Source organism: Solimonas soli DSM 21787 (genome assembly GCF_000474945.1).
Classification (GTDB): domain Bacteria; phylum Pseudomonadota; class Gammaproteobacteria; order Nevskiales; family Nevskiaceae; genus Solimonas; species Solimonas soli.
In genome coordinates, this window is sequence record NZ_AXDW01000007.1 from 1 (window position 1) to 113,940 (window position 113,940).

Below are 113,940 nucleotides of genomic sequence, written 5' to 3' on the forward strand. Positions count from 1 at the left end.
CCGTTTCGATCCACGCGCCCGTGAAGGGCGCGACATCGAAATCCACGCCGACACGCACAAAGACCTGATGTTTCGATCCACGCGCCCGTGAAGGGCGCGACCCTCTTGCGGCAGGACTACGATTCAACTTACTATTGTTTCGATCCACGCGCCCGTGAAGGGCGCGACGGCTCGCGAGATCAAGCGCGAAGTGCGGGACAAGTGGTTTCGATCCACGCGCCCGTGAAGGGCGCGACCCGACACGGCGTATTTGTCGGGCAGCGAGCCGGCGTTTCGATCCACGCGCCCGTGAAGGGCGCGACGCAGTGGATTTAACGCATTGCACCTACAGGCTTCAAGTGCTTCGCGGCGCGAAACCCAAAAAAACGGCACGCCGAAGCGCACCTCCGCACGCTGCGCAAGAAGTCTCCCAGAGATTTCAAATTGTTAAAGAATCGCGAACCTCAAGGGAATGCGTCGGTTACTTCAGGTTCGCATTACCGTCTTTTAGAACACCAGCGGCCCGTTGAAGTCCGTCGCTGGTTTCGCACCCACGTGCTCGACACGGCGCACCCAGTTGGCTCCGAGATAGTAGAAGCGCAGGCTGTCGTGTTCAGGTTCGATGAGATCCACGAGCTTCTGCTTCAGACTTGCCCATTGTGCCGGGTCTACTTCAATCTCGAAGACCGAAAACTGCACACGCTGTCCGCAGTCCTGACATGCCTTGGCCACTTTGCGCAGCCTTCGCCGGCCCTCTGCGTCTATCGTCGTAACGTCGTAACTCACCAGAACCATCATGGCGCTACTTCCAGAGAAACGGCGGATATGCGTCCAGATCACCGCGCAGATGCCGCGCTAGCAACTGCGCCTGCATGACGGGCAGAAGACCGATGGGCATCTTCTCGGCGATAAAGACGTGTTGAATCTCCTCTCGCTTCCGCTCTTGATATGCCACCAGAAGGACCTTTCGAGATTCCTCGCGCAGCAGTACGGCGCCATTGTCCATGCACTGGAAGTCGCGCTCGGAAACCTGCCGCCGATTGAGCATCGAGAGCGTAAGGCGATCGGCAAGAAACGCACGGAACTCCTCCATCAGATCGAGTGCCAAGCTGGGCCGGCCGGGCCGGTCCCGATGGAGAAAGCCGACCGCCGGATCGAGGCCGACTGTCTCAAGCGCGGAGCGGCAGTCGTGCGTCAGCAAGGTGTAGAAGAACGAGAGCAGCGCATTGACGGCATCCCGGGGCGGCCGGCGGCTGCGCCCCTCGAACCGAAACATCGATGACGGCACCCGGATCAGGTGGCCGAGCACTCCGAAGTAGGCCTGTGCCGCCTCTCCTTCCAGACCGCGCATTAGCTGCACATCGTCCTCGGCCTGCAGCCTCACCGATATGCGCTCAAGCCGTTTATGCGCGTGCGTTATGGAAGCTACGGCAGTCTCCGTCATCGAATCGCCGTGATCCCGCAATGCGCGCCCGAGCACGACCCTTTGGTTGTAGAGTTTGCCGATCAACAGGTGCCGGACAATTGCGGCACAGCCGGTGGAATCGTCGGAGCGGCGATATTGCTCGCGGCGCAGGAGAACATTTCCGGAAACGGGCCCCTCGACGCGAGCGAGAAAACGGCCGTTCGGGCTCAAGAAGCAGACGCTGATCCCCTGCTCCACGCAGTAGCCGAGCAATGGTGGAGAAACGAGCACCCGGCCAAAACAAACGAGGCTTTCCAGCATATGCACTGGAACTCGTGCCCTTTCCTGTTTCTCAACCTCCATCACGACGTTGGCGCCGTCCTTGTGCAGCCACGCACCTTCCGTCGTTACATACAAGGTATTGAGCTGACGCCGCATCAACTTTCCTCGGCGGTCTGCTGAAGCAGCCAATCGCGGACGGACATACGCCGGGTGAGTTCATGCGGACGGCACAACTCCAGCAGCGAGCAGGTGTCGCAACGCTTGGCTTCATAAACTGCTTTTGGTGTCCGGCTCTCGTTAAGCATCCTGCGCACGGCCTGGATCGTATCCAGCGTCAAAGCACGCAATGCTTCATCAAAAACCACGCACTGGCGGCGCCGCGTTTTCCCGTAGAACAGCGCCCCTTCCGGAACGCTGCACCGAAGCATGGATTCCAGGCAAAGCGCTTGCGCGCAAAGCTGCACCTCATCCGCGCGATGTGCCTTCGGTTTGCCCCGCTTGTATTCGACCGGACGTGGGACCAACCCCGCTTCACCTTTCCTGAACTCGACGATGTCCGCTACGCCCGCAATACCCAGTTCCGGCGCCGATAAGGGCATCGACGTATCCGTGCGTACGCCATGGCGAACTTCCACGCCCGCTGTATCGGCTCGATCGTGCATCAGCCGCCCTTCTGCGGTATGGCGGCTCTCCGCCCACAGACGTTCAACATGAATCAGCGCACACTGCCGCGGGCAGTACAGATAGTGCTGCAGGGCAGAAAGCGGGATCAGGTCTTCATCGTCCATGGCGGCCCGCTTCGCAATGGAGTCAGAACATTTCGTTGATCGTCACACCCGCCGGCAGACTGCTCCGGTCGATGCTGACGCGATAATCGGCAAAGCCGCGAGCCGGACTACCGGGTTCAGGCGCTTCGGCCCCGCCGTCAACGCGCTCGACCTTCACCATGTCGAACAGTACGTGAGCGGGTGCGTTGCCCATCGGATGTTCATGCTCGAACACGATCAACTTTCGAGCCGCCATTTCGCCGCGGGATGCAGAGCGGTCGTGCTCGAATAGATTGGTGAGCGCACGCCAGAGAAGCTGCAAGTCTTCATCCGAGAAGCCGGTACGTTCGGCGAGCTTGGCGGAGACGAAGCCATGCACGCGGAAAAGTCCATAAGGCAGGATGTGCTTGCGACCCATCGTGCGTTCTTTTTCAAGGTCCTTTTCGTTGGTGACGGCCATACGCGTGATGGAGATTTCCATTGGCAGCACCGGATCGATCGAGCTGGCAAATGCAATCTGCACCGGACCCCGTACCTGCCCGGCATTGACCTCAGTCGTCATCACGGCACCGAAGGCACGTACGTCGAAGAAGTTCTTGCACATCCAGGCCGTCAGCTCCCGCGCCTTGGCTTCTTCCTTCGGCAGCTTCTTGGCTTCCGGCGTAATGGAAAGCGCCTCGTAGGCCAGCTTGTGCTGGTTGTTCAGTACCGACTTTTCCTGCATGTAGATCGCATAGCCAGGCGCACCCTCCTGCTCCAGCGCCACGTAGTTGCGGATCTTGCGCTTGAGCGCCACATCCGTGACCAGACCACGGTTGGTCTCCGGATCTAGACGCGGCAGGTTGCCGGCATCCGGATCACCGTTCGGGTTGCCGTTGATCACGTCGAACAGGTAGACGAATTCGTAGCGATGGCTGATGACGCTCATGCGGAGGCTCCGGTGGATTCGGTGTCTGGGATGTCGTGCGCGTCCGCCTTGGCGAATCGCGCCTGGATCTGGTGGTAATAGCCAATCGCAAAGCGGCCCTGTGCTTCGATGCCGAGGCTGCGCGGCAGCGTGATGGGCAGGGCATTGACGATCTGGCCGACCTCCTTCTCCAAGGTCACGGCCAATCCTGCCTTCTCTTTGCGCAAGCGGCTCAAATGGTTCTGCGCATTGCGTAGCAAAACGGGGAAGATGCTGGCCGGCGTGGCCGAAGCGGCGCCGTAGTAGCGATCACGGATGGTGGCGTTGATCTGCGTGCCGAGCGCAGCGCGTTGCACGTTCTCCAGAGTGGAGAACAGACGCCCGAGCAGATAGCCGGGGTCGGTGTTGGTAAGGTCAAGACTCACAAGTTTCTCTCCCAGGTGGTTATCTGCGGATTTGAGGCGGGCATCGCGCACCAGCACGGCCTTGCACAGCGCGACCCGCAACGGCGTGATCTCGCCATCTGCCCGAAAGCGCATGACGAGATTGCCCAGCAGGCTGTATGGATAGCGCTGGCCGGTCAGGATGGCGCGGGTCAACTCGCCCGCCAGCAACGGCGAGACATCGTCATTCTTCGGAAAATCGCCATGCAGCGGTGCCGTGGTCAGCGCCAGCGCGCGCGGTGTCGGGGCGCGCTTCCAGGCAGATGGCCTGAGTTCCAGATCGTCGTAGTGCTTGGTGAGGCGTTCAGCGAAAGTCCGCAAGGAGCCGGTCTCCCAGAAGCGGATCGACAGCCGCGACGCATTCGGCGCCAGACCCAGCACGTAGATTTGCGTGCCATCTTCCAGGTGTCCTTCGAGATCACGAAGTGGCCGGGACTGGCGAACCTGCTGCAAGACTTCGTTCAAGCGCTGGGTTGCCTGCTCATCCTTGTCTTCCTGCGCGATGAAATCGGCAATCAGTCCTTCCGCTTCGCCTGCGGCGGCCTTGTCAGGCGCCTGCGCCCAAAACACTACAGTGGTATCGCCGATCTGCACTCGCTGGCGATTGCCGGTATCGCGGCGCAGCAGATGGTTCAGCGCAGTGGTGTAGCCAAAGGCGGCCTGTTCGGAAACCGGCGCGTTTTCACCTTGGATCTTGCCGTAGGACGTGAACGATTCAAGGTTGAATGACACAATCGACGCGCCGGAACTTTGCGCACCGTTAACACCCTTGATCGAGGGATGAAGACGCGCGATCGGCGCATGCATGCCCGTCACCAGGCAAGTTCCAGCAGCGGCAGCCCTGACCGCTCCCTGTTGCTGCGCCCAGCTGGCACGGGCCGCCGGGCTTTCATGCAGGAAACCGCGCGCTCCGTCCAAGCGGAACACGAGATTGGCATCGTACAGTTCCTCGCCGTGCTTCGGAAGAAAATGCGGGTTCTGGGAAAAATGCTCCGGCGTCCAGCGCTCAAGAAAATGCAGCAGCGCGAGCATGCCGGCGTCTTCGGTCCCGGCCAATGCTTGGCGGTGCAGTTCGCCAAATGCGGCATGCTCCTGATCGCTACGCTTGCTCGTCAGGCTGACGCCTAGCACATAGCTGGTCTTGTCCCACAGAAAGTTGGACTTGATGCCGACGGTGCGCTTCGCGCCCTGCGGAACGCTCAGCGTGCGAGGCAAAAGCTTCTTGCCGTCACGAGTACGCAGATCGACGACATCGACGGCTTCCCCGCTATCGCTGAGTACAATGACAAAGCCGATCTTCTCCTGGCTGTAACCAGGTGGCGCGATACCGGAATCTTCCGTGTCCAACAGCCGTTGGTAGTAGTCGTTGAGTGCGGAGAGGATCACGAGTGCACCTCGTCCGCGGCCAGCGGCGGAACTTCGATCAGGCCATTCACCATGCGTGCGCGAAAGAAACGCGAGGTCATGCCGCTGGCGAAATCGATGTCGTGCAGCATCCAGCCCAGATCGCGCTCGCCCGCCATGGATGGATCGGGTGTGGGCATCGAATCGCTATTCTCGATCAGTGCAAAGTTCGCCGGAAATTCGCGCGTGCCAAGGCACGGCGTCTGAAAACACTGCCCCTTGCGCGCCCGGCGGTTAAAGATGTCCAAATGTTTGCCTTCGTTGTCGTCCGGACCGGCTTGCGACGTCAGCTCGAAATGCGCACTGATGACATAGCCGACATCGCGCAGTACGGTTGCGGCACGCTGCTGCCGATCTTCCTCCACATAGGAAACGAGAGCATCCGTTCTTCCGGCCTTGATCGCCTTGCCGACGCTGGCCGCCGAGAGTTTGCTGCCGACTTCGTTACGCCGAATCGACTCGAAGCGTATCGGGCGAAGAACCTGAATGCTGTCCACGACCCAGCGGATTGCCGGCTTCCAGTGAATCGTTTCGATGATCCCGCGCGCTGCCGACGGTGTGATTACGTCGTAGGAGACGCGCTCCACTTTCATCTCCGGCCGCGTGAACAGCGCTCGTTCACCCCAGATGTGGAGTTTAATTCCGTAGGGCATGGCTCCCCCAATCGATCTAACTTAAGCGCCCCCTCCTCCTTCCGGAAAAGGGGGGTGACGCCACCCGCATTACTCCGTCAGTTTCAATCCACGCCTATAAGAGCTTTTCTACGAGTCTCACAAGTAATGGAGAACTCAGCAGAAGCGCCACAAGGGCGACGATCCAGATCCAGGGAGGAGGCACATCGCTGCCGCTGACATCCAATCGCAAACGAACCGAGTACTTCGAGTTCGGCGCTTTGTCGGATCGAGCTTCATGATCGTGCCAACGCTACGGACCGCGGAGTCGCCATATTATTAATAGGTTCTAACGAAGTAAGGCTACTTAAACGACAAGTGTATCGACGTCTAGAAACTGCGGATCATCCCAGTGCAGCCCGAATCGCCCGTCGTACAGCCTTGCATTGACCAGTTGCACGAACTGTTCACCGTACTTCTCAGGCGCGATCGGCTCGATCGCATGGGTCTGCCACAGGGCGTCGTAGGCTTTCTGCGGCACTTGCACCAGATGCGTCTGCAGCTTTCGGGCGGCACCCACCGTGAACTCCAGTTCGTTCAGGGCAGTCTCCACCTCGGGATCGCGCTTCCTCGTGCGCCAGTCGAACGGAATGATCACCGGTCGCATCGTGGTCTTGATGACGCGGAAGTTCGCCGCCAGAGTCTCGAGGGGGAGGCTGTCGGGTTGAGCGCGCTTGAGCTGGTCCAGAACGCCTTCTTTGTCCAGGCGGTCGTCCCCGAGTAGAAAATACAGCTCCTGAAAATAGGCCTTAACAGCTTCGAGCGCCAGAAGGTCTTCACGAAAGCGGCGCTCGACGCTGCGGAATGCCGCGGCGAAGAGCTTCAGTTCGGTCGGCGGTGCCCAGTCCGGATTCTCCGTGGCGAAGATCAATACTTCGCTTGTCTCTACCGGCCACAATCCTTCGCGGTTGCAGCGTCCGGCAGCCTGGGCGATCGAATCGAGCCCGGCTTCGGCGCGCAAGACGGCGGGCAGTGAGATGTCGACGCCGGCCTCGATCAAACTCGTCGAGATCAAGCGGCACGGACTTCCTTCCTTCAGGCGCTGCCGGACCTCCGCGAGCACCGCACTGCGGTGACGAGCCGTCATCAGCGTGCTCAGATGACGAGCGCCATCATCATGCTGGATCGATTCAAATAGCTGCCGCGCGTGGCGACGATTGTTGACGATGCACAACACCTGTTCGCGCTGCCGCAGCTGGTCCGCAAGCCGATCGTCGCTGATCGTGCCGATGTGGCGGGCGGAAACGCGCTTGAGCTTGCGATAGAGCTGGTCGGGCTCGGGCGCCAGCTCGTGGACCTTCTCAAGACCACCCTTGAACCCTTCATCGGCACGGAGGGCCGGCTGCGTGGCGGTACACAACACGATGCTGCTGCAATAGTTCAGCGCCAGTTCGTCGAGCAGCGTGACGCAGGGCCGCAGCAAATCCTGCGGCAGCGTTTGCGCCTCATCCAGGATCACGACGCTTCCGGCGATGTTGTGCAGCTTGCGGCAGCGCGACGGTCGATCGGAAAAAAGACTCTCAAAGAACTGGACGGCAGTGGTGACAACCACCGGCGCATCCCAGTTCTCCATCGCCAACCGGAGTTTTCGTGTGGATTGATAGCGATCCGGATCGTCCTTCGGCGGCGCTTTTTCGATGAAGGCGCTGTGATGTTCCAGTACCGCGTCTTCGCCAAGATCGCCGAAAGCGTCGCGAAACACCTGAGCGTTCTGTTCGATGATGCTGGTGAACGGAATCACATAGATGATCCGGCGCAGGCCATGGTGGATGGCGTGATCCAGTGCGAAGGCCAGTGAGGACAGCGTCTTGCCGCCGCCCGTCGGGACCGTCAGCGAGAACCGCCCCGGCGCATGCTGCGCCTGCGAACGCACATGGTGCAGGATGTCGCCGCGCAGACGCTTGACATCCGTCGTCGGCTCGAAGCGTGATTGGAGGAGATAGGTGTTCAGCCTTTCCCGCAGTGCTTCCAGCTTCGGCCCCTGCCCGATCGCGCGGGGCGCATCGCCTTTGATCTGCCGGTAGTAATTGTCGGTATCGATGAAGTCCGCATCGACCAGACAGGAGAAAACCATGCGCGCCAGCAAGCTGAGCTGGAACATGCCGCGCTGGGCTTTCCGGTTGAAGCCGGCCGGCAAGCCGAGCGTGTCCGGCAAAGCGATTTCCTGCTGCCAGATGTCGAGCAATGCCGGCAGCCCGGCCAAGTATTCAGGCGAGAGCCGTTCCTTCAGCGCGCTGCGCGCGTCACCGTTGACACCATTGGCGAGCCCGGCGTGGTGGCCGGCGATGCCATAGGCCAGAAGTTGACCGATGTCCTTGTAACGATCCCGAGCGATTGCCGCGCCCCAGGTCGCATGATCGACTCTGTTGAGATCGCCGCTCAGCCGCGCCTGGAATCGTTCGGTGTACTTGCCAAGATCGTGCAGCAGCCCGGCGACGCTGGCCATTGCTTCTGCGCCGAACGCTTTGGCATTCGTGGCCGCCAGCCCACCGACCGACTGCAGATGGTCAGACAGCCGCTGCCAGTCGGACTTGTCCGGCGTCTCCGTCGAATGCGCGTAGTACGCGGTCATTCGTCGACTGCAGCAGCAGCACCGAGAACCTGTGTCAGCGCACTTCGAGACATGCTTCCCCCGATTCGTGCCGAGCCCCCAAGCACGTGTCAGCAGTCTGGCCGCTCAGCGGCTAAAAATATGAGCCCTGCATCTCAGAAACAGGCCGATCCATACCGATCGAGCGCGGCGCGCAAGCGCGCGCGCACCGCCTCGCGCAGCCCCGCCGGCCCCAGCACCTCCACGTCCGGCCCGTAGCGCAGGATGTCGAGGATGAGTTCCTCGTCGCGGTGGTAGGGCAAGGAGAGTTCGTAGCTGCCGTCGGGCAGCCAGACGCCCTGCTGCTGCGGATGCCACTGCTCGGCCGAGATCCAACGTGCACGCTCGGCGGTGAAGCGCAGCACGGCGGTGGCGGTCGGCGCGCCCGAGAAGATGCCATACGAGCCGCCCAGTTCGTCGTCGAGGCGTGCAGCGTCGATGTCCTGCGCCGCCGCGCTCAGCGCCTCGGCTTCGCGCACGCAATCGACGGCGAAGGTGCGCAGGCCGTTGGACTTGTGGCACCAGGCGTCGAGGTACCAGTTGTCGCGGTAGTGCACGAGACGCTGCGGCGAGATCTCGCGCGTCGTCACCTGCCCGCTGCCGCGCGCTTCGTAATCGATCTGCAGGCGCTTGCGCTGCAGCACCGCGGCGGCGATGGTCGCGAAGTGCTTGCCCGGCGGCCGCGCCGCGGCGCGCAGCAGGCGGATGCGGCCGGCCTCGCCGGTCTGCAGGTGCTGCGATTTGAGAATCTGGTCGAGGCGGTCGCGCAGCGGATCGAGCGCATCGTCGAGCAGGCCGGGCTGGAAGGTGGCGAGCAGCTGCTGCAGGCTCAGCAGCGATTGCAGTTCTTCCGGCGAGAACCAGAAGCCCGGCAGTTCGTAGGCGGCGTCGGTGTAGCGATAGCCGCGCGGCTCGCGCGAGCTTTCCAGCGGGGCGCCGAGCACGTCGCGCAGATAGGCGATCACGCGCTTGGTGGTCGCGCGCGAGCATTCGAGTTCGCTCATCACGCGCTCGAACGGCACCGGATAGCGCCGGCTCTTCAGCAGGCGATGCAGGCGGTAGACATGTTCGAACGATTTCATGCGCAAAGAGTAGCGCGAATGCGCACGGCTCTCGGCGAGGGCCCCACCGCACCCTGCCCTCTCCGCCCCGGCGCGGAGAGAGCAGGCAGGCACGTGGAATTTCGCCCGGCGCGATCGCGCCGCCGGCGCGGCGTCAGGCCGCTTTCGCGTATCGCTCGCGCTCGCGCCGCATCACCTCGCGCACCGCCGGCAGCTCGAGCAGGCGCCGGTGATAGGCGGCCAGCGCCGGCCAGCGCGACATGGTCATCCTGACGTGCTGCGCCCAGTTGAGGATCACCAGCAGATAGGCATCGGCGACGGTGAAGCGCTCATCGACGAGCCACTCGCGATCCCGCAGCCGCGGATCGAGATAGTCGAAGCGCGCTTCGAGCAGGCCGAGCACGTAGCGCTGCAGCGCGTCCGGCGGCAGCACGCTCTGCTTGTGCGCGCCGAAGTACGGATTGAATACCGGCTTGTGCAGCTCGGTGGCGATGTAGTTCAGCCACTCCTGCAGGCGGTAGCGCGCATCGCTGGCGGGCGGCGGCACCAGCTGCGCCTGCGGCGCGCGGTCGCCGATGTACTGCAGCACGGCGGCGCCTTCGGTGAGCACGCTGCCGTCGTCGAGTTCGAGCGCCGGCACGAGGCCTTTCGGATTGATGCTGTAGTAGTCGCGGCCGTCCTCGGTGCGCTTCGCCTTGTTGTCGACCCAGATCAGCTCGAAAGGCAGTCCTGCCACGATCAGGGCGAGATGCGCGGCGAGCGAGCAGGCCATCGCGTCGGCATACAGTTTCATGGATGTTCTCCTGGCATGTGTCTTCAGCGCCGCGGCGCGCCGAGGAAGCGCCGCGCCTCGTCGATGCCCGCGGCGTCCTTGAGCACACGCAGATGGCCGAGCCCTTCGACGTGGTGCAGGCGCGCCTGCGGCCAGTGCTGGCGCAGACGTTCGCCTTCCTGCACCGCGATCTCGCGATCAGCCATACCGTGGATGATCAGCAGCGGCACGCGCAACGACGGCGCCAGATCGGCCGGCGCGATGGCGGCGAACGGCAGCCCCAACCAGGCCTCGGCGCGACGCTGGAACCGCGCCCATGCGCGTGACGACATGCCGAGCCCGTCGCGGAAGCGCGCCCAGATCGCCTCGAAGCGCGCCGGCGGCGCGAAGTAGACCACGCGGCGCACGACGAGCCCGCGCGACAGGGCCAGCGTCGCGCCGGCGGCGCCGAGCGAATGCGCGACCAGCACGTCGATGCCGCCGAGCGCCTGCGCGAGGTCGGAGACCGCCTCGGCGAAGTGCAGGACCGAAGCGCGATCGCCGGACGACAGGCCGTGCCCCGGCAGGTCGATGGCGACGACCTCGTAGCCGGCGGCGACCAGCGGTTCGACGAGCGCCGTCATTTGCCCGGCATGGCCGCCCCAGCCGTGCACGAGCAGCGCACGCGGGCCCTCGCCCCAGCGCCAGACCGCCAGGCGCCCGCCGCGATGCGCGAAGGTCTCGCGACGGCCGGCCGCGAGAATCTCGCGTTCTCCCTCGCGCAGGGCCGCGCGCGGTGGCGTGAAGAAAAGACGCTGCGCAAAGCGCGCCGCGAGATCCGGCACGAGGCGATCGAGCAGGCGGAACGTCGAGCGCAAAGCCCTCGGCGTTTTAGATCGAACGATCGTGCTATTTTCTGACGAAGCAGGGGGCAGAGCGGTCAGCGAATGCGGGGCCATGAGAATCCTCTTGCGGTTGCTTGCAGCTATGGAACGGAGCGGCTGCGGGTGAGCAGCGCGTCGAAAATCGCCTGCGCGCGCGGCAGCGCGCCGGCCTCGCGCATCAGGCGCCAGGAACTCTGGAAGACCATGGCGATGCCGAGCATCTCGTGCGCGAACACGGCCGGATCAAGGTCGCGGCGGAAGTGGCCTTCATCGATGGCGCCCTGCACGGCGCGCATGATCGCGTCGCGCCAGTCCTTCTGCGACTGCACGAGGCGATCGCGCACGGCGCCGTCGCGGCCGGCGTACTCGCTGGTGAGCTTCTGGAAGATGCAGCCGCGGCGCGCATCGTCGCCGCGTATCCATTCGAGATACTTGTCGAACAGCAGGCGCACGCGTGGCTCGCCGCGCGGCGTCGTCAGGGCCGGCTGCAGCACCTGCACGGTGAAGCGCGTGATGGCCTCCTGCAGCACGTCCAGCTGCAGCGCCTCCTTCGACTTGAAGTGCGCGAACAATCCGCTCTTCGACAGGCCCGTCTCGTCGGCAAGCGCACCGATCGACACGCCCTCGAGCCCGATCTCGCCGGCCATCGCCAGGGCGCGGTCGAGAATGAGCTTGCGGGTCTGCTCGCCTTTGCTGAGGTTCATGGCCGGCAAAATAGCACGATCGGTCGTTTTGTAAAGACCTGCGGCACCGGCAAGCGATGAACGGTGACGCAAAAAATCGGGGCGCCCGAAGGCGCCCCGATTCGAACCACTACCCGACCTGATCGGAAAGTCGGGGCCATGGATGGCCCCGGCTGCACCAGGGACGGTAATCGAGGACTTAAAAGTCGCCCATGCCGCCCATGCCACCCATGCCGCCGCCCGGCATCGCCGGCGCTTCGGCCTTCTGCGGCAGCTCGGCGATCATCGCTTCCGTCGTCAGCAGCAGGCCGGCGACCGAAGCCGCGTTCTGCAGCGCGAGGCGCGTGACCTTGGCCGGGTCGATGATGCCCATCTCGATCATGTCGCCATACTCGCCCGAACCGGCGTTGTAGCCGAACGCGGCCTTGCCTTCGGCGACCTTGTTGAGCACGACCGAGGGCTCCTCGCCGGCGTTCTTGACGATCTGGCGCAGCGGCTCCTGGATCGCGCGACGCAGGATGCCGATGCCGACCGTCTGGTCTTCATTGGCGCCCTTGAGCTTCTCGAGCACCTTGGCGGCGCGCACCAGCATGACGCCGCCGCCGGCGACGATGCCTTCCTCGACGGCCGCACGGGTCGCGTGCAGGGCGTCTTCGACGCGCGCCTTCTTTTCCTTCATCTCGACTTCGGTCGCGGCACCGACCTTGATCACGGCGACGCCGCCGGAGAGCTTGGCCAGACGCTCCTGCAGCTTTTCCTTGTCGTAGTCGCTGGTGGCGGCCTCGATCTGCGCCTTGATCTCCTTGATGCGCGAGGTGATCGCGTCCTTCTTGCCGGCGCCGTCGATGACGGTGGTGTTTTCCTTCTCGATCTGCACCTTCTTGGCGGTGCCGAGATCGTTGAGCGAGGCCTTCTCGATCGACAGGCCCAGCTCTTCGGTGATCACCGTGCCGCCGGTGAGGATGGCGATGTCCTTGAGCATTTCCTTGCGGCGGTCACCGAAGCCCGGCGCCTTGACGGCGGCGACCTTCAGAATGCCGCGCAGGTTGTTGACGACCAGCGTGGCCAGAGCCTCGCCTTCGACGTCTTCGGCGACGATCAGCAGCGGGCGGCCCGACTTGGCGACGCCTTCGAGGATCGGCAGCAGCTCGCGGATGTTGCTGATCTTCTTGTCGGTGATCAGGATCAGCGGGTTTTCCAGCTCGACCTGCTGGCTCTGCGCGTTATTGATGAAGTACGGCGAGAGGTAGCCGCGGTCGAACTGCATGCCTTCGACGACGTTGAGCTCGTTCTCGAGACCCGAGCCGTCCTCGACGGTGATCACGCCTTCCTTGCCGACCTTGTCCATGGCGTCGGCGATGATCTTGCCGATCGCCTCGTCGGCGTTGGCCGACACGGTGCCGACCTGCGCGATCGCCTTGCGATCCTTGCACGGCACGGCGTTCTTCCTGATCTCTTCGGTGACGGCTTCGACGGCCTTGTCGATGCCGCGCTTGATGTCCATCGGGTCGATGCCGGCGGTGACCGACTTCAGGCCCTCGTTGACGATCGCCTGGGCGAGCACCGTGGCGGTCGTGGTGCCGTCACCGGCCTCGTCGGAAGTCTTCGAGGCGACTTCCTTGACCAGCTGGGCACCCATGTTCTCGAACTTGTCCTTCAGCTCGATTTCCTTGGCGACGGAGACACCGTCCTTGGTGACGGTCGGCGCGCCGAACGACTTGTCGAGCACGACGTTGCGGCCCTTCGGGCCGAGGGTGACCTTGACGGCATTGGCGAGCACGTTGACGCCGGCGACCATGCGCGAACGGGCGTCGTCACCAAACTTCACTTCTTTGGCAGCCATGTTGAATTCCTCTTGAATATGAGACGGTTGGGGAGTGACTTACTTGCTGAAGACGGCGATGACGTCGTCTTCGCGCATGACGAGGAGATCCTCGCCGTCGACCTTCACTTCCGAACCCGAATACTTGCCGAACAGAACGACGTCGCCGACCTTGACATCAAGAGCGATCGGCTTGCCGTTGTCATCCTTCTTGCCCGGGCCGACGGCGAGGATCTCGCCCTTGACCGGCTTTTCGGCGGCGTTGTCCGGAATGATGATGCCGCCCGCCGACTTCTTTTCTTCTTCGAGACGCTTGACGATCACGCGATCGTGCAGGGGACGAAGCTTCATGATGAATCTCCCGATAGGTCAATGAGTTGGTGATTCCCGCGGCGAGCGCTCCAGACCGTTCTGGGCAGCCTGTTAGCACTCGCCATCGAAGGCTGCTAATTCTTAGGGAGTGTTCGCCGGGATTCAAGAGGCGTTCATGAAATAAGTCGCGCCGCGGTGCCGGGCGGCGGGCAGCGCCAGCCGCCCCGACGGTCACCCGCCGCCGCGCCGGGCCGACTGCCGCCCCGCCCGCGGCGGCGTCGCGCGCGCCAAACGCGGCCTAGAGCGCGCGTGCCGCGTCGTCGTCGTGGCCGATGCCCGACGCAGCGTCGCGGCGACGACGAGAGTTCAGAGCATGTTCATGGTCCGCCGCCCATGGTGAGGCGCGACAGGAGATCCACGATCATGGAACCGATCAAGCAGCTGCTCGCCGCCTTCGTCCGCCGGCCATCCGAACAGTGGCGCTTCATCCGCCAGGCCGTACACGAAATCCATTTCGTGCTGCAGGGCGCCGCGCAACTCACCGCGGAGATCGAGGCGCGCCTCGCGCGGCTCGAGGCCGAGGCGGCACGGCAAGGCACGCCGGCCGCCGTCGGCACGCCCCGCCCGCGTCGGCGGCCGCCGCGCGGCCGCGGCGCGGCGCGGCGCGCGAACCGCCGCCCATGAGCGTCAGCGCGCTGCGTCCGCCGGCGGACGCCATGCCGTCGCCGCCGCGCGCGGCGACGCTCGCCATCGACTATTCGCGCGTGCGCGCCGCCACGCTCGCGCACTGCGAAGGGCTGGAGGCCGAAGACACGGCGATCCAGTCGATGCCGAACGCGAGCCCGCTCAAGTGGCATCTCGCGCACACGAGCTGGTTCTTCGAGACCTTCGTGCTGCTTCGCGACGCCCGCTACCGGCCGCGCCGGCCCGGCTGGGACTTTCTCTTCAACTCCTATTATCAGGGCGTCAGACCGCTGCACGCGCGCGCGCAGCGCGGCCTGCTGTCGCGGCCGACGCTGGCCGATGTGGTCGCCTACCGCGCCGAAGTCGACGCCGCCATGCTCGGCCGCATCGCCGACGGCGTCGACGCAGAGGCCGGCGCGCTGATCCGGCTCGGCCTCGAGCACGAACAGCAGCATCAGGAACTGATGATGATGGACCTGCTGCATCTGTTCTCGCTGAACCCGCTCGAACCGCGCTACCGCCACGCCGCCGTGCCGCCGGCCGGCATGGCGACGCCACTGCGCTGGCTCGACGGCCGCAGCGGCATCGTCCACATCGGCGCCACCGCGACCGAGGCGTTCGCCTTCGACAACGAGCGCCCGCGCCACCGCGTGCTGCTCGATCCGCACCGCATCGCCAACCGCCTCGTCACCAATGGCGAGTACCGTGCCTTCATCGCCGACGGCGGCTACCGCCGGCCATCGCTGTGGCTGTCCGACGGCTGGGCCGCCGTGCAGGCGCAGGGCTGGCAGCATCCGCTGTACTGGTCGGCCGATCTCGACAGCGAATACACGCTGTACGGCCGCATCGCGCTGGATCCCGACCGGCCGGTGTGCCACGTCAGCCATTACGAGGCCGATGCCTATGCGCGCTGGGCCGGCGCGCGATTGCCCGGCGAGGCGGAGTGGGAAGACTTCGCCGCGCAGCATGCGCAGGAGGACAGCGACGACGCGGCGCCGCGCCTGCTGCCGCGTGCCGCGGAAACGACCGCCGGCGTCGCGCAGCTGTTCGGCGACTGCTGGCAATGGACCGCGAGCGCCTACCTGCCCTACCCGCGCTTCCAGCCGCTGGCCGGCGCCGTCGGTGAATACAACGGCAAGTTCATGAGCGGGCAGTTTGTCCTGCGCGGCAGCGCCTGCGTCACGCCGGCCGGCCACGCGCGGCTGAGCTACCGCAATTTCTATTACCCCCACGATCGCTGGCAGTTCGCCGGCATCCGCCTGGCGCAAGACGCATGAGCCGCCCGCGTCCGGCGAGAATCGAGCTTGCCGCCGCCGACTACTGCGGTGAGGTCCTGCGCGGCCTGCGCCGCACGCCGAAGCGCCTGCCGTCGAAGTTCTTCTACGACGCCCGCGGCTCGGCGCTGTTCGAACGCATCTGCGAGCAGCCGGAGTACTACCTCACGCGCGCCGAACTCGAGATCGTCGACGCTCACGCCGCCGACATTGCCGACGCGCTCGGCGCCGGCGTCGCGCTGATCGAGTACGGCAGCGGCAGCGCGCGCAAGACGGCCAGGCTGCTCACCGCCCTGCGCGAATGCGCCGCCTACGTGCCGGTCGAGATTTCGCCGTCGGCGCTGCAGGGCTGCGCCAGGCGCATCGCGGCGCTGGCAGCGGGCCTGCCGATCGCGCCGGTCTGCGCCGACTTCACGCAGTTTTCGCTGGCGCCGGACGTCCTGCCGCCGCATCGCCGCCGCGTCGTCTACTTCCCGGGTTCGACGCTCGGCAATTTCGACGACGCCGGGGCGCTCGCCCTGCTGCGCCAGATGCGCCGCCAGATCGGCGACTCCGGCGCCGCGCTGATCGGCATCGATCTGCGCAAGGACGCCGCCACGCTCGAGGCCGCCTACAACGACGCCGCCGGCGTCACCGCCGACTTCACGCTCAACATGCTGGCGCGCTTCAACCGCGAGCTGCGCGCCGACTTCCAGCTGCGCCGCTTCGCGCATCGGGCGCGCTGGAATGCCGAGGCTTCGCGGATCGAGACGCACATCGTCAGCCTCGCCGAGCAGGACGTCCGCGTCGCCGGCTGGCGTTTCCACTTCGCGGCCGGCGAAGCGATGCTGGTCGAATGCAGCTGCAAGTATTCGCTGCCGCAGTTCGCCGCGCTCGCCGCCAGGGCCGGCCTGCGCGTGCAGCGCATGTGGACCGACGCGCGGCAGCGCTTCAGCGTGCAGCTGCTGGTGCCGCTGCGCTGAAGCGCTGCCGCGGGGGTCAGAACCTCGCCGCCACGCGGAACAGCAGATTGGCCTCGCTGCGCCGGCGCAGATCATCGGCGACGCCGCTGTGCTGCACCGGCATGGCGGCGGCAAGGCTGGCTTCGGCGAAGCGCCAGTTCGCGCGCAGTTCGGCGCCGACATCGGCGAGCTGGATCGCGGGCAGGCCGGCGTCGTTCGCCAGGCGGCTGTAGCCGTATTCGGCGAATACGCGCGGTTTCAGCTGCAGATCGGCGACACGCCATCCGGCGTACTGCAGATCGAGCGACGCGTAGGCGCCGCTGTCGCCGACCGCGATGCCCGGCAGATAGGCGGCGACATTGTCGATGCCGCCCAGCACCCATTGGCTCTGCTCCGGCAAGCTGTCGCCGCTGTACTGGCCGGCGAGCGCCAGGCCCGCATCGAATGCGTCGCTGAGCTTGAGATTGAAGCTGGCGCTCGCGCGGCCGAGCAGGTAGCCGAGATCGGCACCGCTGCCCGATTCGCCGCCGCGCAATCCCTGGCGCGCCGTCAGGCTGAGGTCGGCATCGAGCGGCCTGCCGGCCCAGGCGCCGCTGCGCGAATAGTGCGTGCCGATCTGCAGGGAGGGATATTCCTCGCGCTGCGTGACGATGGCGTCCTCGGGGCGCAGATCACGCTGCTCGTGCGTGTACTCGACGCGCACATCGAGCAGCCAGCGGCTGCGCAGCGTCGCCGCCACCGGATACAGCCAGGCGGCCTGCAGCTCGCGCAGCTGGCCGTCGAGATCGTCCTCGCCGCGATAGTCGAAGGCATGGCCGGTAAGGCCGATCGCGCCGAAGGCCGTGGCGCGGCTCCAGGTCAAGGTCTCTTCGTTGAAATGGTCGGCGTTGGCGTCGCCGAGCCAGGTCAGCGCGGTGTGCCAAAGCAGCTTGAACTGATCGCCGACGACATTGCTGTGGCGCAGATCGAGATCGAGGAAATTGCGGCCGACGAAGCGATTGCCCGGGTTCCAGATCTCCGCGCGCGCGCTGCTGGTGTCGCGGCGGCCGCCTTCCTGTTCGATGTCGAGCACCAGGCCGTTCGGCGTCTCCTCCAGCTGCGTCTGCGCCTCGATGCCGGCGCGCTCGGCCTGCACGTTGGCGAGCGCGCGCCGCTTTTCGAACGTGCGCTCGTTCAACGGCGCGCCGACCAGCGGTTCGAAATACGGCATCAGCACGCGCGGCGCCCGCACCTCGGCGACACGGCGTTGTTCGACGAGCACGTAGACGTCATCGCCATCGAGCGCGTAGCGCAGCTGCGCGGACAGCAGGCCCTGCTCGTAGTAGGCGCGCGCCAGGCCATGCAGCAGTTCGTCGACGCTCATGGCGCCGTCGACCGCCGCGCGCAGCGTACGCGCCGGCAGGCGCGGCGTCTGCGGCAGGTGCAGACGATAGGCGCCGACCGTCGCGGCGGCGGCGCCGCGATCGGCGATATCGGCGATGTCGGTCTCCTGCGGCGGCAGCGGTGGCGGCAGCGCGATCGTCATGTCGGCTCTCCATCGCTCGTCGACGCCGCGGCGGACTGGTAAATCCCCATGGATCTCTCCCTGATGATCGCCGTCGCGCCGTAAGCGCCGGCACGACGCACGAAGACGCATGCGGCGCGCCCGCGCCGCATGCGCATGGAAATGAAACTGCCCGCGAGGCGGGCAGCGCGACGATTACTGCTTGGCGTCCTGCAGGCGCTCCTGGTTCTGCTGGCGCAGATCCTTGGCCTGTTCGCGGTTGTTCTGGCGGCGCTCCTTGGCCTGCTGACGGTTGTCCTTGGCGGTGTCGCGCGCCTGCTGGGCATTGTCCTTCGTCGCCTTGGCGCGGTCGTGCGCGTAGTCGCGGACGGCGCCCGCCTTGTCGGAGGCGGAGTCGGCGTCGTTCAGGTCACTGCGGAAATCCTGCCGCATCTCCTGACGCTCGCTGCGATTGGCCTGCGCCTGATCCTCGGCCTGGTTGCGATTCTGCTGGCGCTGGTCCTCGGCCTGGTTGCGGTTCTGCTGGCGCAGATCCTGGCGCGCCTGGGCGTTCTGCTCGCGGGCGTCCTGCACGGCCGTGCGGTCGCCACCGGCCAGCGGCGTCGTGTCGGCCGCCTGCGCGGCGGCCATGCCTGTCGCCAGCAGGCCGGCGCCGAGGCTCGTCAAAATGATTCCTTTCATTGCCATCTCCTGTCTATGAATTGTCGTGACGACTGGGCATCGTCGATCGACACTCTGCCCGGCGGCAGCTGAACCAACGCTAACCGCCGGCGTTCGGCCGAGGTTCATCCTCGCCATGAAGTCGTCATCTGCGCCGGCTAGCATTCGCGCGCCGCCATGAACGCCCCCGTCCACGTCGATGTCCCGCCGTCCGATCTCGCGCGCCTGCGGCTCGACGTCGCCCCGCTGTCTGCGGCGAGTTCGGTCGATGCCGCCGCCGATGCCTTTCTCGCGCCGGGCCACGCGCGCCTGCTGTGCCTGCCGATCGGCGAGCGCGGCCGCATCGTCGGCACCATCAGCCGCCACACGCTGAACAACGTCTTCCTGCGCCGCTTCGGCCGCGAGCTGTACGGCACGCGGCCGGTGACCAGCCTGATGAACGCCGCACCGCTGCGCGTCGATCTGGCGGCGCCGCTGGAGGACGCGGCGCGCTACGTGGCCGCGCATCTCGGCGCGCCGATCACCGAGGACTTCATCATCGAGCAGGATGGCGCCTACGCCGGCATGGGCATCGCCATCGACCTGCTGGCGGCCCTGCAGCGCCGCGTCGACGACGCGTACGCGGCGCTCAAGGCCTCGCAGGCGCAGCTGGTGCAGTCGGAAAAGATGGCCTCGCTCGGCCAGATGGTCGCGGGCGTCGCGCACGAGATCAACACGCCGCTCGGCTACGTGCGCAACAACGTGGAAATGATCCGCGACCTGTTCGAGGACGGCGTCGGCGCGCTCGCCGAACATCAGACGCTGCTCGACCTGCTGACCTCGGAGACGCTGGACGAGGCGACGCTCGCCGCACAGATCGCCAGCTGCCAGGCACGCGGCGCCTCGCTCGCCGACGCCGGCCTGGTCGCCGACACGCGCGCCCTGTTCCGCGACACCCTGCACGGCGTCGACACGATCAAGGACCTGGTCGTCAACCTGCGCAATTTCTCGCGTCTCGACCAGGCGCGCACGGCGGACGTCTCGCTCAACGACTGCCTCGAGCAGACGCTGGTGATCGCGCACAACGCGATCAAGCACCGCGTCGAGGTCATCAAGCGCTACGACGCCGCCCTGCCGCCGGCCCGCTGCTCGCCGTCGCAGATCAACCAGGTGCTGCTCAACATCATCAACAACGCCGCGCAGGCCATCGACGGCGACGGCGGCAAGCTGCTGCTGAAGACCGAGGCCGATGACCACTGGGTGCGCGTGCACATCCAGGACAACGGCCGCGGCATCGCGCCGGAGCACCTGGCGAAGATCTTCGACCCGTTCTTCACCACCAAGCCGGTCGGCCAGGGCACCGGGCTCGGCCTGTCGATCTCGCAGCAGATCGTGCACGCGCACGGCGGCACCCTGCACGTGGTGTCCAGGCTCGGCCAGGGCACCAAGTTCGTCATCTCGCTGCCGCGCCGCGCGCCGGCCGGCGTCCGGGAATCCGAGGCATGAAGCCGACGCTGCTGCTGATCGACGACGAGGAGCGCATCCTGCGCTCGCTCGCCATGCTGTTCCGCGGCCAGTACGCGCTCATCGCCACCACCGATCCGGGCGTCGCCCTGCGTGCGGTGACCGAACAGCGCGTGCATGTGGTGGTCAGCGACCAGCGCATGCCGCTGATGCGCGGCGCCGATCTGCTCAAGCAGGTGCGCGCGCGCTCGCCGCACTCCATGCGCATCCTGCTCACCGGCTATTCCGAGCTGGAGGCCGTCGTCGCCTCGGTCAACGAGGGCGAGATCTTCCGCTTCGTCAACAAGCCCTGGGACGCCGAGGACCTGCGCCACACCGTGCGCCAGGCGGCCGAGATCGCCGAATCGCTGTTCGCCGCCGGCCCGGCGGCACCGCCGCAGCCCGAGACCGGCCAGGCCGTCGCCCCGGTGGACCACGCGGCGGAGGCGATCCTCGTGCTCGACGACGACGCCGAAATCTACAAGACCGTGCAGGACATCGTCGGCACCTCGCAGCCGGTGCTCTGGGCGCGCACGCTGGACGAGGCGCTCGCCGCCTTCGAGCGCGAGGCGGTCGGCGTGGTCGTTTCCGAACTGGCGCTCGGCGGCCAGAGCGTCACCGGCCTGCTGAAGATGCTGAAGGCGGAACACCCGGAGATCGTGACGATCGTGCTGACGCCGTTCGCCGACGTTTCCGTGTTCATCGGCCTGATCAACCAGGGCCAGGTCTACCGCCTGTTGCCCAAACCCCTGCGTCGCGGCGCCTTCAGCATGAGCCTGGCCAGCGCCCTGCGCCATCACCGCCTGCTGCGCACCGCGCCGGCCCTGCGCGCCGCGCATGCCGTCGAGCGGATTCGCGCGCCGGAGGAAAGCAGCGTAGCCTCTCGCGTCATGGGTTTTCTGACCCGCATGCGCCGCGCTGGCGCGGCGTCCTGAGGCGGCGTAACGCCGGTCCGCCGATTCGCTCCTCTGGTCCGCCGCGGCACAGCCTTTGCGTCGCCGAAAAAGTAGGCTGTTCCAAGGTGTGACAGGGACCCGGCGAATCCGGGGGGAGTGGTACATGCGTCGTTGTCTCTTGTTGGCTGCCGTCCTGGCAGCACCCGTCGCACACGCCGAGTCGGCGATCAGCGCCGCCGATCTGCAGCAGGCGCGCAGCCTCGGCGTTTCGTACCGGCAGTGCCTGCAGGACACGCTGGGCGATCGCTATCTCGGCAGCGAGGCGAGCACGCCGGTCAAGCTGGCCGGCGACGTCGAGCGCAGCTGCGAGCCGCAGCTGATGCCGGTACAGCACTACCTCAGCGCGCGCGGCTATGCCGACCAGCTGATTCGTCGGGCGGTCGTCGACATCAAGGCGCGCGCCGACGGCGCGGCGATCGCCTACGTGCATCGCCTGCCGCCGTATCGCTACTGACCCCGCGGCGGCTTCAGGGCCGCGCCAGCGCGCCGCGCCGCCGCTATGATGGTCGCGGTCCTCGACGGAGCGCGATCATGGGGCGGCACCCGGCGGCGTGGATATTGATCGGCGCGCTGCTCGCCGGTCCGGCGGCGGCGCAGGCGCCCGCCGACGTGCTCGGCGCGATCGCGGCCGACGCCGCACCCGACCATCCGTCCGACACGCCGCCGCTGCAGGGGCGGCCGATCGAGGCGCCCGCCGAAGCGCGGGCGGTCGCCGTCGAGCCGCTCGGTGCCTGCAGCCTGCAGGCCGGCGACGAATGGCTGCCGCGCGAGCAGCTGACGCTCGCGCAGTGTGTCGACGCGCTCGACGCCAGCACCGCGCCATACGACGCCCGGGGCTTGCGGCATGCCTACTGGCAGGGCAGCTTCCTGAGCGCGACGCAGGCGGCGATCTTCCAGTCGACAAATGGCCACGACTGGATCCGGCTGCGCGACCGCCGCGGACCTTGATACCTTGAGGCGGACCGCCGCGCCGTTCCCCCGCGGCTGCGGCGGCCGGACAAAAAACAGGCATCGTGAGGCCGTCATCTTGCGACGCTAGGCTTTGCGCTTTTCTTTTCGGGGGATGTCCATGGATGAATCGACGCGCGATCCGCGCAACCACAGCCGCCGCCGCTTTCTCGCCGGCGTGGCCGGCGCCGCCGCCGGCGCCAGCCTGCTCGGCGCCTGCAGCAGCGGCAGCGACGACAAGGGTGAATCCGGCTACGAGCAGGCCGTGCTGCCGGACCGTCCCGAGGACATCGGCATCGACCACATCGTCGTGGTGATGATGGAGAACCGTTCCTTCGATCATTTCCTCGGCTGGGTGCCGGGCGCCGACGGCAAGCAGGCCGGGCTGACGTTCAAGGACCGCGACGGCAAGCCGCAGAAGACTTACAGGCTGGCGCCGGATTACCAGGGCTGCGGCCTCGGCGACCCCGATCACAGCTACGACGGCGGCCGCGTGCACTACGACGACGGCAAGCTCGACGGCTGGCTGCTGACCGATCCGACGCAGGTCGGCGACGTCTTCCCGATCGGCTACTACACCGCCGACGACCTGCCGTTCTACAAGGGCATCGCCGCCGAATACACGGTCTGCGACCGCTACTTCTCCGGCATCCTCGCCTCGACCTATCCGAACCGCATGTACATGCACCTCGGCCAGACCGATCGCCTGTCGAACGAATTCAAGGTGTCCGTCCTGCCGAGCATCTGGGATCGCCTGGCGGTGGCCGGCGTGTCGCGCCGCTATTACTACCGCGACCTGCCGTTCATCGCCCTGGCCGGCGGCATCAGCGACACCCTGCTGATCTCGAAGAAGTACGAGCAGTTTCTCGCCGACGCGGCGGCCGGCGAGCTGCCGTCGGTGTGCTTCGTCGACCCCAAGTTCAACGTCGAGAGCCCGGACGGCACGTCCGAGGATGATCATCCGCAAGCCGACATCCGCCTCGGCCAGGCCTGGCTCAACCAGATCTACGAGGCGCTGCGCAACTCGCCGAACTGGGAGAAGACGCTGCTCATCATCAACTACGACGAGTGGGGCGGCTTCTTCGACCACGTGCCGCCGCCGATCGCGCCGGTCTCGGACCGCGAAGCGGCGCTCGGCAACGACGGCCGCCTCGGCTTCCGCGTGCCCTGCATGCTGATCGGCCCGCGCGCGCGGCGCGGCTACGTCAGCCATCTGCCGCTCGACCCGAACTCGATCCTCAACTTCATCGCCTGGCGCTTCGGCTTCGAGCCGCTCGGCGTGCGCGGCGCCAGTTCGCTGAACATCGCCTACGCGCTCGATCTCGACAACACGCCGCGCGGCGACGCGCCGGCCTTCGCCGTGCCGGCCGGCCCGACCGACCCGCTGTGCTCGACCGATACCAGCACCGCGGCCGGCAAGGCCCTGCACGAACTCGACCCGGTGACGCGCGCGCGCGTCGAGCACCAGCGCGAGAACGAGGCGCTGGCGGCCTTCGCGCGCAGCCTCGGCTTCCCGGTCTGAGCCTCGCTGGCGCGGCGGCGCAGCGACGTTCGTCGCCGCGCCGCTTGAACCGTCCTCCCCGGCATCGAACAATAGGCGCTCGGACGCGCCTCCGGGCGCACGGGGGAGCGGTGTCACGACACAGGAGCGCGGAATCGTCCGCACCGGGCGCGGCGGAAGCCCGGATCAGCATCTGGCGGTTCGCGGCCGCCGAATTCGACGAAGGCAGCTGGCAGCTGACGGTCGGCGGCGAGCCGGTCGATCTCGAACCGCGTCCGCTGCAGATTCTCCAGCACCTGCTGCGCTGCGCCGGCGAAGTCGTGCGCAAGGACGAGCTGATCAGCGCCGTCTACGGTCACAGCCACATCACCGACGGCGCGCTGCACAGCGCCATCAAGAAGCTGCGCACCGCGCTGCGCGACGATGCCGGCGCGATCATCGTCACCGTGCACCGCGTCGGCTACAAGCTGGCGGCGATCGTGCATCGCCAGACTCTCGGCGTGCGCCAGGCCGGCCTGCCGGCGCTGGCGGCGGGCGAGCCGGTGCCCCTGCGACCACAGTGGCAGCTGCTGCAGGGCCTCGGCCACAGCCACGTCAACGACGTGTGGCTGGCGCGCGACGGGAACAAGGCGCTGTGCGTGTTCAAGTTCAGCGCCCTGGGCAGCGGCCTCGCGGCGCTGCGTCGCGAGGTGACGCTGTCTCGCCTGCTGCACCGCGAGCTGCCCGAATCGCGCCGCTTCGCGCGCGTGCTCGACTGGAACTTCGCGCAGCCGCCGTTCTTCATCCAGTGCGCCTACGGCGGCCTCGACCTGCTCGAATGGGCGACGCAGCACGGCGGCATCGGCCTGGTGCCGCGCGCCCTGCGTCTGCGCCTGCTCGCCGACGTCGCCGATGCGGTCGCCGACGCGCATGACGTCGGCATCCTGCACAAGGACCTCAAGCCGGCCAACATCCTGGTCCACGACGGTGACGATCATCAGCCCGAAATCTGCCTCACGGATTTCGGCAGCGGCCATCTGCTGCAGCCCGAGCGCCTCGCCGCGCTGGGCATCACCCAGGCCGGCTTCACGCAGATCGGCGATCCCGCCGAGCGGGCCTCGTCCGGCGCCGGCACCTTGCCGTACCTGCCGCCCGAGGTGATCGCCGGCTACAGCCCGACTCTGCTGGCCGACGTCTACGCGCTCGGCGTGATGCTCTACCAGATGCTCGCCGGCGATTTCCGCAAGCCCCTGGCCTCCGGCTGGGAGCACGACATCGACGACGAGTTGCTGCGCGGCGACATCGCCGCCGCGACGCACGGCGATCCGCAGCGGCGCCTGCCGTCGGCGCGCGAGTTCGCCGGCCGCCTGCGCGATCTCGAACAGCGCCACGCGCAGCTCGCCGCGCAGCGTGCCGCGCAACGCGCGGCCGAGCAGCGCCAGGTCGAAGCGCAGCGCCTCGTCGAGCATGCCCGCGCCCGGCGGCCCTGGCTGCTGGCCACCGCGGCGGCGCTGGCGATCGGCGTCGGTGCCGTCGCTTTCCTCTACGCGAAAACGCTGCAGGCCAGCCACGAGGCGCAGCGCAACGCGGCGACCGCCGATGCCGTCAACCGCTTCTTCAATCGCGATGTGCTCGGCGCCGCTTCACCCTACGCCGGCCTGGCCACGGGCGAGCCGACGATCCGCGATGCCATCGACTACGCCGTCGGCCGCATCGACGCGCAGCTCGCCGACCAGCCGCTCGTCGAAGCCACGGTGCGCATGACCATCGGTCAGGTCTACGGCGAGGCCATGCAGATCGCCAAGGCGATCGAGCAGGATCGCCAGGCAGTGCGCCTGTTCGAAACACACGTCGGCATCGATGACCGGCGCACGCAGCAGGCGCGCTATCGCCTCGCGCTGGATCTGATCGACGCCTCCGGTTTCGACGAGGCCTGGCAACTGCTCGAAGGCACCGACGCGCTGCGCCGGTCGCTGCGCCTCGACGATCCCGAGACGCGGCTGCTGTCGCAGCAGGCGCACTGCTATTTCCACATCTGGCGCGAGCAGTACGAGGCCGCGCAGCCGGCCTGCGAAGGCGTGATCGCGACACAGCTCGAATTCGATCCGCACGACGGGCCGGCGCTCATCAAGGCGCGCGCCAATCTCGCCGTCGTGCACAGCCGCGCCGGCCGCGGCGAAGCGGCGGAGGTGCTGTTCCGGCAGCTGCAGGGCGATTTCGCCGGGCGCGGGCCGCGCAACGACCCGATGCGCCTGCGCTTCGATTATCTGCACGGCATGAACCTGCTGGGCCTGAAGCGCTACGACGAGGCCGCGGCATTGCTCGACGCCGCGCTGCGCGGCACGGCCGCCGCGCTCGGCGCCGACAATCCGCACACGCTCGAAGTGATGACCGGACTCGGCGAGCTCTACGCGCGCACCGGCCGCTACCAGCGCGCCGCCGAGACCCTGCGCATCGCCTATCTGGCCTACGCCCGCCAGCTCGGCCGAGACAATTTCTACACGCTGGCGACGCGCAGGGCGCTCGGCCATGCGCGCTGCCGGGCCGGCGCGCGCGGAGACGGCATCACCGAGCTGCAGGCCGCGCACCAGGGCCTTCTGCTGCAGAACGGCGCCCATCATCCGCAGACGCAATACGCCGCACTGCAGCTCGCGCAATGCCTCGTCGCCGACGCGCGTCCGGGCGAGGCCGCAGCGCTGCTGCGCGACCTGAGGCCGGCGTCATTGCAGGTTGCCGCACCCGAGCTGGACCTGCCGACGCAACTCGTCGCCCTGCGCGCGCGCTTGCCGGCGGCCGACGCCGGGGACGGCGGATCGTGAAGATCGCCGCAACGCCGCAGCGCCGATCGCGCCTAAGATAGGCGCAGGTTCACCGTCCGGAGTCGTCATGTTGCGAAATGCCTTGCTCGCCGTCGCCTGCGCCACCACGCTGCTGCCGCTCGCGCAGGCCGCGCCGCCCGTCGCCGATCCGGCACCGGCCGAGCAGACCTTCAAGCCGGCGACGATCTCGTCCGAAGCCTACGTGCCGAAGACGACCATCGGCCCGGAAGACCCGCTGCCGAACTGCCAGATCAAGATCGGCAGCGACTGGAGCGAAACGCCGACCCGGACGCTCGACGATTGCGCCGCCCTGCTCGATCAGAAGACGCCGGCGCAACCGAAGCCGATGACGACCGCGTACTGGAACAATCTCTACCTGTCGGCCGACGACAAGAACATTTACCAGGCCGACCCGAAGTCCTCGGCCTGGAGCGTGCTGCGGCCGCGGCAGAAGCGTTAGCCACGCCGCCGCGCGCTCAGGTCTTCGGCAGGGTGACGCCGGTCTGGCCCTGGTACTTGCCGCCGCGGTGTCGACGCGAGCGGCGGAGCAGGGCCCCCGCCGGCACGGCGGGGATGCGACCCGCGAGTCGGCGAACGCGATCGCGGCTTTGCGCGCGCACGCGCGTCGCGCTCAGGTCTTCGGCAGGGTGACGCCGGTCTGGCCCTGGTACTTGCCACCGCGATCGCGATAGCTCGTCTCGCAGACCTCGTCGGATTCGTAGAACAGCATCTGCGCAACGCCTTCGTTGGCGTAGATCTTCGCCGGCAGCGGCGTGGTGTTGCTGAACTCCAGCGTCACGTGGCCTTCCCATTCGGGTTCGAGCGGCGTGACGTTGACGATGATGCCGCAGCGCGCGTAAGTGCTCTTGCCGAGGCAGACGACCAGCGTCGAGCGCGGGATGCGGAAGTATTCGACGGTGCGCGCCAGCGCGAACGAGTTCGGCGGGATGATGCAGACATCGGACTTCATGTCGACGAAGGATTTCTCGTCGAAGTTCTTCGGATCGACGATCGTCGAATTGATGTTGGTGAAGATCTTGAACTCGTTGGCGCAGCGCACGTCATAGCCATAGCTCGAGGTGCCGTAGGAGACGATCTTGTGGCCGTCGACGTGCCGCACCTGGCCGGCCTCGAACGGTTCGATCATGCCCTGCGCCGCCATGCGGCGGATCCACTTGTCCGATTTGATGCTCACGCGCGTCTGCCCCGTTGATCGGCGCGCATTGTAGCGGCGCCGGCCGGCCGGCGCGCCGAGGCCGCCGCTCAGGACCGGCAGACCGCGCTGTCGGCGCCGCCGAGTTCCTCCGGCAGCATGCGCCTCGCCTTGAGGCGCGATTGCAGCTGCAGCAGGCAGCCGGGAAAGTTGCTGATCAGGCCGTCGACGCCCATGGCGCGCAGCGCCTGCAGGTCGGCGGCACGGTCCGCGGTCCATGGCACGACGCCCTTGCCGGCGGCGTGCGCGCGCTCGACGTAGGCGGCATCGACGCCCCGCTCCGAGTACGAGGGCGCGACGAAGTCGTCGCCGTCGGCGATCGCGCGGTCCAGGGCGAGGCCCGGATTCGGCACGCCGGAGCTCAAGTACAGCGTGCGGATGGCGGGATCGAGCGCCTTGACGCGGTTCAGCGCGAACGCGCTGAAGGACTGGATGATGATGCGATCCTTGATGCCGCTGGCCTGCACCAGCGTCACCAGTGCCGCGGCGTCGCGCGCGGCGTTCAGCACGTCCTTGATCTCGATGGTCACGGTCGGCCGGTAGGCGCCGGTGAGCGAGGCGGCGTAGGCGAACAGTTCTGCGGCGGTGGGAATCGTCAGGCCCTGGCCGCGTGCCGGATGCGCGGCGGCATCGTCCGGCGATGTCGTGCCCTGGCCGGGCGAGAACCAATAGCCGGCGTCGCAGGCCTGCAGCTCGGCATGCGTCATGGCGGTGACCGTGCCGCTGCAATCCGTGGTGCGCGTCAGCGTCTGGTCGTGCAGCAGCACGAATACGCCGTCGGCGGTCTGCCAGGTATCGGTCTCGAAATCGTCGACGCCGAGGCGCGCCGCGTTGCGGTAGGCGAGCATCGTGTTCTCGGGCGCGTAGGCCGCGCCGCCGCGATGCGCGGAGACATAGGGCCGCGCCAAGGGCGCGGCGCCGTCCGGCATGTTGTCCGAGGTGCTGCAGGCCGCCAGCAGCGACGTGCCCAGCAGCACCGCCCATCGCGCCCGTCCGTCGCCTTGCCGCATCGTCGCGCCCCTCTGCGAAGGCCGGCACGGATGCGCCGGCGCGCAAAAGCATAGGCCGGACGCATGATCGGCGCGTGACGCGTCGCCGCCCCGCCTCAAGCACCGCGGCCTGCTGCGCGGCCTCGATGACCAGCGCCACGTCCTCGCTCGGCAGCAAGCCCTTGCTCACGGCGCCTGCGGCGCCGCCGCGACGGGCGGGATTCGCATAGCCGATCGGCGGCTCGCGCCCGGCGCCCGACGAGCTGCCGCCCCACGCCGCCAGGCCCAGCGCCAGCACCGCGCACAGGCCCAGCCGCGGCTGCCGTTGTGGCCGCGTGGCGGACCGATATCGGTCCATCGTGCCGACATTCCGCGGGCATCGCCGACGCGCGGCCAGCCGCGCGCCGTCAGTCGTCGCTGATTTCGATCGTCGGAAACGCAGCTGCCGGCGTGCCGTAGGCCAGGCGCGCGGCGGCGCGGCGGGCGATGTCGCGGTAGCGCCGGCTGATGTCCGATTGCGGATCGGCGGCGACCGGCGGGCGGCCGCCGTCCGACTGTTCGCGGATCTTCAGGTCGAGCGGCAGCTGGCCGAGCAGCTCGACGCCGTACTGCGCCGCCATGCGCGCACCGCCGCCCTCGCCGAAGATCGCTTCGCGATGGCCGCAGCTGGAGCAGACGTGCCAGGCCATGTTCTCGACGACGCCGAGGATCGGCACCTCGACGCGACGGAACATCTGCAGTCCCTTCTTGGCGTCGAGCAGGGCGATGTCCTGCGGCGTGGTGACGATCAGCGCGCCGCTGACCGGGATGCGCTGCGCCAGCGTCAGCTGGATGTCGCCGGTGCCCGGCGGCATGTCGACGACGAGGTAGTCGATGTCGTCCCAGGCCGTCTCGTTGAGCAGCTGGCCGAGCGCCTGCGTGACCATCGGCCCGCGCCAGATCATCGGCTGGTCCTCGTCGACCAGATAGCCGATCGACATGGTCTGCAGGCCGAGCGCCGCCACCGGATGCATGCGCTTGCCGTCCGGCGACGTCGGCCGCAGGCCGTCGGCGCCGAGCATGCGCGGCTGGCTGGGGCCGTAGATGTCGGCATCGAGCAGACCGACGCGCGCGCCTTCGGCGGCGAGCGCGAGCGCGAGATTGACCGACACCGTGCTCTTGCCGACGCCGCCCTTGCCGCTCGCCACGGCGATGATGTTGCGGATGCCGGGCAGCGGCTGCAGGTTCTTGCGCAGCGCCTGCGCCTCGACGCGCCAGCCGATGGCCAGCTGCACATCGACGCCGAGCGCGGCGCCGATGTGTTCGGCGAGATCCTGCGCCATCGCGTCGCGAATGCCGGCCGCCGGAAAACCCAGCGTCAGGCGCACGCGAGCCCCGCTGCCGCTCGTCTCCGCCTCCGTCACCGCGCCGGCCGCGACCAGGCCGCGCCCGATCAGCGGATGGACATAGCCATCGAGGACCGACAGCAGGGCGTCGCGGGAAACGGCCATGGGCAACTCCGGATGCGAGGCGCGCGCGGCGCGCCGGAAATACGGGGCGCGCAGTCTACACCCCGGGGCCGCGCCGGCCGTATCCGCCGATCATGCCCCTGCCGCGCGCCGCGACGAGCATCGGCGCCCGGCGCGTGGCGTAGGATGAGGCCCTCAGCAGCGCCGATACCAGGGGGTCCGCGATGAACACCGATGTTTCCACCGCTCCGAGCAAGGACGACTGCAACCTGGCGATGCTCGCGCATCTGCTCGGCATCTTCACCGGCTTCATCGGCGCCCTGATCATCTGGATTCTGAAGAAGGACAGCCCTTCGGGCTTCGTCGCCGGCGAGGCGAAGGAGGCGCTGAACTTCCAGATCACGCTGCTGATCGGCTGGGTGATCGCCGGCATCCTCAGCGCCGCCCTGATCGGCATGCTGCTGTTTCCGATCCTGCTGATCGGCAACATCGTGCTCTGCATCCTCGGCGCGCTCGCCGCCGCGCGGGGCACGCCGCACCGCTACCCCTTCACCATCCGTCTGCTGCAATAGGCCCCAAAAAGCCGGGCGCGAGGCCCGGCTCTTTCGATGCCGCCTGCCTCAGTGCTGCACGTAGAGCAGCGCGTTGGGCGAGCCGCTGCCGACGTTGGCGAGCGCGTCGAGCGTCGCCGCGCCGAGCAGTTCGTCGGTGACCTCGGCCGGCGTATAGCCGGGATGCGCGCCGAGCACCAGCGCGGCGGCGCCGGTCACGTGCGGCGTCGCCATCGACGTGCCGCTGCTGGTGTTGGTTGCCGTGTTGCTCGTGTACCAGGCCGAGGTGATGTTGGTGCCGGGCGCGAACAGATCGACGCAGGCGCCGTAGTTCGAATAGCTGGTGTCGCGTGAATCGGCGCTGGTCGTGGCGCCGACCGTGATGGCGTCCGGCACCTGGTTCGGCGAGCCGCTGCAGGCGTCGGCGTTGTCGTTGCCGGCGGCGACCGCGAAAGTCACGCCCTGCACGATGGCGTTGTGCACGGCGTCGTCGAGCGCCGCCGAATCGCCGCCGCCGAGCGACATGTTGGCGACCGCCGGCCGGATGCGGTGCGCCGCCACCCAGTCGACGCCGGCGATCACGCCCGAGGTCGAGCCGCTGCCGTTGCAGCCGAGCACGCGCACCGAGTGGATCGTCGCCTTCCTGGCGACGCCGTAGGTGGTACCGACCGCGGTGCCGGCGACGTGCGTGCCGTGACCGTTGCAGTCCGTGGTATTGGCCGGATCGGTCTTGCAGCCGACGCCGAGCAGGTTGCAGAGCAGGCCACCCTGGTTCGGCGCGAAGTTCTGGCCGGCGGCGACGCGGCCCGTGAACTCGGTGTGCGTGGCGTTGAGGCCGGTGTCGATGACGTAGACGTGCACGCCCTGCCCGCCCTGGTCCGGATACTGATAGAGCCCGTCGAGCGGCAGCGCCGCCTGGTCGACGCGGTCGAGACCCCAGGTCGCGCCGCTCTGCGTGGCGGTCGCCGTCATCACCTGATCCTGCTCGACGCGCTTGACGCCGGGCAGCGTCGCCAGCATCGCCGCCTGGTTCGGTGACATGCGGGCGCTGAAGCCGAGCAGCGCGTGTTCGTACTGCGCCAGCACCTGACCACCGCCGACCTGCGCGAGCAGGTTCTGCACGCGCTGGCCGAGCGCGGGGCCGCGCGCCGTCGGCGCGGCGGCGTCGAACTGCACGATGTATTGATTGGCGATCGGCTGGCCGGCTTGCGCCGCGCCGACACCCAGCAGCAATGCAGCACCCGCCAGCAGCCGGCGGCCCAGACCTGTCTTGCGTTTCATGCGTCTTCCCCTGTTGATGACGTCTGCGACGCCCGTCCTTGCGACGGACGCCCTCCTCGGCCCTGATCATGCGCGACACCGGGTGCCGCGTTTTACCCCGGAGCCTGCGTGGCAAAAGAAAGGCGGACCGCGAGGCCCGCCGGAGGCTTGATCAAGCAGTAACGCTTTCGGGAGCGCCGTCCATGACGCTCCTCATTCTGTCTGCATTCCATCGTCGCGATCGGCGGACGGCAGGTCCGGCCGCCCGTCTTCATGATCGTCGCCCGCGCCGCGCTTGCCGGCGTGCGTCGCATCGTGGCGGTACGGCGTCCAGCGATGCCGCCGATAGCCGTCCGTCACTGCCTTCTGCTGTTCGTACGGACGCTCGGCGTCGAGATAGACGTTGTAGCCGTCGTGCGTGTACTGCTGCAGCAGCATCGGCAGCGCGGCGCCCTGCGACCAGCCATCGCCCTCGCGCCAGAACCAAAGCTGCGCCTCGGGGGCGTAGTAGATCTGCTTCTTCGGGTAGTAGATGTAGCGGTGCTGGCCCCGTGCCGCATGGCCGGGCTGCGCCTGTCCGCTCATCGGCATCAGCAGCGCCAATCCCAGCGCGGCGGCGAGCAAGGGACGGGTCATGCGGCGGTCTTGTTCATGCGTCGGGCGAGGCTGAAGCCGCGGCGCTGAATCGCACCTGAACCCGCCCGGCGCGCCACGGGGCCGCGCACGGCGACGTGCGATAATCGCCGCCCGCTCCGCCGCCCCGCCACGACGCTCCTCATGGCCCGCCAGATCCTCGTCACCAATGCCCTGCCCTACGCCAACGGCCCGATCCACCTCGGCCACATGGTGGGCTACATCCAGGCCGACATCTGGGTGCGCTTCCAGCGCCTGCAGGGCAATACCGCGCACTACGTCTGCGCCGACGACGCGCACGGCACGCCGATCATGCTGGCCGCCGAAAAGGCCGGCATTCCGCCGGAAGTCTTCATCGCCGAGATCAAGCTGCAGCACGAGCGCGATTTCGCCGACTTCCTGGTCGCCTTCGACCACTATCACTCCACGCATTCGGAAGAGAACCGCCTGCTCTGCGAGCTGATCTACACGCGCCTGCGCGCCGGCTCGCCGATCGCCGCCGAACGCGCGGCCATGCCGCCGGCGATCGCCAGCCGCTCGATCCAGCAACTCTACGATCCGGTCAAGGACATGTTCCTGCCGGACCGCTACATCAAGGGCGAGTGCCCGCGCTGCGGCACGCCCGACCAGTACGGCGACAACTGCGAGAACTGTGGCGCGGCCTATTCGCCGACCGACCTGAAGAACCCGAAGTCCGTGGTCTCCGGCGCGACGCCGGTGCTGAAGGATTCGGAGCACTACTTCTTCGAGCTGCCGAAGTACCAGGCCTTCCTCGAACAATGGCTCGAAGGCGAGGTTGCGCATGCCTCGGTCAAGGCCAAGCTCAAGGAGTGGTTCGCCTCCGGCCTCAAGGACTGGGACATCTCGCGCGACGCGCCGTACTTCGGCTTCGCGATTCCCGGCGCGGCCGGCAAGTTCTTCTACGTCTGGCTCGACGCGCCGATCGGCTACATGGCCTCGTTCAAGGCCTACTGCGAGACGCTCGCCGCCGCGCAGAACCGCGAAGCGGCGGAAGTCTTCGCCGAGTTCTGGGACCCGCAGCCGAGCAAGGCCGCCGAGCGCAGCACCGACACCAGCGGCGCCTGGCCGCTGCCGACCGAGCTGCACCACTTCATCGGCAAGGACATCGTCAATTTCCACGGCCTGTTCTGGCCGGCGATGCTGCACGGTGCGGGCTTCCGCACGCCGACGGCGCTGCACGTCAACGGCTATCTGACCATCGACGGCGCCAAGATGAGCAAGAGCCGCGGCACCTTCATCAAGGCGCGCACGTATCTCAATCACCTGAACCCGGAATACCTGCGCTATTACTTCGCCGCCAAGCTCGGCAGCGGCGTGGACGATCTCGATCTCAACCTCACCGACTTCAGCAATCGCGTCAACAGCGATCTGGTCGGCAAGTACGTCAACATCGCCAGCCGCTGCGCCGGCTTCATCGAGAAACTGTTCGACGGCCATCTCGCGGTGGCGATGCACGACCGCACGCTGTTCGAGGACTTCGCGTCGGAAGCCGACAATCTGCGCGAGCTCTACGAAGCCGGCGATTTCGCCGGCGCGCTGCGCGAGATCATGCTGATGGCCGACGACGCCAATGCCGAGATCCAGAAGCTCGCGCCCTGGGCGATGGCCAGGGACGAGGCGCGCCGCGAGGAGCTGCATCAGGTCTGCACCACTTTCCTCAACCTGTTCCGTCAGCTGACGGTCTATCTGAAGCCGGTACTGCCGCGCATCGCCGCGCAGGTCGAGGCATTCTTCAACGTTGCGCCGTTCGTGTGGAGCGACGCCAGGAAGCCTCTGCTCGGCCAGCAGATCCAGCCGTATGCGCCGCTGATCACGCGCATCGAGCCGAAGGCCATCGAAGCGATGCTCGCCGAGGAGCGCGCCAGCGCGCCGCCGGAAGCGCCGAAGCCGGCTGCTGCTGCTGCGCCAGCGAAGAAGGCCACAGCGAAGCCCGCCGAGGCACCGGAAGCGGCGCCGGCGACGATCGGCATCGAGGATTTCGGCAAGGTCGATCTGCGCATCGCGCGCATCGCCTCGGCCGAGCACGTCGAAGGCGCCGACAAGCTGCTGCGCCTGCAGCTCGATCTCGGCCCGCTCGGCACGCGCCAGGTGTTCGCCGGCATCAAGGCCGCGTATGCGCCGGAGACGCTGGTCGGCCGCCTGACGATGTGCGTCGCCAATCTGGCGCCGCGCAAGATGAAGTTCGGCATGTCCGAAGGCATGGTGCTCGCCGCCAGCGACGAGCGCGGCGGCCCGTTCCTGCTCGCGCCGGATGCCGGCGCCGAACCCGGGATGAAGGTGAAGTAAGGCGACGATGGCGTACCGCGTCGCATGGATCGACGAGGCGCGCTGCATCGGCTGCGCGAAATGCCTCGTCGTTTGTCCGACCGACGCCATCGTCGGGGCCGAGCGCTACCTGCACACCGTCATCAGCCGGGAGTGCATCGGCTGCGAACAATGCCTGCCGCCCTGCCCGGTCGACTGCATCGAGTTGCACGCCGTGGAGCAGAAGCCGTTCGACGATGCCGTCGCGCGTCAGCGCGTGAAGGCGCGCAAGCTGCGCCTCAGGCGCCGCGACGATGAACGCGAGGCCGAGCGCGAACGGCGCAAGGCGATGCTGAAGGCGCGCGCCGCCGCGGCCGATCCGAGCGAGGCGCCGCAGGCGCCCGATCCACTGGCGCGTGCGCTCGCTGCCGCGCGTGCGCGCCGCGACCGGATGCCAGACTGAAGCGCGACACCATCGCGCCATTCCCGCCCGCATGAATCCCGCCAAACGCCACGAGATCTTCCGCCGCCTGCGTGAGCACAATCCGGCGCCGACCACCGAGCTGCGCTACACGACGCCGTTCGAGCTGCTGATCGCCGTCGTGCTGTCGGCGCAGGCCACCGACGTCGGCGTCAACAAGGCGACGGCGAAGCTGTTCCCGGTCGCCAACACGCCGGACGCGATTCTCGCGCTCGGCGAGGCGGGGCTGCGCGAGTACATCAAGACCATCGGCCTGTATCAGACCAAGGCGAAGAACGTCATCGGCCTGTGCCGGCAGCTGATCGAGCGGCACGGCGGCGAGGTGCCGCGTGACCGGCAAGCGCTCGAAGCCCTGCCCGGCGTCGGCCGCAAGACGGCGAACGTGGTCCTCAACACCGCGTTCGGCGAGGCGACCATCGCCGTCGATACGCACATCTTCCGAGTCGCCAACCGCACCGGCATCGCGCCGGGCAAGAACGTGCGGCAGGTCGAGGACAAGCTGCTGAAGGTGGTGCCGGAAGAATTCAGGCGCGACGCGCACCACTGGCTGATCCTGCATGGCCGCTACGTCTGCAAGGCGCGCAAGCCGGAATGCGGGCGCTGCGCGATCGTCGACCTGTGCGAGTTCAAGGCGAAGACGCCGTTCGACACGGCGCCGGTGCGTTAGCGAGCCGGCCGTGAACTCCCTCTCCCCGCCTGCGGGGAGAGGGAATCATGCCCGCGCGTGCTTCACCAGTTGATCGCCAGCGCCGCGTAGTACTGTCGGCCGGCGGACTGTTGCGCGTAGTACGTGCCGGGGAACAGCACCGCGTCCGTCGCCTGGTTCAGCACGCGCTTGTCGCCGAGATTGCTGCCGCCGACCGTCAGCGTCCACAGATCGTCGGCGCTGCCGAGACTGAGGCGCGCGGCGTATTCCATGTAGCCACCGACGCGCGTGTGCGGATCGAGATCGGTGTCCGTGTACTGCTCGCCCTGCCAGATAGCGTCGGCGGACAGGCGCGCGACCAGCGAACCGAGCGGCAGCGTCAGTACCGGCGTCAGCGTCGCCGTCTGCTTCGGCGTGAAGGCGAGGCGCTTGCCCTTCAGATCCTGCGTGGCGTTGATGCCTTGCGAGATCGGCGCCGGCGCATCCGGGTACTGGTCGTAGCTCGCGTCGATCAGGCCGAAGGAGCCGTTGAGCATCAGCATGCGCCAGGGCGTCAGCCACTGGAAATCGGCTTCGAGGCCCTGCGAAGTGGCGCTGGCGTTGCCGACGTTGGTCGTCGCCCCATGGAACGCCAGCACCTGCAGATCGTCGAGCTTGGTCTGGTACAGCGCCATGTTGAAGTTGAGCCTGCGTTCGAAGAAACGGCCCTTGAAGCCCACTTCCGCAGTGCCCGCCTTCTCCGGCTTGAAGGCGAGATCTTCGCCGGTGTACGAGAGCGAGTTGTAGCCGCCGCTCTTGTAGCCGCGCGCGTAGCTCGCGTAGACATTGAGGTTCGGATCCCAGATGTACTGCAGCGCGACCTTCGGCGACCAGTCGGTCTCGTCGCGCTTGAGATTGGGGTGCGAGTAGTCCTTGGCGCCGAGCAGCAGCGGCGTCAGGCAGGTCGGCGCCGTGCGGCAGTGCGCGGTGCCGGCGCTGTCGACGTCCTTGGTTTCGCGGTTGTAGCGGATGCCCGGCGTCAGCGCCCAGTGCTCGCTGATGTTCCAGGTCATCTGCGCGTAGAGTGCGCCGGACTTCAGCTTCTGGCGATAGTCGAACTGGTAGGCGTCGTCGCCGATCACGCCGGCGAGCAGATCGCCGAGGATCGGCAAGGTCGCGATGTTGCCCGGCAACGCGTTGAGGTTGCCGGTGATCAGCTGCCAGGCATCCTGCGTCAGGACATACGAGCCGATGTCGTGGCCGACCGCGACCTGCGCGCGCAGCTTGTAGTTGGACTCGAAGAAGAAGCCGCCGGCGACGAAATCGACCGACTGCCCGAGCCCGAAGAGGCTGTCGCTGCGGCCGCTGAAGCGCAGCTCGGCCGAGGTCTGGCCGTAGTCTTCGTAGTTGTACAGGCGCAGCAGGTCGGCCGGCGAGACGTCGAGGTCGTTGAGCTGGTTGATCGCCAGGTTGCTGTAGCCGCCGATCAGGATCAGGTGCGCGTCCCGGATGCCGCCGAGATCACCCATCGCCCAGTCGGTCTTCAGGCTTTCGGTCGCCGAGTTCTTGTTGATGAAGCCCGGCTGGTCGAAGGAGGTGCGGAAGTCGTATGGATCGTCCTCGATGTCCGGGTCGAACTTGTCGAGATAGTTGCGCGTGCCGGTATCGAGCGCGAACAGTTCGTACGGCCAGAAGTTGATGTCGGTGACGGAGCGCTGCAGCGTGACATCCATGGTCACGTCGTCGAGCGGCAGCAGGCGCAGCTTCAGGCGGCCGGCCTTCTGGCGCATCTTGTCTTCGTCGCGATCGAGATACTGGTTGTACAGCTCGCCGTCGCCGGACTGCGCCAGCACCGCGAGGCGCGCGCCGAACCAGTCGTTGAACATGCCGCCGACGCCGCCCTCGAGGCGCTGTTCGTTGTACTGGCCGGTGCTGAGGCGGAGGTTGCCGGAGAACTGCTCGGTCGGGCTCGCGGTGATGACGTTGTAGAGGCCGGCGACGGTGTTCTTGCCGAACAGCGTGCCCTGCGGGCCGCGCAGCACTTCGACGCGGTCGATGTCGAACATCGATTCGGTGAAGTACGCGCCACGGCCGTAGAAGATCTCGTCCTCGACGAAGCCGACCGAGCTCTCGAAGCTCGGGTTGAAGGTGTTGGTGCCGAAGCCGCGGATGAAGACCTGCGGCGAGCCGAGATCGTCGGCGTCGACGCGCACGTTGGGAATGTAGGTCGAGGCGTCGGCGAGATTCGAGGCGTTGATGTCCTTGAGCAGATCGCCGCTGAGCGCCGATACCGAGATCGGCACGTCGTGCAGCGACTGCTTGCGCTTCTGCGCGGTGACGACGATCTCGGCGAGACCCTGCGCTTCGTCCTGCGGCTCGGCCGCCGGAACCGGCGGCGGCGCGTCGGCGGAGGCGACCGGGATCGTGTCGAGCGGCGCGCCATCGGCCTGCGCATCGGCGGGCGGCGTCTCGGGCGCGGCGGTTTCCTGCGCCTCGACGTCGACGCAGACCAGGGGAAGAACGACCGCGAACGCTGCTAGGGCGCGCATAAGGCCTCGGCACTGAGGTGGAATCCGCCAAACGATAGCCGGCGGAGCACGCGCCCGCGCCAGCGTGGGCCGAATCTACCAACGGCGCCGCGCGCGCCGCTTTACATTTGGCGCCACGCGCCGCGGCGCACGACCGGGCGCCAACCGTTGCCCGCCCCGCGGCGGCGCTACGCCGCGCGCAGCGCGTCCTGCGGCGGCAGGTAGTCGCAGCCGAGCGCGTCGGCCACCGCCTTGTAGGTCACCTTGCCGCCATGCACGTTGAGGCCCTCGCGCAGGTTCGGATCGTCGAGCAGGGCCTGGCGATAGCCCTTGTCGGCGAGCGCGACCGCGAACGGCATGGTCGCGTTGGTCAGCGCGAACGTCGAGGTGCGGGCAACGCCGCCCGGCATGTTGGCGACGCAGTAATGGACGATGCCGTCGACCAGATATGTGGGCTCCTGGTGGGTGGTCGGCTTCGAGGTCTCGAAGCAGCCGCCCTGGTCGATCGCCACGTCGACGATCACCGTGCCCGCCTTCATATGTCCGAGCATGGCGCGTGTCACCAGCTTCGGCGCCGCCGCGCCCGGCACGAGCACCGCGCCGATCACCAGGTCCGCCTTGGCGATGCTGGTCTCGACCGCGTCGACCGTCGAGTACAGCGTCGTCGCGCGGTTCTCGAACACCGTGTCGAGCCAGCCGAGCCGCGTCAGCGAGCGATCGAGGATCGTCACGCGCGCGCCCATGCCGACCGCGATGCGCGCGGCGTTGTAGCCGACCACGCCGCCGCCGATGACGACCACCTCCGCCGCCGGCACGCCCGGCACGCCGCCGAGCAGCACGCCGTTGCCGCCGGCCGCCTTCTCCATCGCGTGCGCGCCGGCCTGGATCGACATGCGGCCGGCGACCTCGCTCATCGGCGCCAGCAGCGGCAGGCCGCCGCGCGCGTCGGTCACCGTCTCGTAGGCGATCGCCGTGCAGCCGGACGCGAGCAAGGCCCGGGTCTGCTCCGGATCGGGCGCAAGGTGCAGGTACGTGAACAGCACGTGATGGGGCTTGAGCATCGCGCACTCGACCGGCTGCGGTTCCTTGACCTTGATGATCATCTCGGCCCGATCGAACACCTCGGCCGCGGTCGCGAGGATCGTCGCTCCGGCGCGCTGGTACGCCGCATCATCGATGCCGATGCCGAGGCCCGCACGCGTCTCGATGAACACCTCGTGGCCATGCGCCGTCAGTTCACGCGCGCCGGCCGGGGTCAGGCCGACGCGATACTCATGGTTCTTGATTTCCTTCGGGGTTCCGATACGCATCTGCGGCTCCGGTTGGCAGAGCCGATTATTGCGCCGACCGACCGCTCGCGGCCTTCGTGAACTTCCCTCAGCCGGCCGGCGCTGCGCGGCCTGGCCTTAGAATGCGGCTCCGCTTCTTCACGAGCCCGCCATGCTGCAACCCCAGCGCCGCCCGCGGTCCGCCTTCCCTTTCATGCTGCTCATCGCCGGCGTCGGGCTGACCGGCTGGTACGGCCTGCAATGGACGAAGCTGCCGAAGTACAGCGACGCCGACCTCGCCGCCTCCGTCGAGCTCAACGTGCAGCTGGAACTGCAATCGCAACGTGCGCAGACGACGCAGGAAGGCATCGAACGCCTGCGCGCGCAGACGCGACAGGACCTGCTCGCCGACATCGCGCACGAGCGCCAGGAAGTGGAGACGGGCCTCGGCGCGGGCTTGATCGCGCTGGTGGCGGGGATCGGCAATCTGGTGCTGGTGACGCTCCTGAATCGGACGCGCAAATGAAAACGGCAGCCTGAAGGCCGCCGTTCTTCATTAATCATCACCACCGGTCAGTTCGGATCCTTACAGCTCGTTCTGTTCGCGGGAACCGCCGTCCCCGTCGTCGTTGCCAAGCCATACGGACTGATCTGGCCAGGCGGAGACACGGTCTCGGTCGTGAAATCGTCGGCAAGGCCAGGCAACACGAAGTCAACGAAAGTCCGGCCTTGGTCGCCATTGACCGAGATCGAAGCGATCAAGCGTACCTGCACCCAGTTGGCCCGGTCCTTCAGGTAGGTGACGAAGAACGAGCCGGTACCGCTCGCATCGAGCGCCACCGAGACCGGCACCGAGGCCGGATTGCCCGGGTCGAGAATCGGATTGCCGTTCAGCGTATTGCCGTTGTAATTCTCATCCGGCGCGTCGTAGATGCCGTTGAGATTGCGGTCCTCGTTGAAGCAGCCCCAGCTTGCTGCGGTCTCGCAGCCGCCCGCCACATCGTTCGGCGCCGGATTCCCCGTAGCGCACTTGAGATAGCCGCTACCCGCCGCAACTGTCCAGATTTTGCCGTTCCATGCTTCAAAGCCTTTCTGGTAGGAAAGGGCATTGATCGTCAGATTGACGGTGCTGCCCGCCGGCGGTGGGTTGCCGGCCGCGTCCGTCACTTGTACCGAGTACGGCAGTCTGTACTGCGTACTGTTCAAGGCTTCGATCGTGTTGCCGGTGCCCGGCAAAATGCGCAAGGCCTGCCCGCCGACGGTCAGCGTCGTGCTGCCGCTGATGGAGCCGATGACCGTCGTGCCGGTGATCTTCACGCCATCCTTCGAGCCCGTGGTCGGGCCGCCTTGATAGGTCACCACTGCTTCGCCGCTGGAATTGGTGACGGCCGTGCTTTGCAGCAGTCCACCACCGGAGTCATCGGTCAGCGTGAAATTGACACGCCGGCTGGCGACCGGATTGTCGTTGGAATCGCGGACCGTCGCCGTGATCACGCTGGTGCCCTTGACCGAGACCGTCGCCGGCGAAGCCTGCAGAGTGAGCTTCGCCGCCGTCGTCGCGTTGAACTGAATGCCCGTGCTCGCCGCAATGTTCGGGCTGCAGCTCGTGCAGGTCGCCGTCACGATGCCGCCACCGGAATTGCCCGCGGCGGATGGCTGATTGAGTTTCACCTTGGCGATGCCCGAAGCATCGGTTACCGCAGTCGGGGACGACAGCGTTCCACGCGTCGTGTTGAAGCTGATGGTCTGGCCACTGATCGTCCCGCCCGAGAGGCGCGCGGTGACGTTTTGCCAGATAGCGAAGGTCGCACCCGCACCGTTGCCGCCGGTCACCGATGCCGGACTGGCGGGCAGCGCCACATAGTCGCCCGCATTGCTGACCGTGACGCCGGTGATGACACCGCCGCTGTCCACCTTGCTGACGACCAGCTGCGCCGCCGTGTTCGGCGTGCCGCCGCTGATGGTCAGAACGTCGCCGACGACGTATCCCGAACCGCCCGCCGCCACCTCGACACCCAACGACAGCGAGGTCGCGCTGAACGGAATCTGCGTGTCGTCCGCCGGCGCGACCACGGTCAGCGTCTGCGCCGCAACCTGCACGGCCTGCTGGGCCGCGGTCGAATCATTGCTGCAGCTCAGCGGACGCACGGTCAGCGTATCGCTGCCGCCGACCGTGCCGGTGTAATCGATCGTGAACTGGCCGTTCGCGTCCGTCGTGCAGTTGCCGCCGGTGCAACTGCTGCCGGCATGTGCCGCGATCGTGTTGCCGAGACTCGAAGTCACCGTCAGCACCTGGTTGCTGATCGGATTGTTGCCGGCGTCCCTGAAGTTGATCGTGAAGCTCTGCTTGGCGCTCAATCCCACCGACGACGGCCCGTTGATGGCGATCGTCGTACCGGTCTCGGGCACGGAGACCGTGCTCGAGATGCCGGAGGCCTGCGCCGTGACGTCGATGATTTGATTGGTCGGATCGCCGCCCGTGGTCAGCACGGCTGTCGCCTGACCAGCAGCGTTAGTGGTTCCATTGATCACCTGGATGGCGCCACCGGCACCGCAGCTCGATGCTGCATTGAGTTCGGCAACGAACTCGACCGGAATACCGACCACGACATTGTTGCTCTGGTTCTTCACCAACGCCGTCAACGTCACACCTTGCACTGCCGTGCTGGCGCTCGACAAGAGCTGCGGCGAGCTGACGATCAGCGTCACGCTCTTCGCAGGATTAACGACCGTGAGCAGGGCGGTACCCGCCGTCGCGCCGGTCACCGACGCCTGCAGCTTGTCCGGATTCGCGCTGACCGTGCTGCCTGCGGTGTACGTCGTTGTCGCGATGCCACTGCTGTTCGACACCACCGACGAATTGGCCAGAGCGCCGTGCGAGTTGTTCTCCGGCACGCTGAAATTCACGCTCGCGCCACCGACCGGATTGCCCTTGGCATCCAAGACCGTCGCCGTCAGCGTCGTCGCCGCATTCAAGGCCACGCTGCTCGGATTGAGTGTCAGGCTCACCGTCTTGGCAGCCCCGGCGACAAACGTCACGTTCACCGTCTGCGTAAACCCGCCGATATCGGCCTTGATCGTTGCCGTGCCGGGCTCCGTCCCCGCCGTCAGCACGAAGTCGGCATTGCCGCTCGCGTCGGTGGCGACCGACTTGGAGGTCGGCGTACCTGCCGAGGCGTTGAACAGCACGCCCTGCCCGACCAGCGCGGAGCCGTCGGCGGCCGTCACGTGTGCGCGAATCGTCGCCTTCGAGCTACCGTCAGCCGGGATGCTGCCGGTCAAGGCCGTCAGCGTGAGACTGCCGACTGCGACAACGCCACCGCTGTCGACATTGACCGTGGTGCTGCCGGACACATTCTCCGGCGTCGCGGTTGCCGTGAGCGTCGCCGAACCGGCCGACGGCGCCTTGAAGCTCACCGTGGCGAGACCATTGCCGTCCGTCGTGGCCGTCGCGCTGACGAGCGTTCCCGCCGAAGCTGTGAATTTGACAGCGTGCGCGGCGATCGGGTTGCCGCTGGCATCGCTCAGAAGGGCCGTCACCGAACTCACGCCGGCCGGCGCCACCGTGCTCGGCGCGGCACTGACCGATACGGTATGCACCGTACCGGCAGTGACCGTCGCGTTCGCGCTGCTGCTGAATCCACCGGAGGCGGCAGTGAGCGTCACGGTACCAGCGGTCGCCGGCGCGGTGTACTGCACCGAAGCCTGGCCGCTGCCGTTCGTCGACACCGATGCGGAGCTAAAGCTGCCTGCCGTCGCGCTGAAATTGACCTGCTGACCGGCCAAGGCCGTGCCATTGCCGTCCTTCACGGTTGCGATAACGGTCTGGCTGCCGCTCGCCGACATCGCCGCGTTGGCCAGCTGCAACGAGATGCTGCCAATCGCCTTGGCGCTCGGATCGACGGAAATGGTGACCAGCTTGCTGGCATTCCCGGCCACGATGTCGAACTGTTCGTACCCGGCAGCCACGGACGTGCCTGCCGTGAACGTCACACTGACGTTGCCGTTCGCATCGGTGACCGCGGTCGATGAACTCAAGGTCCAACCGCTCGTGTTGCCCGCATTGTGGTTGAAACGTACCAGCTGACCGGCGGCGATCGGGTTATTCGCCGCGTCGAGGACTTGCGCGGTGATGGTCGCCGTGCCACCCGGAACGACCGGGCTGCTGGCAATCGACACGACGATCGACGAGGCGGCGCCCGGCACCACGGTGACCTGCGTTTGCGCCGTGTAGTTGCCGACCGTGGCGGACAACTGCACCGGCCCGACATCGGCAGGCGCGGTCAGGGTGACGGCGGCGACGCCGCTGGCGTCGGTCGGCGCACTCGAGGCGTTGAGCGTCCCGCTGGCGGCCGCAAAATGGACCGGAATGCCCGTCAGGCTACCGCTGCTGGTCTGCACGGTTGCGCGGACAATGACGGAGCCGTTGGCGCTGACGGTGGTCGTCGCGGCATCCAGGCTCAGGCCAGTGATGACGGCCGTCGAAGCGGAGATCGTGATATTGGTCGTGGCGTTGAGACCGCTGGTGGTCTTCGCTGTGATCGTGTCGCCAGTACCGCTGGTGGGCGCGCTGTACTGCGTGGCCGCTTCGCCGTTGTCGTCGGTGTTGACCGTCGCGCTCGAGAAACGCGCGCCGTTCTTGACGCTGTCGCTCGGCACGCTGAAGGAAATGGTCACGTTCGGCACGCGATTGCCCGACTGGTCAAAGACCGTCGCGCGAATCGAGGAGGTTCCGCCCGGTTGCACGGTCGCTGGCGCGGCCGACAGCACCACGGTTTTCGGAGTGCCGGCGACAAAAATGATTTGCGTCGCACTGGACAGCCCGGCCGTGGATGCCGTCACCGTTGCCGTACCGACCTGCGCCGACGAGATAAGCGAAACGCGGGCGATGCCGTTGCTGTCCGTGGTGGCGCTCGCGGCTGTCAGAGTGCCCGCAGTGGTCGCAAAATTGACGCTGCTCCCCGGTACCGCGCCACCGGCACTGTCCTCCACCTTGGCGCTCAGTGTCGTCATCGTGGTGCCATCGGCGACCGCCGTCGCGCTTCCGGACGTGAGCACGATGGAGTCGACCGAAGTCGCGGACGCGGACACAGTCAGGTTCGTACTCGCGATGGCCGACGCCCCGCTGGCGGCCAAGGCAGCCTGCAGAGTGTCCGTGCCGACGTTCGGGCCCGCCTGATACGTCGTACTGGCGCGACCATTCACATCCGTCGTGATGGTGCTCGCGGCGAACTGACCGCCGCTGATGTTCGAACTGTTGCTGAGAGAAACCAGTTCACCGCTGACGGGCAGATTATTGCCATCCGTCACGACGACGTTCACCGAGGTCACGCCCGCGGGCCGCACCTGCGCGGGTGCCAACGCAATCGAGACTTTTGTGGCAGGGCCGGCGACGAAGTTGATGTTCACGTTCGCAGACAGACCCGATTTCGGCTCACGCACCGTCACCGTCGCGCGTCCGAGCGTGTTTCCCGCCTTCAAGCGAGTGAGCGCCTGGCCGTTGCTGTCCGTCTTCGCCGATGCGGCCGTCAGGCTGCCGGCATTCGTCTGAAAGCTCAGATCCGTGCCGGCGACCGCGACGCCAGTGGTATCCGTCAGCGTCGCGGTCAATAAGCTGGTCGACGAACCGTCCGCGACCACGGAGGTCTGCGCCGCCGCAATCGTCAGCGTCGCCGGAATGCCACTGCCCGTGCTTCCGCCGGTCGTCGATCCACCCGTCGTGCCGCCCGTCGAGCCACCAAGGCCACCGCCGGTGGTCTCACCGCTGCCCAAGCCGCCACCGCCGCCACAGCCGGCCAGCATCAACGCGCACAACACCGCGGCGCCCAGTTTGAGCTTCAGCATGAGAACCCCCACCCCTGATCGATTTCGCGTGACGACCGTGAGCTTGGATGCTAGCCCGAAAATCCAGACCAAACAAGAAACTCTGTGATGTTCTGCAACCATTTCAGCAAATTGCAACACAGTTCGTTTGGTGCCGCCCCTTGCCGTATGATTCGCGGCCGCGCCTTCGTAGCTCAGTGGATAGAGCGACCGCCTCCTAAGCGGTAGGTCGCAGGTTCGATTCCTGCCGAGGGCACCAGACACAGGCCGGCGACCGGCGCCACCGACTTGAGGACCAACGATGAAGGTCAGTGGCCAGATCGAGTTCAGCATCGTCGAGCAATCTGCCGAGCGCGTGGTCGGCGAGATGCCGGTGCAGGCCGGCATCCTCAATCCGTCCGGCATCGCGCACGCAGGAGCGATGCTGGGGTTCGCCGATGTCTGCGCGACAGTGCTGACGTTCGGCGGCACGACGATGGCGCCGGGTCAGAGCGGCTTTCCGCTGGCGATCAACCTCAACGCCGCGCGGCTCGGCAATCAGAAGGACGGCACGTTCACCGCGACTTCGGTGTGCGTGAAGCGCGGCAAACGGCTCAGCGTCGTGCGCACGACGGTTGCCGGCGAAGGCGGCTGATTGCCGGCGTGACGACCGCCACGTGCCGGAGAAATAGCCGCTACCGGCCCGCCGGTGGCCGACCGGCTCGCGATTACTTCAGCACCTGGCCGAGAAAGGCGCGCAGGCGCTCGTTGGCCGGCGCCGCGAAGAACCGTTGCGGCTCGTCCTCGTAGACGACTTCGCCGGCTTCCATGAAGACGACGCGGTGCGCGACGGCGCGCGCGAAGCCCATCTCGTGCGTGACCACGCACATGGTCATGCCTTCGCGCGCCAGCACCTTCATCACGTCGAGCACCTCGTTGACCTTTTCCGGATCGAGCGCCGAGGTCGGTTCGTCGAACAGCATGATGTCCGGCTGCATGGCCAGGGCGCGGGCGATGGCGACGCGCTGCTGCTGACCGCCGGACAGCTGCGCCGGATGGGCCTCCGCCTTGTCGGCGAGCCCGACCTTGGCGAGCAGCTGCTCGGCACGCTCGCGTGCTTCGCCCTCGCCGATGCCGACCACGACGCGCGGCGCCAGCATCAGGTTCTCGAGCACGGTCTTGTGCGGGAACAGGTTGAAGGACTGGAACACCATGCCCAGGTGCGTGCGCAGGCGGTTGAGATCGGCGCGCGAGGCGTGCACGGAATGTCCGAGCACCTCGATCTCGCCGGTGGTGATCGTCTCCAGCGCGTTGAGCGTGCGCAGCAGCGTCGATTTGCCGGAGCCGCTCGGGCCGATGATGCAGACCACCTCGCCGCGCTTCACGCGCAGCGAGACGTTCTTCAGGCCGACGACGCCGTTCGCGAAGGTCTTGCCGACGCCGCGCACGTCGATCAGCACCTCGTCCTTCGGCTCAGTCATGGGCGAGCCTCTTTTCGAGCCGGCGCACGCACCAGGACAGGGTGCCGGTCAGCACCAGGTACATCGCCGCGACCGTGAACCAGACCTCGAAGGGGCTGAAGGTCGAGGCGACGACCTCGCGGCCGGCCTTGGTGAGATCGGTCAGCGCCATCACCGACACGAGCGAGGAATCCTTGATCAGGTTGATGAACTGGCCGGCGAGCGGCGGCAGGGTTTTCTTGAAGGCCTGCGGCAGGATCACGTGGCGCATCGCCTGCGGCACGCTCATGCCGAGGCTGCGCGCCGCCTCCATCTGGCCTTTCGGAATCGCCTCGATGCCGGCGCGCACGATTTCGGCCACGTAGGCGCCGGTGAACACGGCGAGCGCGGCGACGCCGGCGGTGAAGGCCGACAGCTTGAGCACCGTGCCGACGAAGAAATAGAAGATGAAGATCTGCACCAATAGCGGCGTGCCGCGGATCAGCTCGACGTAGGTGGTCGCCAGGCCGTAGGCCGCCGGATTGCGCGACACGCGGCCAAGGCCGGCGGCGAGCCCGAGCAGCATCGAGAACAGCAGCGCCACCGCGGAAATTCGCAGCGTCATCCACAAACCCAGGGTCAGCGGCCCCGGCACGAGGCCGCGCTTGCGCGCCAGCGGATCGTTCTGGAAGACGAGATCGCCGTCGCCGACGAGCAGATCGTCGAAGCCGGTCAGCGTTTCGCGGCGACCGCCCTTGAGCTCCTTGAGGGTCAGGCTCTTGCCGTCCGCGCCGACCGATACGAAGCCGTCGAAGGACGCCTTCAGCTCGGTGCCCTCGTTGCTGACCAGGTACTGCGGGATGCGCTCCCAGCGCCAGCTGTATTCGATGCGGTCGCCGGCGGCGTGCAGCGCGTAGCCGATCGCGAGCAGCACCGCGACGTACACGCCGTACCACCACCATCGAGCGGATGACGATTGCATGGATGAATGACCGAGCAAGAAACGCTCCGGCGGACGCCGGCAGCGCGCGGACCGTAGCAAGCGGCCGGCCTCCGCCGCAATCGGCACTTACCCCGCAGGCGCCGACGCGGCACGGTTCTTGGTTGTGCTTTACGGCGGACCGTACATCGGGGTGCGGTCCGACTTGGAGAGGTCGATGAATCCGTCTCAGATCGCAATGGTGCAAGCCAGCTGGCAGCAGGTGCTGCCGATGCGCCGGCAGGCCGCCGCGCTGTTCTACGGCCGGCTGTTCAGCCTCCACCCGCATCTGCGCGCCCTCTTCCACTCGCCGATCGCCGAGCAGGGCGAGAAGCTGATCAACATGATCGACGCCGCGATCGGCAATCTCGACCGTCTCGACCAGCTGATGCCGGTCATCCACGCGCTCGGCGCCCGTCATCAGGGCTACGGCGTGCAGCCGGATCACTACGTCGCCGTCGGCGGCGCGCTGCTGTGGACGCTCGAGCAGGGTCTGGGCGCAGCCTTCACCGCGGAGCTTTGCGAAGCCTGGACCGAGGTCTACAGCGCGCTCGCCGCGGCGATGCTCGACGGCGCCTCGCAGGCCGACGGCCCGATGCCGGCTACGCTGGCAGCGTGAGGCTGACGCGCAGGCCGCCGGCGTCGCGGTTCGCGAGCTGGATGCGGCCGCCGTGCGCCTCGACGATCTCGCGCGCCAGCGCGAGGCCGAGGCCGGTGCCGGCACGCTTGGTCGAATAGAACGGCAACAGCGCATGCGCGAGCACCGTCTCGCTCATGCCGCCGCCGCGATCGCGCACGTCGATACGCCACTGCGCGGCGACATGCAGGATCTCCAGTTCGACGCTGTCGGCCGGGCTGCCGGCTTCGTGCGCGTTCTTCAGCAGGTTGATCAGCACCTGCTCGAGCTGCCCCGGATCGAAGCGCGCCTCGGTGTCCGGCACGGTGCCGGCGACGCGGAACTGCACCTGCGGCGCCAGGCCGGCGACGAAGGCGCGCCAGTTCACCGCCTCGATGCGCGGCGCCGGCAGACGCGCGAACCGCGCGTAGCCTTCGATGAATTCGTGCAGATGCCGGGCGCGGCCGCCGATGCTCGCGAACACCTCGGGCAGGCGCTCGGTGCTGCCGCGCCGCGCCAGCTCGGCACCGCTGTGCGCGAGCGAGGAGATCGGCGCCAGCGAATTGTTCAGCTCGTGGCTCATGACGCGGATGACTTTCTTCCAGGTCGCCACTTCCTGGCGCGACAGCTCGCGCGTCATGCGCCGGAACAGATAGAGCCGGTGCGCGCGACCCTGCAGGCGGAAGCCGCGTTGCGAGAGGTGGAAGGTCTCCTCGCCCTCCGGGAATTCGACGCTGAACAGCGCATCGCCGCCGCCGGCGATCGCCTCGCGCATGCTCGCCGGTCCGGCGTCGATGATGTCACCGAACGACAGGCCGACGAGACCGCGGTTGTCGTTGAACAGCTGCCGCGCCGCGAGGTTGCCGTAGGCGACGTGGCCGAGATCATCGACCAGCAGCAGCGCGACCGGCGAGTTCTGCACCACGGTATCGAGCAGCAGCTCGCGCTGCGCCAGATGCTGGCGCTGCTCGCGCAGCGTGCGCCCCAGCTCGTTGTGCAGGCGCGCCAGCGTGCCGAGCGCGCCGCCGGGCGTGGCGGCGATCGAGAAGCTGAAATCGCCGTCGCGGAAACTGGCGACGGCGCCTTCGAGCGCGCGCAGCAGCTGGTGGATCGGCCGCGTCAGACGGTGCGCGAGCCAGGCCGCCGCCGGCAGGCCGAGCAAGGCCGCCGCCAGCACGGCCAGCCACGGCGACTGCGTGAGCTGCAGGCACGCGACCGCCGCCGCGACCGCCAGCGCGGCGCCGGCGCCGATGGCCAGCAGGAAACGGACTTCGAGCGAGAGAGACGGCATGCCGCGCAGCCTAGGGCCTGTCACCGCTGATGGCCACAGCCCCGGCGGCCCGCCGCCGCGCGCTCAGCCGGCCGTCTCGAAACCGTAGCGCTCCATGCGCCGGTAGAGAGCCTGCCGCGACAGGCCGAGCGCCTGCGCGGTGCGGCTGATGTTGCCGCCGCTTGCCTTCAGTGCCGCGGCGATCGTCTCGCGGTCCGGCTCGTCGGCGCCGCGCGGCGCGGGCCGGCGCTGCGGCAGGCCGAGATCGGCGGCGCGGATCACGCCGCCGCGGCACAGCAGGCGCGCGCGTTCGACGGCATTGCGCAGCTCGCGCACATTGCCCGGCCAGTGGTAGTCGAGCAGCGCTTCACGTGCGTCGTCGGCGAGCGCGGCCTCGCCGCCGACGAAGAATTCGGCGAGCGGGATGATGTCGTCGCTGCGCTCGGCGAGCGGCGGCAGCAGCACTTCGATCAGGTTCAGGCGGTAGTAGAGATCCTGGCGGAAGGTGCCCTCGGCGATCATCTTCGGCAGCTCGGCGTTGGTCGCGCTCAGCACGCGGACCTTGACCTGCCGCGTGCGCGAGGAACCGAGCCGCTCGAACTGGCCGGTCTCCAGCACGCGCAGCAGCTTGACCTGGCCGGACAGCGGCAGATTGCCGATCTCGTCGAGGAACAGCGTGCCGCCGTGCGCCGATTCGAAGCGCCCTTCACGCGCGCGGTTCGCCCCGGTGTAGGCGCCCGCCTCGGCGCCGAACAGCTCGGCCTCGATCAGCTCGCCCGGCAGCGCGCCGCAGTTGACGGCGATGAACGGGCCGTCCCTGACCGCCGAATTGGCATGCACGATCTGCGCGATGCGCTCCTTGCCGGCGCCGTTCGGCCCGGTGATCAGCACCGGCACGTCGGCGCGCGCGACCTGGCAGGCGAGCTCGACGACGCGCGCCATCGCCTCCGAGCCGTAGACCAGGCCGCGCAGATCGTAGCGACGCTCCAGCTCCTCGCGGCGCTGGCGGCGCTCGCGGCGCAGGCGCGACACGGCGCGGCTCGTCTCCGACAGCTCGAGCAGGTTCTCGACCGTGGTCAGCAGCTTGTTGTCGTCCCAGGGCTTGGCGAGATAGTCGGCGGCGCCGGCCTTGACCAGCTCGACCGCGGTCTCCAGATGCGTCCACGCCGTCAGCAGCATCACCGGCATGTCCGGGTAGCGCTCGCGGATCGCGCGGAACAACTGCACGCCTTCCTCGCCCGAGGTGGTGTCGGCGCGGAAGTTCATGTCGGCGATGACCAGATCGACGCGCTCGACCATCAGCATCGCCAGGCCCTCCTCCGGCGTCGCCGCGCCGCAGCTGCGGATGTCGCGCAGCGACAGCAGCAGGCCGAGCGCCTCGCGCACGCCGGCGTTGTCGTCGATGATCAGTACGGTTCTCATCTCATCCCGGGCGCGCATGCACATTCGATGCACATGCGCTGCAAATGGTTGGAATGCCCTCGCACGCCATGCCGCGGATCATAGCGCGCGGCCTGCGATGGCCGTCGGCTCCGCTCCTGCGCATCCCTGCGCCCGCGGAGCCCCCGTACCTGCTGTACATAAAAAAGCGCGCCGACGGGCGGCGCGCAATCTTGGGTGTGATCGATGATCCGCTGTTCATGTGCGCTACACGGAGCGCGTCGCCGTCGCCGGCGGCACCGAGGCGGCGCGCAGCGCCGGCGCCAGCACCGAGAGCTGCCCGAGCACCCACAGCGCGACCGCGCCGACCGGCAGGTAGTACAGCGGCAGGCGCGGCAGCTCGTACTGGCGCATCAGCCAGCCGCTGATCGCGTAGGCCGCGCCCATGCCGATGACGATGCCGGCGCTGACGATCAGGAAATTCTCGGTCTGGAAGTAATGCAGGATCTGCGCGCGCGTCGCGCCGAGCGCGCGGCGGATGCCGATCTGCCGGCGGCGGCGCTGCACCCAGAAGCTGGCGAGCCCGACGATGCCGAGCGCGGTGACGATCAGCAGCGACACGACGACCGCGATCAGCAGGCCGGCCATGACGCGGTCCTGCTTGAAGAAGTCGCTGCGGATCTCCTCGAGCGTCTTGGCGTCGAAGATGATGCGGTTCGGCGCGATCTCGTGCAGTTTCTTCTTCGCCGCCTCGATCACCGCCTGGCGATTGGCCGGATCGGTGCGCAGCACGAAGTTGCCGTAGGCGAGGCTGAGGCGGACCGGCTGGATCATGCTGCTTTCGGCGAACGCCATGTCGCTGTCGAAGCGCGGCCGCACGAGGCGCTCGACGATGCCGATCACGCGGCTGGGCTCGTCACCGGCGTAGATCTCGCGGCCGAGCGGATTGTCGTTGCCGAACAGCTTGCGGGCCAGCGTCTGCGTGATGATGACGACCTTCGGTTCGGCCGCGCCGGAACCGAGCAGCGCATCGAAGTCGACGTATTCCTCGGGCAGGAAATCGCGGCCGGCGATCAGCTTGACGCCCAGCGTCTCGAGCAGGTTCTCGTCGCCGTAGTAGGCGCCGACGTTGGCGATGCTGCTCTTGTCGTCCTTCGCCATGCGCAGCGAGGTGTTCCACGACGAGCTGCCGAACGGCACCTGATTGGTGATCGTGGCCGCCTTCACGCCGGGCAGCGCGGCGAGCGCGGCGACCGTCTCGCGCGCCTGTGCGGCGGCCTCGGTCGGATTGCCGCGCTGTCCGACGCCGGCGGTGCGGATGCGGATCAGCTCGGTCTCCGCCGCGCCGCTGACCAGCTGGCTGCGCTCGAGGCGATGCATGATCAGGAACAGCGCGTTGCAGATGATGGCGCAGCACAGCGCGATCTCGATGGCGATCAGTGCCGCGGCCGTTTTCTGCCGCTTCAGCGCGGCGAGGATCGGAGCGATGTCCATGGCGGGAGTCCCGGTCAGTCGGATTTCAGTTGCAGGGCCGGCGCGACCTGGCAGGCACGCCAGGCCGGCAGCAGGCCGGAGATGAGGCTGGCGAGCAGCGCCAGGCCCAGTGTGGCCAGCAGCATCGGCAGATCGAGATGCGCGAGGCTCGCGTAGTCGCCGGGCTGCTGACGAACCGCCCACAGGCCGAGCAGGGCCAGCAGCAGGCCGAGCACGGCACCGGCCGCGCCGACCGCGCCGGCCTCGACCAGAAACTGCGCGAACACCTCGCGGCGCGATGCGCCGATCGCGCGGCGTACCGCCACTTCGCCGCTGCGGCGCAGGAACTTGGCGAGCATCAGGCCGACGGTGTTGACCAGGCAGACGACGAGGAAGCCCATCGCCAGCCAGACCTGCAGGCGCACGTCGGACGGCACGACCTTCTGATAATCCAGCCACTGCATCAGATTGCGCAGGCGCACGTTGGTCGGCCGCGGGAAGCGGCCCTGCGCGCGCTGCTGGTCCGAGTAGTTGCGCAGGAACGTCTCGTACTCGGCCTGCTTCTGCGGCGTGTCGAGCTCGACCCAGAACTGCATCCAGGTGCAGTTCGGCGACACCTCGGGCTCGGGCGCGTCGTCCCAGCAATCCATCGAACCGTTGCGGCCGAACTTCAGCTCGAGTGCCGTCTCGACCGGCAGGAAGACATCCTCGACCTCGCTGTAGTTGCCGACGTTGAGATCGTAGAAGTGCGGCGTCGGCCGCCATTCGTCGAGCACGCCGATCACGCGGAAGTCGGTGCTCTGCAGCCGCAGCGTCCTGCCGACGCTGTCGGCGCCGGCGAAGACCTTGTCGTTGAGCTTCTTCGAGATCACCACGTCGCGCGCGTGCGCATCGTCATCGGCCGCGGACCAGCCGCCGCCGTAGCGGAACGGCACCTGGAACATCGCGAAGAAATCGGCCGTGGTGTAGCGCGCATCCGCGAAGAACGGCTCGATCGCCGCGTCGTCCGGCTGCACCACCGCCGAGCCGCCGGCCATCAGCGCCTGGCGATCGGCGCGCCGCACCTTCAGCAGGTTGACGCCGTCCGGATAGGTCAGCTGCGTCGGCGGCTCCTCGCCCGGCTGATAGTCGTCCATGCTGTGCGGTTCGACCTGAGGCACGAACAGCCGCGCGCTGCGGTCGGGCAGCGGATCGCCCGACAGCACACGCAGCACCGTCAGCGTCGTGATGCTGGCGCCGATGCCGAGGCCGATGGCGATCACCATCAGCGCGGTCAGCGCCGGATTCTTCTTCAGGCTGCGCGCCGCCAGCCACAGGTAGTAGCGGAACATGGCGGCTCCTTACGCGGACGCGCGCGCGCCGGGATGGGCGCCGAGGCTGGCGACGTTCATGCGCAGCTTCGGCTCTTCGCCGAGATCGACGACCTGGCCCGTCGATCACGTGCACGTTGCGCTGCGCGCGCGCCGCCAGTTCCGGATCGTGCGTGACCATGACGATGGTCGCGCCGTCGCGGTGGATCTCCTCGAGCAGCTGCATCACCGCGCGCGCCATCTGCGTGTCGAGATTGCCGGTCGGCTCGTCGGCGAGCAGCAGCTTCGGGCTGCCGGCCAGCGCGCGGGCGATCGCCACGCGCTGCTGCTGGCCGCCCGACAGCTCGGCCGGATAGTGGCGCATGCGCGCCGAAAGGCCGACGCGCTCCAGCGCCTCGCCGATGCGCTTCCTGCGCTCGGCGGCCGACATCTTGCGGTAGCGCAGCGGCACGTCGACGTTGTCGTAGATGTTGAGATCGGGAATCAGGTTGAAGGCCTGGAAGATGAAGCCGATCTTGCCGTTGCGGATGCGCGAGCGGCCGTCGTCGCCGAGCTTGCCGACATCCTCGCCGTCGAGCTCGTAGCTGCCGCCGGTCGGCGTTTCGAGCAGGCCGGCGATGTTGAGGAAGGTCGTCTTGCCCGAACCCGACGGCCCGGTGACGGCGACGAACTCGCCCTCGCGGACGTGGATGGAGAAATCGCGCAGGGCGTAGGTCTCGACGACCTCGGTGCGGAACGACTTCGACAGATGCGTCATCTTCAGCATGGGAGTTTCCTTTCCTCGATTCGCGAATTCAGCGGCTGATGGCGACGCGCGCGGCGTCGTTGAAAGTGTCGGTGCCGGAGATGACGATCTGCTCGCCCGGCTGCAGGCCTTCGACAATCTCGACCTTGTCGACGCTGGCGGCGCCGACGCGGATCGCGCGCTTCTCGGCGATGTCGCCGTTGACGACGTAGGCGCTGCTGCCGCGGCCCTGTTCGACGAACGGACCGCGCGCCACCATCACCACGTTCTTGCGCTCGTCGAGCACCACGCGCACCGACAGGCGCTGGCTCTGGCGCAGGCCTTGCGGCGCCGCGCCGGCGAAGCGCACGCGGGCGACGACTTCGCCGTTGACGACTTCCGGCGCCACCGCGCTCACCTCGCCCGGCCATTCCTTGCCGTTGCCGCGCAGGGTCGCCGGCATGCCGACGGCGAGATCACGCGCGAAGCTCTCCGGCACTTTCATCTCGACTTCGAGCGCGGTGAGATCGACGACCGTCAGCAGCGCCGCGTCCTTGGCGACCGTCGAGCGGTCGGCGGCGATCAGCTGGCCGACCTGTCCGGCGACCGGCGAGCGCAGCGTCAAGAGATCGACCTGGCGCTGCAGATCATCGACCAGCAGCTGCTGGCGATCACGCGCCAGGCGCCTGGCGTCGACGTCGAAGCGGCGGCCTTCCTTCTGCAGCTCGTGATCGGTCTCGGCGCGCTTGAGCGCGATCTCCGCCTTCTGCAGCGCGGCCTGCGTGCGCAGCACCTCGATCTCCGGCGTCACGCCGAGCGCGAAGGCTTTCTTGGTGCGCTGCTGTTCGGTGGAGGCGGTTTCGCGATCGATGCGCGCCTGCTCCAGGGTCTGGTCGGCGACCAGGCTCTGCTGGCGCGCGTCGAGCTGCGCGCGCGCGTAGTCGACCTGCAGCGCCTGCAGGTTGGCGCGCTCCTGCGCGAGCTTGCTGGTCAGCTCGGGGCTGTCGACGCTGCCGATCACCTGGTCCTTGTCGACCTTGCCGCCGGCCTGCACCGTGAAGCGCACCGAGCCGGCCGCCGGCGCGTAGAGCGTCGGGCTCACCGCGGCGACGACGCGGCCTTCGGCGGCGATGTCGCGCGTGAAGTCGCCGCGCTCGACCGTCGCGATGCTGAGCCGCGCGCGGCTCACCGAACCGCCGGCGGACAGCGAGCGCAAGGTCGTCGGCACGATCAGCGCCAGCAGCAGCAGCGCGGCGCCGCCGCCGATCAGCCACTTGCGGTGCCGCTTCCACCACGGCGCGCGGCCGATCACCTGGTCCTGCGCGCTGGTGTCGCGAATCATCATGGTCATGCGTATTCCCCGTTGGCAGCGCCGGCGCAAGTGCCGTACCAGCCCGCCGTGATTCGATAAGTCGTTGCCGCAAAAGGATTCGCCTTGCAGCGCAGATGCCGCGGACGGCGTCCGCGGACAGTGGCGGCGGACAGCGCGGACAGCCGGACGACGGCGCGCTTCATGGCGCAAGCTCGGCCGGCAGCTCGACCTTGCGCCCGTCGTCGGCGAGCGCGGCGTCGACCGCCGCCAGGTCCGCTTCGCCCAGGCGGCCGGCCTGCGCCTTGAGCCTCAGCACGTTGTTCAGATAGTCGTAGCGCGACTGGTAGTACGTGCGCAGCGCCGCGTAGTAGTTGGTCTGCGCGTTGAGCAGATCGAATTCCGTGCGCGTGCCGGCCTCGACGCCGTTCTCGCTGGCCTCCACCGCGGTGCGATTGGCCTGCACCGCGAGCTGGCTCGAGCGGATGTTGCGGATGCCGGCGAGCACGCCGCGATACGCGGCCAGGGTGTCGCGCTCGGCGAGGCGCACGCGGCCTTCGTAATCGGCGCTGGCGCCGCGAAATCTCGCCGCTGCCTCGCGGCCCTGGGACCGCACGAGCCCGCCGGAAAGGATCGGCCACTCGGCGTAGACGCCGATGCTGTCGATGCGCTGGTCGCCGCCGAGCACCTCCGGCACCTCGGTCTTGCCGAACGAACCCTGCAGCGACACCGTCGGCCACCAGCGGCCGTGCACGACGGCGACGCCGCGCTCGGCCGCGCCGACCGCCAGCTGCGCGGCCTGCACGGCGTAGTTGTCGCTGCGTGCCGCCGCGAGCCAGTCGTCGACATTGGCCGGCTGCGGGCCGGTGAGCGGAATCTCGTCGCGCAGCGGCACGATCGGCGTCGCCACGCCGGTGATCTGCAGCAGCGCGCGCTGCGCGTCGAGCAGCGCGACTTCCGAATCGCTGACCGCCTGTTCGGTCAGCGAGTGGAAGGCCTGCGCCTCCTCGACGCCGATGCGCGCGCCGAGCCCGGTCTGCAGGCGCTTCTGCGCCTGATCGACGAGCGTGCCGTAGGCTGCGCGCTCGGAGCGATTGGCGCCGAGCTGGTCGGCGGCGGCGAGCACGCCGAAGTAGGCCTCGGCGACGCGCACGATCAGCGCCTGCTGCGCGTCGCGGTACTGCGCCTCCACCTGCGCCACTTCGAGGCTCGACTGGCGCAGCTTCTGGAACGATTCGACGCTCCACAGCGTCTGCTTGAGATCGAGCCCGTAGGTCGTGCGCGTCGCCGTGAAGCGCGTCTCGTTCGCCGCCTGTGGATCGGTCGGGTCGGCGATCGCAGCCTTGCCGCCTTCGAGCTTGTAGCGTTCGCGCGCCGTGCCGGCGCTCGCCGTGAGCGACGGCAGCAGCAGCGACCAGGCCTGCGGCCGCGCCTCGACCGCCGCGTTGCGCGCCTCCATCGCCGCCTGCAGCACCGCGTCGTGCTGCTGCGCCGCGCGATAGGCCTCGATCAGGCTGTTCGCCCGCGCGGCGCCGCTGCCCAGCAGCATCGCCGCGATGCCCACCGCCCCCGCCATCCGTCGCGCCACACGCATCGTCGTCCCCGCTCGTTTTGCGGGTCATAACGCAGCGCGCGTGCCAGGCGCGGTTTTGCGCTCAAGTCATTGAGCGCGAAGGAATGTGCTTCGGAGGCCCGGAGTGCGGACGCTGTCCGCGCGCGGCGCCGGACAGTACGCGGACAGTGTCGCCCTCCTGTCCGCCGGGCGCGGCGTCAGTCGTCGCTGGGCTGCACGTTCACATCGACGGCGATGCGGTCGCCGGGGTCGTAAGGCAGCCGCGCGACATAGTCGCGGCCGCCATAGCGGTAAGTGACGTCGTAGGCGGTGACGCGATCCTCGTAATGGCTGTCGGCCACCACACGGCAACGCTGCTGGTAACCGTCCTGCGTCGCGTAGCGCGTGTTGGCCGCGGCGGTATTGGAGCCGACTCCGGCGCCGACCACCGCACCGAGGACCGTCGCCGCGCCGCGGCCACTGCCGCCGCCGAACTGATGCCCGAGCACGCCGCCGGCCACGGCGCCGATCAAACCGCCGACCGCGACATTGTTGTCGTAGCGAGGATCACGATAGCTCACGCGCTCGTTCCAGCACTCCTGGCGCGGCTCGTCGACGCGCACGCTCTCGTAAACCGGCTGCGTGCGGATGACGCGGGCATATTCCTGCGTGCTGTACGCCGGCGGCGCGTCGTAGCCGCGGCCGGGATAGCCGTAAGCCCCTGCGAAGACCGGACCGCTCAACAGGCCGGCGCTCAAACCGGCGACCCAAAGCGACCTGTACATGGAGACTCCAATCCGAGCGGCGGAGTGCCGGCTCGACGAGCGTGAAAATACGCCGGCCAACTGAATTCGCCCTGAAGAACGGCGGTCTAGCTCCCGCCGACGTTCTGCAGCCAGGCCGTGCCCTCGAACCACTTGCCGTACAGAGCGTCGTAGCTGCCGTCCGCCTTGATGACGCGCAGGAAATTGTTCAGCCAGTTGAGGAAGTCGGGATCGCCCTTGCGGATCGCCCAGCCGATCGGTTCCTGCGTGAAGGTCTCGCGCAGGATGCCGACTTCGCCCGGATAGCGGGCGGCGAACACGGCGTTGTACGGCAGGTCGTAGACGAAGGCGTCGGCGCGGCCGTTGCGCACTTCGAGCGTGGCTTCGGCCTCGGTTTCGAAGGCTTTGATCTTCGCCTTGGCGAAGTACTTGCGGCCGGCGATGTCGCCGGTGGTGCCGAGCTTGGTGGCGATGGTGTACTTCGGATCGTCGAGCTGATCGTACTTCGTGATGGTGCCGATCAGGCCCTTGCGGATCAGCACGGTCTGGCCGATGACGACGTAGGGATCGGCGAAGTTGACCTGCAGGTTGCGTTCCGGCGTGACGGTCATGCCGGACATCAGCAGATCGAACTTGTCGGTCAGCAGCGCCGGAATGATGCCGTCCCACTGCGTGTTGACCAGCGTCAGCTTGACGCCCATGTAGCGCGCCATCAGCCGCGCAAGGTCGACGTCGAAGCCGATGATGTTGCCTTTCCGGTCGCGCATCTCGAACGGCATGTAGCCGGCTTCGAGGCCGACGCGCAGCTCGCCGCGCCGCAGGATCTGGTTCAGCGTCGACTTCTCCCACAGCGCCTGCTCGGCCGCCGGCGCGGCGCCGGCGACGACGGCGAGACTGAGCGCCAGCAGCGCGGCGAGACGTTTCATGGGATTTTCCTCAGGCGCGCGGGCGCGGTGTCACCAAGAATGCAGGCATTACAGCAGAACGGGTTCGCATCGCGCGAGAGGCCGTGCCGCAAGATTACTCAGCGCATCTGCACTGGACCGCCGCGCAGGCTGCGCCGCTGCGCGACGAGCTGCTGCGACTCGCCGGCCAGAACTCCGGCAGCTTCAATCCGCGCGGCGTGCGCGCCGTGGCCGAGGCGCTGCTGCCGCGCTTCGCCGCGCTCGGCGCGACGGCGCAATGGCTGGAATTGCCGCCGCACCTGTCGACGGCCGATGACGGCGCCTGGCGTGAACGGCCGATCGGCCCGGCGCTGCGCCTGCGCCTGCGGCCCGAGGCGCCGCTGCAGATCTTCCTCGGCGGCCATCTCGACACGGTGTTCGGCGCCGAGCATGCCTTCCAGCTCGCCAGGTTCGTGGACGAGGACACCGTGCACGGCCCCGGCGTCGCCGACCTCAAGGGCGGCCTGCTGGCGATGTGGCTGGCGCTGGCGACGCTGGAACGCACGCCCTGGCGCGAGCGCGTCGGCTGGGAAGTGCTGCTGAACCCGGACGAGGAGATCGGCAGCATCGGCTCGGCGCCGCTGCTCGCCGAGGCCGCGCAGCGCAACCGCTTCGGGCTCATCTACGAACCGGCGTTCAGCGACGGCAGCCTGGCGTCGAGCCGCAAGGGCAGCGGCAATTTCGAGATCCTGGTGCATGGCCGCGCGGCGCACGCCGGCCGCAACCCGGAAGCCGGCCGCAACGCGGTGGTCGCCGCGGCACAGCTGACCGCCGCCATCAACGGCCTGCAACGCGAGGGTGTCAGCCTCAATCCCGCCTACATTCGCGGCGGCGGAGCGCTCAACGTGGTGCCCGATTTCTGCCTGTTCAAATTCAACGTGCGGACCCAGCAGCCGGGCGACGAAAGCTGGCTGCGCGAGCGGCTCGACCACATCCTGCGCGGCCACGGCGGCGACGGCATCGTCTTCGAGCTGCGCGGCGGCTTCACGCGGCCGCCGAAGCCGCTCAACGACGCGCAGCGGCGGCTCATGGACTGGGCCATCGACTGCGGCCGCGCGCTGGGCCGGCCGCTCGAATTCAAGCCGACCGGCGGCTGCTGCGACGGCAACAATCTCGCCGCCCATGGCCTGCCGAACCTCGACAACATGGGCGTGGTCGGCCGCGACATCCATTCCGACCGCGAAACCATGCGCTGGTCCAGCCTCGCCGAGCGCGCGCAGCTGTCGGCGCTGCTGCTGATGCGGGTCGCCAGCGGCGAGTGGAGCTGGACATGAGCGCCGGCATCGTGCGCCCGATCGCGATGGACGATCTCGACGCCCTGCTCGATCTCGCGCGCGGCGCCGGCGCCGGCTTCACCTCGCTGCCGCCGGTGCGCGAGGTGCTGGAAAAGAAGATCGCCCGCTCGCTCGTCTCGTTCACCTCGACGGCGAGCACGCCACGCCACGAGCGCTACATGTTCGTGCTCGAGGACGCGAGCGGCGCCGTCTGCGGCTGCTGCGCGATCGAGGCCGCCTGCGGGCTCGACGAGCCGTTCTACAACTACCGTGTCGGCCTCACCGTGCAGGCGAGTCCGTCGCTGAACGTCTACAAGCGGCATCCGACGCTGTACCTGTCGAACGATCTCACCGGCGCCTCGATGCTGTGCTCGCTGTACCTGCGCCGCGATGCGCGCAGCGGCGGCAACGGCGCGCTGCTGTCGCGCTCGCGCTTCCTGTTCATGGCGGCGTTTCCGCAGCGCTTCGCCGAAAAAGTCATCGCCGAGATGCGCGGCGTGTCCGACGAGAACGGCCGCTCGCCGTTCTGGGAGGGCCTCGGCCGGCATTTCTTCGACATCGAGTACGGCGACGCCGAGCACGTCGTCGGCCAGGGCAACAAGGCGGTGATCGCCGAGCTGATGCCGCGCCACCCGATCTACACCGTGCTGCTGCCGCCGGAGGCGCAGGCCGTGCTCGGCAAGGTGCACCCGGAGACCGCGCCGGCGCTGCGCTTCCTCGAACAGGAGCGCTTCCGCTACCAGGGCTACATCGACATCTTCGACGGCGGCCCCGCCGTCGAGGCGCCGCTGCGCGCGATCCGCTCGATCCGGCGTTCGCTGCAGCTGCCCGCCGTGGTCGGCGCATCGCGCGGCGGCGACACCAAGCCGCTGCTGATCGCCAACGACAAGCTCGGCGCTTTCCGCTGCGTGCTGGCCGACGCGCGCGCCGATCGCGAGGGTGTCCATCTGGCGCCCGCCACGGCCGAGGCGCTGAACATCGGCAACGGCGATACCGTGCGCCTGTGTCCGCTATGAATCTCGTCCACCAACAGCTCTTCATCGGCGGCGCCTGGCGCGAAGGACGCGGGCCGGCGTTCGACAGCCACGATCCATCGCGCGACGAAGTCCTGTGGCACGGCCGCGCGGCCAACCACGAGGACGTGCACGAGGCGATGCGCGCGGCGCGGCGCGCCTTCGACGACTGGTCCGGGCGCGCGCACGACGAACGCGAAGCGCTGCTGCGCGCCTACGCCGCGCAACTCGAAGCGCGGCGCGAGGCGCTGGCGACGCTGATCGCCCGCGAAACCGGCAAGCCGCTGTGGGAAGCGCGCAGCGAAGTGGCGAGCATGATCGGCAAGATCGAGCTGTCGATCCGCGCCTGCGGCGAGCGCAGCGGCAGCCGGGAAATCGCCGGCGGCCACTGGCTGCGCCACAAGCCGCACGGCGTGGTCGCCGTCTACGGTCCGTACAACTTCCCCGGCCACCTGCCGAACGGCCACATCGTGCCGGCCCTGCTCGCCGGCAACTGCGTGGTGTTCAAGCCGAGCGAGCAGACGCCGGCGGTCGGCGCGGCGATGGTCGCCTGCTGGCAGGCGGCCGGCCTGCCGCCCGGCGTGCTGAATCTCGTGCAGGGCCAGCGCGAGACCGGCGAGGCGATCGCCGCGCATCTCGAACTCGACGGCCTGTTCTTCACCGGCAGCTCGCGCACCGGCGAGCTGCTGCACCGCCAGTTCGCCGGCGCCACCGGCAAGATCCTCGCGCTGGAAATGGGCGGCAACAATCCGCTGATCGTGCGGCCCGTCGCCGACCTCGATGCGGCGCTGCACGAGGTGATCCAGTCGGCCTTCATCACCGCCGGGCAGCGCTGCACTTGCGCGCGGCGCCTGATCGTGCCGGACGATGCGTTCGGCGCGCGCTTCGCGCAGCGCCTCGTCGACGTCGCCGGGCAGATCGTCGTCGGCGCCTGGAACGACGAACCGCCGCCGTTCATGGGCCCGCTGATCTCGGCGCGCGCGGCGACGCTGCTGCTCGACGCGCAGGAACTGTGCATCGCGCGCGGCGCGCGGCCGCTGCTGCCGATGCGCCGCCTCGACCGCGGCGAGGCCTTCGTCACGCCGGGCATCGTCGACACCACCGGCGTCGAACTGCCCGACGAGGAGCACTTCGGCCCCCTGCTGCAGCTGATCCGCGTCGCCTCGTTCGAGGACGCGATCGCCGTCGCCAACCGCACGCGCTACGGCCTGTCGGCCGGCTTCATCGGCGACATCGAGGCCGAGTACCGCCAGTTCTGGCGCCGCTCGCGCGCCGGCATCGTCAACTGGAACCGCCCGACCACCGGCGCGTCCGGCGCGGCGCCGTTCGGCGGCATCGGCGCCAGCGGCAATCACCGGCCGAGCGCGTTCTACGCCGCCGATTACTGCGCGTATCCGGTCGCCAGCAGCGAAAGCCCGGCGCCGCAACGGCCGGCGAAACCGGTACCCGGTCTCAGTCTGTAGGCGGCGCGCGTTTTACGTTTCGCGGCATCGACCGGAGATGACGATGCCGACGACCTTGCGCCCGACTTCCGCCCTGCTGCCCTTGTTCGCCCTCACGGCGCTGACGACCGCCGGCCTTGCCGTGCCGGCAGCGGCCGCCGAACCGCCGGCGCTGATGCTCGCCAACGTGCATCACGACGGCGACACGATCGACCTCGCCGCCTACTGGGTCAGCGAGAAACTCGACGGCGTGCGCGGCTACTGGGACGGCCACGCGCTGTGGACGCGCGGCGGCACGCGCATCGCCGTGCCGGCCTCGTTCACCGCCGGCTGGCCGGCGACGCCGCTCGACGGCGAGCTGTGGGCCGGACGCGGCCGCTTCGAGCTCGCGTCGTCGGTCGTGCGCAGCGACGACGCCGACCCGCAAGCCTGGCGCGCGCTGCACTTCTGCGTATTCGATCTGCCGGCCGACGCCGGCACTTTCGACGCGCGGCTCGCGAAGCTGCGCGCGCTGTTCGCGCACGGCCTGCCGCCGACGCTTCGGCTCGTCGAGCAGTTCCGTGTCGACACGCCGCAGGCGCTGCGCGCGAAGCGCGATGCCGTCGTCGCGCAGGGCGGCGAAGGGCTGGTGCTGCATCGCGGCGATTCGCGCTACCGCGCCGAGCGCAGCGACGACCTGCTGAAGTTCAAGCCATACGACGATGCCGAGGCCGTCGTCGTCGGCTACGTACCCGGCCAGGGCAAGTACGCAGGTCTCGTGGGCGCGCTCGAGGTGCAACGCGCCGACGGCCGGCGCTTTCGCATCGGCTCCGGCCTGTCCGATGCGCTGCGCCGCACGCCGCCGCCGCTCGGCAGCACGATCACCTATCGCTACGACGGCGAGACGGCGAACGGCACGCCGCGCTTCGCGCGCTTCCTGCGCGTGCGCGACGAGCGCTGAGGGACTTTCATGAACGTGACGAACAGGGACGTCACGCCCGCGAACGCAAAAGGCGTCACGGGCCATCACTCGATCGCTGGACGCCCGCGTTCGCGGGCATGACGGGTCTTTCACAACACAGCACCGCACTGCGGCTTACCCCGCATCGGAAAGCGGCACGCGAGCTTCTACAATCGGACGCACACCGCCCCGGTACGAGTTCATGCCCACGCCGCCATCCACGGTTGCAGCCGCCGTCGAAGCGAACTTCGACGGCCTCGTCGGCCCGACGCACAACTACGCCGGTCTCGCCTTCGGCAACGTCGCGTCGGCGAAGAATGCCGACGCGCCATCCAATCCGCGCGCCGCGGCGCTGCAGGGGCTCGCCAAGATGCGGGCGCTCGCGGGCCTCGGACTCGCGCAGGGCGTGCTGCCGCCGCACGAGCGGCCGCATCTGCCGACGCTGCGCCGGCTCGGCTTCACGGGCAGCGACGCGCAGATGCTGCGCGCCGCCTGGCAGCGCGCGCCGGGCCTGCTCGCCGCCGCCGGTTCGGCGTCGGCGATGTGGACGGCGAACGCGGCCACCGTCTCGCCAGGCGCCGACACCGGCGACGGCCGCGTGCATTTCACGCCGGCCAATCTGTGCCTGAACCTGCACCGCTCGATCGAGGCGCCGGGCAGCGCGGCGATCCTGCAGGCGGTGTTCGCCGACGCGCGCCACTTCGCGCACCACCCGCCGCTGCCGGCGACGCCGGCGCTCGGCGACGAGGGCGCGGCCAATCACACGCGCCTGTGCAGCGACTACGGCGGGCCGGGACTCGAAATCTTCGTCTACGGTCGCGGCGACGAGAGCGAGGCGGCGCCGTCGCGCTTCCCGGCGCGGCAGACGCGGCTCGCCGGCGAGTCCATCGCCCGCCTGCACGGGCTCGACGCGGCGCGCACGCTGCACGTCCGGCAGAATCCCGCGGTCATCGACCAGGGCGTGTTCCACAACGACGTGATCGCCGTCGGCAACCGCGAAGTGCTGCTCTACCACGAGCAGGCCTTCGCCGACGCGGCGGCGCTGCGCGCGTGGATCTGCACGCATCTCGGCGGCGCGCGGCGGCCGGTGTTCATCGAGGTGCGCGAGCGCGACGTGGCGGTCGCCGATGCCGTCAGCTCCTATCTGTTCAACTCACAGCTCGTCTGCACGGCGGACGGCGCCATGCGCCTCGTCGTCGCCGAGGAATGCCGCGAGCACGCCAAGGTATGGCGCACGGTCGAGGCCATCGTCGCCGATCCCGGCAACCCGATCACCGGCGTCGAAGTCTTCGACCTGCGCCAGTCGATGCGAAACGGCGGCGGCCCGGCCTGCCTGCGCCTGCGCGTCGTGCTCGACGCGGCGCAGCGCGCCGCCGTCAATCCGCACTGCTGGATCGACGCGGCGACGGCGGACGCGCTCGAAGCGTGGGTGCGCCGGCACTACCGCGACCGTCTCGTGCTCGCCGACCTCGCCGATCCGCAGCTGCTGCGCGAAACGCAGGCCGCGCTCGACGAACTGACGCGGATGCTCCGTCTCGGCAGCGTGTACGATTTCCAGAAATAGACACGTCCCCAACCGCCGGCCTCGCATGAACGCCGGCCCGGAGCCGAAACACCATGCGACTCAACCTCGACTGGCGCTGGCACAGCTGGCGCGAACTCGACGTCGACACGCTGTACGAATGCCTGCGCCTGCGCGTCGACTGCTTCGTCGTCGAGCAGAAATGCGCATACCCGGAAATCGACGGCCTCGATCCGCGCTGCGATCACCTGACGGTGCGCGAGCCGGCCGGCGCGCTGCTCGGCTACCTGCGCCTGCTGCCGCCGGGCCTGAAGGGCGACGAGCCGGCGCTCGGCCGCCTCGTGGTGCGCGACGAGGCGCGCGGCCAGGGCCTCGCCCGCGCGCTGGTCGCCGAAGGCGTGCGCGGCTGCCAGGCCCGCTATCCGGAGCAGGACATCTATCTCTCCGGCCAGCAGCACCTCGAGGAGTTCTACCAGTCGATGGGCTTCCAGGTGATCTCGCAGCCCTATCTCGACGACGGCATCTGGCACGTCGACATGCTCAAAGCCTGGAGCCGCTGACCGCGACGCGCGAACGCCCGCCGGCGATCGCGGTCTATACTCGCCGTTCCGACTCCGCAGGACGCGATCGACGCACGCATGTACATCGAGTTTTTCCAGCTCCGGGAAATGCCGTTCTCGATCACCCCGGACCCGGCCTATCTGTACATGTCGCCGCGCCATCAGGAGGCGCTCGGCCACCTGCTGTACGGCACCGGCCAGTACGGCGGCTTCGTGCAGCTGACCGGCGAGGTCGGCACCGGCAAGACGACCATCGTGCGCACCCTGCTCGAACAGCAGCTCGACAAGGTCGACGTCGCCTTCGTGCACAACCCGCGCCTCAACGAGCAGGAGTTCGTGCAGGCGATCTGCGACGAGCTGCGCGTGCCGTACCCGCACGAAAACCTGACGCTGAAGACGCTGATCGATGCGCTCAACGAACACCTGCTGCGCACGCACGCCGAAGGCCGGCGCACGGTGCTGATCATCGACGAGGCGCAGAACCTGCAGCCGGCCGTGCTCGAACAGGTGCGCCTGCTGACCAATCTGGAGACGGCCAAGGAAAAGCTGCTGCGCATCATGCTGATCGGCCAGCCGGAGCTGTCGGCGCTGCTGGCGCGGCCCGACCTGCGCCAGCTCGCCAGCCGCATCACCGCGCGCTTCCACCTGACGCCGCTCGGCGCGCGCGAGACCGCCGAATACATCGAGCATCGCCTCAAGGTCGCCGGCGGCCGGCCGGACATCTTCACGCCGGCGGCGATGACCGACATCCATCGCTACACCAAGGGCGTGCCGCGCCTGATCAACATCGTCTGCGACCGCGCCCTGCTCGGCGCCTACGCGCAGAACGCGCGCACCGTCACGCCGGAAATCGTGCGCAAGGCGGCGCGCGAGGCGATCGGCGAACTGCCGGGCGAATTCGATCCGCACGCGCAGCGGCGCTGGCGGCTGATCGAGATCGGCTGGGCGGCGACGCTGCTGCTGAGCCTCGGTCTGCTTGCCTGGAGTCTTCTGCACCATCGCCAGACGCCGGCGCCCGCGGCGGCCGGCCCCGCCGTTGCTGCGCCGGCCGCGGCGAGCTCGGCGGCGACGCCGCCGGCCACGACCACGGCCACGGCGGCGAACATCACCAAGCCGGCCGCGGTGACGGCGCCGGCGCTCGATCCGGCCGCCGACTTCGCCATGCTCGAGCAGACCGTCGAATCGCTCGGCACGGTGATGGCGCGCCTGATCCGCAGCTGGGACCGTCAGTTCGTCGTGCCCTCCGGGCAGAACGTCTGCACCGCGCTGTCGCGCGCGCTGCTGGAGTGCTACCGCAGCCACGGCGGCTGGGCGGATATCGTGCAGATCGACCGGCCGGCGGTGCTCACGCTCGATCTGCCGGAGAGCGGGTCCCAGTATTTCCTGCTGAGCGCGCTCGACGAACAGAGTGCGACCTTCGCCACCGCGCTCGGCCCGGTGCGGGTGTCGCGCGCCTCGCTCGACGGTGTCTGGAACGGCGAGTTCCTGGTGCTCTGGCGGCGCGGCACGACGGAAACCTTCGTCGGTCCGCAGACGCGCGGCGCATCGATCGCCTATATCTGGCAGCGGCTGGCCGCGCTCGACGGCATCACGCCACCGTCGCCGCTGCCCTCGCGCTTCGGCCCGCAGCTGAAGACGGCGCTGACCCGTTTCCAGAAATCGCGCGGCCTGGTCAGCGACGGCGTCGCCGGCATCCGCACCCTGATCAGCCTCGGCGACCGGCTGCCGCAGACGCCGACCCTGCGCGAGCCGCCCGGCGAAGCGACGTCGCCATGAGCTACATCCTCGAAGCCCTGCGCCGCGCCGAACGCGAGCGGCAGATGAGCAAGCTGCCGACGGTGGAATCGCTGGCGCAGGCGCCGCTGCCGGGCGGCAGCCGCGTGCCGCTGCGCATCTGGCTGCTCGGCGGCGCGACCATCGTCGTCGCCGCGGCGGCGCTGGTCGCCGCGCTGTGGCCGCGCGCGCCGGCGCCGCAGGCACCCGCACCTGCACCGACCGTGCAAGCGGCCGCCGCGCAACCGGCGGCGCCCGTCGTCGCGCCGACACGCGCGCCGCCGCGCCTCGCGCCGACCGGCATCGAGGACGACGGCGCCTTGCAGAGCCTCGACGACGTCGCCGGCAATGGCGACGCGGGCGAGCAGAATGCGGCGAATCCCGACCTCGCCGACAGCCGGCCGCCGACGCCGGCGCGCGACACCATGGTGCGGCCGAACCCGCCGCCGGCCGGCGCATCGAGCGAACGCGCGCCGCCGGCCACGCTCGCGACCGGCGACAGCCCGCCGACCATCGCCGTGCCGGACGGCGCCACCGTGCTGCGCGAGATGCCCGACGCCTATCGCGCGCAGTTCCCGGTGCGCACGCTCGACGTGCACGTCTACGATCCGGATCCGGCGCGGCGCTGGATCATGGTCGCCGGCAAGCGCTACGCCGAGGGGCAGACGCTCGACAGCGGACCGCGCGTCGTCGAGATCACCGACAGCGGCGTCATCTTCGATTTCCAGAACGCGCGCGTCCTGCTGCCGGTGCGCTGAGCGACGCCATGTGCGTTCCGGCCGACGCGCCGGCGTGCGCTGATCGTCGTCGATGAGCAAATGTCCGACAGTGCGTGAACAGGATTTCCCATACCATGTCGACAGGGTCGCTCCGCGAATGCTGTGAGCCGTGCGCGTCTCGTACGGGGCGAAGTCGCGTGATGTCGTGATGTCCGGAAAGCCGGGTTGAGGGAGTTTTTATGAAGGGAATTCGTCTCGGGCTGAGCCTGTTGCTGGCCCTGTTCGCGGTTGCCTGCGGTAACGGAGGCAGCGTCAAGAGCCCGGATTTCGAGCCGGTGCTGCAAAGCATCACCATCACGCCGAGCGCCGCCCAATCGGTGGGGGCTGGCGAGACGGTGCAGTACACGGCGACAGGCAAGTACTCCGCGCCGCCCGATCAGGGCGACGGCGCCGAGCGTGACATCACCACGGCAGTCACCTGGACGTCCTCGACCACCGGCGTCGCCACGATCGGCGAGCACACCGGCCTCGCGACCGGCGGCAGCACGGTCGGCACCACCACGATCACGGCCACTCTCGATGGCAAGTCGGCCGAAGTCACGCTTTCCAGCCAAGGCCGAGTCCTGCGCTCCATCGTCGTGACGCCGCCGAACGGTGCGGTGCCGCCGAACGGCTCGATCGCCTACACCGCGCAAGGCATCTACAGCGACAGCGGGACGCCGCAGACCATCGACAACGCGATCATCAATTGGGCACTCGCCGACCCCGCGCTCGGCACGATTGCGCCGGCGACCGGGCAGACCGTCACCGTGACCGCGAATGCGAAGACCGGCCAGACGACGCTGACCGCCTCGGTCACGGTCAACGGCACACCGCTGAAGGGCACCGCGCTGTTCGGCGTCGGCGTGCTCAGCTCGGTGGCGATCACCCCGACCACCGACAGCAAGCCGGTCGGCCTCGTGTCGACGACCTTCACGGCGAAGGGCACGTACCTGATGCAGGACGGCAGTACGTTCACACAGGACGTCGCTGCCAGCTGGGCCGCCGCGAACGCCGCCGGCACCACCGGCGCCTCGCCCTCGCTCGACACGATCTGCGCCGGCAAGTCCTCGTCGACTTGCAAAGTCACTGGACACGTGGTCGGCAAGGTTGACATCACGGCGACCGTCACCGGCGTCGCGACGCCCGGCACGGCCACGCTGACCGTCACCGATCCAGTGCTGATCGGCGTGCAGATCACGCCGGACGCGCCGGACTCGTCCAGCTTCACCACTCCGGACACCGCGGATCTTCCGAAGGGCGCGAGCCGTCTCTATTATCCGCTGTATTACTACAGTGACGATCCGGGCGCGCCGGTCACCGCGCCACGCAGCGCGGCCGACAAGGTCGTCTGGTCGAGCGGCAATACCGCCGTCGTGACGGCGACCACCGCGACCGACAACAGCGTCAAGGCCACCGCCGTCGCGCTCGGAACCGCCAATCTCGTCGCCAAGGTCGGCGACACGATCTCCGATCAGGTTGCGATCACGGTCGGCGCGGCGACGGTCTCGCAACTCCTGAGCGTGCGCCCGGCCAAGGCCTATGTGAGCGTCGGCCGTCAGGTCGAGTTCGTGGCGGTCGGCCAGTTCTCGGACGGCAGCACCGCCGATGTCGCCGATGGTCTCGTCACCTGGAGCAGCGCCGACACCTCGATCGCGACGATCGATGCCACCAGCGGCGTCGCCACCGGCGTCAAGATCGACGCCGACGGCGTGACGATCACCGCGACATTGAACAGCGATACGACAAAGACGGCGACTGCGGTGCTGGTCGTCAGTGCCGAGTATTGCACGACGCCATTGTTCGAGGCCGAAGGCGCCACGTCGGTGCCGAGCCCGGATGCTGCCGGCGTCTGCCTGCTGTGCGGCGTCGCCAATGCCGATTACGTCGTCAACAGCAACGTCACCGACGCGGCGACCATTACGGTTGGCGTCGGCGCTCTCAATGCCTGGCGCGGCATCGACGTCACCGCCTCCGCCAACGCACCGTCGTACACCGTGCCGTTCCCGGCCGGCTCGCGTCCGTCCTTCGTCATCAGCAACCCGAACGGTCCGCTGGTGCTCGCCGAAGTGTTGTCGCAGATCGAGATCACGACTCTGCTGGGCGGCACCCCACAAGAGTCGAGCGGCACGCTGACGCCGCTGCGTCTCGACCTGCTGGGACTCGGCCTGATCGACAACAAGACCCAGGGCCTGGTGTCGTTCCCGACTTCGCTGCCGTATGACGGCATCCGCATCAAGTTGAAGAGCGGCCTCGCCACGGCGCTGAGCACGATGAACGTGTACCAGGCCTGCGCCACGACCACCTTGCCGGCGCGGGCGGGCAGCGGCATCAGCTCGCTTGAAGCGGCGGGCGTCGCAGGCACGACGGTGCCCACCATCGAAGCCGGCGCGAGCATCACCTATGTCGCCCATGACTACAGCACGCCGGATACCGAGCTGAATCCCGATGACGTGGCGTGGACCAGCAGCGACACCAGCGTTGCCACGGTAAATGCCGCTGGCGTCGTCACCGGCGTCGGCGCCGGCACGGCGACGATCACCGGCACGCTGAAGGACACTTCGGCCTGCGGTGCGCACTGTTCGGCGATCCGCGACATCAAGGTCGTTGCGGCTCTGTGCGAGATTCCGTTTGAAGCCTCGCAGGGCGCGACGATCGATTCGGTGATCAGCGGCGGCCTCTGCCTGTTCTGCTCGACGACCGACCTCGGCAACGTCATCGACTCGATCCCAACCACGTATGGTCAGGTCTACGTGCCGCTGGCGCTCGGCGTGACGGCTACGGTGACGGCCACCGCCACGACCCCTTACATGGCAGGCGCGACGGCCGGCTTCGTCGTCGGCTCACCGAACGGCCTGGTGGCAACGGCCGATCTGGGTTCGCAGATCGTCATACAGACGCTGCTCAAGGGCACGCCGACCGGTGACGTCAGCACGTCGGTGACGACGCCGTTGCGCCTCGACCTGCTCGGCGCATCTCTGGTCGGCAGCATCGGCGCCAACGCGCAGCCGCTCTACATCACGACGACGAAGAACTTCGACGCGGTGCAGATCACCTTCAAGAAGGGAGTGAGCGCGCTGGAGAGTTACAAGCTGTACACGGCCTGCGCAAAGGGTCCGCAGTAAGCCATCATGAGAGTGCCGGTTTCACCGGCACTCTCCGCGGCATAAAAAAGGGGCGGCCTCAATGGCCGCCCCTTTTCCGTTGCGACGCTGCGTGCGGCGGTGCCGCGTCAGGCCGCCGCCAGCGTCGTCGCGAGCGCGGCCAATGCGCGGTCGAGCCGCTGCAGCCCGTCGGCCACCTCGGCCTCGCTGATGTTCAGCGCGGGCGCGAAGCGCAGCGTGTCCGGGCCGGCGACGAGCAGCCAGGTGCCTTCCTTGAGCGCCGCCGCCATGATGTCGCGCGCGCGGCCTTTCCAGCCCTCCACGACCGGCGCGCCAAGGAGCAGGCCGTTGCCGCGCGGCGCCTCGAAAAATCCGTGGCGACGGCCGAGCTCGGCGAGGCCGTCCTTGAGCTGCTGCGAACGCGCCTTCACGTTGGCGGCGATCGCCGGACTGGTGATCTCGTCGAGCACGGCATTGGCGACGGCGCAGGCCAGCGGGTTGCCACCGAAGGTCGAGCCGTGCGTGCCGAACTGCAAGGTCTTGGCGATCTCGCTGGTGGTCAGCATCGCGCCGATCGGAAAGCCGCCGCCGAGCCCCTTGGCGGTCGTCATCACGTCCGGCGTCACACCCATCTGCTCGTAGGCGTACAGGGTGCCGGTATGGCCGTTGCCGGTCTGCACTTCGTCGAAGATCAGCAGCGCCCGGTGCCGGTCGCACAGCGCGCGCGCCGCCCTGGCGAATTCCGGCGTCGCCGGCAGCACACCACCCTCACCCTGGATCGGCTCCATCACCACGGCGCAGACGGTGTCGTTCATCGCCGCCTCGAGGGCCGCGACATCGTTGAACGGCAGATGCCGGATGCCGGCCGGCAGCGGCTCGAAGCCCTGCGCATACTTCGGCTGGCCGCCGACGCAGACCGTGAACAGCGTGCGGCCGTGGAAGGCGTTGTGGAACGAGATGATGGTGTTCTTGTGCGGCCCGAAGTTGGTGTTGCCCCAGCGCCGCGCCAGCTTGAACGCCGCCTCGTTGGCTTCGGCGCCGGAATTGCAGAAGAACGCCTTCTCGGCGAACGTGAGTTCGGTCAGGCGCCGCGCCAGCTTCAGCGCCGGCTCGTTGGTCATGACATTGGAGACATGCCACAGCTTCTGCGCCTGTTCGTTCAGGGCCTTGAGCAGCGACGGATGCGCGTGACCCAGCACGTTCACCGCGATGCCGCCGGCGAAGTCGATGTAGTCTCGGCCGGCCTGGTCCCACCAGCGCGATCCCTGACCGCGCACCGGGATGATTTCGGCGGGGGCATACGTGGGAACCATGACCTCCTCGAAGGTCTGGCGCGTGACGGTACTCGACATCTTTTCCTCAGCGTCCTTGACGATGACGCAACCGTGATGGTGCAAAGAAAAAATCCCGCGCGGGGCGGGATCGCGTGGCGCCGTCAAGCCGACGGCACCGGCGCGATTATAGGGCGGATTTCGCGCCCGCCAACAAAAAAGCGCGCCTCGCGGCGCGCTTCGGAGCCGGCGAGGCGCGCTTCTTCAGCGGCGGTTGACCAGCTGGTAGAGGCGGGCCAGATCGGCGGTGCCGTCCTTGCCCTGCACCGACTTCAGCGTCGCCGCCGCGGCGTCCTTCTTGCCGGCCAGCAGCTGCGCATAGCCGAGATGCAGCTTGGCGTCGTCCGGCTTCTTCAGCGCATCCTTGCGAATGCCCTGCTGGATCAGGGCGATGCCGGCGTCGTACTCACCGAAGCCGACGTGCGTCAGGCCGGCGCTGACCAGCGCATCGCCGCTCGCCTCGCCGGCGGCGGCCTTGTCGTCGGCAGCCATCGAGGCCTTGGCCTCGGCGACCTTCTTGTCGACCAGTTCCTTCAGGCGCTGGTGACGCGGGGCGTCACTGCCCTGGCCGAGCAGCTTCTTGTCGTAGCCCTGCTTGATGTACTGCTCCGCTTCGCCGGGCACGCCGGCCTGCAGCGCGAGCTGCGTGGCCTCCATGTAGTCCGCGGTCTTGTCCATGGTGCCGGTCAGCTTCTTCAGCCGGTAGACGTCGAGCGCCAGACGATCGGAAAAACCCGGCTTGTTGGCGGCGCGGCTCAGCAGGTCCTTCCAGTAGTTGTCCTTCGGATAGTAGGTGACCAGCTTCTCGAGCGTGTTCACATACGTGGTCGTGTCGTTCTTCTTGTTGGCGAGCGCCTGCACCATCAGCAACTGGTTCTCGCTCGGACGTTGTCCGCCCTTCTCGATCTGCGCGATCTGCGCGTTCAGGCCGGCGAGATCGCCCGCCTCGTACTTGATCTGCGCGCCGAGGCCGAGCACCTGCGGGTCGGAACCGCCGGCGGCGCGGTACTTGTCGAGATAGTCGGCCGCCTTCACGTAGTTCTTGCCGCGGTAGCTCAGCGACACCAGCTCGCCGTAGGCCTTGGTCTTCTCCGCGCCCGACAGCGACGGCAGGCGCGATTCGTAGTTCTGGATCAGCGCCGAGGTGTCGCCGGAGCTCGCCGCGATGGCGGCGCGCATCTGCGCGATGACGCTGCTTTCGTAAGAACTCAGGCCACCGACGCGCGAGGCGGCGTCGACCTGATCCATGGCCTGCTTGTACTGCTTGGCCTTGAGCAGCGTGGTGGCTTTCTGCAGCGGCTCGCCGACTTCCGGACGCAGCGTGTTGTCGGCGAATGCGGCATGGGCGCCGAGCAGCAGCGCTGCGCCGGCGATGAGGGAGGAAACGGATGTGCGCATGTTGTAAGCCTGAATCTGTCGGGGTCTCTAATATAGCGGCCGGTCATGCCGGCCACCTGTTTCGATACTGCCTCCGCATGATGCTCGACAGGGGCGCCAGATGCCAAACGGGCCGTTCATCAAGCAGTCATCATGCCGCGAGCAGCGATTTCAGCACGACGCTCTCGTCCGCCAGCTGCGCGGCATCGACCTTGATGCGATCGGCGACCAGTTTCTTGGCGACCATGAATTCCTGCGGGCGGTTGATGGCGTCCGCCGAGATCACCACGCCGTCCTTCAGATAGAAAGCCGAGAACGATTCGCTGTCGAGGCTGCCGCGCACGACCAGCTGGTCGTAGCCCTGCGACAGGCCGACCATCTGCAGCTTGAGTTCGTACTGGTCCGACCAGAACCAGGGCACTGCGCTGTAGGCGACCGGCTTGCCGACGATAGCCGCGGCGACGATGCGGCCCTGCTCCATGGCGTTCGGCACCGATTCGAGGCGCATGCGGCGATCGAAGAACACGTTCTCGTGGAAGGTGCAGTCGCCGGCGGCGTAGATGTCCGGGTCCGAGGTCTGCGCGTAGCGGTCGACGACGATGCCGCCGTTGGACACTTCGATGCCGGCCATGTCGGCCAGCTCGACATTGGGAATCAGGCCGATGCCGACGATGACGATGTCGGCCGGCACCAGAGTGTTGTCGGCCAGGGTCACGCCGGTCACCAGCGGATCGCCTTCCAGGCTGTGCACGCCGACGCCGGTGTACAGCTTCACGCCGCGGCTCTTGTGCACGCGCTCGTAGAAGGCCGAGATCTCCGGGGCGGTGACGCGCGCCAGCACGCGCGGCAGGGCTTCGACGACGGTGACCTCGAGTCCTTTCTTGATGCCGACCGAGGCCGCCTCGAGGCCGATGTAGCCGCCGCCGACGATCACCAGCTTCTTGCCGGCGCCGAACTGCTCCTTGAGCTTGAGGATGTCGGCGATGGTGCGCACGTAGTGCACGTTCGGGTGGTCGGCGCCCGGCAGCGACAGCTTGCGCGGCCGGCCGCCGGTGGCCAGCACCAGCTTGCCGTAGTCGAGCGTGGTGCCGTCGTAGAGGCGCAGGCGCCTGGCGGCGCGGTCGAGGCTCTCCACGCCGACACCGAAGCGGCATTCGATGTTGAGCTTCTCGTAGACGGTCTGCGCCTTGATGAACAGCGATTCCAGCGTAGCCTCGCCGGACAGGAAGGCCTTCGACAGCGGCGGACGGCGATACGGCACGTAGGGCTCGTCGCCGAGCAGCACGACGCTGCCGGTGAAACCCTGCTGACGCAGTGCCGATGCCACTTCTCCGCCGGCCTGGCCGGCGCCGACGATCACCACGTCGGCTTGCGTTGATGGATGGGTCATGCTCTTTGTACTTGCGATAGACGGAAGGCCCGTACACTGCGGGCGCACGCCGGACAGCAGGCGCCGGCGAGCGCGGCGTCATTGCCCTCGGGTTCCGCTATTGTCACGGCTCTGCTGCAACATGCAAGTCTCGCACCTCCATCGGTCAATTGAACGTGCGGAACGCAGCAAACGGCAATCGGCCGCGCGTCCCGCAAAACGGCGAAGGTCTGGTCCGCCACTTGCGTGTGAAATCCGGCGTCACGGATGGCGCGCGAGCGGACGCTCCATGCAGGGCATCGGACCGGGCGGCAGGCATGCAAGGGCGCGTGGCTGCGGCCTCGCGCTGACCGTTCTCCTGCACGCCGCGATCATCGCCCTGCTGTGGCTGCGCGCGCCGCCGGCCCACGTCGAGCGGCCCGCCGCCGCGCCGGCGCTCGTCATGCTGGCGCTGCCCAGCGCGATCGAGCAGCGGGCCGTGGCGCCCGCCGCCGCGCGGGCACCCGCACCGCGGCCGCGGCGCACGCCCAGGCGCCCGGCGCCGTCGGTCGCCGCCGCGCAGGCGCCCGTGCAGGTGCCCCCGCCGCCGGCGGAGACCGCGGCGCTTCCCTCGCCTGCGGCCGGCGCCGCGCCGCAGCCCGCCGCGGCGGCGCCGGCAAGCGCCGTGCCGGACACGCCGCCGCCGATCGAGTATCTGCGCCGCATCTCGCGCCTGATCAGCCTCGCCCAGCACTACCCCTGGAATGCGCGCCAGTACGGCCACCAGGGCGATGTCGTCGTGCGCATGCACCTGTCGCGGGACGGCACGGTGCGCAGCGTCACGCTGATCCGCAGCAGCGGCCACGATTCGCTCGACGCCGAGGCGCGCGACGTGATCTGGCGCATCGGCAGGTTCCCGCCCTTTCCGTTCGACTACCTGCCGCGCGTCGCCGAGTTCGACATCGACCAGCCGGTGACCTTCCGGACTTACCTCAACTGAGGTCTAGGAGCGTGGGCGGTAGAAACGCGCGCGGCTGCGGCTTCGCCTTTTCGGCCATCTTCGGCGCCGATTTCGGGCCAAGAGTCCCTGCCATTGCCCCAGAATCGCCATCCGAACCTGTCTCGAAACGGCTTTGCCTCGCCTGCACGGTTCCTGCCGCCCACGCTCCTAGCGGAAACGGCGCGGCGCGTAGGCCGCGTCCGGCCTGCCCTGGTTGCGCGCCGCGGCGATGCGCTGGTTCGTCTTGCCGATGATGCGCCGCTGCCAGCGCCGTTCGAGCGCCAGCGTGCGCGACTCGGAGACCGACCAGCCGCCCTGCAGCAGGAACTTGCCGGCGGCGAGCGCGTCCGGCGAACGCGTCGCGAACTCGGCGGCGAGCGTGCGCGCGGCGGCCACCGGGTCGTCGGCGAGATGCGTGACCAGGCCCAGCGCCTGCGCCTCGCTGCCGCGCAGCACGCGCGCCGTATAGGTCAGCTCGCGGGCGATATCGATCGGCAGCAGCTCGCGCAGCAACGCAATGCCGCCCATGTCGGGAACCAGGCCCCACTTGCCCTCCATGATCGACAGCGCGGCATCGCCGCGCGCGATGCGGATGTCGGCGGCGAGCGCCAGCTGCATGCCGGCGCCGAAGCAGTTGCCGTGCACGGCGGCGATCACCGGAAACGGCATGTCGCGCCAGCCGAGGCCGAAGCGCTGGAAGGCATTCCTGAACGGCAGCCACAGTTGCAGGTAGAGGCGCGCCGCGATGGAGGGCTTGCCGAGCATCGCCTTGACGTCGAGGCCGGCGCAGAACGAAGGACCGTCGCCGCGCACGATCGCCGCGCGCACGTCGCGGCGCCGGCGCAGCGCGCGCTGCGCGGCGAGCATGGCCTTGAGCATCGGCTCGTCCATGCCGTTGTGGCGGTCGGTGCGGATCATCACCACGTCGGCGATGCCGTTTTCGACCGTCACGCGCACACGCGCCTGGAATTCCTCTTGCATGATTGGCCTCGAAAGGATTGCGCAACCGGCGAAAGCTTACTTCAGCTCCGCCGAGCTCTTGCCGAGCAGACGGCGCGCGATGATCAGCAGCTGGATTTGCTGCGTGCCTTCGAAGATGTCGAGGATCATGGCATCGCGCGCCCACTTCTCGAGCAGTTCGTGCTGGCCGTAGCCGGCGCTGCCGCACAGCTCGACGCACTTGAGCGCGATGTCGACGCAGGCACGGCCGGCCTTGGCCTGGCTGGCCTGCAGCGAGTTCGGCTTGCGGTCGTCGGCCATCCACGCCGCCTGCATGGTCAGCAGGCGCGCGGCCTCGTAATCGGCTTCGAGCTTCAGCAGTTCGGCGGCGGCCGCCTGCTGCGCGTATGCGGGCCGGTCATGGTCGACGTCGACGCCGGCTTCCTTCAGCAGGCGCTGCGTCTCCTCGATGCAGGCGCGCGCCAGGCCGACGGCCATTGCCGCGACCGGCGGCCGCGTGTTGTCGAAGGTCTGCATGACGCCGGCAAAGCCCCCCGACGAATGATGGGCGACATTGATCGTCGGCTCGCCGAGCAGATTTTCCCTGGGCACGCGGCAGTCGCGCAGCGCGAATTGCGCGGTATCCGAGGCGCGGATGCCGAGCTTGTGTTCGAGGCGCACCAGCTCGAAGCCCGGCGTGCCCTTCTCGACGACCAAGGACTTGATCGCCGCGCGGCCGGCGTTGCGGTCGAGCGTCGCCCACACCACCACCAGCTCGGCGCGCGCCGGTGGTGACGAAGATCTTGTCGCCGTTCAGCACGTAGTGATCGCCGTCGAGGCGCGCCGTGGTACGGATCGCCGCCGAATCGGAGCCGGCATGCGGCTCGGTGATCGCCATTGCCGCCCACTTGCCGGCGAAGCGCTGCAGCTGCGCCTCGCTGGCGACCGAGGCGATCGCCGCCTTGCCGAGACCCTGGCGCGGCATCGACAGCAGAAAGCCGACATCGCCCAGCACAGTTCCATGGCGCCGAGCGCGGTCGACAGATTGCTGCCCTTGCGATTGCCCTCGTCCGGGCCGCTGTCGCGACGCACGGCGGCGGCGGCACCGCTCGCGTTCATGCCGCCGAGCAGCGCGCCGAGCATGTCGAGCTCCTTCGGATACTCGTGCTCGGCGCGATCGTAGCGACGCGAGTTCGGCCGGAAGATTGCCGTCGCGCTCGGCGCGAGGCAGGCGACGGCCAGGCTGAGGTCACCGTGGGCGAGCGCTTCCGCGACCAGCACGTTGGTCACGGCCGAGCGTTCGGCGCCGACGCCACCCAGTTCTTCGGGAATGCCGAGCGCCGCCAGGCCCAGCTCGGCGACGCCCTTGAGCAGCGCCTCCGGTGCGGCGCCGGCGCGGTCCGCCGCGGCGGCGGCCGGGCGCAGCTCCTGGTCGGCGAGATGGCGCGCCGCTTCGCGCAGCATCTGCTGCTCGTCGCCCGGCGTGAGATCGAAGAGCGCCGGCGAGGCGCGCGGGCCGGCCGAGCCGCTGCGCGGCCTTGAACGTGCGGCCGGCGGCAGCGGCGCCGCGGAAGCCGAGGCGCGCGCCGTGGTAGAGCGCCTGCTCGGCCGGCTTGCGCAGGCGCAGGCGTCGAGCAGCGGCGATCCGGCGACGCGATTGACCGCGCGCAGGCCCAGGCCCATGGCGCGTGTGAAGACACTCATCGCCGCCTCCCGTGATTGTCGTTTCGGTGCGCGGCGCGGCGGCGGGGACTTACTTCTCGAGCAGGGCGTCGCGCGTGTTCTCGAGGAAGATGTCGACCAGGCGCGTGAACTTGCCCTGGATGAAGGGCGGCGCGAGCAGGCGGTACATCAGCGGCACCGGCACGTCGCGCAGCTTGCCCTTCACATCGAACACCAGCTTGGTCTTCTTGCCCTGGTCGAGCACCTGGAAGCGGCCCTCGATCGTCGCGTTGCCGTAGTCCGGCAGCGGCTTCCAGCTCAGCTCGCCGCGCTTGGTATTGACGCTGTACTGCGCGGCGTAGCTGACTTCGTGGGCGATGTTGGCGGCCTTGGAGCCGATCGTCGACATCTCCCACAGATAAGCGTTGTTGCCGACCTTGGTGAGCTTGCGCAGCTTCGGAAAGCGGCGGATGGTCCCCTCCAGATCGTCGAGCAGCGGCGCGACCTGCGCGTATGGCGCCTCGACCTCCACGCTGCGCTCGATCTTGATATCCACGTTCATCGTTGACGCGTCCAGTGTGTCTTCTTGGTGTGGACGCAGGATCGCACCGGCGATACCGGGCTCGCTTTGGCTGCCCGGCGACGCAATCCGGCGCTCGGGTCAATGCGGCCTGTGCAGAGTGGCGCCGCGGGCGACGCCGCTAGAAGCGCAGTTCGCCGCGGCCGATCGCCGCATACAGCGTGCTGTCGAGCGGCTCGTAGCCGCGCGCGCGATCGCGCAGCACGTACAGCGGCTCGCCGACGCGGAGCGGATCGAAGGCTTCCTGCTTGAGTTCCAGCTTGCGGAACTTGAAGGTCGCCGTGGTCTCCTGCTGCGCGCGCAGGCGCACGAACAGCGGCACCGCATAGGCCGGCAGCGCCGCGCACAGATGCCGCGCCAGCGCCGCGCCGTCGAACTCGCCGTCCAGCGTCAGCGCCGCCATGCCGGCGCGGCCATCGCTGTCCGGCAGCTGCACGCCATAGACGACGGCCTCGGCGACGCCGGGAAACTGGTTCAGCACGGCCTCGACCTCGGTGGTCGCCACGTTCTCGCCCTTCCAGCGGAAGGTGTCGCCGACCCGGTCGACGAACTGGATGTGCGCGAAGCCCTGGTCGCGCACCAGATCACCGCTGTTGAACCAGCAGTCGCCGCGCTTGAAGACATCGCGCAGCAGCTTGGCCTCGCTGGCTTTCTTGTCGGTGTAGCCGTCGAACGGCGCGCGCTCGGTGACTTCGGTGATCAGCAGGCCGACGCCACCCCTGGCGACGCGCGACATGAAGCCGTCGGCGCCGCGCCGCGGCGCTTCCGCCGCGGCATCGAATTCGACGATCGCGAACGGCAGCGGACAGAAGCCGGCGGTGCGCGCGAGGCCGAAACCGTTGACGAAGGCGAGATTGGCTTCGGACGCGCCGTAGAACTCGCAGATGCGTTCGATGCCGAAGCGCTGCTGGAAGGCGTCCCACAGCTCGGCGCGCAGGCCGTTGCCGATCACCACGCGCACGCGGTGCTGGCGATCGCCCGGCTTCGGCGGCTGGTTGAGCAGGTAGCGGCACAGCTCGCCGATGTAGCAGAAGGCGGTCGCGTCGTAGCGGCGGATCTCGTCCCAGAAGCGCGAGGCGCTGAACTTGCGGCCGAGCGCCAGCGCGGCGCCGGCGCCGAGCGTCGTGCTCCACGACACGGTCAGCGCATTGTTGTGATAGAGCGGCAGCGGGCAGTACAGCACGTCGTCGCGGCGCAGGCGCACGGCCAGCTGGCCCATGCCGGCAAGGCTGCGCATCCAGCGGTAGTGCGTCATGCGCGAGGCTTTCGGCAGGCCGGTGGTGCCCGAGGTGAAGATGTAGAAGCAGGGATCGCCCAGCGTCACCTGCGCCGTCTCCGGCAGCGCCGCGGCGGACGCCGTCGCGCTTTCCTCGCGCAGCCGCCCGTAGCCGGCCGGCGCCGCGCCCTCGCCGTCCCACCACAGCTGCACCGTGTGTGCACCGCGCACGCCGTAGCCGGCGCTGTCGAGCGCGCCGACGCATTCCTCGCCGACGACGATGGCCCTGGCCTGGGTGATCTTGATGCTGTGCGCCAGAACCTCGCCGCGCTGGTTCGGATTGAGCATCGCCGCCACCGCGCCGAGCTTGACGGCGGCCAGCGCGCAGGCGAGCGCCTCGGGGCGGTTCTCGAACAGCAGGGAGACGACTTCGCCGCGCTTCAGGCCGCGCGCCTTCAGCACGTGGGCGATGCGATTGGCCCAGGCGTTGAACTCCGCGTAGGTCCAGCTGCGTTCCTCGAAGCGCAGCGCGACGCGCTGCGGCTGCGTCGCCGCGAGTTGCTCGTAGCGCCGGCCGATCGACAGCGGCGTCGTCGGCTTGAAGCGGATCAGGTTCCACAGGCCGCGTTGCGTGCTCGCGAAATCGGGCAGGGTCGACACCATGCCGCGCAGCAGGTCGCGAAAGTGCACGCGATCGTCACTCATGGAACTCCTCCGCATCAGGCCGGCCACTTTCGGCAGCGGCCGGTCCGGCAGCAAGCGCCGCGGCGCCAGCGCTCACTGTCCTGCGAGCGGTGCCGCGCTGCCGCGCGCGACGCCGAGGAAGTGCTCGAGCGTGCGCGGCGGAATCTGCGCGACGTCGACGAAGACCAGACCATCGAGCGTGCCGCCGAAGCTGTCGTCGACATTGAAGCCGGCGAAGCGGCCGTTGAGTTCGAGATAGTGGCGCAGCAGGACCGGCAGGCCGGGCCCGCGCCCGACGCGCGCGATCACGCGCGACAGCAGCTTGGGATCGGCGAGCGCCGACACCACGTTGCGCTGCGCCGCCGGCTGCGGCCGCTGCGGCAGCGGATGCAGTGCCTCGATCAGCGCGGCGAGTGCCGGATCGGCGTGATGCGTGCTCAGCGTCTCGGCAATCAGGCGCCGCGCCGCCGCGCTGTAGCTCGGGCTGATGCTGACCGGCCCGAACAGGTAGCGGATCTCGGGCCGCCGCGCGAGCACGGCGGCGATGCCGCCCCACAACAGGCGCAGCGGCTGGAAGCTGCGCTGCCAGGCCGGCGCGACGAAGGAGCGGCCGAGCTCGATCGCCGGGCCGGTCTGCGCGAACAGGCGCGTGTCGTAGCGGAACAGGCTGCGCGTGTAGAAGCCGTCGACGCCGTATTGCGCGACGATCGCCTCGCTGAAGCCGAAGCGGTAGGCGCCGACGATCTCGCGCCGCCCGGGATGCCAGAGGAACAGGTGTTCGTAGTGGGCGTCGTAGCGATCGAGATCGCGCGCCAGGCCACTGCCTTCCTGCAGCGCGCGGAAGCTCTCCTCGCGCAGGCGGCCGATCTCGGCGAGCAGCCGCGGCATGCGCGGCGACGGCGCCAGATACAGCTCGAACTCGCCGGCTTCGAGCAGCCTGCAGTCGCCGAGACGCGCCACCTCGGCCGCCAGCTCCGCCGGCTCGGCGCGCGGCGCCAGCGGCGCCAGGGCGCGCCCGGCACCCGCCGCCTCGGCGCGCTGGCCGTCGACACCGAGCGTGTAGGTCAGCAGGCGCAGGTAATCGGTTTGCGCGTTCTCGGCGATGCGCGCCAGCTCGCGCGGTTCGACCGGTTCGCCGAGGCGCAGGCCCAGCGTGCGGCCGCGCAGGGCGAGCAGATCGCGCGCCAGCAGCGCGGTGCGCAGGCGCGTGTTGACGACGCCGGCGGCCAGCGAGCGCAGGCGCGGCCGGCCCTCGACGAACAGCGGCAGCACGCGCGCGCCGCTGCGCCGCGCCAGCACCGCCACGGTCGGCGACCAGGGCGGATCGCTGACCTGTCGCGCGCTCCAGTCGACGCGGCTGACCTCGCCGGCGGGGAACACGATCAGCACGCCGCCGTCGTTCAGATGGCGCAGGGCGCTGCGGATGCTGGCGCCGTTGACGCCGCTCTTGAAGACGTCGACCGGAACCACCAGCGGCGCCAGCTCCGGCAGGGTCTGCAGCAGTGTGTTGGCGAGCAGGCGCACGTCGCGACGACGACGCAGGAAGAGGTCGGCGAGCGCGAGGCCCTCGGCGGCGCCGTAGGGATGGTTGGCGACGACCAGCAACGGTCCTTCGGCCGGGATGTCCTCGAGCCGTCCGGCCCTGAGCCGGTAGTCGATGCCGAGCGCGTCGAGCGCGTAGCGCACGAAGTCCGGCGGCGGCATCGCCGTCGGGCGTCGCCGATAGTGGCTTTCCAGCTCGCGAAAGCCGATCGCCGCATCGGCGAGCGCTGCAGCCCAAGCCAGGCCGCGCGTGCGCGGCAGCCCGATCGTCACCGCCTCGGCGGCCGATCCCCCGGCGGGGGTACGGGGCGAAGTGTCCATAAGGCACCTCGTGATTCTTGTTCGAATGTGAAAGCAATCGACGCGGATCGCGCCGGATTGGGGCGCGACCTGCACCATACTCGCGCCATTATAGGGGCGCGCCGCCCGGCGAGGCCTTGCCCAGTCCTCGCGAGGTCTTGCATACGCACCGGCTCGCGGCCGGCTTACACTGCGTCGCACCCAGACAGAGAGCGGGCTCGATGTCGAGCGACAAGTCCAGCAGCGAATCACCGCGCGACGCCGTCCTGGCCGCCGTGTTCAAGGCCTATCCGCTCGAGGTTTCGCTGGTCGAGTCGTTCGAATACTGCGGACACTGGTTCGAGAACGAGCCGCCGACGCCGCAAGGCAGCTTCCATCTGATCGACCGCGGCCGCTGCTGGGTGCACAGCGCGCATCTGCGCGAGCCGCTGCAGCTGCAGGCCGGCGATCTGGTCGTGTTTCCGCGCGGCAGCGCGCACACGCTGCAGGCGCGTCGGGCGGACGAAGCGCCGCAGCCCGATCTCTACAGCACGCTGATCTGCGGCGCGTTCCGCTTCAGCTCGGAGCGGCAGAATCCGCTGCTGCGGGCCTTGCCGGAAGCGTTCGTGGTGCGCGCCGACAGCGGCGGCCCGGCCTTCCGCGAGCTGGCCCAGGTGCTGGCGTCCAGCGCCCGCCGCCCGCTGCCCGGCCAGCAGGCGCTGCTCAACAAGCTCGCCGACAGCCTGTTCGTGATGGCGGTCTGCGTCTACGCCGCGCAGGCCGCGGGCGACGGTGCCGGCCTGCTCGCCGCGCTCGCCGATCCGCGCCTGGCCAAGGCTCTCGCGGCCATCCACATGCAGCCCGGCACGGCCTGGCGCGTCGATACCCTGGCCAGGGTCGCCGGCATGTCGCGCACGGCGTTCTCGGTCGAGTTCACGCGCAGGCTCGGCCTGAGTCCGTTCCAGTACCTCACCGAATGCCGCATCGCCGAAGCGCGCCGCCTGCTGGCGGACCGCCGCCTCTCGGTCGCCGCGATCGCCGAACAGCTCGGCTATCAGAGCGAGGCGGCATTCCGGCGCACGTTCAAGCGCATCGAGGGCGTCGGTCCCGGCCAGCTGCGCCGTGCCGCCGCATGAGGCGCGCGACGTTCGCCATGGCATGCCTGACGCTCGGAGCCTGCCTCTCGGCGCCGTATCCGTCGGGCGATCTCGAGCGGCTCTATCCGGATCCGCGGATGCGGCCGCAGCTGCGCACGATCGACGTCGATGGCCACGCGCTGCACTACGCCGAGCGCGTGCAGAGCGGCACGCCGCGCATTCTCTTCGTCCACGGCTCGCCGGGCGACTGGCAGGGTTTCGCCGATTACCTGAAGCGCCCGGAGCTGCAGGCCTATGGCCCGCTGCTGGCGCCCGACCGCCCGGGCTATGGCGGTTCCGATGCGCACACGATCGTGGTCAGCCTCGCCGAGCAGGCGCGGCGCATGGCCGGCCTGCTCGACGGCGACGGCGCGCCGGCGATCGTCGTCGGCCATTCGCTCGGCGGCGCGATCGCCGCACGGCTGGCGATGGACGATCCGCGGCGCGTGCGCGGCCTGCTGCTGCTCGCGCCGTCGGTCGCGCCGGAACTCGAAGCGCCGCGCTGGTATCAACGCGTCGCCGACTGGCGCCTCATGCACTGGCTGCTGCCGCGAGCGCTCGTCGATTCCAACGACGAACTGCTGCCGCTGCAGGGCGAGCTGCGCGCGATGCGGGCCGGCTGGGCGGAACTGCGCATGCCGGTCTACGTCGTGCAGGGCATGCGTGACGCCCTGGTCGATCCGCGCACCGCCGACTTTCTCGAGCAGGCGCTCGCGCACACGCCGCATCGCATCATCCGCTACGCCGACGCCGGGCATCTGCTGCTCTGGCAAGAGCCGGATCGCGTGGTCGCGGCGCTGCAGGATCTGATCCGCGCCAGCGCGCCGGATGCGAACGAACAGCAATGAAGTCCGCGCGCGCGGCGCTATCGGCTGGCGCGGCCGCAGCGTAAGGTAGCCGGGTCAGCCGATGTTCAGCGCGCAGCCATAGAACGCCTGCGAGCATCGCGGAAATTTTGAGTTGCGTATGAGGATTGAGCATGTTCGACCGCCTGCGGCGGCTGATGGACAGCGTTTTCGGCGCCGTGCTCGGCGGCGCCTGCTATGGCAGCTGGGCGACCTTCGCCAACTGGAGCGCCGGCGCGCCGCATGCGCTGCGCATCGGCGTCACCCACTTTGCGATGAGCACCGGCCTGACCCTCAGCGGCGTGATGATCATGAACCGGCTGTTCGCGCTGAGCCGCGCGCCGCGCCTCGGCGCCGCGCTCGCGTTCGGCGGCTCGATGGCGTTCACCTACGCGCTGCTGATCGGCGTGCACGCGCTGATCGGCACGCCGCACATCCTGCTGACCCTGGCGCCGGGTTTCGTGCCGACGCTGTCGTTCTGCACCCTGTATTCCCTGCTGCTGCTGCGCGAGGCGCGCACGGGGCAGCAGGCCGCGCCGGCCAGCGACGAGATCGACGATGAAGCAGCGCCCGTCGTTCGCTGACGTCATCGCCTTCAACGTCGCCGTGGTCGGCCAGGGCCGCGCGCTGGCGCAGTGCTATGCCGGCCGCGACGAGGCTTTCGCCGCCAATGTCGGCCCGCATCTGCGGCACATCATCGAGCACTACGAGGCCTTGCTCGATCGCGAACCGGGCGCGCTCGTCGACTACGATCATCGCGCGCGCGATCGCAGCGTCGAGCGTTCGACGCGGATCGCCATGGCGCGCATCGATGCGCTCGCCGAGAAGCTGCGCGCCCTGCGCGAGCGCGCGCCCGCCGAGCCGGTGTCGGTCGGCTTCTCGATCGGCCTCGACGGCGCCGATTTCTGCGTGAGTCCGTCGAGTCTGGTCCGCGAGCTCAACTTCGTCGCCAGCCACGCCATCCATCACTACGCGATCATCCGGCCGCTGGTGGAAGCCGCCGGCGTCGTGCTGCCCGATGAGTTCGGCAAGGCGCCGGAGACCGTGCGCTACGAACGCTTGCAGTGGACGACCTGAGCGTGACGTCGTGAGCCAGGCGATCGATCTCGCCGCGCAGCCCTACCGCGCACCGCTCACCGAACGCCTGGCCATCCGCTGGGCGCGCATGCGGCGCTGGGAGTTCTGGCCAGCCTGGCTGTTCTACATCCCGGTCATCGCCTGGATTCTCTGGCTCGGCCTGCGCCACCGCAGCCCGACCGCCTTCACCGCCGCCAATCCCGCCTTCGACTCGGGCGGCGTGGTCGGCGAGAGCAAGGCCGTCGCCCTCGGCGCCCTGCAGCAGAACGCGCCCGGGCTCGTCGCCCATTTCGAACTGCTGCCGCTCGGCGAAGCGCTCGAGCTGCGCATCGCCCGCGCGCAGCGCTTCGCGGCGCTCGGCGGCGGCTATCCGGTCGTGCTCAAGCCGGACATCGGCTCGCGCGGCCGCGGCGTCGCCGTGATCCGCGACGAAGCGGCGCTGCGCGCGTATCTGACGCAGGCCAGCGGCGACGTGCTGGTGCAGCGCTACATCGGCGGCGAGGAGTTCGGCCTGTTCGTCTACCGCGAGCCGGGCAGCGGCGCGCCGCGTCTCTATTCGATCACGCACAAATGCTTCCCCAGCGTCACCGGCGACGGCAGGCGGCGGCTGGTCGAGCTGATCGCCGACGACGCGCGGGCGCGGCTGATCGCGCCGCTGCTGTGGCAGCGCTTCGCCGACCGCCTGCAGGAGATTCCGGCGCCGGGCGAGCGCTTCGCGCTGGTCGAGATCGGCGCGCATTGCCGCGGCTCGCTGTTCCTCGACGCCTCGCATCTGGCGAGCGAGGCGCTGCTCGCGGCCGTCGCGCGCGTGTTCGAGGCGATTCCCGGATTTCACTTCGGCCGCCTCGACCTGCGGTGCCCGTCCGAAGCGGCGCTGCGCGAAGGCCGCGAGCTGCGCATCCTCGAGGTCAACGGCGTCACCGCCGAGGCGGCGCACATCTACCACCCCGGCACACCGCTGCGCCGCGGCTATGCCTCGATGTTCCGGCAATGGCGGCTCGCCTTCGCGATCGGCGCCGAAAACGCCGCGCGCGGCGCGACGATCACCGGACCCTTCGAGCTGCTGCACCGCTTCCGTGCCGATCTCGAACGCGGCAAGGCCTGGTCCTGAGCCGCAAGACCGCCTGAACGATCGCGCATGAATCGCGGCGGCGCGCGCGCAGGCAGCGCGCCGTCATCGGCCTACGATGGCGGCATCCCGTCATGGAGCCCGCCATGTTGCGTTCCACTCTCGTGCGCATCTTTGTCGTCCTCGCCTGCGTCGCCAGCGGCGCCGCGCAGGCAGGCCCGCTGATCAACAAATCCCTGTTCGGCGGGCTGGCCCTCGACGGCTACGATGCCGTCGCCTACCAGACCGACCATCAGGCCGTGCCGGGCAAGGCCGAGTACAGCTACCGCTGGCAGGACGCCAGCTGGCGTTTCGCGAGCGCCGATCATCTCAAGCTGTTCAAGGCCGATCCGCAGCGCTACGCGCCCCAGTACGGAGGCTATTGCGCGTACGCGGTCGGCGCCAAGAATGAGCTCGTCGACGTCGACCCCGAGGCGTTCAGCGTCGTCGATGGCAAGCTGTACCTGAACTACTCGAAGGACATCCGCGCGAAGTGGGATGCCGACCGCGCGCATCTGATCGAAGCCGCCGACCGCAACTGGCCGGCATTGAACCGCAAGTGAGGGGAACGGACATGGACTTCATCAAGCGTCACGGCCACGTCGCACCGGCTCTCTTCGTCATCTTCGTCTTCGTGCAGTCGCTGTTCTTCAAGTTCAGCGACTCGCCGGAGACGATCTACATCTTCCAGACCAAGCTCGATCCCTGGGCGGCGAGCCTCGGCTTCCCGGGCCTGTTCGCGCCCGGCGGGCCGTTCAACGCGCACGTCATCGGCAGCGCGGAGCTCCTCGCCTCGCTGCTGCTGCTCGCCGGCACCTTCGTCGCGCGCTGGCGCCTGCTGCAGGCGCTCGGCGCGCTGCTCGGGCTCGCCGTCATCAGCGGCGCGATCTTCTTCCACCTGTTCACGCCGCTCGGCGTCGCCGTCATCAACGCCGACGGCAGCAGCGACGGCGGCGAGCTGTTCACGCTCGCCTGCGGCGTATGGATCTGCAGCGCGATCCTGATCTGGCTGCGCCGCGAACTGCTGCTCGGCCTGCTGCGCCGCCCGCGAATGGCCTGAGCCGCCGCGAGGCGAGAACGACAGAAACGACAAGGCCCGCTCGCGCGGGCCTTGTCGTTTATCGGATTGGCTGGGGGACTAGGACTCGAACCTAGATAAACAGAGTCAGAATCTGTTGTCCTGCCATTAGACGATCCCCCATCCGAAGCGGAAATCGCAGGGCGGCGAGTATACACGCGCCGCCCCCAAATCCAAGCTGAACTTCGATCAGCGCTTGGAGTACTGCGTGCCGCGGCGGGCCTTGTGCAGACCGACCTTCTTGCGCTCGACTTCGCGCGCGTCGCGCGTGACGAGACCGGCGGCGCGCAACGGCGCGCGGAACTCTTCGTCGTACTGGATCAGCGCACGCGTGATGCCGTGGCGGATCGCGCCGGCCTGGCCGTTCGGGCCGCCGCCGGCGACCGTGACCTTGAGGTCGAAACGGCCGACCGAATCGGTCACTTCGAGCGGCTGGCGGACCAGCATGCGCGAGGTTTCGCGGCCGAAGTAGTCTTCGACGCTCTTGTCGTTGATGGTGATCGCGCCGGAGCCCGGCTTGAGGAACACGCGCGCCGCAGCAGTCTTGCGACGGCCCGTGCCGTACTTGTAATCAATGTTCTTGGCCATGGGTAGCGGACCGGATCAGATGTTGAGAGGCTGCGGCTGCTGCGCGGTGTGCGGATGTTCCGCGCCGGCATAGACCTTCAGCTTGCGGAACTGCGCGAAGCCCAGCGGACCGCCCGGCAGCATGCCCTTGACGGCTTTCTCGATCGCGCGCTCCGGCGCCTTCTGCAACAGCTTCTCGAGGGTGATCGACTTGATGCCGCCCGGGTATTCCGAGTGGCTGTAGTAGATCTTGTCCTTGAGCTTGTTGCCGGTCGCCTTCACCTTCTCGGCGTTGATGACGACGATGTAATCGCCGGTATCGACGTGCGGAGTGTATTCCGGCTTGTGCTTGCCGCGCAGGCGGCGAGCCACTTCGGTGGCCAAACGGCCGAGCGTCTTGTCCGTCGCGTCAATCACGTACCAGTCGCGCTTGACGGTCTCGGACTTGGCGAAGATGGTCTTCATGGTCCAGTCCTATCGGTAGTTATAGTTCGGTTCCGGACTGCCCGAAGGCGTTCCTGAACCTCGAAAAGCGCGCGATTGTAAGGGGGTACGGAGACCGGCGCAAGGGCGAGAAGGATCAACGCCGCCATCCCTGGCGCGACCTCATCTCAATGATCAGACCCCTGCCCGGCCGTGTTCGTTTAACTCGGCATGACTTCGAGTCATGCCTCGTCCGGACGAACACTGACCGGGCGTTCGCAGAACATGAGTGCCATTCAAGGCACTCATGTTCTGCTCACCCAAAGTTGATCTTTGCTTCGAGGTTGGTCCGCGAATCGGCGTTGGTCAGCGCCTCGTCGAGCGAGATGGTGCCGGCGCGGTAGAGGCCGAGCAGCGACTGGTCGAAGGTCTGCACGCCCTTGTCCGAGGACTGGTCCATGGCGGCGCGAATCTCGTCGATGCGCTTGTGCAGGATGAGATCCTGGATGAACGGCGTGTTGATCATCACTTCCATCGCGGCGACGCGCCTGCCGTCGGTGCGCCGCACGAGGCGCTGCGAGACGATCGCGCGCAGGGTCAGCGACAGGTCCATGTACAGCTGCTCGCGCAGTTCGTCCGGATACAGGTTCACGATGCGCTGCAGCGCCTGGTAGGCGTTGTTGGCGTGCAGCGTCGAGATCGCCAGATGGCCGGTGTTGGCGAGCTGGATGCAGGCATCCATGGTCTCGCGCGTGCGCACCTCGCCGACGAGGATGACGTCCGGCGCCTCGCGCAGCGCACTCTTCAGGGCACGCTCGTAGCTGACGGTGTCCTGGCCGACTTCGCGCTGGTTGACGATGCTGCGCTGGTTGGGATGGATGAACTCGATCGGATCCTCGATCGTCAGGATGTGGCCCGATTGCGTGGCGTTGCGGTGATTGATCATCGCCGCCAGCGTCGTCGACTTGCCCGAGCCGGTGGCGCCCACCATGAGGATCAGGCCGCGCTTCTGCGCGATCAGGTCCTTGAGCACCGCCGGCATGCCGGGAATGCCGTCGAGCGTCGGCACCTGCGAGCGCACGTAACGCATCACCATGCCGAGCGCGCCGCGCTGGTGGAAGATGTTGACGCGGAAGCGTCCGAGACCGCCGGCCTCGGTGGCCAGATCGATCTCCAGGTTCTGATCGAGCCAGGCCTGCTGATCCGGCGAGAGGATGCTGTGCGCCAGCTCGCGGATGAACTCGCGCGTCAGCGGCGTCTTGCCGATCGGATAGAGCTCACCCTCCACCTTGATCTGCGCCGGCGCGTTGGCCGTGAAGAACAGGTCCGAGCCGTCTTTTTCGACGCACAGTTTCAGGTACGGCAGGATTTTCAGCATGCCTGGATGTCCCCGCGGCGTTTTTCCGGGTACGGCTGGTCGTGATGCGGTGTCGCGTCGCGTCAGCGCCGCATCACCGTCGCGCTGTCGTCCTCGCGCATGCGCATTCTCTTCACGCCCTCGTCCTCGAGCAGACTGGCGCGCGCGCGCGTCGACTCGAGCTTGATGCGCAGGCGCAGCTCGTTCTGCGAGTCGGCGTTGCGGATCGCCTCGTCGTAGCCGATGGTGCCGGCCTCGAACAGTTCGAACAGGTACTGGTCGAAGGTGATCATGCCCTGCTCGTTCGAGCGCGCCATCACTTCCTTGATGCCGGCGACCTCGCCCTTGAAGATCATGTCGGCGATCAGCGGCGAGTTGATCAGGATCTCCATCGCCGCCGTGCGGCCGCCGCCTTCCTTGCGCACGAGGCGCTGCGAGATGATGGCCTTGAGATTCAGCGACAGGTCCATGAGCAGCTGCTCGCGCTTCTCCTCGGGGAAGAAGTTGATGACGCGATCGAGCGCCTGATTCGCCGAGTTGGCGTGCAGCGTGGCCAGCACCAGATGCCCGGTTTCGGCGAAGTTCACCGCGTATTCCATGCCTTCGCGGGTGCGGATTTCGCCGATCAGGATGACGTCCGGCGCCTGGCGCAGCGTGTTCTTCAGCGCCGCCTCCCAGGAGAAGGTGTCGGTGCCGACTTCGCGCTGCGTGATCATGCAGCCTAGATGCGGGTGCACGTATTCGATCGGGTCCTCGATGGTGACGATGTGGCCGCGCGAGTTCTGGTTGCGGTGGCCGACCATCGCCGCCAGCGAGGTCGACTTGCCCGAGCCGGTCGCGCCGACCATCAGCACGAGGCCGCGCTTCTCCATCACGATCTTCTTCATCTGCTCGGGCAGGCCGAGCTGCTCGAAGGTCGGGATCTCGGTGGTGATCGTGCGCAGCACGCCGCCGACGCGGCCCTGCTGCACGAAGGCGTTGACGCGGAAGCGGCCGATGCCCGGCGGCGCGATCGCGAAATTGCACTCGTTGCTGGCCTCGAACTCCTTGATCTGGCGATCGTTCATCAGCGAACGCACGATCATCGCCGAGGCTTCGCCGGGCAGCGCCTTTTCCATCACCGGCGTCATCTGCCCGTCGAGCTTGATCGCCGGCGGAAAGCCGGCGGTGATGAAGAGATCCGAGGCGCCCTTCTGCTTCATCAGCGCCAGCAGCTGCTGCACGAGCTTGATCGCCTGTTCGCGGTCCATGTCTTATCTTTCCTGGTGCGGCGCCGCCTCAGTTCAGCGAGAACGTGCGCGGATCGGCCGAGCGCAGTCGCGCTTCCTCCAGCGACGTCATGCCCTTCTTGACCAGTTCCTTGAGGCACTGGTCGAGCGTCTGCATGCCTTCCTTGCCGCCGGTCTGGATCGCCGAATACATCTGCGCGATCTTGTTCTCGCGGATCAGGTTACGGATCGCCGGCGTGCCGATCATGATTTCGTGCGCGGCGACGCGGCCGCCGCCCTTCTTCTTCAGCAGCGTCTGCGAAATGACCGCGCGCAGCGATTCCGACAGCATCGCGCGCACCATGTCCTTCTCGGCGGCCGGGAACACGTCGACCACGCGGTCGATGGTCTTGGCCGCCGAGGAGGTGTGCAGCGTGCCGAACACGAGGTGGCCGGTTTCGGCGGCGGTCAGCGCCAGGCGGATCGTTTCCAGATCGCGCATTTCGCCGACCAGGATGACGTCCGGATCCTCGCGCAGCGCCGAGCGCAGGGCCTCGTTGAAGCCGAGCGTGTCGCGGTGCACCTCGCGCTGGTTGATCAGGCACTTCTTCGACTGATGCACGAACTCGATCGGGTCCTCGACGGTGAGGATGTGCCCGTACTCGTTCTCGTTGATGTGGTTGACCATCGCCGCCAGCGTGGTCGACTTGCCGGAGCCGGTCGGCCCGGTCACCAGCACGATGCCGCGCGGATACTCGGCGATGTCCTTGAAGATCGCCGGGCAACGCAGATCCTCGAGCGTCTGGATCTTCGACGGAATGGTGCGGAACACGGCACCGGCGCCGCGCGAGGTGTTGAAGGCATTGACGCGAAAGCGCGCGAGGCCCGGAATCTCGAAGGAGAAGTCGGTTTCGAGGAACTCGTCCCAGGCCTTGCGCTGCTTGTCGTTCATGATGTCGTACACCATGTCATGAACGTCCTTGTGTCCGAGCGGCGGCAGGTTGATGCGCTTGACGTCGCCGTCGACGCGGATCATCGGTTCGACGCCGGCCGACAGATGCAGGTCGGACGCGCCTTGTTTGACGCTGAACGTCAGCAACTGCGCGATATCCATGCGAAACGTCCCCGAGGCGAAGCTACATCCGGTTGGTGTTTAATGTCGCCCCCCGCCGGGTCGACGCTGAACGGCGACGTTATCGGCAATCCCGACCGCAAGCAACATGGCCGACATCGAATCGAATCTCGTCGCGGTCCGCCGCCGCATCCGCGCGGCCTGCCGCGCCGCCGGACGCGCGGAGGACGCGGTCGGCCTGCTCGCCATCAGCAAGACCCAGGACGCCGCGGCGATCCGCGCCGCCCACGCGGCCGGGCAATACGCCTTTGGCGAGAATTACCTGCAGGAAGCGCTCGACAAGCGCGCACGGCTGGCCGATGCGCGGCTGCTGCCGCCGATCGAATGGCACTTCACCGGCCCGATCCAGTCGAACAAGACGCGCGCGATCGCCGAGGCCTTCGACTGGGTGCACACCGTCGACCGCCTGAAGATCGCCCAGCGCCTGTCCGAGCAGCGGCCGGCCACGCTGCCGCCCCTGCACGTCTGCGTGCAGGTCAACATCTCCGGCGAAGCGAGCAAGTCGGGCTGCGCAGCGGCCGAAAGCGCGGCGCTGTGCCACGCCGTCGCGGCGCTGCCACGTCTGCGCCTGCGCGGGCTGATGGCCATTCCGGCGCCGCCCGCCGAAGGCGACGACCCGCGCGCGCCGTTCCGCGCCCTGCGCGAACTGTTCGAGAACCTGCGCCGCGACGGCCTCGAACTCGATACACTTTCGGCCGGCATGTCGGACGACCTCGAAGCGGCGATCGCCGAGGGTTCCACCATCGTTCGCATCGGGTCGGCCATCTTCGGGCCGCGCGAATCACGAATCACGAATCACCCATCACGACCATGAGCCCGCAAGATCTCGCCAAGCGCCAAGCCGCCGAAGCCGCCCTCGCCTACGTCGAACCGGGCGAAGTGCTCGGCGTCGGCACCGGCTCGACCGTCAACATCTTCATCGACCTGCTCGCCGAGAAGAAGCTGGCGCAGGACGTCAAGGGCGCGGTGTCGTCGTCGAACGCCAGCACCGAGCGCCTGAAGAAGATCGGCATCCCGGTGCTGGACCTCAACAAGACCGGCACCCTGTCGGTCTACGTCGACGGCGCCGACGAGGCGAATCGGCACCTGCAGCTGATCAAGGGCGGCGGCGCGGCGCTGACGCGCGAGAAGATCGTCGCCGCGGCGAGCCGCAGGTTCGTCTGCATCGTCGACCAGTCCAAGCAGGTCGAGGTGCTCGGCACGTTCCCGCTGCCGATCGAAGTGATCCCGATGGCGCAGTCCTACGTCGGCCGCGAGCTGGTCAGGCTCGGCGGCAGGCCGGTGCTGCGCGAGGGCGTGGTCACCGACAACGGCAACGTCATCATCGACCTGCACGGCATGAGCATCGTCGATCCGGTGCAGCTGGAAACCGCGATCAACCTGATCGCCGGCGTGGTCTGCGTCGGCCTGTTCGCGCGGCGGCCGGCGGACGTGCTGATCGTCGGCACGGCGGACGGCGCGAAGACCATCAAGCCGTAACGCCACGATTCCCTCTCCCCACGGACGTGGGGAGAGAAGATCATGTCGCGCGCGCCTGCGGCGCGAGCGACGCGATCAGTCAGTGCACCTTGCGCGACTTGCCGGCGCGATGTTCGGCCGACTTCTGCGCCTGTCCGCCGCCGCCGAAGGCGGCGCCGTTGAAGCGCGAGGGCGGACCGTAGGTCTTCTGCGGCTGTTCGCGCTTGGGCTTGCCGGGTTTCCTGCGCTTGTCGCTCATCGAACCGCCTGACCTCCGCCGTGTCGCTGACCGCCGCGGCCACCGCGACCGGCGTTGCCGCCGCCATGGCGCCCGCCGCCGTTGCCACGCCCGCCCCCGCCGTTGCCGCCATGATGGCCGCGACCCGCCTGCGGCGCGCCACCGCGGCGACGCGGCGAATCGAACGGATCGGGCGCGCGCTCGTGCACGACGCCGATCACGTTGCCGTTGACGTCACCGTTCTCGTCACGCGGCTTGTGCGCCGCGGGCGGGCGACCCGGCTGCGCCTGCGGACCGCCGTGACGGCCGCCCGGGCGCTGCGCGTCACGCGGACCGCCGGCGCGCTGCGCGCCCGGGGCCTGGCCGCCCCGGCCGCCGCCGCCGTTGCCACGGCCCTGCTGCTGCGCGCCGCGCTGACCCTGGCGCTGCGGCTGATGCCGCTGGCCGCCGTCGCGCGGCGGACGCGGCGCCTCGGCGTCCGCCGGCTCGGCGGATGCCGAGCCGCGCTCGAAACCGTCGACCTCGAAACCCGGCAGCTGCTTGCGCAGCAGCTTCTCGATGCCGCGCAGCTCGTCGCGCTCGTCCGGGCTGACCAGCGAGAACGCCTCGCCGACGTTACCGGCGCGGCCGGTGCGGCCGATGCGGTGCACGTAGTCCTCGGGCACGTTCGGCAGCTCGAAATTGACGACGTGCGGCAGCTGGTCGATGTCCAGGCCACGCGCGGCGATGTCGGTGGCCACCAGGATGCGCACCACGCCGGCCTTGAACTCGGCCAGCGCCTTGGTGCGCGCGTTCTGGCTCTTGTTGCCGTGCAGCGCGGCGGCGTTGATGCCGGCCTTGATCAGCTTCTCGACGAGGCGGTTGGCGCCGTGCTTGGTGCGCGTGAAGACCAGGGTCTGCTTCCAGTCGTAGCCTTTCGCCAGATGGATCAGCAGCTCGGTCTTGCGCGCCTTGTCGACGAAGATCACGCGCTGCTCGACGCTTTCCACCGCCGAGTTGCGCGGCGCGATGTCGATCGTCACCGGCGAGCTGAGCAGGCCTTCGGCGAGCTTGCGGATGTCCGGCGAGAACGTCGCCGAGAACAGCAGGTTCTGGCGCTGCTTCGGCAGCAGGCCGATGACGCGGCGGATGTCGTGGATGAAGCCCATGTCGAGCATGCGGTCGGCTTCGTCGAGCACCAGAGTCCCGACCTGCGACAGGTCGACGGTCTTCTGCTGCACGTGATCGAGCAGGCGGCCCGGCGTGGCGACGACGATCTCGGCGCCGCCGGCGAGCTGCTCGATCTGCGGGTTGATGCCGACGCCGCCGAAGATCAGCACGGTGCGGATGCCCGGCACGTGGCGGCCGTAGGTCTGCACGCTGTCGCGCACCTGCGCGGCCAGCTCGCGCGTCGGCACCAGCACGAGGATGCGCACCTGCTTGCGCGCCGCGCGCGTGCCGCCGGCGTGCAGGCGCTGCAGCAGCGGCAGGGTGAAGGCGGCGGTCTTGCCGGTGCCGGTCTGCGCGGCGGCGAGCAGATCGCGGCCGGCGAGGATTTCGGGAATGGCGCGGGCCTGGATCGGCGTGGGCTGGGTGTAGCCCTCGTCGGACACGGCGCGCAACAGTTCGGATGCGAGGCCGAGGCCGGCGAAGGCCCCTTCCCGGGATGTAGCTTCGGATGACATTCAATAACTCCTGAACGCCTGCAGCGCGGATCATTCCGCGGACCGGTTCAGGTCGTGCGATTCAAGGACGATGTCGCGGCTGCGCCGCCGACATTGCTCACGGCGGTGCGGAAGCGGCGCATGGTTGGGCCGGAATTCCGTCAGCGTCAACCGGTGGACGCCTCGCGAACGGCGCGCAGTATAGCGGCGCGCCGGCGTTTCACCTAATCTTGTCGCCGGCCGATACGCAAATCGCGTGCCGGCCCGGCTTCGTCACTCGCGCAACCCCACCGCAAGAGGTGATTCATGAAGAAGATGCTTGCACTCGCCGCCCTGGCGATGTCCGCCGTCCTTCCCGCTCACGCCGATACCTGGAAGGACCTGAAGAACGCGGCCAAGCAGCAGGCCTCCGACAAGGCCGCCGAACAGCTCGGCATGGCGACGCCGGCGCCGGCCAACGCCAAGGTCTACTTCATCAATCTCAAGGACGGCGACACCGTGTCCAGTCCGGTCAAGGTGCAGTTCGGCCTGTCCAATGCCGGCGTGGCGCCGGCGGGCATGAACAAGGAAGGCACCGGCCATCATCACCTGCTGATCGACGACCCCACGGTCGACTTCACCCAGCCGCTGCCGATGACCGACCAGATCAAGCACTTCGGCGGCGGCCAGACCGAAACCTCGCTGACGCTCAAGCCCGGCAAGCACACGCTGCAGCTGCTGTTCGCCGACTGGAAACACCAGCCGTTCAACCCCTCGGTGCAGTCGGACAAGATCACGATCACCGTCAAGTAGGCGAGGCATCGGTGCCGGCGCGGCGCGGCAGCGGCTGCTGCCGGCCGCCGCCGCACTCTGCGGTTCATCACAATTCATAGAAGATAAAAGGGCATGAAATCGACGCTGGGCCTGCGTTTCGGGCAGTCGCTGACGATGACGCCGGCATTGCAGCAGGCCATCCGCCTGCTGCAACTGTCGAGCCTCGACCTGCAGCAGGAGATCGAGCAGGCACTCGAATCGAACATCCTCCTCGAGCGCGAGGAAGGTGCCGAGCCGCTCGAAGCGGAAATTCCCGCCGGGGCCGAGGCCGTCGCCGAGAGCGAAGCCGCGACCGCCGCCAGCGACGCGTCCGGCGATCCGCAGAGCCTCGAGCTCGGACGCGACAACGCGGAAATTCCGTCGGAGATGCCGGTCGACGCCGACTGGGGCGACATCTTCGACGAGAGCAGCGCCGGCGCCGGCAAGAGCAGCAGCGGCGGCGACGATGATGAGCTGCGCGACTTCCTCGAAGCGAACCTGCACAGCCGCAAGAGCCTGCACGAGCATCTGCTCGAACAGGCGCGCGCGGCGCCGTTCACGATGCGCGAAGCGGAGCTCGCCGAGCACCTGCTCGATTCGATCAACGACGACGGTTACCTCGCGGACTGGCCGGAGCTGTCGGCACGCCTGCAGGCCGAGTTCGAGGCGACGCCGGCCGAGCTGGAAGCGGTGCTGCAGAAGATCCAGGACTTCGAGCCGACCGGCGTCGCCGCGCGCGATCTCGGCGAGTGCCTGCGCCTGCAGCTCGAACTGATGCCGGCGCGCACGCCCGGCATCAATGCCGCGCTGAAGCTGGTCGACGAGCAGCTGAATCTGCTGGCCCGCCGCGATCCCGCCCTGCTGGCGCGCGCCACCGGCCTGCCGTCCGCCGAAATCGAAACCGCGCTGGCCCTGATCAAGACCCTGCAGCCGCATCCGGGGCGCCCGTTCCAGGCCCACGAGCCGGATTACGTCACGCCGGATGTCTTTGTTTCAAAAAAGAATGGCCGCTGGATCGTGGGCCTGAACCCGGAACACACGCCGCGCCTGCGCCTGAACAACCAGTACCAGAGCATGATTCGCCGCGCCGACAGCTCGCGCGACCAGCTGGTCCTCAAGCAGCACCTGCAGGAAGCCCGCTACTTTCTCAACAGCCTCGAGGCGCGCAACGAAACTCTGTTGCGGGTCGCACAGTCCATAGTTGAAGAGCAGCGCGCTTTCTTGGATTATGGACCCGAAGCGATGCGCCCGATGGTTTTGCGCGACATCGCCGAGCAGCTGGGCATACATGAATCGACCGTATCGAGAGCCACAGCGAACAAATACATGCTCACGCCGCGTGGGCTGTACGAACTCAAGTTTTTCTTCTCCAGCCACGTCCAGACCACGGGCGGCGGCGTCGCTTCCGCAACTGCCATCCAGGCCATGATCAAACGCATGATCTCGGCCGAGGACACTGCGCGCCCGCTTTCCGACGCGACCCTGTCGGAACTGCTCTTGAAAGAAGGCATACAGGTTGCAAGAAGAACCGTAGCGAAGTACCGCGAAGGCCTGGGGATACCCCCCTCGCACGAGCGCAAACCGCCGGGATGACCGGCGCCATGTAGCAGTCTGGCTTCACAGCCGAGAAGGAGTGGATCGATGAACCTGAATATCTCTGGTCACCATGTCGACGTCACCGCCCCGATGCGCGATTACGTGCTCACCAAGCTCAAGCGACTCGAACGACACTTCGACCATCTGATTTCAGCTGAAGTCATCCTCTCCGTCGAAAAGCTCAACCAGCGCGCCGAAGCCACGGTGCACGCCAGCGGCACCAACCTGCACGCGGCCGCCACGCAGGAAGACATGTACGCCGCCATCGACCTGCTCGCCGACAAGCTCGACCAGCAGACGCGCCGGCACAAGGAAAAGCTGCGCGACCATCATCAGAAGGAAGCCCACAAGCGCATGGCGCTTTGAGTAGAATCGGCCCCGGATCAAACCGGTGTCCAAGGCCCGGCCCCTGAGGCCGGGTTTTTTGTTATTGAGGCGGCAACAACGAATCCGGAAAAGCGGTCCGGATTCCGCCGCGCGGCGTGCCCCGGCACCGTGCGCGCGGGCCGTCTCCATCACGTCGGAGCCTGTTTGCGATCGATACGGCCACCGCGACCGCGGGTCCGGATCGAATTCACGTGCGTTGTGGCCGGACCCATAAAAGAGGAATCCCCAAAACATGAAAATCGCCGAGATTCTCTCCGCGGACCGTGTCAGCCTCGGACACACTTTCACCAGCAAGAAGAAAGCCCTCGAAGAACTCTCGCAAACGCTCGCGCGCGGCCTCGACGGCGTGACGGCGACCGATGTCCTCGCCAGCCTCACGGCCCGCGAGAAGCTCGGCAGCACCGGGCTCGGCCACGGCGTGGCGATTCCGCATGGCCGTCTCGCCGGCATCGGCGGCAGCATCGGCGCCTTCATGCGCCTCAAGCATCCGCTCGACTACGAGGCGCACGACGGCCATCCGGTCGACCTGATGTTCGGCCTGCTGGTGCCGCAGGGCGCGACCGAGGCGCACCTCAAGCATCTCGCGGCGATCGCCGAGATGTTCTCCGATGAAGCCTTCTGCAAGAAGGCCCGCGAAGCGGCCGACGACAAGGCGCTGTTCCAGGTCATCAGCGACTACGCGCCGGCCTGAGCGGATCGCGCAGCCACGCCGGCGGAGCCGCGCCGTGCCCGAGCCGAGCACCACCGTCACCCTGCACGGCGTCTTCATGCGGGTGCACGGCACCGGCGTGCTGCTGAGCGGCGCCAGCGGCGTCGGCAAGAGCGAGGTGGCCCTGGAATTGCTGGCGCGCGGCCACCAGCTGGTCGCCGACGACGCCGTCGATTTCGTGCTGCGCCGCGGCCATGTCGTCGGCCGCGCGCCGCGCCTGCTGCGCGGCTTCCTCGAGGCGCGCAGCCTCGGCATCCTCAACATCGCGCGCCTCTACGGCGCCCCCAGCATCGCCGGCCGCAGCAGGCTCGACCTGGTGCTGCGCCTGGAAGCCCCGCGCGAGGTCTGGGACAGCGGCCTCGAACGCCTCGGCGGGCGGCGCAGCGTCGCGCGCATTCTCGGCATCGAGCTGCCGGAGATCACCATCCCGATCCGCCTCGGGCATAATCTCGCCGTACTCGTCGAAGCCGCATGCCGCGACCTGCAGCTGCGCCTCGCCGGCTACCGCGCCGACGACGATCTGGTGCAACGGCAGTCGCGCGAGATCCGCAAGCAGGAACAGCGCGAACAACACGAGAACGATACGCCGTGACGCCCGCGACCCCACGCTTGAATCGCCTTTCCCTCACGGTGCCGGCGGCACTCCCCGCTCCCGCCGCGCGGACGCGGGACCGGGGCGGCCGCTGACGCGGCCCGGCCTATGAAACTCGCCTTCATCAGCGGCCTGTCCGGCTCCGGCAAGACGGTGGCTCTCAAGCAGTACGAGGACATCGGCTATTACTGCATCGACAATCTGCCGCTGCAACTGGTCAGCATCTTCATCCGCCGCGCCTTGAAGCGCAGCGACGGCCGCTACGAGCGCCTGGCGATCGGCATCGATGCGCGCGAGAGCGCACACGAGATCGCGCGCTTCCCGAAGTACCTCGAATCGCTGCGCACCAAGGGCATCGAAGTCAGCGTGCTGTTCCTGCGCGCCGAGGATTCGGTGCTGCTGCAGCGCTATTCGGAAACGCGCCGCCGCCATCCGCTGGCGCAGGGCGACTGCCCGCTGTCCGAGGCGATCCGCCGCGAACGTCAGCTGCTGGCGCCGATCGCCAATGCCGCCGACGCGACGATCGACACCTCGCAGAAGAACCTGCACGCGCTGCGCGAGGAGATCCAGGGCCTGGTGCCCGGCAGCGGCGGCAAGCTGTCGCTGATGTTCATGTCCTTCGGCTTCAAGAACGGCATTCCCGAGGACGCCGATTTCGTCTTCGACATCCGCATCCTGCCGAACCCGCACTGGGAGCCCGAGCTGCGCAAGCTGACCGGCCGCGACGCCGCCGTCGCGCAATGGCTCGACGGCCACGAGGCGACCGGCCGGCTGTTCGCCGACATCAGCGCCTTCCTCGAACGCTGGCTGCCGGAATACCAGAAGCAGGACCGCGCCTACCTGACGGTGGCCATCGGCTGCACCGGCGGCCAGCATCGCAGCGTCTACTTCGTCGAGAAGCTCGGCGAGCGCTTCCGCGGCCACATCGAGAACCTGACGATCCGCCATCGCGAGCTGTGGGCGCCGGCGGCCGGCACGCGCGCATGAACGTCGGCGTCCTGCTCGTCACGCACGGCAAGCTCGGGCATTACCTGCTCGACACGCTGCGCGACATGATGGGCGAGCTGCCGCTCGCCGCCGACGTGCTCGAGGTGCGGCGCGTGCAGGCGCACGAGGTGCTGATCACGCAGGGCCGCAAGATGATCGAGCGGCTCGATGGCGGCGGCGGCGTGCTGATGCTCACCGATGCCTTCGGCTCGACGCCGAGCAACATCGCTAACAAGCTCGCGCAAGGCGGCAACGTCGAGGTCGTCGCCGGCCTCAACCTGCCGATGCTGATCCGCATCTTCAATTACCCCAAGCTCGCGCTGCCGGCGATGGCGAAGAACGCCGTCGAAGGCGGCACGCGCGGCATCATGCTGTGCCAGCGCCCCGCGGCGCCGGAATCCTGATCGGGAGACATTCGTGGAACGCACCGTGCCCATCGTCAATATGCTCGGCCTGCATGCGCGGGCCGCGGCGCGGCTCGTCACGCTGGCCTCCAAGTTCGAGTCGGACGTGCGCATCCGCAAGGACGGCCGCGAAGTCAGCGGCAAGTCGATCATGGGCGTGATGATGCTCGCCGCCGCCAAGGGCTCGAACATCACGCTGATCGCCGAAGGCCCCGACGAGGCGCAGGCGCTCGACGAGCTGGTGGCGCTGATCGCCAACAAGTTCGATGAAGAAGCGTGATGGGCGATTGATGATGAGTGGTTGACAGCCAGATCGCTTGAAGCCCGGAAAAAAGCATGTCGTCCCTGACCCATCACCAATCACCGAGCACCGATCACGGCGCGCGGAGCGCGCCATGAGCCTCTGGCTGTCCGGCATCGGCGTCTCGCGCGGCATCGCCGTGGCGCGCGTGCAGAAGCTGCACGCCGGCGATCTCGACATCCCCGAGCGCACGCTCGACGCCGGCGATCTCGAAGGCGAGGTCACGCGCTTCGTCGGCGCGCAGCGGCATGCGCGCGAGCAGCTGCACGAAGTGCGCGACAAGATCCCGGCCGGCACGCCGAGCGACGTCGCCGCCTTCATCGACACGCACATCCTGATGCTCGATGACCGCTCGATCACCGATACCACGATCGCGCACATCCGCCAGCAGCACATCAACGCCGAGGCGGCGCTGCGCAGGACGCGCGACGCGCTGATCGACGTCTTCGAGCGCATGGACGATCCCTACCTGCGCACGCGCCGCGACGACGTCGAACACGTCTGCGCGCGCATCCTGCGCGTGCTGCTGAAATCCGAGCGCCAGCTGCCGGCGAAGGGCGACGGCGTCGAACCGTTCGTCATCGTCGCCGACGACATCACGCCGGCCGACATCATCCTGCTCGCGCAGCAGCACGTCGCCGCCTTCGTCACCGAATACGGCGGGCCGCTGTCGCACACGGCGATCCTGGCGCGCAGCCTCGGCATCCCGGCCATCGTCGGCCTGCGCGACGCGCGCCGCCTGCTGCGCGAAGGCGAGCTGGTCATCGTCGACGGCGAAGCGGGTCACGTGCTGGTGACACCGGACGACATCGCCCTCGATTTCTACCGCGCCAAGCAGCGCAGCCAGGCGCAGTACCGCGCCGGCCTCGTCCGCTTCAAGGGCCGCGCCGCCGTCTCGCGCGACGGCATGCCGATCCGTCTGCTCGCCAACATCGAACTGCCCGAGGACGCGCGGGTCGCCGAGGAGAACGGCGCCGAGGGCGTCGGCCTGTACCGCACCGAATTCCTCTACATGAACCGCAAGGACCTGCCGAGCGAGGAAGAGCAATACGATGCCTACGCGCGCATCGTCTCGGCGGTGTCGGGGCCGATCACGCTGCGCACGCTCGATCTCGGCGCCGACAAGCAGGTCGACTCCGGCCGCAGCCCCGGCCCGACGCCGAACAATCCGGCGCTGGGCCTGCGCGCGATCCGCCTGTGCCTGAAGGAGCCCGAGCTGTTCCATACGCAGCTGCGCGCCCTGCTGCGCGCATCGGCGCTCGGTCGCGTGCAGATCATGCTGCCGATGATCTCCAACCTGCAGGAGTTCCGGCAGGCCTGCGCGGCGATCGCGGCGACCCGCGACGAGCTGCTCGGCGAGGGCCATGCCGTCGCCGCCGACGTGCCGGTCGGCGCCATCATCGAGGTGCCGGCGGCGGCGCTGGCCTCGCCGATGCTGGCGCGCCACGCGCGCTTCTTCTCGATCGGCACCAACGACCTGATCCAGTACACCCTGGCGATCGACCGCGTCGACGACGAGGTCAACTATCTCTACGACCCGCTGCACCCCGCCGTGCTGCAGCTGATCCGCCGCACGATCGAGGCCGGCGACGGCGCCGGCATCCCGGTGGCGATGTGCGGCGAGATGGCCGGCGATCCCAAGTACACGCGCCTGCTGCTCGGCCTCGGCCTCACCGAATTCTCGATGCATCCGGCCAGCGTGCTGGAGATCAAGCGCATCATCATCGATTCCGACGTCGGCCGTCTGCGTCGCGCCGTCGCCGAGCTGCTGCACGGCACCGACCTGCAGGAGCTGCGCGACCGCATCGCGGCGCTCGACGAGATCTGAAGCCGCAAGCGCGCGCGGCGGACGATCCGGCGGCGGCGCGGCGCGCCTACTGCGCGAGAATGCGCACCGCGCGCGCCGTCGCCGAGGCGCGGTTCTCGACGCCGAGTTTCTCGAACACCTGTTCGAGATGCTTGTTCACCGTGCGCGGACTGATGCCGAGGATTTCGCTGACGTCGCGATTCGACTTGCCGCGGCTGATCCACAGCAGCACCTCGGCCTCGCGCTGCGTCAGGCTGAGCGTGCTTTGCAGCAGCCGGGTCTGCTGCTGCAGCAGCTGTTCCGGGCTGCTCGCCTCGCGCAGGCGGTAGAGGAACTCGTCCGGCCCGGTCGAGCTGACGAAGGAGAATTCGAGGCGGCGCCCGTCGCCGGTGCCGAGCAGCAGCTGCGGCGCGCCTTCCTCGCGCAGCGCCGCGAACTGCTGCGACACTTCGGCGGAGAAGCGCGGCGTCTCGCCGCCGCTCGGCAGCAGATCGACGAGCAGGCGCTCGGCGCGCGGCGTGCACCACAGCAGGCGGCCGCCACGATCGGTCGAAAGCAGGAAACGCCCGGTCGCGTCGAGCGCGCTGCGCGAGGCGTGCGCGCTGCGCGCGTTGGCGAGATGCACGCGAATGCGCGCCAGCAGCTCGTCGACGACGATCGGCTTGGTCACGTAGTCGACGCCGCCGGCCTGCAGGCCGCGCACCACGTCCTCGGTTTCCGACAGGCCGGTCATGAAGATCACCGGCACGTGCGACAGCAGCTTCTCGCGCTTGATGCGCCGGCAGGTCTCGAAACCGTCGAGGCCCGGCATCACCGCATCCATGAGCACGAGATCGGGCGTGATCTCGTCGAGCAGCGCCAGGCAGCTCTCGCCGCCGTTGGCGACCAGCACGGTGATGCCGGCGCCCTCCAGCGTGTCGGTCAACAGGCTCAGGCTCTCCGGCGTGTCGTCGACCGCCAGCACGATGTCGCGCCGGCCGCTCTGCGCGGCGTTCATGGCGTGCCTCCGGCGGCGCGCGCGGCTTCCAGCGTGCGCGCGTAGGCCGTCAGGTCGAAGCGCAGCACCATCTCCTGCAGGCTGGCGGTGAAGGCGACGTGCGCGGCATCCTCGGCCGCGATCTCGCGCAGCTTGGCCTGGATGCCGCGCACGTGGCCGATGCGGCCGAGCTGGATCAGATCGTCGAGGTGGCGGCGGCAGCTGGCCGGCATCCTCACCACTTCGGCATGCGGCGGCGGCGCGTCGTCGATGTGGCGCCAGTCGAGCGCGAGCAGGGCGGCGACGCGGTCGAGGAAGAAATCGACATCGAGCGGCTTGGTCAGGAAGGCGTCGTGCGCCTCGCCGGCTTCGCCGCCGCGACGCAGCTCGTAGGCGTTGGCGGAGACGATCATGATGCGCAAGTCCGGCAGATCGAGCGCGCGCAGCGCCTCGGCGACCTGCCAGCCGCCCATGCCGGGCATCGCCAGATCGAGTGTCGCCAGATGCGGCCGGCACTGGCGCGCCAGCTCGACGGCCGCCTCGCCGTCGCGGGCGAGGAACAGTTCGAAGCCGAGCGGCTCGAGCAGATTGCGCAGCAGGTCGAGATGCGCGGGATCGTCGTCGACCAGCATCACGCGCCGCCGCTCGCCTTCGTAGCCGACGATGCGCCGCCGCGGCGGCGGCGACGCGCTGGCGCCGTGCGCGGCCGCCGACAGCAGCAGGCGCACGACGAAGCGGCTGCCCTCGCCCGGCGTGCTGTGCACGGCGATCTCGCCGCCCATGATCTGCACCAGCACCTTGGTGATGGCGAGCCCGAGCCCGGCGCCCGGCGTCGCCCGCACGCCCGGCATGCCGCCGCGCTCGAAGGGCATGAAGATGCGCTCGGTGTCCTGCGGGCGGATGCCGATGCCGCTGTCGGCGATCTCGAACTCGGCGACCTGCGTGCGGTAGCGCACGGTCAGCGCCGCATGGCCGCGATCGGTGAACTTGATCGCGTTCGACAGCAGGTTGATGAGGATCTGCCGCAGGCGCTTCTGGTCGACGTGGACGATCGGCGGCAGCCACGGCGGCCGCTCGTAGCGGAATTCGATGCCCTTGGCGGCGGCCTGCAGGCGGAACATGTCGACGATCTGTTCGAGGAATTCCGGCAGGCGCACCTCGTCGCGGTTGAGGCGCAGCTGGCCGCTCTCGATCTTCGAGATGTCGAGCATGCCGTCGACCAGGTTCGACAGATGCTCGGCGCTGCGGCGGATCACGCGGATCGCGCTCTGCGGTGGCGCGCCGGTCTCGCGTTCGAGCAGCTGCGCGTAGCCGTAGATCGAGTTCAGCGGCGAGCGGATCTCGTGGCTGATGCCGACCACGTAGCGGCTCTTCGCCTCGTTGGCGGCCTCGGCGGTTTCCTTGGCTTTCTGCAGGGCCGCGTCGGTGCGCTCGTGCGCCTCGATCTCGTCCATCAGCATCGCCGTCTGCCGCGCCGACTCGCCGAGCGCGGCATTGCGGCTCTCGTGCGCGAGCACCAGCAGCCAGGACGCCACGCCGGAGAAGATCAGCAGGCTGAGGAAGACCACCCACAGCGTGCTGCCGACGACTTCGCGCGCCTGCGGCGCGATGGCGATGTACTGCCAGTAGATGAACGACAGCAGGCAGCCGATGGCGATCGTGAACAGGAACAGGATGCCGAGGAACTGGCCGATGCTCGCCAGCCGCACCGACTCGCCGACGCGCTGCGGCAGGATCGCGTCGAGCACGCGCGCGATCTGCTGGCCGAAGCGGCTGTCCTCCTTGCAGACGTCGTGGCAGCGCGCTTCGAGCGTGCAGCACAGCGAACAGATCGGTCCGCTGTAGGCCGGGCACATGGCGACGTCGCTGCGCTCGAAATGGTTCTCGCAGATCGTGCAGCGGATTTCGTGCTCGCCCTCGGGCAGGCCGCCGGGCTGGCGGGCAAGGTAGTAGCGGCCGCCGGTGGCCCAGGCGATCAGCGGCGCGAGCAGGAAGGCGACGCCGAAACCGATGAACGGCGACAGCACCTGCGGCAGCGCGCCGAACACACCGAAGAAGGCGGCCGAGGACACGACGATCGACGCCAGCATGCTGCCGACGCCGACCGGATTGATGTCGTACAGATGCGCGCGCTTGAACTCGATGTAGGACGGCGAGAGTTTCAGCGGCTTGTTGACGACCAGATCGGCGGTCAGCGCGCCGATCCAGCCGACCGCGAAGTTGGCGTACAGCACGAGGATGCCCTCGATGACGCGCGCGATGCCGATCTCCATCAAGAGCAGCGCAAGCAGCACGTTGAACACCAGCCAGACGACGCGGCCGGGATGTGCGTGCGTCAGCCGCGAGAAGAAATTCGACCAGGCGATCGAGCCGGCATAGGCATTGGTGACGTTGATCTTGATCTGGCAGGTGACGATGAACACGCCGGTCAGCAGCAGCGCCGCGGCCGGCGATCCGAGCATCTCGCGGAAGGCCATGAAGAACATCTGCACCGGCTGCGCCGCCTCGTCGGCCGGCACGCCCTTCTGCAGCACGAAGTACGCGAGCAGGCCGCCGGCGGCCAGCTTGAGGCCGCCCATGAACACCCAGCCCGGCCCGGTGCTCAGCAGGGCGGTCCACCAGCGCCAGGCGCCGACGCGGCGGCGATCCGGCAGGAAGCGCAGGTAGTCGGCCTGTTCGCCGATCTGCGGCAGCAGCGACAGCAGCGTCGAGGCGGCGATCGCGAACAGCGACAGATCGAACGCGCCGCTCGCGTTGCCGCGCGCGCCGCCGTAAGCGCGCAACCCGGCGAGATCGTCGCGGCTGTAGACGAGCAGCCAGACCAGCGGCGCGAGCTGCAGGATCAGCCACACCGGCTGCGTCCACAGCTGCACGCGGCTGATCAGGCTGATGCCGTAGATGGCGATGGGGATCACCACCAGCGCGCTGACCAGGTGCGCGATCCACAGCGGCATGCCGGTCACCATGTGCAGGGCCTGCGACATGATGCTGGCCTCGATCGAGAACAGCAGGAAGGTGAACGAGGCGTAGATCAGCGAGGTGATGGTCGAGCCCATGTAGCCGAAGCCGGCGCCGCGCGTCAGCAGGTCGATGTCCAGCCCGTAGTGCGCCGCGTAGCCGGCGATCGGCAGGCCGATGACGAACATCAGCGCGCAGACCACGACGATCGCCCACATCGCGTTGGTGAAGCCGAACTGCAGGGTCAGGCTGCCGCCGATCGCCTCGCAGGCGAGGAAGGAGATCGCGCCGAGCGCGGTGCTGGCGATGACGAACGAGCCGCGCTTGCGCGCCTTTTCGGCGGTGAAGCGCAGCGCGTAGTCCTCGAGCGTCTGGCTCGCCGCCCACTTGTTGTACTGGCGTCGCTCGCGAACGATGCGCTGTCGCAGCTTCGGCTCGACCGTCGCTCCCACCCCACTCTCCGTTCTTCGTTGAACGATGTTCAGGCCAGGGCATGCACCAGGCCGCCGGCCGCGGTCAGCACGCCGGCCGCCCGAGCCAGCCAGTGATGCCGGCGCTGCGCAGCGTAACCGATACCCAGGCCGGCGCCATGCAGCAGCGCCGTCGCCAGCATGAAGCCGGCCGCGAACAGCAGCGGATCGGCGAGCGCCGGCAGCTCGCTGCCGTGCGCGGCGCCGTGACAGAAGGCGAACGCGCCGGTCAGCGCCAGCGCGGCGGCCAGCGGCAGGCGGCCGGCGGTGGCGACGAAGAGCCCGAGCACCAGCAGCGATGCGCTGATGCCGGCCTCGACGTGCGGCGGCGCGAAGCCCGCCAGCGCCGTCGCGGCGCCGATCGCCATCACCGTGACGAAGGCCAGCGGCACCATCCAGCGCGCGCGACCGCCGAGCTGGGCGGCCCACACGCCGACCGCGATCATCGCCAGCAAGTGATCGAAGCCGGACAGCGGATGCAGGAGGCCGGCGACGAAGCCGGCGCCCGGCAGATCATGGCCGGGATGCGCGAAGGCCGGCGCGGCGGCGGCGAGCAGCGCGAGGGCGAGGAAGGCAGCGGTCTTGCGCGACATCAGATCGTCTCCGGCAGCGGGCGGGCCTCGAGCCCGCCGGTCTTGATGATGAACGCCGCGATCTGGTGCAGGCCGCGGTTCTCCTTGAGGTTGCTGAACAGGAACGGCCGCGCGCCGCGCATCTTTTTCGCGTCACGGTCCATCACGTCCAGCGAGGCGCCGACCAGCGGCGCGAGATCGATCTTGTTGATGACCAGCAGGTCGGAGCGCGTGATGCCGGGCCCGCCCTTGCGCGGGATCTTGTCGCCGGCCGACACGTCGATCACGTAGATCGTGATGTCGGCGAGTTCCGGCGAGAAGGTCGCCGCGAGGTTGTCGCCGCCGCTTTCGATGAAGATCACTTCGAGCGTCGGGAAGCGGCCGACCATGTCGTCGATCGCCGCCAGATTGATGCTCGCATCCTCGCGGATCGCCGTGTGCGGGCAGCCGCCGGTCTCGACGCCCATGATGCGCTCCGGCACCAGCGCGCCGGTGCGGGTGAGGATCTCGGCATCTTCCTTGGTGTAGATGTCGTTGGTGATGGCGGCGATGTCGTACTGCCCGCGCAGCAGCTTGCACAGGCGCTCGGTCAGCGAGGTCTTGCCGGAGCCGACCGGGCCGCCGATGCCGACGCGCAGCGGGCCGTGCGCGCGCGGCGGTGCTTCGTTCAGGGAAAGGTTCATGAGCGGAACAGCCTCGTGTACTGGGTTTCGTGGTGCATCGAGAACAGATCGAGCAAGGGTGCGGCGCTGCCGAGATCGTCGAGCGCGCACTGCGGCGCGCACGCGGCGACCTCGGCGATGTCGGCGGCCAGGCGCGCCGTCGCGATCTGGCCGTCGGTCTGGCCGAGCGGCACCAGACGCACGCCGGCCGAGATCAGGTTCGCCGCGAAGCCATGCAGATAGGCATGCAAGGCCGGCGCCAGGGGAATGCCGTGGGCGGCGCAGGCCACCGCCATCGCCACCGCGTGCGACTGCGGCCTGCCGCGCTGGCGCCGCGCGAACGCATCGAACAGGGCGTTCGGCCAGGCGCGGCCGGTGACCTGCAGGAAGGCCTGCGCCTGCTGGCGGCTTTCCAGCGCCGTCTCGCTGGTGCCGCGCAGCGCGGCGGCGAGTTCGGCGATCGCGTCGAGCGCCGCCGTGTCGGCCGCCGACCGCCAGGCGTGCGCGAACAGCACGGCGTCGAGCCAGGCCGCGCCGCGCCGCAGGACCGCGCGCACGTAGTCGGCCAGCGTGTCGACGTCGCGCACGTCGCCGCGTTCGACCGCCCACTCGAGCCCATGGCTGTAGCTGAACGCGCCGACCGGATAGCTCGGCGAGGTCCAGCTCAGCAGCAGCTGCAGGGCGGCGCCTTGCATGGGTCAGTGTCCATGGCCGGCGACGTAGACGAAGTTCGTGGCGCCGCCCGGCTCGTCGTGAGCGTGGCTGCCGTGCGCGTGGCCGCCGGCATAGGCGCCGGACTCCGGCGTGAACGGCGCCGCGAGCGCGCGCGTCGTCGCACCGAGGCCCTGCAGCATCGCGACGATCACATGATCGTGGCGAATCAGGATGCGGTCTTCGCCGAGCTGCGCCGGCAGGTGGCGATTGCCGATGTGCCAGGCGAGGCGCACGAGCTGCGCGGCGTCGCCCGCCGTCACTTCGATGAGCGCCTCGGGCGCGGCGCTGACGAGAATGATGCGGCCGTCGTCGAGCTTGAGGCCGTCGCCGTCATGGATCAGCGTGGCGCGCGGCAGGTCGAGCAGGAACTCGGTGCCGGCCTCGGCGACGTAGAGGAAGCGGCGGCGGTGGCGGGCATCGTGGTCGAGAGCGATATGGTCGACCGCGGATTCGCGGGGCCAGCTGCCGGCGGGGATGATTTCAGTGGCGCGGAGCATCAGGCGACCTCTGCCCTTTTGAAAGTGTTCCTCTCAATTGAGCTTTCTGATTTCGCCTTGCGGCGACTTACTTCTCTTTGCTTGTGCAAAGAGAAGTAAGCAAGAGAAAGCACACCCTGGCTCTGCGTCGCCGCTGCGCGGCGATACCCTGTGGTGCTCGCCACGAAGGGCGCGGCCGAAACTCGCGATGCTGCGCATCGCTCAGACACTCGGCCGCTGCTTCCCTTCGTGGCTGTGCTCCTCGGCGCAACGCAAAGGGGCCCAACATCAAAAGCCACAGCACGGCACCGACGCTCCGCGTGGATTACCGCTTGCGCGGGAATGACAAAGAAAGACAACAGACCAGATTCCCTCTCCCCGCTTGCGGGGAGAGGGTTAGGGTGAGGGGCAACGTCGCATAGCGACGTGCTGTGGCTTCTGCCGCCGCGACAGCGAGCGGAGCGGCCCTCAGGATGTGATTTCTTTTGGGTACTTTTCTTCGCCTCCAAGCGCCTACTTTTTGGTGCACAAGCAAAGAAAAGTACCTCGCCGACAGGCGAAATCAAAAAGTCCGATCGAACAACGCGCCCGCCAGAACGAGCAGTCACGGCGCTGCGCGCCGCCCTCTCCCTGGCCCTCTCCCGCACGCGGGAGAGGGAACAAGAGCGAAGGAAATCAGTGATCGTGTGCGCGTCCATCAAAACAGAAAATACCGCTGCGCCATCGGCAGCACCTTCGCCGGCTCGCAGGTCAAAAGCTCGCCATCGGCGCGCACCTCGTAGGTCTCCGGATCGACCTCGATGTCCGGCATCGCATCGTTCAGCACCATGCTGCGCTTGCCGATGCCGCCGCGCGTGTTGCGCACCGCCACCAGCGGCCGCGACAGGCCGACGCGCGAAGCGCCGCCGACGTCGATGAAGGCCTGGCTGACGAACAGCAGCGAGCTGGCGATGCCGGCGCGGCCGAGCGCACCGAACATCGGCCGGTAATGCACGGGCTGCGGCGTCGGGATGCTGGCATTGGGATCGCCCATCGGCGCGGCGACGATGCTGCCGCTCTTGATGACGAGATCGGGCTTGACGCCGAAGAAGGCCGGCGACCAGACCACGAGATCGGCGAGCTTGCCGACCTCGACCGAGCCGACGTGCTCGCTGATGCCGTGCGCGATGGCGGGATTGATCGTGTACTTGGCGATGTAGCGGCGCGCGCGGAAGTTGTCGGCGCCGTTGCCGTCGGGGCCCAGCGGGCCGCGCTGCAGCTTCATCTTGTGCGCGGTCTGCCAGCAGCGCAGCGGCGTCTCGCCGACGCGGCCCATGGCCTGCGAGTCGGAGCTCATCATCGAGAACGCGCCGAGGTCGTGCAGGATGTCCTCGGCGGCGATCGTCTCCTTGCGGATGCGGCTCTCGGCGAAGGCGACATCCTCGGCGATCTTCGGATCGAGGTGGTGGCAGACCATCAGCATGTCGAGATGTTCGTCGAGCGTGTTGACGGTGTACGGGCGCGTCGGATTGGTGCTCGACGGCAGCACGTTCGGCAGGCCGGCGACGCGGATGATGTCCGGCGCGTGGCCGCCGCCGGCACCCTCGGTGTGGAAGGCGTGGATGGTGCGGCCCTTGAAGGCGGCGATCGTGCTCTCGACGAAGCCGGATTCGTTGAGCGTGTCGGTGTGCAGCGTGACCTGCACATCCAGCTGGTCGGCCACCGTCATGCAGCAGTCGATCGCCACCGGCGTCGTGCCCCAGTCCTCGTGCAGCTTGAGGCCGCAGGCGCCGGCCAGCACCATTTCCTCGAGCGCGCGCGGCCGGCTGGCGTTGCCCTTGCCGAACAGGCCGATGTTCATCGGCAACGCTTCGCAGGCCTGCAGCATGCGCGCCAGGTGCCAGGGGCCCGGCGTGCAGGTCGTCGCCAGCGTGCCGTGCGCGGGGCCGGTGCCGCCGCCGAGCATGGTCGTGATGCCGGCGTACAGCGCCTCGTCGACCTGCTGCGGGCAGATGAAGTGGATGTGCGCATCGATGCCGCCGGCGGTGACGATGCGGCCTTCGCCGGCGATCACCTCGGTGCCGGGCCCGACGATGATGTCGACGCCGGGCTGCACGTCCGGATTGCCGGCCTTGCCGATGCGCACGATGCGCCCGTCGCGCAGGCCGATGTCGGCCTTGACGATGCCCCAGTGGTCGAGGATCACGGCATTGGTGATGACGGTATCGACGGCGCCGTCGGCGCGGCTGGCCTGCGACTGGCCCATGCCGTCGCGGATCACCTTGCCGCCGCCGAACTTCACTTCCTCGCCGTAGAGGGTGAAATCCTTCTCGATGCGGATGAACAGCTCGGTATCGGCGAGGCGGATGCGATCGCCGGTCGTCGGGCCGTACATGCCGGCGTAGGCGCGGC

99 protein-coding genes, 2 tRNA genes, 3 pseudogenes and 1 CRISPR repeat array (1 of these 105 only partly in view) are annotated in these 113,940 nt (G+C 68.3%); of the genes and pseudogenes, 46 read left to right on the plus strand and 58 right to left on the minus strand.

All coding sequences use genetic code 11. From position 1 onward, the window contains the following. The first annotated feature begins 2 nt into the window (after positions 1-2). Positions 3-302: a CRISPR direct-repeat array (repeat unit 32 nt; unit sequence GTTTCGATCCACGCGCCCGTGAAGGGCGCGAC). 184 nt (positions 303-486) lie between these two features. From cas2 to groES, 13 genes are all read right to left on the minus strand, one after another. Continuing rightward, a complete protein-coding gene (gene cas2, locus K344_RS0104365; RefSeq protein WP_028079633.1) occupies positions 487-777 on the minus strand; it encodes a CRISPR-associated endonuclease Cas2 in 291 nt (96 codons plus the stop codon). A gap of 4 nt (positions 778-781) precedes the next feature. Continuing rightward, a complete protein-coding gene (gene cas1c, locus K344_RS0104370) occupies positions 782-1,822 on the minus strand; it encodes a type I-C CRISPR-associated endonuclease Cas1c (protein ID WP_028079634.1) in 1,041 nt (346 codons plus the stop codon). Further along, positions 1,822-2,454 carry a CRISPR-associated protein Cas4 gene (gene cas4, locus K344_RS23305; RefSeq protein WP_028079635.1) on the minus strand — a complete coding sequence of 211 codons (633 nt, stop codon included), beginning with the start codon at positions 2,452-2,454 and terminating at the stop codon, positions 1,822-1,824. The genes cas1c and cas4 overlap by 1 nt, the downstream gene beginning before the upstream one ends. Positions 2,455-2,476: 22 nt before the next feature. Next, positions 2,477-3,361 carry a type I-C CRISPR-associated protein Cas7/Csd2 gene (cas7c, locus tag K344_RS0104380; RefSeq protein ID WP_028079636.1) on the minus strand — a complete coding sequence of 295 codons (885 nt, stop codon included), beginning with the start codon at positions 3,359-3,361 and terminating at the stop codon, positions 2,477-2,479. Continuing rightward, positions 3,358-5,169: a type I-C CRISPR-associated protein Cas8c/Csd1 gene (cas8c, locus tag K344_RS0104385; protein WP_028079637.1), complete on the minus strand. Its 1,812-nt coding sequence runs from the start codon at positions 5,167-5,169 to the stop codon at positions 3,358-3,360. Before cas8c ends, cas7c begins: the two co-directional genes overlap by 4 nt. Continuing rightward, on the minus strand, positions 5,166-5,840 hold the full coding sequence (cas5c, locus tag K344_RS0104390; RefSeq protein WP_043113806.1) for a type I-C CRISPR-associated protein Cas5c: 675 nt from the start codon (positions 5,838-5,840) through the stop codon (positions 5,166-5,168). Before cas5c ends, cas8c begins: the two co-directional genes overlap by 4 nt. Positions 5,841-6,165: 325 nt before the next feature. Then, entirely contained in the window at positions 6,166-8,430 is a 2,265-nt protein-coding gene (locus tag K344_RS0104395; protein ID WP_028079639.1) for a CRISPR-associated helicase/endonuclease Cas3, read from the minus strand. A gap of 134 nt (positions 8,431-8,564) precedes the next feature. Continuing rightward, on the minus strand, positions 8,565-9,530 hold the full coding sequence (locus K344_RS0104400; protein WP_028079640.1) for a helix-turn-helix transcriptional regulator: 966 nt from the start codon (positions 9,528-9,530) through the stop codon (positions 8,565-8,567). Positions 9,531-9,663: 133 nt separating this feature from the next. Further along, on the minus strand, positions 9,664-10,302 hold the full coding sequence (gene gstA, locus K344_RS0104405) for a glutathione transferase GstA (RefSeq protein ID WP_028079641.1): 639 nt from the start codon (positions 10,300-10,302) through the stop codon (positions 9,664-9,666). A gap of 23 nt (positions 10,303-10,325) precedes the next feature. Further along, positions 10,326-11,138, minus strand: coding sequence for an alpha/beta hydrolase (locus tag K344_RS20210; protein WP_051361894.1), 813 nt, complete (start codon positions 11,136-11,138; stop codon positions 10,326-10,328). Positions 11,139-11,245: 107 nt separating this feature from the next. Further along, positions 11,246-11,848 (minus strand): TetR/AcrR family transcriptional regulator, encoded by a 603-nt coding sequence (locus tag K344_RS0104415; protein ID WP_043113808.1) that lies wholly within the window; start codon positions 11,846-11,848, stop codon positions 11,246-11,248. A 178-nt stretch (positions 11,849-12,026) separates the two neighbouring features. After that, on the minus strand, positions 12,027-13,670 hold the full coding sequence (gene groL / locus K344_RS0104420) for a chaperonin GroEL (protein WP_028079643.1): 1,644 nt from the start codon (positions 13,668-13,670) through the stop codon (positions 12,027-12,029). 39 nt (positions 13,671-13,709) lie between these two features. Next, positions 13,710-14,000, minus strand: coding sequence for a co-chaperone GroES (groES, locus tag K344_RS0104425; protein WP_028079644.1), 291 nt, complete (start codon positions 13,998-14,000; stop codon positions 13,710-13,712). A gap of 384 nt (positions 14,001-14,384) precedes the next feature. On the opposite strand from groES, the gene K344_RS0104430 reads away from it, so the two are divergent. Genes K344_RS0104430 through egtD form a run of 3 tightly spaced genes read left to right on the plus strand, consistent with a single transcriptional unit; the run spans position 14,385 to position 16,881 of the window. Next, positions 14,385-14,645 carry a hypothetical protein gene (locus tag K344_RS0104430; protein WP_028079645.1) on the plus strand — a complete coding sequence of 87 codons (261 nt, stop codon included), beginning with the start codon at positions 14,385-14,387 and terminating at the stop codon, positions 14,643-14,645. Next, complete coding sequence (gene egtB, locus K344_RS0104435; protein WP_028079646.1) at positions 14,642-15,922, plus strand: ergothioneine biosynthesis protein EgtB; 1,281 nt, start codon at positions 14,642-14,644, stop codon at positions 15,920-15,922. Before K344_RS0104430 ends, egtB begins: the two co-directional genes overlap by 4 nt. Continuing rightward, positions 15,919-16,881 (plus strand): L-histidine N(alpha)-methyltransferase, encoded by a 963-nt coding sequence (gene egtD / locus K344_RS0104440; protein ID WP_051361895.1) that lies wholly within the window; start codon positions 15,919-15,921, stop codon positions 16,879-16,881. Before egtB ends, egtD begins: the two co-directional genes overlap by 4 nt. 16 nt (positions 16,882-16,897) lie before the next feature. On the opposite strand, the gene K344_RS0104445 is transcribed toward egtD, so the two are convergent. Both K344_RS0104445 and K344_RS0104455 read right to left on the minus strand, forming a co-directional pair. Continuing rightward, positions 16,898-18,385, minus strand: coding sequence for a ShlB/FhaC/HecB family hemolysin secretion/activation protein (locus K344_RS0104445; protein WP_028079648.1), 1,488 nt, complete (start codon positions 18,383-18,385; stop codon positions 16,898-16,900). Between the two features lie 174 nt (positions 18,386-18,559). Continuing rightward, positions 18,560-19,045, minus strand: a complete 486-nt coding sequence (locus K344_RS0104455; protein WP_028079649.1) for a hypothetical protein — start codon at positions 19,043-19,045, stop codon at positions 18,560-18,562. A 156-nt stretch (positions 19,046-19,201) separates the two neighbouring features. Between K344_RS0104455 and K344_RS0104460 the strand changes: the two genes are divergently transcribed. The 7 genes from K344_RS0104460 (at position 19,202) to K344_RS0104490 (ending at position 27,169) form a co-directional block, all read left to right on the plus strand. Beyond that, positions 19,202-20,509 carry an ATP-binding protein gene (locus K344_RS0104460; protein WP_051361896.1) on the plus strand — a complete coding sequence of 436 codons (1,308 nt, stop codon included), beginning with the start codon at positions 19,202-19,204 and terminating at the stop codon, positions 20,507-20,509. Further along, on the plus strand, positions 20,506-21,441 hold the full coding sequence (locus tag K344_RS20215) for a response regulator (RefSeq protein WP_051361897.1): 936 nt from the start codon (positions 20,506-20,508) through the stop codon (positions 21,439-21,441). Before K344_RS0104460 ends, K344_RS20215 begins: the two co-directional genes overlap by 4 nt. A 124-nt stretch (positions 21,442-21,565) precedes the next feature. After that, positions 21,566-21,916 (plus strand): hypothetical protein, encoded by a 351-nt coding sequence (locus K344_RS0104470; protein ID WP_157622766.1) that lies wholly within the window; start codon positions 21,566-21,568, stop codon positions 21,914-21,916. A 77-nt stretch (positions 21,917-21,993) separates the two neighbouring features. Then, entirely contained in the window at positions 21,994-22,410 is a 417-nt protein-coding gene (locus K344_RS0104475; protein WP_157622767.1) for a hypothetical protein, read from the plus strand. 121 nt (positions 22,411-22,531) lie between these two features. Further along, positions 22,532-23,932 (plus strand): alkaline phosphatase family protein, encoded by a 1,401-nt coding sequence (locus K344_RS20220; RefSeq protein ID WP_051361898.1) that lies wholly within the window; start codon positions 22,532-22,534, stop codon positions 23,930-23,932. Between the two features lie 110 nt (positions 23,933-24,042). Then, positions 24,043-26,709: a protein kinase domain-containing protein gene (locus K344_RS23825; RefSeq protein WP_051361899.1), complete on the plus strand. Its 2,667-nt coding sequence runs from the start codon at positions 24,043-24,045 to the stop codon at positions 26,707-26,709. A gap of 67 nt (positions 26,710-26,776) precedes the next feature. Then, complete coding sequence (locus K344_RS0104490) at positions 26,777-27,169, plus strand: hypothetical protein (RefSeq protein ID WP_157622769.1); 393 nt, start codon at positions 26,777-26,779, stop codon at positions 27,167-27,169. A gap of 171 nt (positions 27,170-27,340) precedes the next feature. Here the strand turns inward: K344_RS0104490 and dcd are convergent, their stop codons facing one another. The 3 genes from dcd to apbC form a co-directional block, all read right to left on the minus strand. Continuing rightward, on the minus strand, positions 27,341-27,904 hold the full coding sequence (dcd, locus tag K344_RS0104495; protein ID WP_028079654.1) for a dCTP deaminase: 564 nt from the start codon (positions 27,902-27,904) through the stop codon (positions 27,341-27,343). Positions 27,905-27,972: 68 nt separating this feature from the next. After that, on the minus strand, positions 27,973-28,899 hold the full coding sequence (locus K344_RS0104500) for a glycerophosphodiester phosphodiesterase (protein WP_043113810.1): 927 nt from the start codon (positions 28,897-28,899) through the stop codon (positions 27,973-27,975). A 419-nt stretch (positions 28,900-29,318) separates the two neighbouring features. Then, a complete protein-coding gene (gene apbC / locus K344_RS0104505; protein WP_028079656.1) occupies positions 29,319-30,401 on the minus strand; it encodes an iron-sulfur cluster carrier protein ApbC in 1,083 nt (360 codons plus the stop codon). A gap of 182 nt (positions 30,402-30,583) precedes the next feature. Here apbC and K344_RS0104510 point away from each other — a divergent pair, with 182 nt between their 5' ends. After that, positions 30,584-30,931, plus strand: a complete 348-nt coding sequence (locus K344_RS0104510; protein ID WP_028079657.1) for a DUF4870 domain-containing protein — start codon at positions 30,584-30,586, stop codon at positions 30,929-30,931. 48 nt (positions 30,932-30,979) lie between these two features. Here K344_RS0104510 and K344_RS0104515 read toward each other — a convergent pair whose 3' ends face one another. Beyond that, a complete protein-coding gene (locus K344_RS0104515) occupies positions 30,980-32,191 on the minus strand; it encodes a S8 family peptidase (RefSeq protein ID WP_051361900.1) in 1,212 nt (403 codons plus the stop codon). 192 nt (positions 32,192-32,383) lie between these two features. Then, a complete protein-coding gene (locus tag K344_RS0104520) occupies positions 32,384-32,806 on the minus strand; it encodes a hypothetical protein (RefSeq protein WP_028079659.1) in 423 nt (140 codons plus the stop codon). A 141-nt stretch (positions 32,807-32,947) separates the two neighbouring features. Here K344_RS0104520 and metG point away from each other — a divergent pair, with 141 nt between their 5' ends. The 3 genes from metG to nth are packed head-to-tail and all read left to right on the plus strand — an operon-like array spanning position 32,948 to position 36,216. After that, positions 32,948-35,110 carry a methionine--tRNA ligase gene (gene metG, locus K344_RS0104525; RefSeq protein ID WP_028079660.1) on the plus strand — a complete coding sequence of 721 codons (2,163 nt, stop codon included), beginning with the start codon at positions 32,948-32,950 and terminating at the stop codon, positions 35,108-35,110. A gap of 7 nt (positions 35,111-35,117) precedes the next feature. Further along, on the plus strand, positions 35,118-35,531 hold the full coding sequence (locus tag K344_RS20230; RefSeq protein WP_051361901.1) for an RnfABCDGE type electron transport complex subunit B: 414 nt from the start codon (positions 35,118-35,120) through the stop codon (positions 35,529-35,531). Positions 35,532-35,562: 31 nt separating this feature from the next. Beyond that, positions 35,563-36,216, plus strand: coding sequence for an endonuclease III (gene nth, locus K344_RS0104535; protein WP_028079661.1), 654 nt, complete (start codon positions 35,563-35,565; stop codon positions 36,214-36,216). 62 nt (positions 36,217-36,278) lie between these two features. Here the strand turns inward: nth and K344_RS0104540 are convergent, their stop codons facing one another. Beyond that, complete coding sequence (locus tag K344_RS0104540) at positions 36,279-38,723, minus strand: TonB-dependent receptor (protein ID WP_043113811.1); 2,445 nt, start codon at positions 38,721-38,723, stop codon at positions 36,279-36,281. A gap of 167 nt (positions 38,724-38,890) precedes the next feature. Continuing rightward, the gene (gene ald, locus K344_RS0104545) at positions 38,891-40,012 is read right to left on the minus strand and encodes an alanine dehydrogenase (protein WP_028079663.1); all 1,122 of its coding nucleotides are present in this window, start codon (positions 40,010-40,012) and stop codon (positions 38,891-38,893) included. A 130-nt stretch (positions 40,013-40,142) separates the two neighbouring features. On the opposite strand from ald, the gene K344_RS0104550 reads away from it, so the two are divergent. Continuing rightward, positions 40,143-40,496, plus strand: coding sequence for a hypothetical protein (locus K344_RS0104550; protein WP_157622770.1), 354 nt, complete (start codon positions 40,143-40,145; stop codon positions 40,494-40,496). A 47-nt stretch (positions 40,497-40,543) separates the two neighbouring features. Here K344_RS0104550 and K344_RS0104555 read toward each other — a convergent pair whose 3' ends face one another. Continuing rightward, entirely contained in the window at positions 40,544-45,814 is a 5,271-nt protein-coding gene (locus K344_RS0104555) for a beta strand repeat-containing protein (protein ID WP_157622771.1), read from the minus strand. A 162-nt stretch (positions 45,815-45,976) separates the two neighbouring features. On the opposite strand from K344_RS0104555, the gene K344_RS0104570 reads away from it, so the two are divergent. Together K344_RS0104570 and K344_RS22840 are read left to right on the plus strand one after the other, a co-directional pair. After that, positions 45,977-46,052: transfer RNA gene (locus tag K344_RS0104570), tRNA-Arg, on the plus strand. 42 nt (positions 46,053-46,094) lie between these two features. Beyond that, on the plus strand, positions 46,095-46,427 hold the full coding sequence (locus K344_RS22840; protein WP_051361902.1) for a PaaI family thioesterase: 333 nt from the start codon (positions 46,095-46,097) through the stop codon (positions 46,425-46,427). A gap of 73 nt (positions 46,428-46,500) precedes the next feature. On the opposite strand, the gene K344_RS0104580 is transcribed toward K344_RS22840, so the two are convergent. After that, positions 46,501-47,253 carry an amino acid ABC transporter ATP-binding protein gene (locus K344_RS0104580; RefSeq protein ID WP_028079667.1) on the minus strand — a complete coding sequence of 251 codons (753 nt, stop codon included), beginning with the start codon at positions 47,251-47,253 and terminating at the stop codon, positions 46,501-46,503. Further along, positions 47,246-48,193 carry an amino acid ABC transporter permease gene (locus K344_RS0104585; RefSeq protein WP_028079668.1) on the minus strand — a complete coding sequence of 316 codons (948 nt, stop codon included), beginning with the start codon at positions 48,191-48,193 and terminating at the stop codon, positions 47,246-47,248. Before K344_RS0104585 ends, K344_RS0104580 begins: the two co-directional genes overlap by 8 nt. Before the next feature lie 175 nt (positions 48,194-48,368). Here K344_RS0104585 and K344_RS20240 point away from each other — a divergent pair, with 175 nt between their 5' ends. Beyond that, entirely contained in the window at positions 48,369-48,809 is a 441-nt protein-coding gene (locus K344_RS20240) for a globin family protein (protein WP_043113813.1), read from the plus strand. On the opposite strand, the gene K344_RS0104595 is transcribed toward K344_RS20240, so the two are convergent. The 9 genes and pseudogenes from K344_RS0104595 to K344_RS0104635 all read right to left on the minus strand — a co-directional run bounded on the left by K344_RS0104595 (position 48,793) and on the right by K344_RS0104635 (position 59,514). After that, positions 48,793-50,097, minus strand: a complete 1,305-nt coding sequence (locus tag K344_RS0104595) for a sensor histidine kinase (protein ID WP_043113814.1) — start codon at positions 50,095-50,097, stop codon at positions 48,793-48,795. The genes K344_RS20240 and K344_RS0104595 overlap by 17 nt on opposite strands. A 63-nt stretch (positions 50,098-50,160) precedes the next feature. Beyond that, complete coding sequence (locus tag K344_RS0104600; RefSeq protein ID WP_028079670.1) at positions 50,161-51,498, minus strand: sigma-54-dependent transcriptional regulator; 1,338 nt, start codon at positions 51,496-51,498, stop codon at positions 50,161-50,163. A gap of 225 nt (positions 51,499-51,723) precedes the next feature. Continuing rightward, positions 51,724-52,950 carry an ABC transporter permease gene (locus K344_RS0104605; RefSeq protein ID WP_028079671.1) on the minus strand — a complete coding sequence of 409 codons (1,227 nt, stop codon included), beginning with the start codon at positions 52,948-52,950 and terminating at the stop codon, positions 51,724-51,726. A gap of 14 nt (positions 52,951-52,964) precedes the next feature. Next, entirely contained in the window at positions 52,965-54,260 is a 1,296-nt protein-coding gene (locus K344_RS0104610) for an ABC transporter permease (RefSeq protein WP_028079672.1), read from the minus strand. Positions 54,261-54,269: 9 nt separating this feature from the next. After that, positions 54,270-55,005, minus strand: a pseudogene (locus K344_RS24900) (ABC transporter ATP-binding protein). A gap of 28 nt (positions 55,006-55,033) precedes the next feature. Then, complete coding sequence (locus K344_RS0104620) at positions 55,034-56,305, minus strand: efflux RND transporter periplasmic adaptor subunit (protein WP_028079674.1); 1,272 nt, start codon at positions 56,303-56,305, stop codon at positions 55,034-55,036. A gap of 169 nt (positions 56,306-56,474) precedes the next feature. Further along, on the minus strand, positions 56,475-57,848 hold the full coding sequence (locus tag K344_RS0104625) for a TolC family outer membrane protein (RefSeq protein WP_169729245.1): 1,374 nt from the start codon (positions 57,846-57,848) through the stop codon (positions 56,475-56,477). 194 nt (positions 57,849-58,042) lie between these two features. Beyond that, positions 58,043-58,609: a glycine zipper 2TM domain-containing protein gene (locus K344_RS20250; protein WP_084197002.1), complete on the minus strand. Its 567-nt coding sequence runs from the start codon at positions 58,607-58,609 to the stop codon at positions 58,043-58,045. Between the two features lie 86 nt (positions 58,610-58,695). Beyond that, complete coding sequence (locus tag K344_RS0104635) at positions 58,696-59,514, minus strand: transporter substrate-binding domain-containing protein (RefSeq protein ID WP_028079676.1); 819 nt, start codon at positions 59,512-59,514, stop codon at positions 58,696-58,698. 83 nt (positions 59,515-59,597) lie between these two features. On the opposite strand from K344_RS0104635, the gene K344_RS0104640 reads away from it, so the two are divergent. From K344_RS0104640 to K344_RS22850, 9 genes are all read left to right on the plus strand, one after another. Further along, entirely contained in the window at positions 59,598-60,806 is a 1,209-nt protein-coding gene (locus K344_RS0104640; RefSeq protein ID WP_028079677.1) for a hydrolase, read from the plus strand. Then, positions 60,803-61,822 (plus strand): arginine N-succinyltransferase, encoded by a 1,020-nt coding sequence (gene astA, locus K344_RS0104645; RefSeq protein WP_043113816.1) that lies wholly within the window; start codon positions 60,803-60,805, stop codon positions 61,820-61,822. Before K344_RS0104640 ends, astA begins: the two co-directional genes overlap by 4 nt. Beyond that, positions 61,819-63,282, plus strand: a complete 1,464-nt coding sequence (gene astD, locus K344_RS0104650; RefSeq protein WP_028079679.1) for a succinylglutamate-semialdehyde dehydrogenase — start codon at positions 61,819-61,821, stop codon at positions 63,280-63,282. The genes astA and astD overlap by 4 nt, the downstream gene beginning before the upstream one ends. A gap of 43 nt (positions 63,283-63,325) precedes the next feature. Then, on the plus strand, positions 63,326-64,201 hold the full coding sequence (locus K344_RS0104655) for a DNA ligase (protein ID WP_084197038.1): 876 nt from the start codon (positions 63,326-63,328) through the stop codon (positions 64,199-64,201). A 202-nt stretch (positions 64,202-64,403) separates the two neighbouring features. Further along, entirely contained in the window at positions 64,404-65,765 is a 1,362-nt protein-coding gene (gene astB / locus K344_RS0104660; protein ID WP_028079681.1) for an N-succinylarginine dihydrolase, read from the plus strand. A gap of 53 nt (positions 65,766-65,818) precedes the next feature. Further along, complete coding sequence (locus K344_RS0104665) at positions 65,819-66,283, plus strand: GNAT family N-acetyltransferase (RefSeq protein WP_028079682.1); 465 nt, start codon at positions 65,819-65,821, stop codon at positions 66,281-66,283. 78 nt (positions 66,284-66,361) lie between these two features. Next, positions 66,362-68,059: an ExeA family protein gene (locus K344_RS0104670; protein WP_028079683.1), complete on the plus strand. Its 1,698-nt coding sequence runs from the start codon at positions 66,362-66,364 to the stop codon at positions 68,057-68,059. Next, on the plus strand, positions 68,056-68,814 hold the full coding sequence (locus tag K344_RS0104675) for a general secretion pathway protein GspB (RefSeq protein ID WP_028079684.1): 759 nt from the start codon (positions 68,056-68,058) through the stop codon (positions 68,812-68,814). The genes K344_RS0104670 and K344_RS0104675 overlap by 4 nt, the downstream gene beginning before the upstream one ends. Before the next feature lie 200 nt (positions 68,815-69,014). Continuing rightward, positions 69,015-71,939 carry an Ig-like domain-containing protein gene (locus tag K344_RS22850; protein ID WP_084197004.1) on the plus strand — a complete coding sequence of 975 codons (2,925 nt, stop codon included), beginning with the start codon at positions 69,015-69,017 and terminating at the stop codon, positions 71,937-71,939. A 107-nt stretch (positions 71,940-72,046) separates the two neighbouring features. Here K344_RS22850 and K344_RS0104685 read toward each other — a convergent pair whose 3' ends face one another. From K344_RS0104685 to K344_RS0104695, 3 genes are all read right to left on the minus strand, one after another. Beyond that, positions 72,047-73,270 (minus strand): acetylornithine/succinyldiaminopimelate transaminase, encoded by a 1,224-nt coding sequence (locus K344_RS0104685; protein WP_028079685.1) that lies wholly within the window; start codon positions 73,268-73,270, stop codon positions 72,047-72,049. Between the two features lie 183 nt (positions 73,271-73,453). Next, a complete protein-coding gene (locus K344_RS0104690; protein ID WP_051361905.1) occupies positions 73,454-74,647 on the minus strand; it encodes a hypothetical protein in 1,194 nt (397 codons plus the stop codon). A gap of 130 nt (positions 74,648-74,777) precedes the next feature. After that, complete coding sequence (locus K344_RS0104695; RefSeq protein WP_028079687.1) at positions 74,778-76,016, minus strand: NAD(P)/FAD-dependent oxidoreductase; 1,239 nt, start codon at positions 76,014-76,016, stop codon at positions 74,778-74,780. A gap of 268 nt (positions 76,017-76,284) precedes the next feature. Here K344_RS0104695 and K344_RS22855 point away from each other — a divergent pair, with 268 nt between their 5' ends. Next, complete coding sequence (locus K344_RS22855) at positions 76,285-76,974, plus strand: energy transducer TonB (RefSeq protein ID WP_028079688.1); 690 nt, start codon at positions 76,285-76,287, stop codon at positions 76,972-76,974. Positions 76,975-77,142: 168 nt separating this feature from the next. On the opposite strand, the gene K344_RS0104705 is transcribed toward K344_RS22855, so the two are convergent. From K344_RS0104705 to K344_RS0104725, 6 genes and pseudogenes are all read right to left on the minus strand, one after another. Then, positions 77,143-77,955 (minus strand): crotonase/enoyl-CoA hydratase family protein, encoded by an 813-nt coding sequence (locus K344_RS0104705; RefSeq protein ID WP_028079689.1) that lies wholly within the window; start codon positions 77,953-77,955, stop codon positions 77,143-77,145. 36 nt (positions 77,956-77,991) lie between these two features. Then, positions 77,992-79,155: pseudogene (locus K344_RS24905) on the minus strand (acyl-CoA dehydrogenase family protein). Positions 79,156-79,185: 30 nt separating this feature from the next. Continuing rightward, positions 79,186-79,617, minus strand: a pseudogene (locus K344_RS24910) (acyl-CoA dehydrogenase family protein); the annotation flags it as partial. A 49-nt stretch (positions 79,618-79,666) separates the two neighbouring features. Further along, on the minus strand, positions 79,667-80,137 hold the full coding sequence (locus tag K344_RS0104715) for an SRPBCC family protein (RefSeq protein WP_028079690.1): 471 nt from the start codon (positions 80,135-80,137) through the stop codon (positions 79,667-79,669). 139 nt (positions 80,138-80,276) lie between these two features. Further along, on the minus strand, positions 80,277-82,076 hold the full coding sequence (locus K344_RS0104720) for a long-chain-acyl-CoA synthetase (RefSeq protein ID WP_028079691.1): 1,800 nt from the start codon (positions 82,074-82,076) through the stop codon (positions 80,277-80,279). A 72-nt stretch (positions 82,077-82,148) separates the two neighbouring features. Beyond that, on the minus strand, positions 82,149-83,918 hold the full coding sequence (locus tag K344_RS0104725) for a bifunctional lysophospholipid acyltransferase family protein/GNAT family N-acetyltransferase (RefSeq protein ID WP_043113821.1): 1,770 nt from the start codon (positions 83,916-83,918) through the stop codon (positions 82,149-82,151). Positions 83,919-84,118: 200 nt separating this feature from the next. Between K344_RS0104725 and K344_RS0104730 the strand changes: the two genes are divergently transcribed. The 7 genes from K344_RS0104730 (at position 84,119) to K344_RS0104760 (ending at position 89,102) form a co-directional block, all read left to right on the plus strand. Then, entirely contained in the window at positions 84,119-85,012 is an 894-nt protein-coding gene (locus K344_RS0104730; protein ID WP_028079693.1) for an AraC family transcriptional regulator, read from the plus strand. A gap of 17 nt (positions 85,013-85,029) precedes the next feature. After that, positions 85,030-85,860: an alpha/beta fold hydrolase gene (locus K344_RS22860; protein ID WP_169729246.1), complete on the plus strand. Its 831-nt coding sequence runs from the start codon at positions 85,030-85,032 to the stop codon at positions 85,858-85,860. A 131-nt stretch (positions 85,861-85,991) separates the two neighbouring features. Beyond that, positions 85,992-86,441 (plus strand): hypothetical protein, encoded by a 450-nt coding sequence (locus K344_RS20285; RefSeq protein WP_051361907.1) that lies wholly within the window; start codon positions 85,992-85,994, stop codon positions 86,439-86,441. Then, complete coding sequence (locus K344_RS20290) at positions 86,416-86,934, plus strand: hypothetical protein (protein ID WP_051361908.1); 519 nt, start codon at positions 86,416-86,418, stop codon at positions 86,932-86,934. The genes K344_RS20285 and K344_RS20290 overlap by 26 nt, the downstream gene beginning before the upstream one ends. Before the next feature lie 10 nt (positions 86,935-86,944). After that, positions 86,945-88,045 carry a D-alanine--D-alanine ligase family protein gene (locus tag K344_RS0104750; RefSeq protein WP_028079694.1) on the plus strand — a complete coding sequence of 367 codons (1,101 nt, stop codon included), beginning with the start codon at positions 86,945-86,947 and terminating at the stop codon, positions 88,043-88,045. Between the two features lie 104 nt (positions 88,046-88,149). Further along, complete coding sequence (locus tag K344_RS0104755) at positions 88,150-88,605, plus strand: YHS domain-containing (seleno)protein (RefSeq protein ID WP_028079695.1); 456 nt, start codon at positions 88,150-88,152, stop codon at positions 88,603-88,605. An 11-nt stretch (positions 88,606-88,616) separates the two neighbouring features. Then, positions 88,617-89,102: a hypothetical protein gene (locus K344_RS0104760; protein ID WP_028079696.1), complete on the plus strand. Its 486-nt coding sequence runs from the start codon at positions 88,617-88,619 to the stop codon at positions 89,100-89,102. A gap of 67 nt (positions 89,103-89,169) precedes the next feature. Here K344_RS0104760 and K344_RS0104765 read toward each other — a convergent pair. From K344_RS0104765 to K344_RS0104790, 6 genes are all read right to left on the minus strand, one after another. Continuing rightward, positions 89,170-89,243: transfer RNA gene (locus K344_RS0104765), tRNA-Gln, on the minus strand. 66 nt (positions 89,244-89,309) lie between these two features. Then, on the minus strand, positions 89,310-89,708 hold the full coding sequence (rpsI, locus tag K344_RS0104770) for a 30S ribosomal protein S9 (protein ID WP_028079697.1): 399 nt from the start codon (positions 89,706-89,708) through the stop codon (positions 89,310-89,312). A gap of 15 nt (positions 89,709-89,723) precedes the next feature. Continuing rightward, positions 89,724-90,152: a 50S ribosomal protein L13 gene (gene rplM / locus K344_RS0104775; protein ID WP_028079698.1), complete on the minus strand. Its 429-nt coding sequence runs from the start codon at positions 90,150-90,152 to the stop codon at positions 89,724-89,726. A gap of 274 nt (positions 90,153-90,426) precedes the next feature. Beyond that, the gene (locus K344_RS0104780; RefSeq protein ID WP_043113822.1) at positions 90,427-91,488 is read right to left on the minus strand and encodes a PilT/PilU family type 4a pilus ATPase; all 1,062 of its coding nucleotides are present in this window, start codon (positions 91,486-91,488) and stop codon (positions 90,427-90,429) included. A gap of 62 nt (positions 91,489-91,550) precedes the next feature. Beyond that, positions 91,551-92,717 carry a PilT/PilU family type 4a pilus ATPase gene (locus K344_RS0104785; RefSeq protein ID WP_028079700.1) on the minus strand — a complete coding sequence of 389 codons (1,167 nt, stop codon included), beginning with the start codon at positions 92,715-92,717 and terminating at the stop codon, positions 91,551-91,553. A gap of 28 nt (positions 92,718-92,745) precedes the next feature. Then, positions 92,746-93,789: a type IV pilus twitching motility protein PilT gene (locus K344_RS0104790; RefSeq protein WP_028079701.1), complete on the minus strand. Its 1,044-nt coding sequence runs from the start codon at positions 93,787-93,789 to the stop codon at positions 92,746-92,748. 106 nt (positions 93,790-93,895) lie between these two features. Between K344_RS0104790 and K344_RS0104795 the strand changes: the two genes are divergently transcribed. Further along, positions 93,896-94,621: a YggS family pyridoxal phosphate-dependent enzyme gene (locus K344_RS0104795; RefSeq protein WP_028079702.1), complete on the plus strand. Its 726-nt coding sequence runs from the start codon at positions 93,896-93,898 to the stop codon at positions 94,619-94,621. Beyond that, the gene (gene rpiA, locus K344_RS0104800) at positions 94,618-95,286 is read left to right on the plus strand and encodes a ribose-5-phosphate isomerase RpiA (protein WP_028079703.1); all 669 of its coding nucleotides are present in this window, start codon (positions 94,618-94,620) and stop codon (positions 95,284-95,286) included. Before K344_RS0104795 ends, rpiA begins: the two co-directional genes overlap by 4 nt. A gap of 79 nt (positions 95,287-95,365) precedes the next feature. Here the strand turns inward: rpiA and K344_RS23830 are convergent, their stop codons facing one another. Both K344_RS23830 and K344_RS24785 read right to left on the minus strand, forming a co-directional pair. Then, complete coding sequence (locus K344_RS23830; RefSeq protein ID WP_157622772.1) at positions 95,366-95,524, minus strand: hypothetical protein; 159 nt, start codon at positions 95,522-95,524, stop codon at positions 95,366-95,368. Beyond that, a complete protein-coding gene (locus tag K344_RS24785) occupies positions 95,521-97,167 on the minus strand; it encodes a DEAD/DEAH box helicase (RefSeq protein WP_084197006.1) in 1,647 nt (548 codons plus the stop codon). Before K344_RS24785 ends, K344_RS23830 begins: the two co-directional genes overlap by 4 nt. 285 nt (positions 97,168-97,452) lie before the next feature. Between K344_RS24785 and K344_RS0104815 the strand changes: the two genes are divergently transcribed. The 9 genes from K344_RS0104815 (at position 97,453) to ptsP (ending at position 104,742) form a co-directional block, all read left to right on the plus strand. Beyond that, a complete protein-coding gene (locus K344_RS0104815) occupies positions 97,453-97,938 on the plus strand; it encodes a DUF4399 domain-containing protein (protein WP_028079704.1) in 486 nt (161 codons plus the stop codon). A gap of 93 nt (positions 97,939-98,031) precedes the next feature. Continuing rightward, entirely contained in the window at positions 98,032-99,531 is a 1,500-nt protein-coding gene (locus tag K344_RS0104820) for an RNA polymerase factor sigma-54 (protein WP_028079705.1), read from the plus strand. A gap of 48 nt (positions 99,532-99,579) precedes the next feature. After that, entirely contained in the window at positions 99,580-99,900 is a 321-nt protein-coding gene (gene hpf / locus K344_RS0104825) for a ribosome hibernation-promoting factor, HPF/YfiA family (protein ID WP_028079706.1), read from the plus strand. A gap of 253 nt (positions 99,901-100,153) precedes the next feature. Beyond that, on the plus strand, positions 100,154-100,612 hold the full coding sequence (locus K344_RS0104830; protein WP_028079707.1) for a PTS sugar transporter subunit IIA: 459 nt from the start codon (positions 100,154-100,156) through the stop codon (positions 100,610-100,612). Positions 100,613-100,646: 34 nt separating this feature from the next. Continuing rightward, positions 100,647-101,222, plus strand: coding sequence for a hypothetical protein (locus tag K344_RS20300; protein ID WP_245586111.1), 576 nt, complete (start codon positions 100,647-100,649; stop codon positions 101,220-101,222). A 108-nt stretch (positions 101,223-101,330) separates the two neighbouring features. After that, on the plus strand, positions 101,331-102,209 hold the full coding sequence (rapZ, locus tag K344_RS0104840) for an RNase adapter RapZ (protein ID WP_028079708.1): 879 nt from the start codon (positions 101,331-101,333) through the stop codon (positions 102,207-102,209). Next, the gene (locus K344_RS0104845; RefSeq protein WP_028079709.1) at positions 102,206-102,613 is read left to right on the plus strand and encodes a PTS sugar transporter subunit IIA; all 408 of its coding nucleotides are present in this window, start codon (positions 102,206-102,208) and stop codon (positions 102,611-102,613) included. Before rapZ ends, K344_RS0104845 begins: the two co-directional genes overlap by 4 nt. Positions 102,614-102,626: 13 nt before the next feature. After that, positions 102,627-102,893: an HPr family phosphocarrier protein gene (locus K344_RS0104850; protein ID WP_028079710.1), complete on the plus strand. Its 267-nt coding sequence runs from the start codon at positions 102,627-102,629 to the stop codon at positions 102,891-102,893. 115 nt (positions 102,894-103,008) lie between these two features. After that, a complete protein-coding gene (gene ptsP / locus K344_RS0104855; protein WP_028079711.1) occupies positions 103,009-104,742 on the plus strand; it encodes a phosphoenolpyruvate--protein phosphotransferase in 1,734 nt (577 codons plus the stop codon). Between the two features lie 46 nt (positions 104,743-104,788). Here ptsP and K344_RS0104860 read toward each other — a convergent pair whose 3' ends face one another. The 7 genes from K344_RS0104860 to ureC all read right to left on the minus strand — a co-directional run. Continuing rightward, positions 104,789-105,718 (minus strand): response regulator transcription factor, encoded by a 930-nt coding sequence (locus K344_RS0104860; RefSeq protein ID WP_028079712.1) that lies wholly within the window; start codon positions 105,716-105,718, stop codon positions 104,789-104,791. Next, positions 105,715-109,107, minus strand: coding sequence for a hybrid sensor histidine kinase/response regulator (locus tag K344_RS0104865; RefSeq protein ID WP_245586112.1), 3,393 nt, complete (start codon positions 109,105-109,107; stop codon positions 105,715-105,717). The genes K344_RS0104860 and K344_RS0104865 overlap by 4 nt, the downstream gene beginning before the upstream one ends. A gap of 29 nt (positions 109,108-109,136) precedes the next feature. Further along, a complete protein-coding gene (locus K344_RS0104870) occupies positions 109,137-109,718 on the minus strand; it encodes a HupE/UreJ family protein (protein WP_028079714.1) in 582 nt (193 codons plus the stop codon). Continuing rightward, the gene (gene ureG / locus K344_RS0104875) at positions 109,718-110,380 is read right to left on the minus strand and encodes an urease accessory protein UreG (RefSeq protein WP_028079715.1); all 663 of its coding nucleotides are present in this window, start codon (positions 110,378-110,380) and stop codon (positions 109,718-109,720) included. Before ureG ends, K344_RS0104870 begins: the two co-directional genes overlap by 1 nt. Next, on the minus strand, positions 110,377-111,054 hold the full coding sequence (locus tag K344_RS0104880) for an urease accessory protein UreF (RefSeq protein WP_028079716.1): 678 nt from the start codon (positions 111,052-111,054) through the stop codon (positions 110,377-110,379). Before K344_RS0104880 ends, ureG begins: the two co-directional genes overlap by 4 nt. Positions 111,055-111,057: 3 nt before the next feature. Further along, complete coding sequence (locus K344_RS0104885) at positions 111,058-111,570, minus strand: urease accessory protein UreE (protein WP_028079717.1); 513 nt, start codon at positions 111,568-111,570, stop codon at positions 111,058-111,060. 676 nt (positions 111,571-112,246) lie between these two features. Further along, positions 112,247-113,940 carry the 3' portion of an urease subunit alpha gene (gene ureC, locus K344_RS0104890; protein WP_028079718.1) on the minus strand. The gene runs 19 nt beyond the window's last position, so 1,694 of the gene's 1,713 nt are visible here — the last part of the coding sequence; its start codon lies beyond the right edge, outside the window; it ends in the stop codon at positions 112,247-112,249.

Coding starts and splice junctions, on each gene's coding strand:
- cas2 (WP_028079633.1), bottom strand. CDS start 777: ATGATGGTTCTGGTGAGTTACGACGTTACGACGATAGACGCAGAGGGC.
- cas1c (WP_028079634.1), bottom strand. CDS start 1,822: ATGCGGCGTCAGCTCAATACCTTGTATGTAACGACGGAAGGTGCGTGG.
- cas4 (WP_028079635.1), bottom strand. CDS start 2,454: ATGGACGATGAAGACCTGATCCCGCTTTCTGCCCTGCAGCACTATCTG.
- cas7c (WP_028079636.1), bottom strand. CDS start 3,361: ATGAGCGTCATCAGCCATCGCTACGAATTCGTCTACCTGTTCGACGTG.
- cas5c (WP_043113806.1), bottom strand. CDS start 5,840: ATGCCCTACGGAATTAAACTCCACATCTGGGGTGAACGAGCGCTGTTC.
- K344_RS0104395 (WP_028079639.1), bottom strand. CDS start 8,430: ATGACCGCGTACTACGCGCATTCGACGGAGACGCCGGACAAGTCCGAC.
- K344_RS0104400 (WP_028079640.1), bottom strand. CDS start 9,530: ATGAAATCGTTCGAACATGTCTACCGCCTGCATCGCCTGCTGAAGAGC.
- gstA (WP_028079641.1), bottom strand. CDS start 10,302: ATGAAACTGTATGCCGACGCGATGGCCTGCTCGCTCGCCGCGCATCTC.
- K344_RS0104415 (WP_043113808.1), bottom strand. CDS start 11,848: ATGAACCTCAGCAAAGGCGAGCAGACCCGCAAGCTCATTCTCGACCGC.
- groL (WP_028079643.1), bottom strand. CDS start 13,670: ATGGCTGCCAAAGAAGTGAAGTTTGGTGACGACGCCCGTTCGCGCATG.
- groES (WP_028079644.1), bottom strand. CDS start 14,000: ATGAAGCTTCGTCCCCTGCACGATCGCGTGATCGTCAAGCGTCTCGAA.
- K344_RS0104430 (WP_028079645.1), top strand. CDS start 14,385: ATGGAACCGATCAAGCAGCTGCTCGCCGCCTTCGTCCGCCGGCCATCC.
- egtB (WP_028079646.1), top strand. CDS start 14,642: ATGAGCGTCAGCGCGCTGCGTCCGCCGGCGGACGCCATGCCGTCGCCG.
- egtD (WP_051361895.1), top strand. CDS start 15,919: ATGAGCCGCCCGCGTCCGGCGAGAATCGAGCTTGCCGCCGCCGACTAC.
- K344_RS0104445 (WP_028079648.1), bottom strand. CDS start 18,385: ATGACGATCGCGCTGCCGCCACCGCTGCCGCCGCAGGAGACCGACATC.
- K344_RS0104455 (WP_028079649.1), bottom strand. CDS start 19,045: ATGAAAGGAATCATTTTGACGAGCCTCGGCGCCGGCCTGCTGGCGACA.
- K344_RS0104460 (WP_051361896.1), top strand. CDS start 19,202: ATGAACGCCCCCGTCCACGTCGATGTCCCGCCGTCCGATCTCGCGCGC.
- K344_RS20215 (WP_051361897.1), top strand. CDS start 20,506: ATGAAGCCGACGCTGCTGCTGATCGACGACGAGGAGCGCATCCTGCGC.
- K344_RS0104470 (WP_157622766.1), top strand. CDS start 21,566: ATGCGTCGTTGTCTCTTGTTGGCTGCCGTCCTGGCAGCACCCGTCGCA.
- K344_RS0104475 (WP_157622767.1), top strand. CDS start 21,994: ATGGGGCGGCACCCGGCGGCGTGGATATTGATCGGCGCGCTGCTCGCC.
- K344_RS20220 (WP_051361898.1), top strand. CDS start 22,532: ATGGATGAATCGACGCGCGATCCGCGCAACCACAGCCGCCGCCGCTTT.
- K344_RS0104490 (WP_157622769.1), top strand. CDS start 26,777: ATGTTGCGAAATGCCTTGCTCGCCGTCGCCTGCGCCACCACGCTGCTG.
- apbC (WP_028079656.1), bottom strand. CDS start 30,401: ATGGCCGTTTCCCGCGACGCCCTGCTGTCGGTCCTCGATGGCTATGTC.
- K344_RS0104510 (WP_028079657.1), top strand. CDS start 30,584: ATGAACACCGATGTTTCCACCGCTCCGAGCAAGGACGACTGCAACCTG.
- K344_RS0104515 (WP_051361900.1), bottom strand. CDS start 32,191: ATGAAACGCAAGACAGGTCTGGGCCGCCGGCTGCTGGCGGGTGCTGCA.
- K344_RS0104520 (WP_028079659.1), bottom strand. CDS start 32,806: ATGACCCGTCCCTTGCTCGCCGCCGCGCTGGGATTGGCGCTGCTGATG.
- metG (WP_028079660.1), top strand. CDS start 32,948: ATGGCCCGCCAGATCCTCGTCACCAATGCCCTGCCCTACGCCAACGGC.
- K344_RS20230 (WP_051361901.1), top strand. CDS start 35,118: ATGGCGTACCGCGTCGCATGGATCGACGAGGCGCGCTGCATCGGCTGC.
- nth (WP_028079661.1), top strand. CDS start 35,563: ATGAATCCCGCCAAACGCCACGAGATCTTCCGCCGCCTGCGTGAGCAC.
- K344_RS0104540 (WP_043113811.1), bottom strand. CDS start 38,723: ATGCGCGCCCTAGCAGCGTTCGCGGTCGTTCTTCCCCTGGTCTGCGTC.
- ald (WP_028079663.1), bottom strand. CDS start 40,012: ATGCGTATCGGAACCCCGAAGGAAATCAAGAACCATGAGTATCGCGTC.
- K344_RS0104550 (WP_157622770.1), top strand. CDS start 40,143: ATGCTGCAACCCCAGCGCCGCCCGCGGTCCGCCTTCCCTTTCATGCTG.
- K344_RS0104555 (WP_157622771.1), bottom strand. CDS start 45,814: ATGCTGAAGCTCAAACTGGGCGCCGCGGTGTTGTGCGCGTTGATGCTG.
- K344_RS22840 (WP_051361902.1), top strand. CDS start 46,095: ATGAAGGTCAGTGGCCAGATCGAGTTCAGCATCGTCGAGCAATCTGCC.
- K344_RS0104580 (WP_028079667.1), bottom strand. CDS start 47,253: ATGACTGAGCCGAAGGACGAGGTGCTGATCGACGTGCGCGGCGTCGGC.
- K344_RS0104585 (WP_028079668.1), bottom strand. CDS start 48,193: ATGCAATCGTCATCCGCTCGATGGTGGTGGTACGGCGTGTACGTCGCG.
- K344_RS20240 (WP_043113813.1), top strand. CDS start 48,369: ATGAATCCGTCTCAGATCGCAATGGTGCAAGCCAGCTGGCAGCAGGTG.
- K344_RS0104595 (WP_043113814.1), bottom strand. CDS start 50,097: ATGCCGTCTCTCTCGCTCGAAGTCCGTTTCCTGCTGGCCATCGGCGCC.
- K344_RS0104600 (WP_028079670.1), bottom strand. CDS start 51,498: ATGAGAACCGTACTGATCATCGACGACAACGCCGGCGTGCGCGAGGCG.
- K344_RS0104605 (WP_028079671.1), bottom strand. CDS start 52,950: ATGGACATCGCTCCGATCCTCGCCGCGCTGAAGCGGCAGAAAACGGCC.
- K344_RS0104610 (WP_028079672.1), bottom strand. CDS start 54,260: ATGTTCCGCTACTACCTGTGGCTGGCGGCGCGCAGCCTGAAGAAGAAT.
- K344_RS0104620 (WP_028079674.1), bottom strand. CDS start 56,305: ATGATTCGCGACACCAGCGCGCAGGACCAGGTGATCGGCCGCGCGCCG.
- K344_RS0104625 (WP_169729245.1), bottom strand. CDS start 57,848: ATGGCGGGGGCGGTGGGCATCGCGGCGATGCTGCTGGGCAGCGGCGCC.
- K344_RS20250 (WP_084197002.1), bottom strand. CDS start 58,609: ATGTACAGGTCGCTTTGGGTCGCCGGTTTGAGCGCCGGCCTGTTGAGC.
- K344_RS0104635 (WP_028079676.1), bottom strand. CDS start 59,514: ATGAAACGTCTCGCCGCGCTGCTGGCGCTCAGTCTCGCCGTCGTCGCC.
- astA (WP_043113816.1), top strand. CDS start 60,803: ATGAGCGCCGGCATCGTGCGCCCGATCGCGATGGACGATCTCGACGCC.
- astD (WP_028079679.1), top strand. CDS start 61,819: ATGAATCTCGTCCACCAACAGCTCTTCATCGGCGGCGCCTGGCGCGAA.
- K344_RS0104655 (WP_084197038.1), top strand. CDS start 63,326: ATGCCGACGACCTTGCGCCCGACTTCCGCCCTGCTGCCCTTGTTCGCC.
- astB (WP_028079681.1), top strand. CDS start 64,404: ATGCCCACGCCGCCATCCACGGTTGCAGCCGCCGTCGAAGCGAACTTC.
- K344_RS0104665 (WP_028079682.1), top strand. CDS start 65,819: ATGCGACTCAACCTCGACTGGCGCTGGCACAGCTGGCGCGAACTCGAC.
- K344_RS0104670 (WP_028079683.1), top strand. CDS start 66,362: ATGTACATCGAGTTTTTCCAGCTCCGGGAAATGCCGTTCTCGATCACC.
- K344_RS0104675 (WP_028079684.1), top strand. CDS start 68,056: ATGAGCTACATCCTCGAAGCCCTGCGCCGCGCCGAACGCGAGCGGCAG.
- K344_RS22850 (WP_084197004.1), top strand. CDS start 69,015: ATGAAGGGAATTCGTCTCGGGCTGAGCCTGTTGCTGGCCCTGTTCGCG.
- K344_RS0104685 (WP_028079685.1), bottom strand. CDS start 73,270: ATGTCGAGTACCGTCACGCGCCAGACCTTCGAGGAGGTCATGGTTCCC.
- K344_RS0104690 (WP_051361905.1), bottom strand. CDS start 74,647: ATGCGCACATCCGTTTCCTCCCTCATCGCCGGCGCAGCGCTGCTGCTC.
- K344_RS0104695 (WP_028079687.1), bottom strand. CDS start 76,016: ATGACCCATCCATCAACGCAAGCCGACGTGGTGATCGTCGGCGCCGGC.
- K344_RS22855 (WP_028079688.1), top strand. CDS start 76,285: ATGCAGGGCATCGGACCGGGCGGCAGGCATGCAAGGGCGCGTGGCTGC.
- K344_RS0104705 (WP_028079689.1), bottom strand. CDS start 77,955: ATGCAAGAGGAATTCCAGGCGCGTGTGCGCGTGACGGTCGAAAACGGC.
- K344_RS0104715 (WP_028079690.1), bottom strand. CDS start 80,137: ATGAACGTGGATATCAAGATCGAGCGCAGCGTGGAGGTCGAGGCGCCA.
- K344_RS0104720 (WP_028079691.1), bottom strand. CDS start 82,076: ATGAGTGACGATCGCGTGCACTTTCGCGACCTGCTGCGCGGCATGGTG.
- K344_RS0104725 (WP_043113821.1), bottom strand. CDS start 83,918: ATGGACACTTCGCCCCGTACCCCCGCCGGGGGATCGGCCGCCGAGGCG.
- K344_RS0104730 (WP_028079693.1), top strand. CDS start 84,119: ATGTCGAGCGACAAGTCCAGCAGCGAATCACCGCGCGACGCCGTCCTG.
- K344_RS22860 (WP_169729246.1), top strand. CDS start 85,030: ATGGCATGCCTGACGCTCGGAGCCTGCCTCTCGGCGCCGTATCCGTCG.
- K344_RS20285 (WP_051361907.1), top strand. CDS start 85,992: ATGTTCGACCGCCTGCGGCGGCTGATGGACAGCGTTTTCGGCGCCGTG.
- K344_RS20290 (WP_051361908.1), top strand. CDS start 86,416: ATGAAGCAGCGCCCGTCGTTCGCTGACGTCATCGCCTTCAACGTCGCC.
- K344_RS0104755 (WP_028079695.1), top strand. CDS start 88,150: ATGTTGCGTTCCACTCTCGTGCGCATCTTTGTCGTCCTCGCCTGCGTC.
- K344_RS0104760 (WP_028079696.1), top strand. CDS start 88,617: ATGGACTTCATCAAGCGTCACGGCCACGTCGCACCGGCTCTCTTCGTC.
- rpsI (WP_028079697.1), bottom strand. CDS start 89,708: ATGGCCAAGAACATTGATTACAAGTACGGCACGGGCCGTCGCAAGACT.
- rplM (WP_028079698.1), bottom strand. CDS start 90,152: ATGAAGACCATCTTCGCCAAGTCCGAGACCGTCAAGCGCGACTGGTAC.
- K344_RS0104780 (WP_043113822.1), bottom strand. CDS start 91,488: ATGCTGAAAATCCTGCCGTACCTGAAACTGTGCGTCGAAAAAGACGGC.
- K344_RS0104785 (WP_028079700.1), bottom strand. CDS start 92,717: ATGGACCGCGAACAGGCGATCAAGCTCGTGCAGCAGCTGCTGGCGCTG.
- K344_RS0104790 (WP_028079701.1), bottom strand. CDS start 93,789: ATGGATATCGCGCAGTTGCTGACGTTCAGCGTCAAACAAGGCGCGTCC.
- K344_RS0104795 (WP_028079702.1), top strand. CDS start 93,896: ATGGCCGACATCGAATCGAATCTCGTCGCGGTCCGCCGCCGCATCCGC.
- rpiA (WP_028079703.1), top strand. CDS start 94,618: ATGAGCCCGCAAGATCTCGCCAAGCGCCAAGCCGCCGAAGCCGCCCTC.
- K344_RS23830 (WP_157622772.1), bottom strand. CDS start 95,524: ATGAGCGACAAGCGCAGGAAACCCGGCAAGCCCAAGCGCGAACAGCCG.
- K344_RS24785 (WP_084197006.1), bottom strand. CDS start 97,167: ATGTCATCCGAAGCTACATCCCGGGAAGGGGCCTTCGCCGGCCTCGGC.
- K344_RS0104815 (WP_028079704.1), top strand. CDS start 97,453: ATGAAGAAGATGCTTGCACTCGCCGCCCTGGCGATGTCCGCCGTCCTT.
- K344_RS0104820 (WP_028079705.1), top strand. CDS start 98,032: ATGAAATCGACGCTGGGCCTGCGTTTCGGGCAGTCGCTGACGATGACG.
- hpf (WP_028079706.1), top strand. CDS start 99,580: ATGAACCTGAATATCTCTGGTCACCATGTCGACGTCACCGCCCCGATG.
- K344_RS0104830 (WP_028079707.1), top strand. CDS start 100,154: ATGAAAATCGCCGAGATTCTCTCCGCGGACCGTGTCAGCCTCGGACAC.
- rapZ (WP_028079708.1), top strand. CDS start 101,331: ATGAAACTCGCCTTCATCAGCGGCCTGTCCGGCTCCGGCAAGACGGTG.
- K344_RS0104845 (WP_028079709.1), top strand. CDS start 102,206: ATGAACGTCGGCGTCCTGCTCGTCACGCACGGCAAGCTCGGGCATTAC.
- ptsP (WP_028079711.1), top strand. CDS start 103,009: ATGAGCCTCTGGCTGTCCGGCATCGGCGTCTCGCGCGGCATCGCCGTG.
- K344_RS0104860 (WP_028079712.1), bottom strand. CDS start 105,718: ATGAACGCCGCGCAGAGCGGCCGGCGCGACATCGTGCTGGCGGTCGAC.
- K344_RS0104870 (WP_028079714.1), bottom strand. CDS start 109,718: ATGTCGCGCAAGACCGCTGCCTTCCTCGCCCTCGCGCTGCTCGCCGCC.
- ureG (WP_028079715.1), bottom strand. CDS start 110,380: ATGAACCTTTCCCTGAACGAAGCACCGCCGCGCGCGCACGGCCCGCTG.
- K344_RS0104880 (WP_028079716.1), bottom strand. CDS start 111,054: ATGCAAGGCGCCGCCCTGCAGCTGCTGCTGAGCTGGACCTCGCCGAGC.
- K344_RS0104885 (WP_028079717.1), bottom strand. CDS start 111,570: ATGCTCCGCGCCACTGAAATCATCCCCGCCGGCAGCTGGCCCCGCGAA.